Origin of the sequence: Erwinia sp. PsM31 (assembly GCF_030433775.1) — a bacterium.
GTDB lineage: Bacteria > Pseudomonadota > Gammaproteobacteria > Enterobacterales > Enterobacteriaceae > Erwinia > Erwinia aeris.
On record NZ_JARUWZ010000005.1, the window covers coordinates 57,672 to 173,014 of the forward strand.

101 protein-coding genes and 3 CRISPR repeat arrays (2 of these 104 cut by a window edge) are annotated in these 115,343 nt (G+C 56.4%); of the genes, 44 read left to right on the top strand and 57 right to left on the bottom strand.

What is annotated here, in order from left to right; all coding sequences use genetic code 11:
- From lpxB to rpsB, 14 genes are all read right to left on the bottom strand, one after another.
- Positions 1-621, bottom strand: the 5' portion of a protein-coding gene (gene lpxB / locus QCD69_RS05950; protein ID WP_253455183.1) for a lipid-A-disaccharide synthase. It extends 519 nt beyond the left edge of the window; 621 of the gene's 1,140 nt are visible here — the first part of the coding sequence; its start codon is at positions 619-621; its stop codon lies beyond the left edge, outside the window.
- 3 nt (positions 622-624) lie between these two features.
- Positions 625-1,413: an acyl-ACP--UDP-N-acetylglucosamine O-acyltransferase gene (gene lpxA / locus QCD69_RS05955; RefSeq protein WP_253455184.1), complete on the bottom strand. Its 789-nt coding sequence runs from the start codon at positions 1,411-1,413 to the stop codon at positions 625-627.
- A gap of 3 nt (positions 1,414-1,416) precedes the next feature.
- Positions 1,417-1,872, bottom strand: coding sequence for a 3-hydroxyacyl-ACP dehydratase FabZ (fabZ, locus tag QCD69_RS05960; protein ID WP_024965665.1), 456 nt, complete (start codon positions 1,870-1,872; stop codon positions 1,417-1,419).
- Positions 1,873-2,043: 171 nt separating this feature from the next.
- Positions 2,044-3,066, bottom strand: a complete 1,023-nt coding sequence (gene lpxD / locus QCD69_RS05965) for a UDP-3-O-(3-hydroxymyristoyl)glucosamine N-acyltransferase (protein WP_301251359.1) — start codon at positions 3,064-3,066, stop codon at positions 2,044-2,046.
- A 3-nt stretch (positions 3,067-3,069) separates the two neighbouring features.
- Positions 3,070-3,567 carry a molecular chaperone Skp gene (gene skp / locus QCD69_RS05970; RefSeq protein ID WP_125289099.1) on the bottom strand — a complete coding sequence of 166 codons (498 nt, stop codon included), beginning with the start codon at positions 3,565-3,567 and terminating at the stop codon, positions 3,070-3,072.
- Positions 3,568-3,727: 160 nt separating this feature from the next.
- Positions 3,728-6,130 carry an outer membrane protein assembly factor BamA gene (gene bamA, locus QCD69_RS05975; protein WP_253455186.1) on the bottom strand — a complete coding sequence of 801 codons (2,403 nt, stop codon included), beginning with the start codon at positions 6,128-6,130 and terminating at the stop codon, positions 3,728-3,730.
- A 53-nt stretch (positions 6,131-6,183) separates the two neighbouring features.
- On the bottom strand, positions 6,184-7,533 hold the full coding sequence (gene rseP, locus QCD69_RS05980; RefSeq protein ID WP_301251361.1) for a sigma E protease regulator RseP: 1,350 nt from the start codon (positions 7,531-7,533) through the stop codon (positions 6,184-6,186).
- Positions 7,534-7,541: 8 nt separating this feature from the next.
- Positions 7,542-8,396, bottom strand: a complete 855-nt coding sequence (gene cdsA / locus QCD69_RS05985) for a phosphatidate cytidylyltransferase (RefSeq protein ID WP_301251362.1) — start codon at positions 8,394-8,396, stop codon at positions 7,542-7,544.
- Positions 8,397-8,414: 18 nt separating this feature from the next.
- On the bottom strand, positions 8,415-9,167 hold the full coding sequence (ispU, locus tag QCD69_RS05990) for a (2E,6E)-farnesyl-diphosphate-specific ditrans,polycis-undecaprenyl-diphosphate synthase (RefSeq protein WP_253455189.1): 753 nt from the start codon (positions 9,165-9,167) through the stop codon (positions 8,415-8,417).
- A gap of 170 nt (positions 9,168-9,337) precedes the next feature.
- On the bottom strand, positions 9,338-10,540 hold the full coding sequence (ispC, locus tag QCD69_RS05995; RefSeq protein WP_253455190.1) for a 1-deoxy-D-xylulose-5-phosphate reductoisomerase: 1,203 nt from the start codon (positions 10,538-10,540) through the stop codon (positions 9,338-9,340).
- 124 nt (positions 10,541-10,664) lie between these two features.
- Positions 10,665-11,222, bottom strand: coding sequence for a ribosome recycling factor (gene frr / locus QCD69_RS06000; protein ID WP_125289093.1), 558 nt, complete (start codon positions 11,220-11,222; stop codon positions 10,665-10,667).
- 118 nt (positions 11,223-11,340) lie between these two features.
- On the bottom strand, positions 11,341-12,066 hold the full coding sequence (gene pyrH / locus QCD69_RS06005; RefSeq protein WP_253455191.1) for a UMP kinase: 726 nt from the start codon (positions 12,064-12,066) through the stop codon (positions 11,341-11,343).
- A gap of 145 nt (positions 12,067-12,211) precedes the next feature.
- Complete coding sequence (tsf, locus tag QCD69_RS06010) at positions 12,212-13,063, bottom strand: translation elongation factor Ts (RefSeq protein WP_253455192.1); 852 nt, start codon at positions 13,061-13,063, stop codon at positions 12,212-12,214.
- Between the two features lie 206 nt (positions 13,064-13,269).
- The gene (rpsB, locus tag QCD69_RS06015; RefSeq protein ID WP_301251365.1) at positions 13,270-13,995 is read right to left on the bottom strand and encodes a 30S ribosomal protein S2; all 726 of its coding nucleotides are present in this window, start codon (positions 13,993-13,995) and stop codon (positions 13,270-13,272) included.
- Positions 13,996-14,325: 330 nt separating this feature from the next.
- Here rpsB and map point away from each other — a divergent pair, with 330 nt between their 5' ends.
- The 5 genes from map to QCD69_RS06040 all read left to right on the top strand — a co-directional run bounded on the left by map (position 14,326) and on the right by QCD69_RS06040 (position 20,593).
- The gene (gene map, locus QCD69_RS06020) at positions 14,326-15,120 is read left to right on the top strand and encodes a type I methionyl aminopeptidase (protein ID WP_253455194.1); all 795 of its coding nucleotides are present in this window, start codon (positions 14,326-14,328) and stop codon (positions 15,118-15,120) included.
- A gap of 395 nt (positions 15,121-15,515) precedes the next feature.
- Positions 15,516-16,127, top strand: a complete 612-nt coding sequence (locus QCD69_RS06025; RefSeq protein ID WP_301251368.1) for a hypothetical protein — start codon at positions 15,516-15,518, stop codon at positions 16,125-16,127.
- 200 nt (positions 16,128-16,327) lie between these two features.
- Positions 16,328-18,973, top strand: coding sequence for a bifunctional uridylyltransferase/uridylyl-removing protein GlnD (gene glnD / locus QCD69_RS06030; protein WP_253455196.1), 2,646 nt, complete (start codon positions 16,328-16,330; stop codon positions 18,971-18,973).
- Positions 18,974-19,064: 91 nt separating this feature from the next.
- A complete protein-coding gene (dapD, locus tag QCD69_RS06035) occupies positions 19,065-19,889 on the top strand; it encodes a 2,3,4,5-tetrahydropyridine-2,6-dicarboxylate N-succinyltransferase (RefSeq protein WP_125289086.1) in 825 nt (274 codons plus the stop codon).
- A gap of 311 nt (positions 19,890-20,200) precedes the next feature.
- Positions 20,201-20,593, top strand: coding sequence for a DUF3461 family protein (locus QCD69_RS06040; protein ID WP_253455197.1), 393 nt, complete (start codon positions 20,201-20,203; stop codon positions 20,591-20,593).
- Between the two features lie 92 nt (positions 20,594-20,685).
- Here QCD69_RS06040 and QCD69_RS06045 read toward each other — a convergent pair whose 3' ends face one another.
- The 3 genes from QCD69_RS06045 to dgt all read right to left on the bottom strand — a co-directional run bounded on the left by QCD69_RS06045 (position 20,686) and on the right by dgt (position 25,094).
- Positions 20,686-21,843 (bottom strand): CdaR family transcriptional regulator, encoded by a 1,158-nt coding sequence (locus tag QCD69_RS06045; protein WP_125289084.1) that lies wholly within the window; start codon positions 21,841-21,843, stop codon positions 20,686-20,688.
- A 163-nt stretch (positions 21,844-22,006) separates the two neighbouring features.
- The gene (degP, locus tag QCD69_RS06050; RefSeq protein ID WP_253455198.1) at positions 22,007-23,434 is read right to left on the bottom strand and encodes a serine endoprotease DegP; all 1,428 of its coding nucleotides are present in this window, start codon (positions 23,432-23,434) and stop codon (positions 22,007-22,009) included.
- Positions 23,435-23,579: 145 nt separating this feature from the next.
- Complete coding sequence (dgt, locus tag QCD69_RS06055; protein ID WP_125289082.1) at positions 23,580-25,094, bottom strand: dGTPase; 1,515 nt, start codon at positions 25,092-25,094, stop codon at positions 23,580-23,582.
- Between the two features lie 88 nt (positions 25,095-25,182).
- On the opposite strand from dgt, the gene mtnN reads away from it, so the two are divergent.
- The 3 genes from mtnN to QCD69_RS06070 all read left to right on the top strand — a co-directional run bounded on the left by mtnN (position 25,183) and on the right by QCD69_RS06070 (position 27,036).
- Positions 25,183-25,878 (top strand): 5'-methylthioadenosine/S-adenosylhomocysteine nucleosidase, encoded by a 696-nt coding sequence (gene mtnN, locus QCD69_RS06060; protein ID WP_301251372.1) that lies wholly within the window; start codon positions 25,183-25,185, stop codon positions 25,876-25,878.
- Positions 25,871-26,644, top strand: coding sequence for a vitamin B12 ABC transporter substrate-binding protein BtuF (btuF, locus tag QCD69_RS06065; RefSeq protein WP_301251373.1), 774 nt, complete (start codon positions 25,871-25,873; stop codon positions 26,642-26,644). The genes mtnN and btuF overlap by 8 nt, the downstream gene beginning before the upstream one ends.
- A 137-nt stretch (positions 26,645-26,781) precedes the next feature.
- Positions 26,782-27,036: a hypothetical protein gene (locus QCD69_RS06070; protein WP_253455201.1), complete on the top strand. Its 255-nt coding sequence runs from the start codon at positions 26,782-26,784 to the stop codon at positions 27,034-27,036.
- 35 nt (positions 27,037-27,071) lie between these two features.
- Here the strand turns inward: QCD69_RS06070 and erpA are convergent, their stop codons facing one another.
- Positions 27,072-27,416 (bottom strand): iron-sulfur cluster insertion protein ErpA, encoded by a 345-nt coding sequence (gene erpA / locus QCD69_RS06075; RefSeq protein ID WP_125289078.1) that lies wholly within the window; start codon positions 27,414-27,416, stop codon positions 27,072-27,074.
- A 78-nt stretch (positions 27,417-27,494) separates the two neighbouring features.
- Positions 27,495-28,928 (bottom strand): H(+)/Cl(-) exchange transporter ClcA, encoded by a 1,434-nt coding sequence (gene clcA, locus QCD69_RS06080; RefSeq protein ID WP_301251374.1) that lies wholly within the window; start codon positions 28,926-28,928, stop codon positions 27,495-27,497.
- A 169-nt stretch (positions 28,929-29,097) separates the two neighbouring features.
- On the opposite strand from clcA, the gene hemL reads away from it, so the two are divergent.
- Positions 29,098-30,381, top strand: a complete 1,284-nt coding sequence (gene hemL / locus QCD69_RS06085; protein WP_253455203.1) for a glutamate-1-semialdehyde 2,1-aminomutase — start codon at positions 29,098-29,100, stop codon at positions 30,379-30,381.
- Between the two features lie 37 nt (positions 30,382-30,418).
- On the opposite strand, the gene fhuB is transcribed toward hemL, so the two are convergent.
- The 6 genes from fhuB to hrpB all read right to left on the bottom strand — a co-directional run bounded on the left by fhuB (position 30,419) and on the right by hrpB (position 41,620).
- Entirely contained in the window at positions 30,419-32,392 is a 1,974-nt protein-coding gene (gene fhuB / locus QCD69_RS06090) for a Fe(3+)-hydroxamate ABC transporter permease FhuB (RefSeq protein ID WP_301251376.1), read from the bottom strand.
- Positions 32,389-33,270: a Fe(3+)-hydroxamate ABC transporter substrate-binding protein FhuD gene (fhuD, locus tag QCD69_RS06095; RefSeq protein ID WP_301251377.1), complete on the bottom strand. Its 882-nt coding sequence runs from the start codon at positions 33,268-33,270 to the stop codon at positions 32,389-32,391. The genes fhuB and fhuD overlap by 4 nt, the downstream gene beginning before the upstream one ends.
- 10 nt (positions 33,271-33,280) lie before the next feature.
- Positions 33,281-34,075: a Fe3+-hydroxamate ABC transporter ATP-binding protein FhuC gene (gene fhuC, locus QCD69_RS06100; protein WP_301251378.1), complete on the bottom strand. Its 795-nt coding sequence runs from the start codon at positions 34,073-34,075 to the stop codon at positions 33,281-33,283.
- A gap of 45 nt (positions 34,076-34,120) precedes the next feature.
- Positions 34,121-36,304, bottom strand: a complete 2,184-nt coding sequence (gene fhuA / locus QCD69_RS06105) for a ferrichrome porin FhuA (RefSeq protein ID WP_301251379.1) — start codon at positions 36,302-36,304, stop codon at positions 34,121-34,123.
- A gap of 274 nt (positions 36,305-36,578) precedes the next feature.
- Complete coding sequence (gene mrcB / locus QCD69_RS06110; protein ID WP_301251380.1) at positions 36,579-39,098, bottom strand: bifunctional glycosyl transferase/transpeptidase; 2,520 nt, start codon at positions 39,096-39,098, stop codon at positions 36,579-36,581.
- A gap of 86 nt (positions 39,099-39,184) precedes the next feature.
- On the bottom strand, positions 39,185-41,620 hold the full coding sequence (gene hrpB / locus QCD69_RS06115) for an ATP-dependent helicase HrpB (protein WP_301251381.1): 2,436 nt from the start codon (positions 41,618-41,620) through the stop codon (positions 39,185-39,187).
- Positions 41,621-41,688: 68 nt separating this feature from the next.
- Between hrpB and thpR the strand changes: the two genes are divergently transcribed.
- From thpR to panD, 9 genes are all read left to right on the top strand, one after another.
- Complete coding sequence (thpR, locus tag QCD69_RS06120; protein ID WP_301251382.1) at positions 41,689-42,228, top strand: RNA 2',3'-cyclic phosphodiesterase; 540 nt, start codon at positions 41,689-41,691, stop codon at positions 42,226-42,228.
- Positions 42,225-42,929, top strand: coding sequence for a DNA/RNA nuclease SfsA (sfsA, locus tag QCD69_RS06125; RefSeq protein WP_253455211.1), 705 nt, complete (start codon positions 42,225-42,227; stop codon positions 42,927-42,929). Before thpR ends, sfsA begins: the two co-directional genes overlap by 4 nt.
- 179 nt (positions 42,930-43,108) lie before the next feature.
- Positions 43,109-43,564 (top strand): RNA polymerase-binding protein DksA, encoded by a 456-nt coding sequence (gene dksA / locus QCD69_RS06130; RefSeq protein ID WP_125289067.1) that lies wholly within the window; start codon positions 43,109-43,111, stop codon positions 43,562-43,564.
- 53 nt (positions 43,565-43,617) lie between these two features.
- On the top strand, positions 43,618-44,493 hold the full coding sequence (gene gluQRS / locus QCD69_RS06135; RefSeq protein ID WP_301251489.1) for a tRNA glutamyl-Q(34) synthetase GluQRS: 876 nt from the start codon (positions 43,618-43,620) through the stop codon (positions 44,491-44,493).
- A 138-nt stretch (positions 44,494-44,631) separates the two neighbouring features.
- On the top strand, positions 44,632-46,050 hold the full coding sequence (pcnB, locus tag QCD69_RS06140) for a polynucleotide adenylyltransferase PcnB (RefSeq protein ID WP_253461107.1): 1,419 nt from the start codon (positions 44,632-44,634) through the stop codon (positions 46,048-46,050).
- Positions 46,047-46,523, top strand: a complete 477-nt coding sequence (gene folK, locus QCD69_RS06145; protein WP_253455212.1) for a 2-amino-4-hydroxy-6-hydroxymethyldihydropteridine diphosphokinase — start codon at positions 46,047-46,049, stop codon at positions 46,521-46,523. The genes pcnB and folK overlap by 4 nt, the downstream gene beginning before the upstream one ends.
- Positions 46,524-46,581: 58 nt before the next feature.
- Positions 46,582-47,376 carry a 3-methyl-2-oxobutanoate hydroxymethyltransferase gene (gene panB, locus QCD69_RS06150; RefSeq protein ID WP_253455213.1) on the top strand — a complete coding sequence of 265 codons (795 nt, stop codon included), beginning with the start codon at positions 46,582-46,584 and terminating at the stop codon, positions 47,374-47,376.
- Between the two features lie 14 nt (positions 47,377-47,390).
- Entirely contained in the window at positions 47,391-48,245 is an 855-nt protein-coding gene (gene panC / locus QCD69_RS06155; RefSeq protein ID WP_301251383.1) for a pantoate--beta-alanine ligase, read from the top strand.
- Between the two features lie 35 nt (positions 48,246-48,280).
- The gene (panD, locus tag QCD69_RS06160) at positions 48,281-48,661 is read left to right on the top strand and encodes an aspartate 1-decarboxylase (protein ID WP_253461109.1); all 381 of its coding nucleotides are present in this window, start codon (positions 48,281-48,283) and stop codon (positions 48,659-48,661) included.
- Positions 48,662-48,880: 219 nt separating this feature from the next.
- Here the strand turns inward: panD and QCD69_RS06165 are convergent, their stop codons facing one another.
- The 3 genes from QCD69_RS06165 to QCD69_RS06175 all read right to left on the bottom strand — a co-directional run bounded on the left by QCD69_RS06165 (position 48,881) and on the right by QCD69_RS06175 (position 52,720).
- Positions 48,881-50,728, bottom strand: coding sequence for a hypothetical protein (locus tag QCD69_RS06165; protein ID WP_301251384.1), 1,848 nt, complete (start codon positions 50,726-50,728; stop codon positions 48,881-48,883).
- A gap of 298 nt (positions 50,729-51,026) precedes the next feature.
- Entirely contained in the window at positions 51,027-51,797 is a 771-nt protein-coding gene (locus QCD69_RS06170) for an ABC transporter permease (RefSeq protein WP_125289061.1), read from the bottom strand.
- On the bottom strand, positions 51,794-52,720 hold the full coding sequence (locus tag QCD69_RS06175; protein WP_253455216.1) for an ABC transporter ATP-binding protein: 927 nt from the start codon (positions 52,718-52,720) through the stop codon (positions 51,794-51,796). The genes QCD69_RS06170 and QCD69_RS06175 overlap by 4 nt, the downstream gene beginning before the upstream one ends.
- A gap of 106 nt (positions 52,721-52,826) precedes the next feature.
- On the opposite strand from QCD69_RS06175, the gene can reads away from it, so the two are divergent.
- Positions 52,827-53,492 carry a carbonate dehydratase gene (gene can / locus QCD69_RS06180; protein ID WP_253455217.1) on the top strand — a complete coding sequence of 222 codons (666 nt, stop codon included), beginning with the start codon at positions 52,827-52,829 and terminating at the stop codon, positions 53,490-53,492.
- Positions 53,493-53,553: 61 nt separating this feature from the next.
- On the opposite strand, the gene hpt is transcribed toward can, so the two are convergent.
- The 3 genes from hpt to QCD69_RS06195 all read right to left on the bottom strand — a co-directional run bounded on the left by hpt (position 53,554) and on the right by QCD69_RS06195 (position 55,797).
- Positions 53,554-54,090, bottom strand: a complete 537-nt coding sequence (gene hpt, locus QCD69_RS06185) for a hypoxanthine phosphoribosyltransferase (protein WP_301251385.1) — start codon at positions 54,088-54,090, stop codon at positions 53,554-53,556.
- Between the two features lie 410 nt (positions 54,091-54,500).
- Complete coding sequence (locus QCD69_RS06190) at positions 54,501-54,965, bottom strand: DUF943 family protein (protein ID WP_301251386.1); 465 nt, start codon at positions 54,963-54,965, stop codon at positions 54,501-54,503.
- Positions 54,955-55,797, bottom strand: a complete 843-nt coding sequence (locus tag QCD69_RS06195; protein ID WP_301251387.1) for a YPO3983 family protein — start codon at positions 55,795-55,797, stop codon at positions 54,955-54,957. The genes QCD69_RS06190 and QCD69_RS06195 overlap by 11 nt, the downstream gene beginning before the upstream one ends.
- Before the next feature lie 564 nt (positions 55,798-56,361).
- Here QCD69_RS06195 and QCD69_RS06200 point away from each other — a divergent pair.
- Positions 56,362-57,645, top strand: a complete 1,284-nt coding sequence (locus QCD69_RS06200; RefSeq protein ID WP_253455219.1) for a cystathionine gamma-synthase family protein — start codon at positions 56,362-56,364, stop codon at positions 57,643-57,645.
- A gap of 70 nt (positions 57,646-57,715) precedes the next feature.
- On the opposite strand, the gene QCD69_RS06205 is transcribed toward QCD69_RS06200, so the two are convergent.
- Positions 57,716-58,057, bottom strand: a complete 342-nt coding sequence (locus QCD69_RS06205; RefSeq protein WP_301251389.1) for a hypothetical protein — start codon at positions 58,055-58,057, stop codon at positions 57,716-57,718.
- Positions 58,058-58,280: 223 nt separating this feature from the next.
- Between QCD69_RS06205 and QCD69_RS06210 the strand changes: the two genes are divergently transcribed.
- Complete coding sequence (locus tag QCD69_RS06210; protein ID WP_301251390.1) at positions 58,281-59,129, top strand: MBL fold metallo-hydrolase; 849 nt, start codon at positions 58,281-58,283, stop codon at positions 59,127-59,129.
- A gap of 70 nt (positions 59,130-59,199) precedes the next feature.
- Here the strand turns inward: QCD69_RS06210 and flhA are convergent, their stop codons facing one another.
- The 6 genes from flhA to hypA form a co-directional block, all read right to left on the bottom strand.
- On the bottom strand, positions 59,200-61,290 hold the full coding sequence (flhA, locus tag QCD69_RS06215) for a formate hydrogenlyase transcriptional activator FlhA (RefSeq protein ID WP_301251391.1): 2,091 nt from the start codon (positions 61,288-61,290) through the stop codon (positions 59,200-59,202).
- A gap of 76 nt (positions 61,291-61,366) precedes the next feature.
- The gene (hypE, locus tag QCD69_RS06220) at positions 61,367-62,383 is read right to left on the bottom strand and encodes a hydrogenase expression/formation protein HypE (RefSeq protein ID WP_301251393.1); all 1,017 of its coding nucleotides are present in this window, start codon (positions 62,381-62,383) and stop codon (positions 61,367-61,369) included.
- A complete protein-coding gene (hypD, locus tag QCD69_RS06225; RefSeq protein ID WP_301251395.1) occupies positions 62,380-63,537 on the bottom strand; it encodes a hydrogenase formation protein HypD in 1,158 nt (385 codons plus the stop codon). Before hypD ends, hypE begins: the two co-directional genes overlap by 4 nt.
- A gap of 3 nt (positions 63,538-63,540) precedes the next feature.
- Complete coding sequence (gene hypC / locus QCD69_RS06230; RefSeq protein ID WP_253455225.1) at positions 63,541-63,813, bottom strand: HypC/HybG/HupF family hydrogenase formation chaperone; 273 nt, start codon at positions 63,811-63,813, stop codon at positions 63,541-63,543.
- Positions 63,804-64,610, bottom strand: a complete 807-nt coding sequence (gene hypB / locus QCD69_RS06235; protein WP_301251396.1) for a hydrogenase nickel incorporation protein HypB — start codon at positions 64,608-64,610, stop codon at positions 63,804-63,806. Before hypB ends, hypC begins: the two co-directional genes overlap by 10 nt.
- A 25-nt stretch (positions 64,611-64,635) precedes the next feature.
- Positions 64,636-64,980, bottom strand: coding sequence for a hydrogenase maturation nickel metallochaperone HypA (gene hypA, locus QCD69_RS06240; RefSeq protein ID WP_253455227.1), 345 nt, complete (start codon positions 64,978-64,980; stop codon positions 64,636-64,638).
- 341 nt (positions 64,981-65,321) lie between these two features.
- On the opposite strand from hypA, the gene QCD69_RS06245 reads away from it, so the two are divergent.
- The 13 genes from QCD69_RS06245 to QCD69_RS06305 all read left to right on the top strand — a co-directional run bounded on the left by QCD69_RS06245 (position 65,322) and on the right by QCD69_RS06305 (position 79,826).
- Complete coding sequence (locus tag QCD69_RS06245) at positions 65,322-65,789, top strand: formate hydrogenlyase regulator HycA (RefSeq protein ID WP_253455228.1); 468 nt, start codon at positions 65,322-65,324, stop codon at positions 65,787-65,789.
- 145 nt (positions 65,790-65,934) lie between these two features.
- Positions 65,935-66,537 carry a 4Fe-4S dicluster domain-containing protein gene (locus QCD69_RS06250; protein ID WP_253461111.1) on the top strand — a complete coding sequence of 201 codons (603 nt, stop codon included), beginning with the start codon at positions 65,935-65,937 and terminating at the stop codon, positions 66,535-66,537.
- Positions 66,534-68,426 (top strand): proton-conducting transporter transmembrane domain-containing protein, encoded by a 1,893-nt coding sequence (locus QCD69_RS06255; protein WP_301251397.1) that lies wholly within the window; start codon positions 66,534-66,536, stop codon positions 68,424-68,426. Before QCD69_RS06250 ends, QCD69_RS06255 begins: the two co-directional genes overlap by 4 nt.
- A gap of 10 nt (positions 68,427-68,436) precedes the next feature.
- Positions 68,437-69,390: a respiratory chain complex I subunit 1 family protein gene (locus QCD69_RS06260; RefSeq protein WP_301251398.1), complete on the top strand. Its 954-nt coding sequence runs from the start codon at positions 68,437-68,439 to the stop codon at positions 69,388-69,390.
- Positions 69,391-69,429: 39 nt separating this feature from the next.
- Positions 69,430-71,154, top strand: coding sequence for a hydrogenase large subunit (locus tag QCD69_RS06265; protein WP_301251399.1), 1,725 nt, complete (start codon positions 69,430-69,432; stop codon positions 71,152-71,154).
- Positions 71,155-71,165: 11 nt separating this feature from the next.
- Entirely contained in the window at positions 71,166-71,723 is a 558-nt protein-coding gene (locus tag QCD69_RS06270; protein WP_301251401.1) for a formate hydrogenlyase complex iron-sulfur subunit, read from the top strand.
- Complete coding sequence (locus QCD69_RS06275) at positions 71,720-72,514, top strand: NADH-quinone oxidoreductase subunit B family protein (RefSeq protein ID WP_301251402.1); 795 nt, start codon at positions 71,720-71,722, stop codon at positions 72,512-72,514. The genes QCD69_RS06270 and QCD69_RS06275 overlap by 4 nt, the downstream gene beginning before the upstream one ends.
- A 53-nt stretch (positions 72,515-72,567) precedes the next feature.
- Positions 72,568-72,987, top strand: coding sequence for a formate hydrogenlyase maturation HycH family protein (locus QCD69_RS06280; RefSeq protein WP_253461112.1), 420 nt, complete (start codon positions 72,568-72,570; stop codon positions 72,985-72,987).
- A complete protein-coding gene (hycI, locus tag QCD69_RS06285; protein WP_253455234.1) occupies positions 72,980-73,465 on the top strand; it encodes a hydrogenase maturation peptidase HycI in 486 nt (161 codons plus the stop codon). Before QCD69_RS06280 ends, hycI begins: the two co-directional genes overlap by 8 nt.
- 181 nt (positions 73,466-73,646) lie before the next feature.
- Positions 73,647-74,192, top strand: coding sequence for an electron transport protein HydN (gene hydN, locus QCD69_RS06290; RefSeq protein ID WP_253455235.1), 546 nt, complete (start codon positions 73,647-73,649; stop codon positions 74,190-74,192).
- A 22-nt stretch (positions 74,193-74,214) separates the two neighbouring features.
- Positions 74,215-76,389, top strand: coding sequence for a formate dehydrogenase subunit alpha (gene fdhF / locus QCD69_RS06295; protein ID WP_301251403.1), 2,175 nt, complete (start codon positions 74,215-74,217; stop codon positions 76,387-76,389).
- 115 nt (positions 76,390-76,504) lie between these two features.
- Positions 76,505-78,808 carry a carbamoyltransferase HypF gene (hypF, locus tag QCD69_RS06300; RefSeq protein WP_301251405.1) on the top strand — a complete coding sequence of 768 codons (2,304 nt, stop codon included), beginning with the start codon at positions 76,505-76,507 and terminating at the stop codon, positions 78,806-78,808.
- Positions 78,801-79,826, top strand: a complete 1,026-nt coding sequence (locus QCD69_RS06305; RefSeq protein ID WP_301251406.1) for a HoxN/HupN/NixA family nickel/cobalt transporter — start codon at positions 78,801-78,803, stop codon at positions 79,824-79,826. Before hypF ends, QCD69_RS06305 begins: the two co-directional genes overlap by 8 nt.
- 80 nt (positions 79,827-79,906) lie before the next feature.
- Here the strand turns inward: QCD69_RS06305 and QCD69_RS22960 are convergent, their stop codons facing one another.
- Both QCD69_RS22960 and cueO read right to left on the bottom strand, forming a co-directional pair.
- Positions 79,907-80,062 carry a multicopper oxidase domain-containing protein gene (locus QCD69_RS22960; protein WP_441004977.1) on the bottom strand — a complete coding sequence of 52 codons (156 nt, stop codon included), beginning with the start codon at positions 80,060-80,062 and terminating at the stop codon, positions 79,907-79,909.
- A 231-nt stretch (positions 80,063-80,293) separates the two neighbouring features.
- Positions 80,294-81,919: a multicopper oxidase CueO gene (gene cueO / locus QCD69_RS06310; protein WP_301251407.1), complete on the bottom strand. Its 1,626-nt coding sequence runs from the start codon at positions 81,917-81,919 to the stop codon at positions 80,294-80,296.
- Between the two features lie 183 nt (positions 81,920-82,102).
- Here cueO and QCD69_RS06315 point away from each other — a divergent pair, with 183 nt between their 5' ends.
- The 3 genes from QCD69_RS06315 (at position 82,103) to speD (ending at position 84,249) form a co-directional block, all read left to right on the top strand.
- A complete protein-coding gene (locus QCD69_RS06315) occupies positions 82,103-82,450 on the top strand; it encodes a YacC family pilotin-like protein (protein ID WP_125289041.1) in 348 nt (115 codons plus the stop codon).
- Between the two features lie 104 nt (positions 82,451-82,554).
- Positions 82,555-83,433, top strand: coding sequence for a polyamine aminopropyltransferase (gene speE / locus QCD69_RS06320; RefSeq protein WP_301251408.1), 879 nt, complete (start codon positions 82,555-82,557; stop codon positions 83,431-83,433).
- Between the two features lie 6 nt (positions 83,434-83,439).
- On the top strand, positions 83,440-84,249 hold the full coding sequence (gene speD / locus QCD69_RS06325) for an adenosylmethionine decarboxylase (protein WP_125289039.1): 810 nt from the start codon (positions 83,440-83,442) through the stop codon (positions 84,247-84,249).
- A gap of 45 nt (positions 84,250-84,294) precedes the next feature.
- Here speD and QCD69_RS06330 read toward each other — a convergent pair whose 3' ends face one another.
- From QCD69_RS06330 to dtnK, 3 genes are read right to left on the bottom strand one after another with little or no spacing between them, the layout of a single operon-like run.
- The gene (locus QCD69_RS06330; protein ID WP_301251410.1) at positions 84,295-85,059 is read right to left on the bottom strand and encodes a DeoR/GlpR family DNA-binding transcription regulator; all 765 of its coding nucleotides are present in this window, start codon (positions 85,057-85,059) and stop codon (positions 84,295-84,297) included.
- A gap of 6 nt (positions 85,060-85,065) precedes the next feature.
- Positions 85,066-86,046, bottom strand: a complete 981-nt coding sequence (locus QCD69_RS06335) for a D-threonate 4-phosphate dehydrogenase (protein WP_253455240.1) — start codon at positions 86,044-86,046, stop codon at positions 85,066-85,068.
- On the bottom strand, positions 86,039-87,343 hold the full coding sequence (gene dtnK, locus QCD69_RS06340; protein ID WP_301251412.1) for a D-threonate kinase: 1,305 nt from the start codon (positions 87,341-87,343) through the stop codon (positions 86,039-86,041). The genes QCD69_RS06335 and dtnK overlap by 8 nt, the downstream gene beginning before the upstream one ends.
- A 188-nt stretch (positions 87,344-87,531) precedes the next feature.
- Between dtnK and QCD69_RS06345 the strand changes: the two genes are divergently transcribed.
- The 7 genes from QCD69_RS06345 to QCD69_RS06375 all read left to right on the top strand — a co-directional run bounded on the left by QCD69_RS06345 (position 87,532) and on the right by QCD69_RS06375 (position 94,830).
- Positions 87,532-88,677 (top strand): iron-containing alcohol dehydrogenase, encoded by a 1,146-nt coding sequence (locus tag QCD69_RS06345; RefSeq protein WP_301251414.1) that lies wholly within the window; start codon positions 87,532-87,534, stop codon positions 88,675-88,677.
- A gap of 15 nt (positions 88,678-88,692) precedes the next feature.
- Positions 88,693-89,577 (top strand): dihydrodipicolinate synthase family protein, encoded by an 885-nt coding sequence (locus tag QCD69_RS06350; RefSeq protein WP_253455243.1) that lies wholly within the window; start codon positions 88,693-88,695, stop codon positions 89,575-89,577.
- Positions 89,578-89,675: 98 nt separating this feature from the next.
- Positions 89,676-91,091 carry a sodium:solute symporter family protein gene (locus tag QCD69_RS06355; RefSeq protein ID WP_253455246.1) on the top strand — a complete coding sequence of 472 codons (1,416 nt, stop codon included), beginning with the start codon at positions 89,676-89,678 and terminating at the stop codon, positions 91,089-91,091.
- 1 nt (position 91,092) lies between these two features.
- Complete coding sequence (locus QCD69_RS06360) at positions 91,093-92,271, top strand: sialidase family protein (protein ID WP_301251417.1); 1,179 nt, start codon at positions 91,093-91,095, stop codon at positions 92,269-92,271.
- Positions 92,268-92,744, top strand: a complete 477-nt coding sequence (locus tag QCD69_RS06365) for a YhcH/YjgK/YiaL family protein (RefSeq protein WP_301251419.1) — start codon at positions 92,268-92,270, stop codon at positions 92,742-92,744. Before QCD69_RS06360 ends, QCD69_RS06365 begins: the two co-directional genes overlap by 4 nt.
- Positions 92,741-93,418 (top strand): SDR family NAD(P)-dependent oxidoreductase, encoded by a 678-nt coding sequence (locus tag QCD69_RS06370; RefSeq protein WP_301251420.1) that lies wholly within the window; start codon positions 92,741-92,743, stop codon positions 93,416-93,418. Before QCD69_RS06365 ends, QCD69_RS06370 begins: the two co-directional genes overlap by 4 nt.
- Positions 93,419-93,540: 122 nt before the next feature.
- The gene (locus QCD69_RS06375) at positions 93,541-94,830 is read left to right on the top strand and encodes a glycoside hydrolase family 28 protein (RefSeq protein WP_301251421.1); all 1,290 of its coding nucleotides are present in this window, start codon (positions 93,541-93,543) and stop codon (positions 94,828-94,830) included.
- 133 nt (positions 94,831-94,963) lie between these two features.
- Here QCD69_RS06375 and QCD69_RS06380 read toward each other — a convergent pair whose 3' ends face one another.
- From QCD69_RS06380 to cas1f, 14 genes are all read right to left on the bottom strand, one after another.
- Positions 94,964-95,923 (bottom strand): 2-keto-3-deoxygluconate permease, encoded by a 960-nt coding sequence (locus QCD69_RS06380; protein WP_301251422.1) that lies wholly within the window; start codon positions 95,921-95,923, stop codon positions 94,964-94,966.
- Between the two features lie 124 nt (positions 95,924-96,047).
- Complete coding sequence (gene yacL / locus QCD69_RS06385; protein ID WP_301251423.1) at positions 96,048-96,410, bottom strand: protein YacL; 363 nt, start codon at positions 96,408-96,410, stop codon at positions 96,048-96,050.
- Positions 96,411-96,691: 281 nt separating this feature from the next.
- A complete protein-coding gene (locus tag QCD69_RS06390; RefSeq protein WP_253455253.1) occupies positions 96,692-97,252 on the bottom strand; it encodes a CpmK protein in 561 nt (186 codons plus the stop codon).
- Positions 97,249-97,788: a carbapenem self-resistance protein CarG family protein gene (locus QCD69_RS06395; protein WP_253455254.1), complete on the bottom strand. Its 540-nt coding sequence runs from the start codon at positions 97,786-97,788 to the stop codon at positions 97,249-97,251. Before QCD69_RS06395 ends, QCD69_RS06390 begins: the two co-directional genes overlap by 4 nt.
- Positions 97,778-98,635, bottom strand: coding sequence for an SUMF1/EgtB/PvdO family nonheme iron enzyme (locus QCD69_RS06400; RefSeq protein WP_301251425.1), 858 nt, complete (start codon positions 98,633-98,635; stop codon positions 97,778-97,780). The genes QCD69_RS06395 and QCD69_RS06400 overlap by 11 nt, the downstream gene beginning before the upstream one ends.
- Positions 98,636-99,075: 440 nt before the next feature.
- A CRISPR array of direct repeats spans positions 99,076-100,364; the repeat unit is 28 nt; unit sequence TTTCTAAGCTGCCTGTACGGCAGTGAAC.
- Positions 100,365-100,627: 263 nt separating this feature from the next.
- Positions 100,628-103,225, bottom strand: a complete 2,598-nt coding sequence (gene acnB, locus QCD69_RS06405) for a bifunctional aconitate hydratase 2/2-methylisocitrate dehydratase (protein ID WP_253455256.1) — start codon at positions 103,223-103,225, stop codon at positions 100,628-100,630.
- A gap of 569 nt (positions 103,226-103,794) precedes the next feature.
- Complete coding sequence (locus QCD69_RS06410; protein ID WP_301251426.1) at positions 103,795-104,160, bottom strand: HVO_A0114 family putative DNA-binding protein; 366 nt, start codon at positions 104,158-104,160, stop codon at positions 103,795-103,797.
- Positions 104,141-104,446: a toxin-antitoxin system TumE family protein gene (locus QCD69_RS06415; protein WP_301251428.1), complete on the bottom strand. Its 306-nt coding sequence runs from the start codon at positions 104,444-104,446 to the stop codon at positions 104,141-104,143. The genes QCD69_RS06410 and QCD69_RS06415 overlap by 20 nt, the downstream gene beginning before the upstream one ends.
- A gap of 425 nt (positions 104,447-104,871) precedes the next feature.
- Positions 104,872-105,977: direct repeats of the CRISPR family, unit length 28 nt; unit sequence TTTCTAAGCTGCCTGTGCGGCAGTGAAC.
- Positions 105,978-106,114: 137 nt separating this feature from the next.
- Entirely contained in the window at positions 106,115-106,669 is a 555-nt protein-coding gene (gene cas6f / locus QCD69_RS06420; protein ID WP_301251430.1) for a type I-F CRISPR-associated endoribonuclease Cas6/Csy4, read from the bottom strand.
- Between the two features lie 8 nt (positions 106,670-106,677).
- The gene (gene csy3 / locus QCD69_RS06425; protein WP_301251432.1) at positions 106,678-107,682 is read right to left on the bottom strand and encodes a type I-F CRISPR-associated protein Csy3; all 1,005 of its coding nucleotides are present in this window, start codon (positions 107,680-107,682) and stop codon (positions 106,678-106,680) included.
- 18 nt (positions 107,683-107,700) lie between these two features.
- The gene (csy2, locus tag QCD69_RS06430) at positions 107,701-108,657 is read right to left on the bottom strand and encodes a type I-F CRISPR-associated protein Csy2 (protein WP_301251433.1); all 957 of its coding nucleotides are present in this window, start codon (positions 108,655-108,657) and stop codon (positions 107,701-107,703) included.
- Positions 108,654-110,000 (bottom strand): type I-F CRISPR-associated protein Csy1, encoded by a 1,347-nt coding sequence (csy1, locus tag QCD69_RS06435; protein ID WP_301251434.1) that lies wholly within the window; start codon positions 109,998-110,000, stop codon positions 108,654-108,656. The genes csy2 and csy1 overlap by 4 nt, the downstream gene beginning before the upstream one ends.
- A 529-nt stretch (positions 110,001-110,529) precedes the next feature.
- A complete protein-coding gene (cas3f, locus tag QCD69_RS06440) occupies positions 110,530-113,787 on the bottom strand; it encodes a type I-F CRISPR-associated helicase Cas3f (RefSeq protein ID WP_301251435.1) in 3,258 nt (1,085 codons plus the stop codon).
- Positions 113,787-114,761, bottom strand: coding sequence for a type I-F CRISPR-associated endonuclease Cas1f (cas1f, locus tag QCD69_RS06445; protein ID WP_301251437.1), 975 nt, complete (start codon positions 114,759-114,761; stop codon positions 113,787-113,789). The genes cas3f and cas1f overlap by 1 nt, the downstream gene beginning before the upstream one ends.
- A 132-nt stretch (positions 114,762-114,893) precedes the next feature.
- Positions 114,894-115,343: direct repeats of the CRISPR family, unit length 28 nt; unit sequence TTTCTAAGCTGCCTGTACGGCAGTGAAC; it runs 718 nt beyond the window's last position.

Consider the following 115,343-nt stretch of genomic DNA (forward strand, 5'->3'; position numbering starts at 1 on the left):
GCTGAGCATTTCTACTTCCGCATTGCGGCTGCCCGGCAGCAGCGCCAGGCAGGGCACCCCTTCCGCAATACCCAGCTCCAGCCGCGCGGCGCGCTTGTCCGGCTCGATCGGCATCGCATCGGCCATTGTATGACCAATAAAGCGACAGGGAACGTTATAGCGATCGTAAAAGGCTTTTTCAAACGGTAAAAACGCCAGCACCAGATCGGTCGAGCGACCAATTTTGAAGACGCGCTTCTGTCGCCACGCCCATACGGACGGACTAACGTAGTGGATGGTGCGGATCCCGCGCTGCTTCAGGCGCCCTTCCAGCGTAATGTTAAAGTCCGGCGCATCGATGCCGACAAAGACATCCGGTTTAAGCTCGCTGAAGCGCTGCGTCAGATCGCGGCGGATCTTCAGCAGGCGCGGCAGGCGTTCCAGCACTTCCACGACGCCCATCACCGCCAGCTCTTCCATCTCGTACCAGGCTTCGCAGCCTTCAGCCTGCATCAGCGGCCCGGCTACGCCGACAAAGCGCGTATCCGGGTGCTTGCTCTTCAGGGCACGGATCAGACCGGCACCAAGAATATCGCCGGAGGTTTCTCCGGCGACGAGGGCTATCGTTAATGGCTGAGGCATGGCTTAACGGATCAAACCCCGGGTAGAACGGGCGAAGAAATCGAAGAACGGCTGCACTTCAGGATGCTCGCGAGCGATGTCGGCGATTTCCGGCTTCGCTTCGTCCAGCGTTTTACCGCTGCGGTAAAGTACCTTATAGGCGTTGCGGATCGCGTGCAGTGCTTCTTTACTGAAGCCGCGACGCTGCAGGCCTACCAGGTTGATGCCGAACGGCGTGGCGTGGTTGCCCTGCGCGATCACGAAAGGCGGAACGTCCTGGGCAACGCCGGAACAGCCGCCGACCATCACGTGCGCGCCGATGATGCAGAATTGATGAACGGCTGTCATCCCGCCAATAATGGCAAAGTCATCCACGGTGACGTGACCGCCAAGCGTAGCGTTATTGGCGAGAATGCAGCGATCGCCAATTACGCAGTCGTGCGCAACGTGCACGTTAACCATCAGCAGGTTATCGCTGCCGACTTTGGTCAGGCCGTCCGCCTGCGAGGTGCCGCGATGGATGGTGACGCTTTCGCGGATGCTGTTGCGATCGCCAACTTCCACGCGGGTCGGTTCGCCAGCATACTTCAGATCCTGGTTGACCTCGCCGATGGACGCAAACTGGTAAATCGTGTTGTCTTTACCAATCTTCGTATGCCCATTGACCACCACGTGCGATTTCAGCACGGTGCCTTCGCCAATCTCAACGTTAGCGCCGATAAAGCAAAACGGGCCAATATGCACGCGAGCGCCAATGACGGCGCCCTCTTCAATCACTGAACTGGGGTGGATAACAGCAGTTTCATCAATCACGAATTACGCCTCCCGGCTGCGCGCACACATCATGGTTGCTTCGCAGACAATTTTACCGTCAACGGTCGCCACGCCTTTAAAGCGGGTCAGACCACGGCGGGTTTTCTCGAAGGTGACTTCCATAATCATCTGATCGCCTGGTACGACCGGACGCTTGAAGCGAGCTTCATCGATGCCGGCAAAATAGTACAGCTCGCCCGGCTCAAGTTTGCCCACGCTTTTAAACGCCAGAATACCGGTCGCCTGCGCCATGGCTTCTAAAATCAGCACGCCTGGAAAAATCGGTTTACCAGGGAAATGGCCCTGGAAAAACGGTTCGTTGACCGATACGTTTTTTACCGCACGCAGAAACTTATGTTCCTCAAATTCCAATACGCGATCGACCAGCAGAAACGGATAGCGGTGCGGCAGCAGTTCAATAATCTCTTCAATTTTCAGAGTATGAGTTTCAGTAGTCAAAATACTCTTCCTGTCCTAAAAATTCTGATGGCATCAATAACACGGCCTGCAACGAGAGCATCGTCCGCAGGCCGCAAATCAGTTTCCGTGCACCAGCCTTCCATGCTTAGCATTCTTTTTATATTCCACAAGGTGCAGCGGAATAGTGAAGGCGGTTCAACAACCAGACGCTCATTCCGCGCTGACTTTACGCTCAACAGCTTTTAAGCGCTTGCTCATCTCATCGATGTTCATGACCAGCGCGGCGGTTTTACGCCAGTTTTTATTCGGTTGCAGCGGGATCCCGGACGAGTATACCCCAGGTTGGGTGATTGGTCGCATAACCATTCCCATCCCCGTGACCGTCACTTTGTCACAAATTTCCATGTGGCCGTTGATCACGCTGGCGCCGCCAATCATGCAGTAGCGGCCGATTTTCAGGCTGCCCGCCATGATTACGCCGCCTGCTACCGCGGTATTGTCGCCAATCACCACGTTGTGTGCAATCTGGCACTGGTTGTCAATGATAACACCATTCCCAATCTGAGTGTTATCCAACGCGCCGCGATCGATAGTGGTACAGGCGCCGATTTCAACGCGATCGCCAATAATGACCGTACCCAGCTGCGGGATTTTCACCCAGTTGCCGCGATCGTTCGCGTAACCAAAGCCGTCCGCGCCGATAACGGTGCCGGACTGGATCAGGCAATTTTCGCCGATCTGTACTTCGTGATAGACGGAAACGTTGGCCCACAGGCGCGTGCCCGCGCCAATACGGGTGTTTTTACCGATAAAGCAGCCGGCGCCAATCACCACGTTATCGCCCAGCTCTACGCCGGATTCGATAACGGCGTTCGCGCCGACGGAAACATTTTTACCCAGCTTCGCCGTAGCGTCGATAACTGCGCCTGGCGCAATATTCGTCGCTGGCTGCGGCGTGGTGTCCAGAATCTGCGCCATACGCGCATAGGTCAGGTAGGGGTCTTTCACCACCAGAGCGGCGCTCTGGCAAAATTCTACGTCCGCCGCCTGCAGCACCACGGCGGAAGCCTTACAGGCTGCCAGCTGTTCGCGATAGCGGCTGTTGGAAAGAAAGGTGATTTGACCGGATTGGGCGGATTGCATAGAAGCAATGCCGGAGATGACGATATCGCCATCTCCGTGCAAATCTGCATCCAACTGCTGGGCTAAATCAGCCAGTCGAATTGAAGACATTGATTATTTAACCTGTTTCAGAACATCAGCAGTGATGTCTTTGGATGAGCTGGCGTAAGCCACGGCGTTGGCATCGACCACGACGTCGTAACCTTCGTCAGCCGCGACTTTTTTCACTGCATCCTGAATACGGCTCAGGATTTTGTTACGCTCTTCTGCCTGACGGCGACGGTTATCCTGCTCGAAAGCCTGGGCTTTGCTGGAGAAGGTTTCACGCTGCGCCATCACGTCTTTTTCCAGACGGCTGCGCTCGCTTGCTTTCATGGTAGAACCGTCACGCTGCAGACGCTGCATTTTGGTTTGCAGATCGCGTTCCATTCCCTGCAGTTCAGTCGCACGGCCTTTAAACTCATTTTCAAGCTGTTTCGCAACTGTCGCACGCGCCGGTAACTGTTGGAAAATGCTGGAAACGTTTACCACTGCAATCTTGTCAGCGGCCTGAGCGCCGGCGGAAACCGCCAGAGCGAGAGAGAGGCCTGCGGCACACAACAACTTTTTCACTATAAACTCCTTACCATCAACGTTTGTGTCCAGGACACATGTGTTGCGCGTTAAGGCAGCGCGAGGCTGCCAGTGAACGGCGCGATACTCGCGGTATGACACCGCGAGCGTTGAGAAAAGTCAGACAGCGCTTTTCTCAAAGTTTGCAAAGCGTAGCAGCTTACCAGGTTTTACCGATATTAAACTGGAACTGTTCGGCTTTATCACCATCATATTTCTTGAACGGCTGAGCGTATGAGAACACCAGCGGCCCCAGTGGTGACATCCACTGCAGCGCCAGACCGGCCGACATACGAATATTGCTCGGCTCGCTGTAGTCCGGAATGCCTGCCGCGCGCGTTTCTGCGGTGTTTTCCCATGCGGTATCCCACACGGTACCGGCATCGACGAACAGCGAGGTACGCACGGAATTCGCATATTTCTCGCTAAGGAACGGCGTTGGCGTGATCAGCTCGGCGCTGGCTGTTGCCATCGCATTACCGCCGACCGCATCGTTGGAATCACACAGCGTTCCCGTTGAGCAGGTGCTGGAGTTGTTATTGTAGTAAGCCGCCTTCGGACCAATGGTGTTGGAGCGGAAACCACGTACGGTGCTTGAGCCACCCGCATAGAAGTTTTCGTAGAACGGCAGTTCTTTGCCGCTCAGTCCATCACCATAGCCTACACGACCACGACCCAACAGCACCCAGGTACGATCCTGATTCAGCGGCAGATACTGCTGCGTATCCAGCGTCGCTTTATAGAAGGCGTTGTCCGAGCCTGGAATAGTGATTTTACCATTCAGGTTGGTACGGTTACCCGAGGTTGGGAAGAAGCCGCGGTCCAGCGTGTTGTACGTCCAGCCGTAGTTGAACGTGAAGTCGTCTGCGGAATAGTCAGCGTCTTTGTTCAGATCCGGGTTCTGATCCACGGAGCGCAGATAACGGAACATGGCGATCTGCGGCTGCATGTTGGACAGGTCGTTATGGACATAGCCCAGACCCACGCGCAGCGTGTTGTTCTCGTTAACCGGGAAGCCCAGCGTACCGTCCAGACCATAGCTTCTGTTGGTATAGTCAGACAGATCCGCGTCATCCGCTTTAAAGTCGTTATAGAAGACACGACCGCCCAGGCTGACGCCATCAACCGTAAAGTACGGATCGGTCAGCGAGAATTCAGCATAGGTCTGATAATCGTTTTTGGTGCCGCTGATGCCGACGGTATTACCCGTGCCCAGCCAGTTTTCCTGCGTAACGCCGACCTGGAAGCTGACGCCGCTTTCCGTACCGTAACCCACGCCGAAGTTAAAGGTACCGGTGTTGCGCTCTTTGACCTTGTAGACCACGTCTACCTGATCGGGTGCGCCAGGCACGCGCTGCGTATCGGTTTCCACCGTTTCAAAGTAGCCGGTACGATTCAGACGCTCTTTGCCCTGCTCGACCAGATCGCTACCCAGCCACGCGCCTTCCATCTGACGCATTTCGCGACGCAGTACGGAATCTTTCGAGGTATCGTTGCCTTCAAAACGCACTTTACGCACGTAGTAACGGTTGCCCGCATCCACGTTAACGTGCAGCTTCACGGTTTTATCCGCGTCGTTGATTTCCGGCTGCGTCATCACGCGCGGATAGGCATAGCCGTAGCGACCGAACATCTTCTTGATGTCGTCTTCCATTTTGGTGACTTTGGCACCGTTATAGAGTTCGCCCGGCTGGATTTTGGACAGGGATTCAACTTCCGCCGAGTGTCCTGCCATGCTGCCGTTCACCACTACGCCGGAAAGCTTGTACTGATCGCCTTCGTTAATATTGATGGTGATATAAATGCCTTTTTTATCCGGCGTCAGGCTGACCTGGGTGGAGTCGATATTAAAGCGCGCATAGCCACGATCCAGATAGAAGCTGCGCAGGGTTTCCAGGTCGCCCGCCAGTTTCTGCTTCTGATATTTACGGTCGCCGACCAGGTTCCACCATGGCACTTCATCACGCAGCTGGAAGCGCGAGATCAGCTCGTCCGAGCTGAAGGCTTTATTGCCGACCACGTTGATCTGCTGAATTTTCGCAGACACGCCTTCGGTAAAGACCAGCTTCAGATCGACGCGGTTACGCGGCAGCGGCGTAACAACGGCCTTAACGCTGGCGCTGTATTTACCGACGCTGTAGTAGAAATCCTCCAGCCCTTTCTCGATAGTCGAGATAGTGGTGCGGTCCAGGGCTTCGCCCACCCGCACGCCGGACGCTTCCAGGTTCTGCTTGAGCATGTCATCCTTCACCGCTTTGTTACCGGAGAAGGTGATGCTGGCAATGGTCGGACGCTCTTTCACCTGAACGATCAGCGTATTGCCGTCGCGCAGAACCTGAACATCTTCGAAGTTCCCGGTCGCAAAAAGGGCGCGGATGGTATTACTGAGATCATCATCGGAGACGGTATCTCCTACGCGGACAGGCATACTGAGCAATGCCGCCCCGACGGCGACTCGCTGCAGGCCTTCGAAATGGATATCCTTCACCACGAAGCCGTCTGCCGCGTATACGGTGGCGCTGCTAAACAGCAGCGACGCTATGAGCAACTTTTTCATCGCCATCGTTGTTATGCATTCTTCCTAACTGGTTCTCGCATCAGGCAGGTTTGACCCTGTCAGAGACGCGAGAAATCATTGAATAGTGCAAGCCCCATTAACAGCACCAGCAAAACCGAGCCAATGCGATAACTGAAGTCCTGAACTCGCTCAGACACCGGCCCACCTTTGATCTTTTCGATCGCCAGAAACAGCAAATGTCCACCATCTAATACCGGCAAGGGGAACAGATTGATAATCCCGAGATTCACGCTGATTAGCGCAAGAAACATCAGGTAATAAATCAAGCCATATTCCGCCGACATCCCAGCACCCTGGGCGATAGAAATCGGCCCGCTGAGATTGTTCAACTTCACTTCGCCAACTATCAGCTTGCCCAGCATCGTCACCGTCAACTTCATCAGCTGCCAGGTTTTGACGCTGGCCTCGCCAACGGCCGCAAACGGCCCATACTGGCGAACCGTTTTGTATTCGTCCGGCAGCGGAACGATGCGTGGGATCACGCCCGCAAACCCTTCCGCTTTGTTGCCCGGCTTAACATCCGGCGTCAGCGTCAGGGCCACTGATGCACCCTGTCGCTCAACTTCAACCGCCAGCGGCCTGCCGGGATTATCGCGAACCTCGGCGACAAACTGCTGCCACTGCGCCAACGGCTGACCCCCGACTTTAACGATCCTGTCGCCTGCTTGCAAACCTGCTCTGGCCGCAGCGGAGCCGGACTGGATTTCTGCCAGCACGGTTTCAACCTGCGGACCGCGAGGATGAATGCCCAGCGACGCGACCGGATCCTCCCTGTCAGGCGCGAAATGCCAGTTACGCAAATCAAGCCGGACATCCTGAACCTGGCTGGTGCCGAAAGGCGCCACGCTGAGCGTAGTCTGCTGGTCGCCAATTTTCGCTACCAGCGCCATCCGCACAGCTTCCCAGTCAGGCGTTTCGATACCGTCAACGGCCTTAAGTTCCATTCCAGGCGCAATTTGCGCCTCGGCAGCCTGCGAACCGCTCACTATTTCACCAATCACAGGCCGTACGCCAGGCACGCCGATGATAAAAACCAGCCAGTAAGCAAAGATGGCAAACAGGAAATTAGCCAGCGGGCCGGCGCTGATAATAGCGGCGCGCTGCGCGACGGTTTTATTATTAAAGGAGAGATGGCGAAGCTCCGGCGGCACGCTTTCGACGCGTTCGTCGAGCATTTTAACATAGCCGCCCAGCGGGATCAGCGCGATAACATACTCGGTGCCCTGGCTGTCGCGACGTCGCCACAGCGCCTTGCCAAAGCCGACAGAAAAGCGTTCGACTTTGACACCGCAGCGGCGCGCCACCCAGAAATGGCCAAATTCATGCACGGTGATCAGAATGCCCAGCGCAACGATAAAGGCCCCAAGGCTCCAGAGTATACTCAACATAACGTCCCTTATAGCGTGCCGAAAGCCAGCAACAGCAGGCAGGCGAATACCGGCACCGCCGCCGTCAGGCTATCGATACGATCCAAAATACCACCATGACCTGGAATAAGCTGTCCGCTGTCTTTAATGCCCGCTTCGCGCTTGAACATGCTCTCGGTCAAATCGCCCAATACGGAAGCCAGCGTGGCGACAATGGAGCAGGTCAGCAGCGTCACAGGCGATACGCTCAGCGGCGCCCACAGCCCGAACAGCCAGGCGATAATGCCCGTAGTGACCAGGCCGCCAAAAAACCCTTCCCAGGTTTTCCCCGGCGAAACTCTTGGCGCCAGCTTGTGTTTGCCGAACAGACGACCAAACATGTAGGCCCCGGAATCCGCGCCCCATACCAGAAACAGCACGTAGAGCAGCCACCAGGCGCCGGCAAAATGGTCGCTGTCGTAATGGTACTGGCGCAGCGCCACCATGCCCCAGAAAAAGGGCACGATGGTAAGAATACCAAACAGCAGGCGTAAGACACGAGAAGCGCGCCACAGCGATGCCGATGCAGGATAGGTGAGCACCAGCACCAGCGCGACTATCCACCAGCCCAGCGCCGCCCAAAGCGAGCCCGCAATAAGGGGAAGATGCACAGGATGGTAAGCAGGCAGCGTAAACGTCATGAACGCCAGCAGCAGCCCGCACAGAACCGCGAGCCAGACGCGCTGGGAGCTGGAGGCCAGGCCAGCGAACTGACCCCACTCCCACGCCGCCAGCATACAGATAGCCAGCGTGACGATAGCAAAACCGGCAGGCGGCAGCAGAAACAGCGCCGCAATCACAATCGGGATAAGTATCAATGCGGTAATCAGGCGTGACTTCAGCAAGGATTACCCCCAGTGCGCTCAGGCGCCGCCGGGTGCTGCGCCGCCAAAGCGACGCTCTCGTTGTGCAAACGCATTCAGTGCACCTTCAAAAACTTGTTCATCAAAATCAGGCCAAAGAACATCGGTAAAAAAGAACTCCGCATAGGCAACCTGCCACAGCAAGAAATTACTGATTCGATGCTCTCCCCCTGTCCTTATTACCAGATCCACAGGTGCCAGATCGTTGAGACAAAGATGCTGTGCGAGGGTTTCTTCCTCGATCTGATCCGGACGAACCAGACCTTCCTGCACCTGTTCTGCAATTTTCCTGACGCTATGAATAATATCCCAACGTCCGCCATAATTCGCGGCAATGTTCAGGGTAAGTCCATTATTTTGCTGAGTCAGTTCCTCGGCGCGCCGGATACGCTCCTGCAAACGAGCGTTAAATCGGCCCGTATCGCCAATAATTCGCAGGCGTACGTTATGTTTATGGAGGCTTTTCACCTCGCTGTCCAGAGCCCAGACAAACAGCTCCATCAGCGCCATCACTTCCTGCGGAGGACGGTTCCAGTTTTCGCTGCTGAAGGCATACAGGGTCAGCGCATCCAGCTTATTGCTGACGGCAAAGCTTACCGCGCGGCGCACGGACTTTACGCCCGCCTTATGGCCGGTAATGCGCATTTTCCCCTGGTTTTTGGCCCAGCGGCCATTGCCATCCATAATGATGGCCACGTGGCGGGGATTTTCTCCCGACTGGTCATCGGTTTTTATTTGATTTTCGGACGACATAACGCGTAATTATTTCCTTTAATCAGAAATACGACGGTTTCTGAAATAGTTTGCCCGCTTGACGTAAAAAAGCCGTGTCGGCCACGGCAGCTGTCGCTGTATCGCTACGTCGCTTTAAGGACGGGCGCAGATTGTAACACCTCCACCCCTGCCCCACAAACGCACGCTGGTTAGCGTGCGGTTGGAAAACGCGACAAACAGGTTTTCGCCGTAGCGCGCGCGCGCCTGTCGATATCCAGTACCGCCTCCACGCTCTCCGGCTCGCGGCAGGAAAGCGTTTCCAGAACGCTCATATTCACTCGCGCAATATCGGTAAATCGGATTTGCGCATCCAGAAAAGCGGCAACGGCGATCTCATTAGCGGCGTTCAGCGCGGTAGTCGCGGCCTGCCCGGTTTTACAGGCGTCGATAGCCAGCTTAAGGCAGGGATAACGCGCGTAGTCCGGCTCGGCGAACGTCAGGGCGCTCATGCGGGCAAAATCCAACGGTTTTGCGCCGGACTGCACTCGCTGCGGCCAGGCCATTACGTGAGCGATAGGCGTACGCATATCCGGCGACCCCATTTGCGCCAGCACGCTGCCGTCACGGTAGCGCACCATGGAATGGATCACCGATTGCGGATGCAGCACCACTTCCATCTGCGCGTCGGTCGCGTTAAAAAGCCAGCGGGCTTCAATATATTCCAAACCTTTATTCATCATGGTGGCCGAATCAACGGAGATTTTTCGCCCCATCGTCCAGTTCGGATGTGCGCAGGCCTGATCCGGCGTCATCTGCGCCAGGTCCGCCAGCGGCGTTTCACGGAAAGGGCCACCCGACCCCGTAAGAATAATGCTGTCAATGCCATTATCTTGTAGAGAAGCGTATCCTAACTGGCGCTGGAGGGAAGCGGGCAAACTCTGAAAAATGGCATTATGCTCGCTATCGACCGGCAGCAGCTGCGCTTTAAATTCGCTTACCGCCTCCAGAAACAGCTGGCCGCAGGTGACCAGCGACTCTTTATTGGCCAACAGCACGGCCTTACCGGCGCGTATGGCCGCCAGCGTCGGCAGCAGGCCTGCCGCGCCAACGATCGCCGCCATAACCTGATCCACGTCGTCCAGCGCGGCCAGATCGCAGGCAGCCTGTTCGCCGCTCAGCACCTCGGTCGCCACGTTCAGCTCTTTCAACCGCAGCCGTAACGCGCTGGCGGACTTCTCGTCAGCCATGGCCGCATAAGCCGGCCGGAAAGCGAGACACTGTTCCGCCATCAGCCCGACGTTATGCCCGGCCACCAGCGCCTTAACGGCGAACAGATCGGGATTCGCTTTAATGACGGCCAGCGTGCTGGTACCGATTGAACCGGTGGAACCGAGAATGGTCAGTTGCTTCATGAAGGTGCTCTGTGTAGTGACCTGCGACGATAAGTCGCCAGCCAGGGGATTAAATGCAAAACGCCGTAAGACTACCCTCCGAAAAAGGCACCCTGTACGGCGTTAAGTCACGGCGCGGATCGACTCAGAAGTCCATCAGCTCCGCTTCTTTTTCTGCCAGCGCGGCATCGACTTTCTTGATGAACACGTCGGTCATTTTCTGGATATCATCCTGAGAACGACGCTCTTCATCTTCGCTGATTTCTTTATCTTTCAGCAGCGCTTTAACCTTATCGTTGGCATCGCGACGCACGTTACGTACGGAAACGCGACCCTGCTCGGCTTCGCCGCGCACGATTTTAATCAGGTCTTTACGACGCTCTTCCGTTAGCGCCGGAAGCGGCACGCGAATGTCGCTGCCCGCTGAGCTTGGGTTCAGGCCCAGGTCAGAAGCCATGATCGCTTTTTCAACGGCCGCGCTGATCGAGCGGTCAAATACGTTGATTTTCAGCGTACGGGAATCCTCCACGGTTACGCTGGCCAGCTGACGCAGCGGCGTGGCGGAGCCGTAATAATCGACCATGATGCCGTCAAGAATGCTTGGCGACGCGCGGCCGGTGCGGATTTTGCTGATGTGGTTTTTAAATGCTTCCAGGCACTTGTCCATGCGCGTTTCAGCATCTTTTCTGATTTCGTTAATCACGTTGTAACCCTTGAATTCTGGTTAACCTGACAGGCTCAGAAGAGCCTGTTAGCTATCTGTTAGCGTGCGTAACGCACTACAAAGGCAGAATATACCTTATTTTATGTGCTAACGGACATTATTGCGTAATCAGGGTGCCTTCTTTTTCACCCATCACTACGCGGCGCAGCGCGCCCGGCTTGTTCATATTGAAGACGCGGATCGGTAGTTTATGGTCACGGGCCAGCGTAAAGGCGGCCAGATCCATCACTTTCAATTCACGTTCCAACACTTCGGTGTAGCTCAGCTGATCGTACATCGTGGCGTCCGGATTTTTTACCGGGTCGTCAGAGTAAACGCCGTCAACCTTGGTCGCTTTCAGCACGACGTCCGCTTCGATTTCGATACCGCGCAGGCAGGCCGCCGAATCCGTAGTAAAGAACGGGTTGCCGGTGCCGGCGGAGAAGATCACCACGCGGTTGTTGCGCAGCAGGCTGATCGCTTCTGCCCAGCTGTAGTTGTCACATACGCCGTTCAGCGGAATAGCCGACATCAGACGAGCATTAACGTAGGCGCGGTGCAGCGCGTCACGCATCGCCAGACCGTTCATTACGGTTGCCAGCATACCCATGTGGTCGCCCACAACGCGATTCATGCCGGCCTGTGCCAGGCCCGCACCGCGGAACAGGTTGCCGCCACCGATAACCACACCTACCTGAATACCCAGCTCAACCAGTTCCTTCACTTCCTGAGCCATACGATCCAGCACGCTGGCGTCGATACCGAAGCCTTCCGCGCCTTGCAGAGCTTCGCCGCTCAGTTTCAGCAGGATACGTTGATAAACAGGTTTTGCATTGGTCGCCATGGTTTTTTTCCTGGAAGCAGTATTGAGGAGTTAAATCTGCGCTATCATCCCGCGAGTAGTGAGAAAATGCTATTGGGATGAGACTGAAAATTGCCGGATACGGCAGATAAAAAAGAACCGCCGGATGGCGGTTCTGGTCAAACGATTAAGACTGCTTGGACATTGCCGCAACTTCTGCTGCGAAATCGGTCTCGGCTTTCTCAATGCCTTCGCCCACTTCAAAGCGGATGAAGTTAACCACGTCAGCGTTCTGCTCTTTCAGCAGCTGGCCAACGGTTTTAGACGGGTCGATCACGAAAGGCTGACCGGTCAGAGAAACTTCGCCGGTGAATTTCTTCATGCGGCCTTCAACCATTTTCTCTGCGATTTCTTTCGGCTTACCGGACTGCATCGCGATATCCAGCTGAACCTGGTATTCTTTCTCTACCACGTCTGCAGACACGTCTTCTGGCTTAACGAATTCTGGCTTGCTTGCCGCAACGTGCATGGCCAGCTGCTTAACCAGCTCTTCGTCAGCGTTGGTTGCAGAGATCAGTACGCCGATACGTGCGCCGTGCAGGTAGCTGCCCAGCACGTCGCCTTCCAGGGTCGCGACGCGACGAATGTTGATGTTTTCGCCGATTTTAGCAACCAGCGCAACGCGCTCTTCTTCGAACTGCGCTTTCAGCACTTCAACATCGGTGATTTTGCCGGCAACAGCCGCATCCAGCACCTTGTCAGCGAACGCCTGGAAACCGCCGTCTTTAGCAACGAAGTCGGTCTGGCAGTTAACTTCCAGGATCACGCCGTAGTTGCCGTCGATTTTGGTTTTGATCACGCCGTCAGCAGCCACGTTGCCTGCTTTTTTCGCCGCTTTGATCGCGCCAGATTTACGCATGTTCTCGATCGCCAGCTCGATGTCGCCGCTAGCTTCGGTCAGCGCTTTTTTACAATCCATCATGCCAGCGCCAGTGCGCTCGCGCAGTTCTTTTACCAGAGCAGCAGTAATTTCAGCCATTCTCGAATCCTCGGTTAGCTCAGCACCTGCCCGGTTCGCCTGATGGCGCCACAACAGATGCCTGTTTCTCGGGAGAAATATTGCCCCGCCGATGGGTCACCAGCGGCAAAGCGAATTCAAAATAAAGGGGCCAATTAAGGCCCCTTACAGATTAACATCTGATTTTACCCTGACGGGTATAAGGGCTCTCTGTGGAGCAAACCTTATTACTCAGCTTCAGCGAAACTTTCTTCTGCCTGCTGAGCCAGGTCCTGAGAGCGACCTTCACGTACGGTGGTAGCCACAGCGGTCAGGTACAGGCTTACAGCACGGATTGCATCGTCGTTGCCTGGGATGATGTAGTCAACGCCGTCTGGATCAGAGTTGGTATCAACGATAGCGAAAACCGGGATGCCCAGGTTGTTTGCTTCTTTGATAGCGATGTGTTCGTGGTCAGCATCGACAACGAACAGCGCGTCTGGCAGGCCGCCCATGTCTTTGATCCCGCCCAGGCTGTTTTCCAGCTTGGCCAGTTCACGAGCACGCATCAGCGCTTCTTTTTTGGTCAGTTTGTCAAAGGTGCCATCCTGAGACTGAGTTTCCAGATCTTTCAGACGCTTGATGGACTGACGAACGGTTTTCCAGTTGGTCAGCATACCGCCTAACCAGCGATGGTTTACGAAGAACTGGTCGCAGCTCAGCGCAGACTCTTTTACCGCTTCGCTTGCAGCGCGCTTGGTACCAACCATCAGAATCTTGCCTTTACGGGCAGCGATCTTGTTCAGTTCAGCCAGCGCTTCGTTGAACATTGGTACAGTTTTTTCAAGGTTGATGATGTGAACTTTGTTACGAGCGCCGAAAATGAATGGCTTCATTTTTGGGTTCCAGTAACGGGTCTGGTGACCGAAGTGTACACCAGCCTTGAGCATGTCGCGCATGGAAACAGTTGCCATGATTACCTCTGTAAATTGATTGGGGTTAAGCCTCCATGTATCCCATACGACCGACCTCTCGGGCCGCTTGCGCAGCGCTTTAAGGCACCCCGGCGTACGTGTCGATACATGTGTGTTATTTACACATAGTGAGAGTTATGCGTTTCTCTGCAATCTTGCCCACAGAGAATCGTCGGCGCGCTTTATACCATAAAGACGCAGGTGAAGCCAATGATTGTTCGCTTTACCTGCCGCGCCGTAAACGGGAATTGGCAGCGGCCAGGTGGGCTGCTAACATTGCTGCACTTCCTTTATTATTGTCGAAAATAGCGACAGCTGCGGACTAAATTAATGGCAATTACAATCAAAACCCCTGAAGAAATCGCGAAAATGCGCGTAGCCGGTCGCCTGGCGGCAGAAGTGCTGGAAATGATCGAAGAGCACGTCAAGCCCGGCGTCAGCACCGGCGAACTCGATCGCCTGTGCCATGACTATATCGTTAACACCCAGCAAGCCGTTTCGGCCAGCCTGGGCTATCACGGCTTCCCTAAATCCGTTTGCATCTCGGTCAACGAAGTGGTGTGCCACGGTATTCCAAGCGATGATAAAATCCTGAAGGATGGCGATATCGTCAATATCGACGTAACCGTCATTAAAGACGAATATCACGGCGATACCTCTAAAATGTATATCGTCGGCAAACCGACTATCCAGGGCGAACGCCTTTGCCGCGTAACTCAGGAGAGCCTCTATCTGGCGCTGCGTATGGTGAAGCCAGGGATTCGCCTGCGCACTATCGGTCGCGAAATCCAGAAATTTGTTGAAGCACAGGATTTTTCCGTAGTACGCGAATATTGCGGTCACGGCATCGGCAAAGGCTTTCATGAAGAACCGCAGGTGCTGCACTATGACGCGGACGACGGCGGCGTGGTGCTGCAGGCCGGTATGGCCTTTACCATCGAGCCGATGGTTAACGCAGGCGATTATCGCATTCGCAGCATGAAAGACGGCTGGACGGTGAAAACCAAAGACCGCAGTCTTTCCGCCCAGTATGAACACACCATCGTGGTGACGGAAACAGGCTGCGAGATTATGACGCTGCGTAAAGACGATACCATCCCGGCAATCCTGACCGCCGACGCGTAATCTTTGTCAAATAACCCGGCAGGCAGCTTTGCTGCCGGGTCAAAAGCATTGCTCTCTCACCCCGGATCTTTCTTTACCGCTCTCGCTGCCTGCCTTCCATCCAGCCTGACGGGCTTTCTATTCAGCCCAGGGTTTACGAACACTTTTTTTCATTGGACCTGATTAACCTTGTGGTTGTAAATTGCTCAAGGCATGAAAAGTGTAGGGGCATTACCCCGTAGCCTTTCTGCAGGAAGCAGCTAATTTACACAGGGAGATCAAGCAAATGGAAAAGCCATTCCTTTTAGCGCAAACAATTAATAACGAGTTGGGACGCCGTGCCGATTGTGGAGGCCTGTGCCTCTGCTCTGTGGCCGCACGCTGGCCAGAGGAGGAAACGAATCAAGGAGGCAGCTATGGGTTACGCGCTCAGGGATGCACCTTTGAATGACGCCGATCATAAACCCGGACTGCCTGCGCTGCGCTCTTCAGGCGGCGATGGAGGAGGAGGCATGACAGAGAATATCGAACCGCGAGTAAGGAAGCTTGAAAACGATGTCGCCGTAATCAGCCACAATCTTGCTGTGCTTACCGTGCGCTCCGAGAGTTTCGCCACCCACGCCGATGTCGCGAATGTTCGCACTGAAATGGCGACAATGCGCGGCGAGCTTACAGAGCGAATGACATTTATGGGCGGCGAATTTAAAGGCGAATTCATTTCGTTACGAGGCGAGATGGCGCTTATGCGCGGCGAGCTCAAGGAGGAAATGGCCTCGTTAAGGGGCGAGCTGAAAGAGGATATGGCCTCGTTAAGAGGCGAGCTGAAAGATAATATGTCCTCATTAAGAGGCGAGCTGAAAGAAGAAATAGCCTCTTTAAGAGGCGAGCTGAAAGGCGACATCGTTTCGTTGCGGGGCGAAATTCATGAGACGTTACAGAAAGCTATCAACAAGCAAACCGTTCTGTTGCTGACAATTATTCCCGCCACGCTTGCCGCTATTGCCGCCGTCGCGGCCTGGTTTAAATAGCGCTCTGTTCGTTCTCTGACCGCCGACAGTGAGGCAGGCCACTCCCCCATTTAGCCCTCACTCTTTTTATTACCGCTCTGCCAGCCAGCACGGCGGTAAAAATCCCATCTGCTATCTGCCAGTTTCTTTTGATCTCTGGTGCCGGTAAACGCTATTGTCACTGCTTGTCTTTGTGCGGCAGAGAATGCGGGAGCGCTGGCGTGAACACGATAATTAGAGATTACGGGCAGGCATATTCTCCTGCTGAATGGACAGATGCGGAGCTGACGCGCGATACGCTGAAGCAGCACCTTGATGACTTCCAGCAGCGGCTGGGCCAGGCCTTTGACGCCGGAGAAGCCGTTGAGCAGCTTATCGCCGCCCGCACGCTGTTTATCGATCGCCTGCTGCGCCGCCTGTGGCGCTTTTACGGTTTCCCGGAGCAGGAGGATATTGCGCTGGTTGCCGTGGGCGGCTACGGGCGGGCCGAGCTGCATCCTCTATCCGATATTGATGTGTTGATTCTGAGCCGACGGCCGCTTTCCGAAGAGGATGCACAGCGTACCAGCGAGCTGCTGACGCTGATGTGGGATTTGAAGCTGGAAGTGGGCCACAGCGTGAGAACGCTGGAAGAGTGCCTGTTGGAAGGCCTGTCAGATCTTACCGTCGCGACCAACCTGATTGAATCACGCCTGCTGGTCGGCGACGTCGCGCTGTTTCTCGAACTGCAGAAAAACGTTTTCAGCGAAGGTTTCTGGCCTTCCGATCGCTTTTTCGCCGCCAAAATTGCCGAGCAGCAGGAGCGCCACCAGCGCTATCACGGTACCAGTTATAACCTGGAGCCGGATATCAAAAGCAGTCCCGGCGGCCTGCGCGATATCCATACGCTGCTGTGGGTGGCGCGCCGCCACTTTGGCGCCACGTCCCTGGATGAAATGGTCGGTTTTGGCTTTCTGACGCAGGCCGAGCGCAACGAGCTGAACGAGTGTCAGTCCCTGCTGTGGCGTATACGTTTCGCCCTGCATCTGACGCTCAGCCGCTACGATAACCGGCTGCTGTTCGATCGCCAGCTGAACGTGGCGCAGCGTCTGAACTATCAGGGCGAAGGCAACGAGCCGGTCGAGCGCATGATGAAAGATTTTTATCGCGTTACCGGCCGTATCGGCGAGCTGAACCAGATGCTGCTACAGCTGTTCGACGAGGCTATCCTGGCGCTGGGCGAGGATGAAAAACCGCGCGCCATTGACGATGAATTTCAGCTGCGCGGCACCTTAATCGATCTGATTGACGAAACACTGTTCGCTCGCGACCCGGTTGCTATCATGCGCATGTTTTACACGATGGTGCGCACGCCGAATATTACCGGCATCTATTCCACCACACTGCGCCAGCTGCGCTTTGCACGTCGCCAGCTTCAGCAGCCGCTGTGCACGCTTCCCAAAGCGCGGGAGCTGTTTCTGTCCATCCTGCGGCATCCGGGCGCGGTAAGCCGGGCGCTGGTACCTATGCATCGTCACAGCGTGCTGTGGGCCTATATGCCGCAGTGGGGCAATATTGTCGGCCAGATGCAGTTTGACCTGTTTCACGCCTATACCGTGGATGAGCATACTATTCGCGTCCTGCAAAAGCTGGAAAGCTTCGCCAATGAAGCGACTCGTCCACGCCATCCGCTCTGCGTAGAGATTTGGCCGCGTCTGCCGCAGCCGGAGCTGCTGCTGATGGCCGGACTGTTTCACGATATCGCCAAAGGCCGCGGCGGCGATCACTCCGTGCTGGGCGCGCAGGACGCGCTGGAGTTTGCCGAGCTGCATGGGCTGAACTCGCGGGAAACGCAGCTGGTCGCCTGGCTGGTACGTCACCATCTGCTGATGTCGGTGACGGCGCAGCGGCGCGATATTCAGGATCCCACCGAGATCCAGCATTTCGCGGAGGTGATGCAGAACGAAAACCGGCTGCGCTATCTGGTTTGTCTGACCGTAGCGGATATCTGCGCCACCAACGAAACGCTGTGGAACAGCTGGAAGCAGAGCCTGCTGCGCGAGCTGTTTTTCGCTACCGAGAAACAGCTGCGGCGCGGAATGGAACACAGCCCTGATCTGCGAGAACGCGTCCGCCATCACCGTTTGCAGGCGTTGGCGCTGCTGCGTATGGACAATCTGGATGAGCAGGCGCTGCGCGATATCTGGGCGCGTTGCAGAGCGGACTATTTCCTGCGCCACACGCCGAACCAGCTGGCCTGGCACGCTCGTCATTTGATGGAACACGATCTGTCGAAGCCGCTGGTGCTGCTCAGCCCTCAGGCGACACGCGGCGGCACGGAAATTTTTATCTGGAGCCCGGACCGTCCTTATCTGTTCGCCACCGTGGCGGGCGAGCTGGACAGACGCAACCTTAGCGTGCACGACGCGCAGATCTTTACCAGCCGCGACGGCATGGCGATGGATACCTTTATCGTGCTGGAGCCGGACGGCAGCCCGCTGGCACCGGATCGACACGAGGCCATCCGCCAGGCGCTGGATCAGGCTATCGGGCAAACCAGCTTCCAGCCAGCGAGAGTCCGCCGCCAGTCGGCCAGGCTAAAACATTTTAGCGTGGATACCGAAGTGAAATTCTTACCGAGCCATACCGACAGACGCACCTATATGGAACTGATCGCCCTGGATCAGCCAGGTCTGCTGGCACGCGTTGGAGAGATCTTCGCCGATCTGAACGTATCGCTGCACGGCGCGCGCATCAGCACCATCGGCGAGCGCGTCGAGGATCTGTTTATCCTGGCCAACAGCGATCGCCGCGCGCTCAGCCGCGAATTACGCCACGAGTTGCGACAACGGTTGACAGAGGCCCTTAATCCAAACGATAAAGTGTGACCAGGATTTACTTTTACCCCGCTTTCGGGCGCGCGGCCGATTAGCTGCAGGCGCGTCCCGAAACATGATTTGACACAGGAAAGCTTAATTAATGCAACAGTTACAGAGTGTTATTGAGAGCGCCTTTGAGCGCCGCGCCGAGATTACCCCAGCCAATGCCGATACCGTTACGCGAGAAGCGGTTAACCAGGTTATCGCGCTGCTGGACAGCGGCGCGCTGCGCGTGGCTGAGAAGATCGACGGCCAGTGGGTGACGCATCAGTGGCTGAAAAAGGCCGTGCTGCTCTCTTTCCGCATCAATGACAATCAGGTGATTGATGGCGCAGAAAGCCGTTATTACGACAAAGTTCCGATGAAATTTGCCGATTACGACGACGCTCGCTTTAAGAAAGAAGGTTTCCGCGTGGTGCCGCCGGCTGCCGTTCGTCAGGGCGCTTTTATCGCACGCAATACCGTGCTGATGCCTTCTTATGTCAATATTGGCGCTTATGTTGATGAAGGCTCAATGGTGGACACCTGGGCGACCGTTGGCTCCTGTGCGCAGATTGGGAAAAACGTGCACCTGTCCGGCGGCGTCGGTATCGGCGGCGTGCTGGAACCGCTGCAGGCTAACCCGACCATCATCGAAGACAATTGCTTTATCGGCGCGCGCTCTGAAATCGTGGAAGGCGTGATCGTTGAAGAAGGCGCGGTGATTTCTATGGGCGTCTACATTGGCCAGAGCACCAAAATCTACGACCGCGAAACCGGCGAAGTGCACTACGGCCGCGTGCCTGCCGGCTCCGTAGTGGTTTCCGGAAACCTGCCTTCCAAAGACGGCAGCTACAGCCTGTACTGCGCGGTTATCGTGAAAAAAGTAGATGCGAAAACCCGCGGCAAAGTCGGCATCAACGAACTGCTGCGTACCATCGACTAATTCTTCTTCGGGCCGCGCTTTGCGGCCCGTCAGTTTTTCTTTACACGCCCGCCTTAAAAAGATGTTTTCCATAAAAAAATAAGTAATGCTATTGCGCAATAACCAGGCGATAATCCGCGCCAACAAGCGTACAGGTTACCCGCCCCTTTTCAGATTTTCACATATACTCAGCTGAGCACGGGACGAGCAGGCCTGGCAAAAACAGGGAGCAACGTGCCGCCGCAGCGCGGCCGGTAAAAACCGCACCTTGCACCACAGAGTATTTGTAAAGCGCAGCCGAATGACTATTCTCCCGCACAGGAAAAAATCTTATGTATGACAATCTGAAAGGTTTAGGTATCGCCAATCCCGACGACATCGATCGCTACAGCCTGCGTCAGGAAGCCAGCAACGACATTCTGAAAATCTACTTTCGCAAAGACAAGGGTGAGTTTTTCGCTAAAAGCGTGAAGTTTAAATATCCGCGCCAGCGCAAAACCGTGGTGGCCGATAACGTCAGCCAGGGATTCAAAGAGATCCAGGAGATCAGCCCTAACCTGCGTTACGTGATTGACGAGCTGGATCAGATCTGCCAGCGCGATCAGGTGGAAGTCGATCTGAAACGCAAAATCCTGGACGATCTGCGTCATCTGGAAGGCGTGGTAACCAACAAGATCGCCGAAATTGAGGCCGATCTGGAAAAACTGACGCGCAATAGCCGCTAAGCACGCCGTTACTCCCTGCTCTGTTTCCGTTCTTCAATGCGTCAGGGCCTGGCGCATTGGTCACTCTTTTCTAAGCTTCTGCGGCCAACGCTTTAAGGCTCATCATCCAGCTGCAACGCTACGTAAAGCAGCAGCCTGTCGTCAAAACTACTCAGATTCAGCCCCGTCAGCTCGGAAATGCGATTAAGCCGGTATTCCAGCGTATTGCGATGAATATAAAGCGCTTTCGCGGTAGCTGAAGGCTGCACGTTGTGGCTGAACCAGGCGATTAGCGTTCTTCTCAGCAGGCCATTGTTGTCCATGGCCTTCAGCTTTGCCAGCGGTCGGGACAGCTCTCCGGCCTGCCAGCCGCCGCGCAGGCTGTCCAGCAGCACGGGCAACACCAGATCCTGATAGAAATAGCTGCGTTCTTCCGGCATACGCTGTTTGCCTACCAGCATGGTAGTGCGCGCGGTGCGATAAGAGCGGGCGATGCTGCCCGGCCCGGTAAAAAAGTTGCCCAAGGCAATACGCATTCGCAGATGGCCGTTTTCTTTCATTCTGGACTGCAAAAGCGCCACCCGTTTACGGTGGTCTTCCGCGTCAAAGCGACCATGTGAGTTAAAAGCAGGTTTCAACACCACCATCTCGGTCAGCGACACGATGGCGATTAAATTATCCCGCTCTGGCGTGGTAAGCAGCGTTTGCAGCTGCTGCAGTTCCGACATGGCGCTGTCCACGCCAAGCTGGCCGCTGTCGACCTCGACCACTGCCACCACGCGCGGCTGGTTAAGATCGATGCGTAACCGCTGCGCCCATTCGTTCAGCGCCGGAGAAAGCGTGTCGCTGCGAATAAGATTCAGCACCAGCTCTTCGCGCAGACGGCTGTCCTGCGCCAGCATATGTAGCAGTCGCGCCTGTTCCAGCATCATTTCTGCCGTCATGCAAACCAGCTCGCCATAGTGCCGCAGCGATTCCGGCTCGCCGGTCAGGCCGATAACGCCGACGATCTCGCCATCGATACGCATAGGCAGATTGATGCCGGGCCGCACGCCGTGCAGATGTCTTGCTACCGCTTCATCAATATCCACGATCCGTGCCTGAGACAGCGCCAACAGCGCGCCTTCGTGCATTTCTCCAATACGTTCCCGGTCGCCGCTGCCGATGATCCGGCCACGTGCGTCCATCACGTTGACATTGCTGTCAATTATTTTCATGGTGCGGGCAACGATTTCCTGCGCAAGGCGGGCATCAAGATGATAGGTGGCCATCCGTCACTCCTGAAATGTCTCGTCGGGCCAGCATACCTGCAGGCTGGCGTCGCGACATCATGCAAATGCACCAGGCGTGATCCAGAGTGTAAAAATAAGCGGAAAGATGAAAAGGCGTTGTTAAGGGGGATGCTGGCCTTATGGGCCAGCATCCGGCAGGAAGTTACTGCATTAACAAATAGATAGAGGCGTCGCCGCGCAGAATGTTCAGCGCCAGCACGGAAGGTTTGCCGTCGAGGATTTTGCGCAGCTCGCCCAGGTTAGCAACCGCCTGCTGGTTAACGCCCAAAATCACGTCGTCTTTCTTCAGGCCAATACGCGCCGCGGCGGAGCCCGCCTTAACGTCATCGACCTTCACGCCCTTCATGCCTTTTGCATCGTAGTTGCTGAGATCGGCGCCCTCAATACCGACATAGATATTGCCGGAATCGACTTTCGCCTGCGAGCTTTGCTGCAGCTCAACGTTGACCGTCATCGGTTTGCCGTCGCGGATCAGCCCCAACGCCATTTTAGTGCCGACCGGCAGCGATCCGACCTGCGCGCGCAGCGCTGCAAAGCTGGAAATCTGCTTGCCGTTGATGGAAATCACCACGTCGCCCGCTTTTACGCCCGCCTTCGCCGCCGAAGAATTCGGCAGTACCTGGCTGACAAAGGCGCCGCGCTGCGCGTCCACCTTCATTGCTTTCGCCAGCTCGGAGTTCAGCTCGGTGCCCATGATCCCCAACTCGCCGCGTTTCACCTGACCATATTCCACCATTTGCGCCGTCAGGTTTTTCACCATATCGCTTGGGATGGCGAAGCCGATGCCGATATTGCCGCCGTCCGGTGCCAGAATGGCGGTGTTAATGCCGATCAGCTCGCCGTTGAGGTTCACCAGCGCGCCGCCGGAGTTGCCCCGGTTGATAGCCGCATCCGTCTGAATAAAGTTTTCATAGTTTTCCACGTTCAGGCCGCTGCGGCCCAGCGCGGAAACGATGCCGGAGGTAACCGTTTCGCCCAGCCCATAGGGGTTGCCAATCGCCACGGTGTAGTCGCCGACGCGAAGGTTATCGGAATCCGCAATCTTAATCGCCGTAAGGTTCTTCGCATCTTTAAGCTGGATCAGCGCAATATCGGAGCGCGGATCTTTGCCGATCACCTTAGCTTCGTATTTGCGGCCATCGCTCAGCTGCACCTGAATTTTCGTCGCGTTATCGACTACGTGATTATTGGTAACGACATAGCCTTTCTCTGCGTTGATGACTACGCCTGAACCCAGCGCGCGGAATTTCTCCTGTTGGGTATCGGCTCCGCCCTGCGGCCCGCCGCCCTGACACATTGGCGAGCCCTGGAAAGGCGAACCATCCTGACAGAAAGGCGAGTTGCCGCCGAAGAACTGCTGGAACTGCTGAGGTAAACGCGGCGTGCGTACCGTTGTGCTTCCTTCAACGTTGATACTCACTACTGAAGGCATCACTTTTTCTAACATTGGCGCCAGGCTTGGCAGCTGCTGGCTGGAAGAGGAAGCCGTTTCTGCGGCCGTAGCGGTCAGCGGGCCCATGGCCATTCCCAGGCTCAGGGCCAGCGCGCTGGCTAAAAGTGTTTTTTTCATGCGTCTGATTCTCTTCTGTTCTGATAGGCGAAACGTGCAGCGGACGTGCTGGTAAGAGTCATTTTTTAACGCTAAGTTCATGTATAAGTTTCAGCGAAAAGTAAAAAAATATTCTCTGCCTTTACAAACCCGCCGGAAAAAACGCTTATTCCACTGCCATCAAACGACGATATTCGTCCCAGGCATAAAGATCGGTCATGCCGCTGACATAATCCTGCAGCAAACGCGCCCGATAATAACGCTCCCAGAGCAGACGTTCAAATCGCTGTTCGATCTTCAGGTTTTTCATATGCACCGAATAAGCCTTCCGGTGCTTGCCGGATAATTTATGAAACAGACGTGTTTCAATTGGGTAGTCCGGATGGAAATCCTCATTTATCAGCATGTTAAAATCCTGATAAGAAAGCTGTAATAATGGCTTATAAATATCCAGCAGGCCTTTTATAACCCGATAACCCTGCAGCTCCAGCTGTTCGACTTCCGGATGATTAAATACGTGCTTTCTGGCGACTTTTTTAAACAGATTCAGCAGCTGGTTTTCATCGCCGTCATCTTCAAGCAGCGAATGATTAAAACTTCCCTGCCAGATTGGCCCGATATTATCGACAAAGCGTTTAACGGCGTGCTCGACCAATGCGGACTGTACTTTAACGCGAAGCTTCATAAAAAAGGTATCGCTCCGGCTGCGATAACGCTCTTTACTTTGCGCCTCGGTGTAAGCAAAGCCGACAATCTTTACAAAGAGTTCGTCAGAGGTGACCTTTTTGTTTTTTCGCAGCAGCGTCCACTCATCTTCTAAAAACTGATAAAGCTGGTCGACGCTGAAAATCGCTTTTTCTACGGCGTCGTCCAGGTCGGCAATACAATAAGAGATATCGTCGGCGGCTTCCATAATATAGGTCAGCGGAAAACGATGATATTGCTGTGTGTTGGTTGCCCTGAGCAGATCGGCCACGTACTTCTCTTCGGAAAGATAATAGCCTGGCTTTTTCATCAGCGTACTAAACTGCGGCGGTTTTTCGCCCTGAAACCAGGCCGGCGCCGTGTATTTTAAAATGCAGGCAACCTGTACATAGGAAAGATTAAGCTGAAGCAGCGTATGCACCAGGCGAATAGCCTGCGCGTTGCCCTCAAAATGGCAAAGATCCTGACGAAGACGGGCATTCATGGCGAGAAATTTTTCATTCTGCTCGCTGTCATCAACCCCGGCCTCCTGCGGCTCGGTCAGCAGCCCGGGCAAATTCACGCGGAACCAGTCGTTGATCGCCGCCTCGCCAAAATGGCCGAACGGCGGATTACCGACGTCATGCAGCAGGCAGGCCATTTCCACCAGGCTTTCAAAGGCGCCGGTTAAATCGGCCAGGCCGTACTTTTCCAGCCCGCCAGGCTGCTTTCGCAATGCCTGAAGCACCTCTTTCACGATATAGCGGCCGGTCTGTTGCACCTCCAGCGAATGCGTCAGCCGCGAGCGCACGGCGGCGTTTCGCTCCAGAGGAAAGACCTGCGTTTTTTGCTGAAGTCGCCGAATAGCCGCCGAATTAATAATACGTCCGCGATCGCTTTCAAAATGGCGGGTAATATAATATTCGCCTTCGGGCTTTTCGCGGTTATTAAAGGGCCGCTCGAAACTGAATTTCGTCCTGAAATCTGTCGCTGTCATACTAGCCCGCCCTGATGAGTTAAACCTGCTAATCATGATAAACTATGCACTACATTGAACAACTTCCACAACAATAGCGAGCATTCCTATGAAAGCAGGCATTATTGGCGCGATGGAGCAGGAAGTAACCCTGCTGCGCGATAAAATTGAAAACCGTCAGACTATCGCGCTGGCCGGTTGCGAGATCTATACCGGCACGCTGAACGGCGTTGAGGTTGCCCTGCTGAAATCGGGTATCGGCAAAGTTTCTGCGGCGATGGGCACCACGCTGCTGCTGGAGCTGTGCAAACCGGATTTTGTGATCAATACCGGTTCCGCAGGCGGTTTGGCCTCCACGCTGAAGGTCGGCGATATCGTGGTATCCGACGAGGTGCGCTATCACGATGCCGACGTCACCGCTTTCGGCTACGAGCCAGGCCAGATGGCAGGCTGTCCGGCAGCCTTTACGGCCGATGATAAACTGATTGCCGCGGCGGAAAGCTGCATCGCTAAGCTTGGCCTGAACGCCGTACGCGGCCTGGTCGTGAGCGGCGATGCCTTTATTAACGGTGCTGAACCGCTGGCGCGCATTCGTACGACTTTCCCGCAGGCCGTAGGCGTAGAGATGGAGGCGACCGCTATCGCTCACGTTTGCCACCAGTTCGGCACGCCGTTCGTAGTGGTGCGGGCCATTTCCGACGTGGCCGACCAGGAGTCGCATCTGAGCTTTGACGAGTTCCTGAGCGTTGCCGCTAAGCAGTCCTCACTGCTGGTGGAAACGCTGCTGACCCACCTTCGTGGCTAAGCTTTTCGCCCTGTTGCTGCTGCTCTGTTACGGAGCGGCAGCCGCCACGCCCCGCGTTATCACCCTTGCGCCAAACCTGACCGAACTGGCTTTTGCCGCAGGCATCACGCCTGTCGCCGTCAGCGCTTATTCCGACTATCCCCCCGCTGCCGCCGCTATCGAACAGGTGGCGAACTGGCAGGGAATTAACGTTGAACGCATCATCAACCTGAAACCGGACGTGGTGCTTGCCTGGCGCGAGGGAAATCCGCAGCGACAGGTCGATCAGCTGGCAGCCTTCGACATTAAGGTGGTGTGGCTGGCACCAGTCACGATTGGCGAGATGATTGCCGCCGTGCGCGATCTTAAAGCCTTCAGTCCGCACCCGGAACAGGCTGACAGGCAGGCGACGGCGCTACAGCAGCAGTGGGATGATCTGCAGAGGCGCTATCAGCACGCACGCAAAGTGTCGGTGTTTTTACAGTTTGGTCAGCGGCCGCTTTTCACCGCCTCGGGTAATACGCTGCAAAACGAAATCGTACAGCTGTGCGGCGGCGAAAACATCTTTGCCGACAGCCGCGTCGCCTGGCCTCAGGTCAGCCGCGAGCAGGTTTTAATGCGGCATCCGCAGGCCATCGTGACGGGAGGTGACGCCGCCGCCGTCAGCGCCTTCTGGCGGCCACAGCTCAACGCGCAGGTAATTGTAATAAATGATGACTGGCTCAGCCGGCCCGGCCCGCGCATTCTTCAGGCAGCACGGGCATTGTGCAGTCAGTTGCAGCCCTGAGACTGCAGACCCTGTACTAAAGTCGGTTAAAGTTTCAACGAAGATGGTCGTTAACCTAATTACGAGGCGGCAAGGCTGTTATAAGCGCCGCCCGGCATTTCAGGGCTTTTGCCCTTTTACACCAGGAAACTACAGCAATGAAAGCCGTTTATATGGCCTTAGGCCTGATGATGGCAGGTCAGGCGGCTGCTGCTTCCATTACCGGCAGCATTGGCGTCAGGCTGACCATTTACTCCCAATGTCACATTGACGGGCAGAGTACTATCACAGCAAGAACACCTGCAGTGGACTGCGGCCAACAAAGAGCCGCACAGCCGAAAGTCACGCAGACGGCGATTTCGTCTAACCGCGAAACGCGCCAGACGTCGAAACTGGTCACTGTAGAATGGTAAGCGAAAACCCCGGCGGCAACGTCGGGGTTTTTTATTCAGATACTGAAAGAAGAACCGCAGCCGCAGGTGGTTTTGGCGTTCGGGTTAGTCACGATAAAACGCGAGCCTTCCAGCCCTTCGGTATAGTCCACCGAGCCGCCAACCAGATATTGCAGGCTCATAGGATCCACCACCAGCGCCACGCCCGATTTTTCAATCGTCATATCGCCATCGTTGACCTTATCGTCAAAGGTGAAGCCGTACTGGAAACCGCTGCAACCGCCGCCGGTAATATAGACACGCAGTTTCAGATCGGGATTCTCTTCATCTGAGATCAGGTTTTTAACTTTACTGGCCGCTGCTTCGGTAAACTGCAGGGGCAGAGCTACATCTTCACTCATTTCATACTCCATCAGGCACTCGGGCCGGTCAGAATTCGACCATTAATCGCACCATTATCTTACACACCAGTATAGCAATCAAGTATGCGCCTGTTTGTCGGTTGTGGTGTTAGCAGCCGCTGCTACCGCGTCATCGGCCTGCTGCTGTTTTTCCAGCGTGCGCGCCAGCAGCGAGGAGTAAAGCGGTTTGCCGCCGAGAAACTGCGCCAGTAAGGTTGCCCCAAGGCAGGTGATAATCATCGGCAGAATAAGCTGATAATTATCGGTCATTTCCAGTACCAGCACGATGCCGGTGAGCGGCGCCCTGACCGAAGCGGCGAACAGCGCGCCCATGCCCGCAATGGCAAAAGTACCGACTTCCAGCTGATAAGCAGGAAACAGCGAGGCGCTGGCCATGCCGAACGCGGTGCCCAGCAGCGTGCCCAGCGCCAGCATCGGCGCGAAAATACCGCCCGGCGCGCCGGAGCCAAAACAGAGCAGCGTTGTCGCCATGCGGGCGATAAAAATAAACAGCAGCGTGCCCACGGTATAATGACCGGCCGCCGCAATGGGGATCAGCTCAAAGCCGCCGCCTGCAGCCTCCGGCTCGATGACGCCCAGCACGCCGCAAACGCCCCCCAGCACGGCACCGATAATCAGAATTTTTTTCAGGTTGCCGCCGTGGAGGCGCTGAAACATATCCTGCGTTTTAAAAATCAGCGCGTTAAACGCCACGCCGACGATGCCGAAAATCATGCCCAGCAGCAGATAGAGCCAGAGCGTGTTGACCGGCGAGTTGGAAAGTTTACCGACGGCGATCACTGCGTGTTCGCCGTTGAAAATGCGGAACACGATGCTGGACATAATGACGCCGATAAACACGGCCTTGATAGAGATAACGCTGTAGCGAAACTGCAAACGCATCTCTTCGATGATAAACAGAATGCCCGCCAGCGGCGCGTTAAACGCGGCTGAAAGCCCGGCAGCCGCACCGGTAGCCAGCAAAGAGTGGCGGGCCTCGGCGCTTTTCAGGCGGAAAATATCCAGCACCATGCGGCCGATGTTGCCGCCCAGCTGCACCGTCGGCCCTTCGCGTCCCAGCACCATGCCCGCGCCCAGCGTTCCCATGCCGCCGATAAATTTAACGGGGATTACCCGCCACCAGCGCACCGGCCGCAGCTCTTCCAGCGCGCCTTCGATTTCCGGAATACCGGAGCCTGAGGCTTCCGGCGCAAAGCGGCGCACCAGATAGTACCCCACGACGGCCAGCAGTGCGGAAAGGATAAACGCCAGCGGAAACAGCAGGATCCAGTGTTGTTCAACGTCTGCCAGCATTGCCAACCGCCAGTGGCTGACGCTATGCACCGCTTTTTCGAAGGCGACGCCTACCAGTCCGGCCAGCAGGCCGACAATGCCTGCCATAATTAACACCACGACCGGCGTTTTATCGCGTCTTAATAGCAGGCGGAGAAAGTCGCCGCGTCGGGCTGGCACCACGTGTAACTGGTCGGACGAAGAGGTTGTCTGCTGCATAGTCCATTCGTATCAGTTCAGGCGAAGCTGATATTTTACTCATCCCGTCGCGGCTGTCGCCAGGAAAAGCTGATCCTTTCGTGTCAAAAGCGCCAGCGGCCTTTCAACCCGACCGTCTGTTCCCTTAGAATGGCGGGGTTTTTCTTAATGCATCCTCAGGAGCGGAACCATGAGTAAGTCTGAAAATCTGTATGCTCAGGCACAGCAAGTTATTCCCGGCGGCGTCAACTCGCCGGTACGCGCCTTCACCGGCGTTGGCGGCGTACCGCTCTTTATTGAACGCGCTAACGGCGCTTATCTTTACGACGCCGACGGCAAAGCCTATATCGATTACGTCGGCTCCTGGGGACCGATGGTGTTGGGCCATAACCATCCTGCCATCCGTAACGCGGTTATCGAAGCCGTAGAGCGCGGCCTGAGCTTTGGCGCGCCGACCGAGATGGAAGTCAAAATGGCCGAGCTGGTGACCGAACTGGTACCGACGATGGACATGGTGCGGATGGTGAACTCCGGCACCGAAGCAACAATGAGCGCCATTCGCCTGGCTCGCGGTTTTACCCATCGCGACAAAATTATCAAATTTGAAGGCTGCTACCATGGCCACGCCGATCACCTGCTGGTGAAAGCCGGTTCAGGCGCGCTGACCCTCGGCCAGCCGAATTCACCGGGCGTTCCGGCCGATTTCGCCAAGCACACGCTGACCTGCACCTACAACGATCTGGATTCCGTGCGCGCCGCTTTTGAGCAGTATCCGCATGAAATCGCGTGCATCATCGTCGAGCCGGTCGCGGGCAATATGAACTGCATCCCGCCGCTGCCGGAATTTTTGCCAGGCCTGCGCGCGCTCTGCGACGAATTTGGCGCGCTGCTGATTATCGACGAAGTGATGACTGGCTTCCGCGTGGCGCTGGCTGGCGCGCAGGCGCATTACGGCGTGGTGCCGGATTTAACCTGCCTGGGCAAAATCATCGGCGGCGGAATGCCGGTCGGCGCGTTTGGCGGCCGTCGCGAAGTAATGGAAGCGCTGGCGCCGACGGGGCCGGTTTATCAGGCGGGCACCCTTTCCGGCAACCCGATTGCGATGGCAGCCGGTTTTGCCTGCCTGAGCGAGATCGCGAAGCCCGGCACGCACGCCACGCTGACCGACCTCACCACCCGCCTGGCGGAAGGCCTGCTGCAGGCGGCAGAAGAAACCAACATTCCGCTGGTGGTTAACCACGTTGGCGGCATGTTCGGGCTGTTCTTTACCGCAGCCGACCAGGTCACCAGCTATCAGGACGTGACCCAGTGCGACGTGGAGCGCTTTAAGAAGTTCTTCCACCTGATGCTGGAAGAAGGCGTTTACCTCGCCCCTTCCGCTTTTGAAGCGGGCTTTATGTCGCTGGCGCACAGCCAGGAAGATATTCAGCGCACGGTGGACGCCGCACGCCGCAGCTTCGCTAAGCTGGCGTAACGGTAGTCGGGCAGCGCACCAGGCGCTGCCCTTTCCTTCACACCTTCCGCAGCAGATAAACGAAGTAAGGCGCGCCGATAAAGGTCGCCAGCAGTCCCGCCGGCACCTGCGCCGGAAAGGCCACCATCCGTCCGCACCAGTCCGCTATCATCATCAGACCGCCGCCAAGCAGACTGGCGATAAGCAGCTGCGGCAGCGCCCGCCGGAAACCCAGCATCCTTGCGATATGCGGCGCCATCAGCCCGACAAAGCTCAGCGGCCCGATGGTCAGCGTGGCCGCCGCCGTCAGCGCGGCCGCCAGCAGCAGCAGCGCCATCCGCGAGGTTTTCAGCGCCACGCCCAGCGAGCGGGCCGTTTCGCCGCCTAACGGCAACAGCGTCAGCCAGCGACGGCACAGCGGCGTCAGCGCCAGCAGCACGGCCGCCACGATTATCGTCCTGATCGCCTGCTCGCCGCTCACGCTATAGGTCGAGCCGGAGATCCACGTCATCAGCCCGGCCATACGCGGATCGCCGCTGGCCATCAGCAGCAGCAGCAGGGTGGCAAAGGCGGTACTCAGCGCCATGCCCGCCAGCAGCATACGTTCGGGCGAAAAGCCGCCGCGCCCGCCCACAAAGGTAATAATCAGCAGCGTGATTGCCGCGCCCAGGCTGCCCGCAGGCAGCAGCCAGCCGAAGGCGTCGCCGGGCACCAGAAACAACATAATCACCACGCCAAAGGCGGCGCCGGAGCTGATGCCCAGCACTTCCGGGCTGGCCATCGGATTGCCGGTCAGGCGCTGCACCAGGCAGCCAGCCGCGCCCAGCATCATGCCCGTCGCCAGCGCCGCCGCCAGTCTCGGCATTCGCCAGGGCAACAATTGCTGCCACAGTTCGCCGCTTGCCCACGTCCAGCCGTCAGCGCCGCGCCCGAAGCTGAGCGCCACGGCGCCCAGCGCCAACAGCAGCGCCACGCCGCCCAGACACCACAACAGCAGGCCGTGGCGCTCGACCGGCACGCGATCGCCCCGATCCAGCGCGGGCGGCGCGGAAGCGGTACGCAGGCGCGGCAGTAACCACAGCAGCAGCGGTGCGCCAATAATCGCGGTTGCCGTACCGGTCGAAATTTCCTGCCAGCGATCGGTCAGCCAGATCACGCTCTGATCGGCCAGCCACAGCAGCAACATGCCGATAAACGGCGCCAGCAGCATCCGGCTGAGCAGCCGTCTTGCACCCAGCATTTTTGCCAGCAGCGGCGCAAAAAGGCCGATAAAGCCGATCACGCCCGCCGCGTTTACCAGCTGCGCGCTGAGCACGATAGCCAGCGCCAGCACGCTTAAGCGGGCCAGCGACAGCCCCAGCCCCAGATTCTTCGCCACGCCGTCGTCCAGCCCCATCAGCGTCATCGGCCTGCGCAACAGCAGCGCCAGCACAAAGCCCGTCAGCAGCTTCGGCCACAGGAATTCGACGTTGCCCCAGTCCATCTGGTTCAGCGAGCCGGTTCCCCATAAAAAGATATTCTGCAGCCTGTCGTGATTAAACAGGCCGATAAGCTGATTGACCGCGCCACAATAGAGCGACATCACCAGGCCGGCCAGGATCAGCGTGACCGGAGAAAGCCGCTTCCCCCAGGCGATGCCAAACACAATCAGCCCGATGGCCAGCGCGCCGAGCATAGCGGCAAACTGCTGGCCAAATAGCGGCAGGCTCCAGAGCGCGGCAATGGTCAGGCCAAGCTGCGCGCCGGTGGCGACGCCAAGCGTAGTTGGCTCTGCTAATGGATTGCGCAGCACCTGCTGGAAGAGCAGGCCCACCAGCCCCAGCCCGGCGCCCACCAGCAGCGACAGCGCCAGCCTCGGCAGCAGGCTGTAGTGAAACACCATCTGGCTGACGCTTTCGGGACTGGCGGCTTTTATCGCGCTGAACCACAGCGACGGCGCAAGATGCTGGCTGAAGTTATAGCCGGTCAGGCCCAGCGCCAGCGCGAACAGCAGCGTTAATAAGAACACGGGAAAACGCGCGGAATTTTTCATAGCGGCTCCAGCGCCCGATCCAGCGACTGGCAAAAACGCATCGCAGAAAGCGTTGCGCCATAGAACCAGACCTGCGGCACGCGGCGAAAGCGCTGCTGCCGAACAAAATCCATCGCCTGCCAGAGCGGCGTCGCGCTGACCTGCTGCATTAAATTATCGTCTCCGTGCGCAAAACAGATCGCCTCGATGTTTTTTAGCGTCGCCAGCCTTTCCAGCCCGATCACCGCGCTTCCCCAGAAATTGGTTTCGCCCTGCCAGGCGTTTTCCAGCCCCAGCTCGTTCATCACTTCCAGAAACAGGCTGCCCTTGCCAAAAACCAGCGCATGACGCGCATCCAGCAGCGACATCAGCAGCACCGGACGCCGCTTTCGACCGGCAACGCGCTTTCTGGCGGCGGCGATAAAGGCGTCGAACTGTGCCAGATGGCGCTGCGCCTGCGGCACGCGATCGAGACGGTCGGCCAGCTGCATCAGCGACTGCCGCGCCACGGTCAGCGGTTTGCCGCTGGCGTCGTTGAAGGCGAAGCCCATCGCGGGCGCGATTTTCTCAAATTTGTCGTTGGATGGCCCATAGCCGGAAGAGTAAAGAATGAGCGAAGGCCGCATCTGCATCATCAGCTCAAGATTGGGTTCGGTGCGCAGGCCCAGATCCACCGTTGAGGCAGGCAGCTTTGGCTCGCCGACCCAAAGCTGGTAGTTATACATTTCGGCTACGCCCATCGGCGCGACGCCAAGCGCCAGCAGCAGTTCCGTCGGCAGCCACTCCAGCGACACAATGCGCGCTGCGTCAATGCCCGACGCGGCACGGCTGCCGAAGGCGGGCAGCAAAGGCGCAAGCGCCATCGCCATCAGCAGGCGGCGGCGATAAAAATCCGGCATGGAGATTCCTTTAGTAAACAAAACTTACCGGCGTGCCGCCGTCCGGGTGCGGCAGAATGCCCATTGGGATACCGTAAATGGCCTGGAGCACCTCCGGCTGCATAATCGCGTCGGCATCACCCTGCGCAATCATCCCGCCGTTGCGTAAGGCGACCAGGTGGTCACAGTAGCGGGCGGCCATATTGATATCGTGCAGCACGGCGATCACGGTCAGCCCCCGCTCATGGCTGAGCCGCTGGATAAGCGCCAGCACCTCGACCTGATGAGCGATATCCAGCGCGGAAGTCGGTTCATCCAGCAGCAGGCAGCGGCTGTTCTGCGCCACCAGCATCGCAATCCAGGCGCGCTGGCGCTCGCCGCCGGAGAGGCTGTCCACCAGACGCGAGGCGAAAGGTTTCAGGCCCACCAGCGCAATGGCTTCATCGACGCGATCGCGATCTTCGCTGCCGAAGCGGCCCAGCGCGCCGTGCCAGGGATAGCGCCCCATCGAGACCAGCTCCCGCACCGTCATGCCCTCGGCGGCGGGAAGCTGCTGCGGCAGATAGGCGACCTCACGGGCAAAGCGCTTAGCGGGCCACTGCGCCAGCGCTTTATCATTGAGCCGCACTTCGCCGCCGGTCGCGGCGTGATGGCGCCCCAACAGCTTTAACAGCGTGGATTTGCCGGAGCCATTATGCCCAATCAGCCCGCAGACTTTTCCGGCGGGAAAGGTCAGCGACAGCGGCTGGAGCAGGATGCGGCCCGGAACGGCAAATGAAGTTTGATGCAGCGAGAAGGTGCTGTCGGTCAGGTGCGGAGAATGCATAACAATTTTCTGCCTGACGGGCGCGGCGAACCGCGCCCGGTTTGGTTAGAAACGGAAAGTGGCGGTGCCGACGATCTGACGTTCGGCGCCCCAGTAGCAGGCGTAGTCGCGATAGCAGCTGGCGACATAATCCCGATCGAAGAGGTTGTTGACGTTGACGCCAATCGACGAGCCTGGCAGACCAAAACGCCCCAGATCGTACTTCACCACGGCATCGACGGTGGTGTACGCCGCCACGTTGAAGTTCTGATTAGTATCAGGGCCGGTGCTGTACAGGCCTTTGCTCTCGCCAACATAGCGTACGCCGCTTCCCACGGTCAGGCCGGAAAGCGCCGTTTCGTGGAAGGTATAATCGGCCCACAGCGACGCCATATGTTTCGGCACCTGCACCGGCGTTCTGCCTTTCAGCTGCGTATCGTGCGTATATTCCGCGTCGGTATAGGTGTAAGAGGCGATAACGTTAACGTTGGCATTGACCGCCGCCTTCGCTTCCAGCTCGACGCCGCGCGAGCGGATTTCGCCGCTTTGCACGCTGAAATTGGCGAACTCAGGATCGGGATTCGCCGTCAGATTTTTCGTTTTAGTCAGCTGATAGAGCGCGCCGGTGATCACAATCGGGCGGTCTTTCGGCACGTATTTTACGCCAGCCTCGTACTGCTTAGCGCGTGACGGATCGAACGGCTGCCCTTCAGCGGAGGTTCCGGCAGTCGGAATAAAGGATTCGCTGTAGCTGAAATAAGGCGCCACACCGTTATCAAACACGTAGTTCAGGCCGCCGCGCCAGGTGAAAGCCTGGTCGTGGTTTTTCGCCAGCGCGTTGGTATCACGGTTAAACGCCGAGGTCATCGCGTAATCGTAGCGCGCGCCCAGCGTCATGACCCAGCGGTCCCACTCCATCTGATCCTGCGCGTACAGGCCGGTCTGCTCCTGCTTGTTCAGATAGTGATACGGGAAGGTGATCGTGGTGCTGTCGTTGCCGTACTGCGGATCCAGCGCGCTCAGCGGGGAAGCGGTACCGAATCCGGCGTTGATATCGTTGCGGGTACGTTGATAGTCGACGCCCAGCAGCAGCGTATGATCCAGCGCGCCCGTAGCGAATTTCGCCTGCGCCTGGCTATCGACGGCAAACTGGTTCAGCTCTTCTTCAGAACCGGCGTAAGCGCGGGTAATGGCACTGCTGGCGCTGTCGAAACCGTTGCCGTAAATGCTGCGATAGTCGGTGCGCAGATCGGCGTAGCGCAGGTTTTGCCGCACGGTCCAGGTATCGTTAAAGCTGTGCGAGAAGTTATAGCCCACCATTTTGGTGTTGCGGGAGATCTTATTGCTCGCCTCGCCTTCGTCAAAATCGGTGCCCAACTTGTGCTGCCGGCCGTTGGCATCAACGATCGGCACCACGGTACCCTGACGCGGCAGCCAGCCGTAGTAGCCCGTTTCCGGCTCGTTCTGGAAATAGGTTAACAGCGTGAAGTTGGTGTTGGCGTCGGGCTGCCAGCTGAAAGACGGCGCCACGGTATAGCGCTTCTCTTTCTGCATATCCTGCTGCGCGTCCTGACTGCGCGCCAGGCCGGTCAGGCGCCAGGAGTAAACGCCGCCGTCATCCAGCGCGCCGCCGAAATCAAAGCCGGTGGAAAACAGGTTATCCGAGCCCATCTGGAACTGCACTTCGCGCAGCGTTTCCGTGGTCGGACGCTTGCTGACCAGCGCAACTACGCCGCCCGGGTTGCTCTTGCCGTAAAGCACGGATGCCGGCCCGCGCAGCAGCTCCGCGCGCTCCAGAAAATAAGGATCGATAGCGAATTCGGAGTAGTTATCGCCCTGGAGCTTCAGGCCGTCCAGATACTGATTGGTGTTGGTTTCGCTGAAGCCGCGGATGGACAGCGCGTCGATAACCTGCGAGCTGCCGCGGTTGCCGGTCATTACGCCGGGCGCATAGTTAAAGGCTTCCTTAACCGTGCTGACGTTGCGCATCTCGATTTCGTCGCTGGTCACCACCGAAACGGACTGCGGATTTTTTTCAATCGGCGTATCGGTTTTGGTACCGGTGGCGCTGCGTTTAGCGGCGATGGTCGGTGCCGGGCCCCAGGCGTTTTCGCTGGCGGCATCGGCGTTGGCGCTGACGGTAATAGTCTGTTCGCTGGCGGCGAAAGCAGAGGAGGAAAGCGCGACGGCAACAAGGCAGGCCAGTCGGCTTACCGGCAAAGCGGATGATTTCAAAGATGAAATAGCCATTTAGCGTTCTCTGATGAAAAGTAGAATGTAAACGAGAATTATTATTATAACGACAGGATAATAGGCGAATTACCGGCGCTTTCGCAAGAAAAAATCGGGCGCTTTTAGCGCGAATCCGGCGGAGTTCAGGCCAGCATAAAGCAGGGAAAATAAAGCCGTTGTCATGCCGTCGCGCTGAAAAGCCTCTTTTTGCCGGTTTAGTTTTTCTGCTGCCGCCGCCAAAAAGGCAAAAAAAAGCCGGCTCGTTAAGAACCGGCTTTACACCTGTTTTCAGTTATTTACCGAACATATCCTTGATCCAACCCGCCACGCCATCCGCATCCTTCTGCTCGTTTTGCGGCTGTTGAGCAGGCTGCTGCTCCTGCTGCATTTGCTGCTGTTGCATTTGCTGCTGCTGGATTTGCTGCTGCTGCTGCTGACAGAGTGCGTCGGCATCGGTGGTCCAGACCGGCAGCGTCCGCCAGCTGCTGCTGCCCGTGCCGCAGACAAAGTTACCGGCTGAATCCACGTTCATCGGCGCGATATCTTCCGGCGGCGTCGGCATCAGCGGCATCGGCGCCTGGTTGTCCAGATAGCGACGGTAGATCTGCATCGCGCCGCTGGCACCGTACAGTTTGGTACTCTGGTTATTGTCGCGGCCAATCCAGGTGATCGCCACTTCTTTGCCGTCCACGCCCGCGAACCAGCTGTCGATCAGGTTGTTGGTGGTGCCGGTTTTCGCCGCCAGGTGCGCCTTCGGATAGCGCGAACCTAACGCACGGGCCGTACCCTCTTGCGCGACCTGCTGCATCGCGTAAAGCGTCAGGTAGGCGGCCTGGGCCGGAATGGTGCGCTCCGCCTGCGGGAAGCTCTGATAAAGCACGGTGCCGTCTTCGGCAATGACCGAACGCAGCGCGGAAAGCTGCGCGCGATCGCCGCCGCTGGCGATAGTCTGGAACGCCTGCGCCACTTCGACCGGCGTCAGGTTCAGCGCGCCCAGCAGCATAGCCGGCACCGGCTGGAGTTCAGCCTTCGGCACGCCGAGTTTGCTCCAGGTATCCACCACCTGCGGCAGGCCCAGCGTCATGCCCAGGTTCACCGTTGGCACGTTCATGGAGTGCGCCAGCGCATCTACCAGCATCACCTGACCGCTGAAGCGGCGGTCATCATTCTGCGGCTTCCAGACCTGACCGTTTGGTTGCTTCAGCGCGATCGGATTATCGGCAATCCAGGTATTCAGGCGATAGCTATCCGGCTGGCTCAGCGCGGTCAGATAGGTGGCTGGCTTAGCCAGAGAACCAATCGACCGGCGCGCCTGTAGCGCACGGTTATAGCCCGCAAACTGCGGATCGGCACCGCCAACCATGGCGCGAACTTCGCCGCTGAAGCGATCGACGATCACCATCGCGGTTTCCAGATCCTTCAGGTTGCGCTGTTTACGCAGCGTCGGCATCCCTTCTTCCACAGCTTTTTCTGCCGCATCCTGCGAAACAGAATCCAGCGTAGTGAAAATTTTCACGCCGGAAAGATCTTTGATCTTATCGCCCAGCTTCGCCTGTAGCTCGTTGCGCACCATCTGCATAAACGCAGGCTGTGGCGTGATCACGCCGCCTTTCGGCTGTACGCCAAGCGGACGGGCGCTGAGCATGTCGTACAACTCCTGGTCGATCACTTTCTGCTGCTGCAGCAGACGCAGCACCAGGTTGCGGCGCTCCAGCGCCAGCTTCGGATTGCGCCACGGGTTATAGAGCGATGCGCCCTTCACCATGCCCACCAGCAGCGCCTGCTGATCCAGGCTCAGCTCGTCCACCGGACGGCCAAAGTAGTAGAGGCTCGCCAGCGGGAAGCCGCGGATCTGATCGTTGCCCGCCTGGCCCAGATAAACCTCATTCAGGTAAAGCTCCAGAATGCGATCTTTGCTGTAGCGCGCGTCCATAATCAGCGCCATATAGGCTTCGTTAGCCTTGCGCCACAGCGAACGTTTGTTGGTCAGGAAAAGGTTTTTCACCAGCTGCTGGGTCAGCGTACTGCCGCCCTGCACCGCTTTTCCTGCCGTGATATTCGCCAGGAAGGCGCGGCCGATAGAGTACAGGCTGATGCCGTCGTGCTCGTAGAAATGGCGGTCTTCGGTAGCCACCAGCGTATCGACCAGCAGATCCGGGAAGCCCGCACGCGGCACAAACAGGCGCTGCTCGCCGTTTGGTGATTGCAGCATAGTGATCAAACGAGGGTCGAGACGGAAGAAGCCGAAGTCGCGGCCGCTGTCGAGGTTTTTGATCTCGGTCAGCGAGTCGTTGTCAAAGCTCAGCCGCGCGCGGATTTGCCCTTCCTTGCTGTCCGGGAAGTCAAACGGGCGGCGAATCATCTCAATGCTGTTGCCCTGCACGGTAAACTCGCCAGGCCGCGTCATGCGCGTCACCTCGCGGTACTGCGTGCCTTCGAGCAGCGCGATCATCTCTTTTTTATTGTAGGCCATGCCCGGCTCAAGATTGACCATGCGGCCATACACCGTGGCGGGCAGCTGCCAGACTTTGCCGTCGATACGGCTGCGGATCTGCGAATCCAGGTACACCCCGTAGACCGCCATCAGTACAATAAATACCAGCAGCAGCTTAATCATTAAGCTCAGCCAGCCTCTTTTACGCGGCGGCCGTCCTTTTCCTTTACGTGGCACGGGTACTTTCTCCTCGTTATTATGGTCATCATCCTGAAAATCAATATTATCGACTTCCCTGCGGCGACCCCGGCCCGCCTTTTTGCGCGGGGGGTTGGGCTGTTTACCTTTACGCCCAATAGGTTCGCGATCGTCTGACATTCGTTTCTTTTCTCCAGAGCCGCCGTCGGCGGGCCGACTATGCACTGACATCAACTACGGTGGAACGGGAACCTTCTGAAACCCGATCAGGAAGGTGCGGAATACTTTTTGGTGCGCCGCGTCGGCAGCGCGCTGGCCGGATCGTCGGGCCAGAGATGTTTGGGATAGCGCCCTTTCATCTCTTTTTGCACCTCACGCCAGGCTCCCTGCCAGAAGCCCGCCAGATCGCGCGTGATCTGCAGCGGCCTTTGCGCAGGCGAGAGCAGCTCCAGCACCAGCGGAATGCGCCCTTCGGCCACGCTGGGATTTTGCGCTTCGCCGAACATCTCCTGTAGCCGCACGGCCAGCGCGGGCGGCTTCTCTTCATCGTAGCGGATCGGCAGCCGGCTTCCGGTGGGCACAGTGTAATGAGTTGGCAGCACAGTATCCAGCTGCTGGCGCTGTGACCATGTGAGCAATTGTAATAGCGCGTTGACGCAGTCGATCTGTTTTAACCCTTTTGCATCGCGCACGCCGCTCATCATCGGCAGCAGCCACTTTTCCAGCGTGGCGAGCAGATCGGCCTCGCTGGCGGCGGGCCATGCCTGTTCCGGCAGCCACTGCGCGGCGCAGACCAGCCGCACACGCAGCTGCTCGGCGGCGGGCGTCCAGTTCAGCACCGACAGCCCTTTGCTGCGGATCCAGCGCAGCATCGCCGGGTGCAGCACCGCTTCGTCAGGCTTGCTCAGCGGCTGGGATTTCAGCACCAGCTCGCCAATCTGTTCGCGACGCCAGGCGGAAAGCGTGCCGCGCTCGTCGTGCCATTCAACCTCTACCCGCTGCCCGACAAGCTGCGGCCGCTCGGCGATCAGCGTTTCTATCGTCAGCGGCAGCGCCTGGAGAATGCGCGCGTCCGGCTGCGCGCTGCCCTGTAATAGCGCGGGCGCAAGCAGCCATTCATAGCGGATTAACGCCTCTTCGCGATCGAGCATCGCGCCCATGCCGTTAGCCAGCTGATAGCGCCCTTCCATGCCGCGACGGCGAGCGATACGATCGGGAAAAGCGCTCGCCAGCAGCGGCGCGGCCAACGCCGCATCGATCGCGCCGCCGGTCAGGCGCAGCCGCTGCTGCAGCTGTTTCGCTCGTTTCTGCCAGTGGGGCTGGGGACGATGCAGCGCGTCCCGCAGATCGACGCTGCCGCGCGGCGGCTCCTCCAGGATCGCCGCCAGCATCGCCGCCGTGGCGGCGCTGTCCGCATCGTTGCCCGCCTCGACCAGCATCGCGGCCAGGCGCGGCTCGCTGCCGAAAGCGGCCATGCGTCGACCTTTGGCCGTCAGCTGTCCGGCATCGGTGGTGGCACCAAGCTGCGACAGCAGCCGCTGCGCCTGGGCCAGGCTGGCGGCGGGCGGTTTATCCAGCCAGGTGAGCTGCGCTGCGTCGTGGCAGCCCCACTGCAGCAGATCCAGCCACAGCGAGCTTAAATCGCTTTGCAGTATTTCCGCGTCGCTGTGGGCCGCCGCCCGTTCCGCCTGCTCTTTAGGGATCAGATGCAGGCAGATCCCCGGCGCCAGACGACCCGCGCGTCCGGCGCGCTGGATCATCGAAGCCTGGCTGACGCGCTGCGTTTGCAGGCGAGTCAGGCCGGTGCGCGTATCGAACAGCGCCGTCCGCTCCAGCGCGCTGTCCACCACCAGCCGAATGCCTTCGATAGTCAGGCTGGTTTCCGCGATATTGGTCGCCAGCACCACTTTTCGGCGGCCGACAGGCGCAGGAAGGATAGCTTTACGCTGCTCCGCCAGCGGCAGCGCGCCATATAAAGGACAAAGATCGACATCGCTGGCGACCAGTGGCGCCAGCTGCGTCTGCACCCGCTGGATTTCGCCCACGCCGGGCAGAAACAGCAGCAGCGAGCCAGGCTCGTCGCGCAGCAGCTCGCTGACCTGCCGCGCCACCGCCTCTTCAAACCGCTGGCTGGTGGACAGGGATGCGTAGCGCCGCTCAACGGGAAAAGAGCGGCCTTCGGAGCGGACAGATGGCGCATCCGGCAGCAGCGCCTGCAGGCGAGCGTTGTCCAGCGTGGCCGACATCAGCAGAATTTTCAGATCTTCACGCAGCCCCTGCTGCACGTCCAGCAGCAGCGCCAGCGCCAGATCGGCCTGCAGGCTGCGCTCGTGAAACTCATCCAGGATCACCAGCGAAACGCCTTCCAGCATCGGATCCTGCTGTAGCATCCGCGTCAGGATGCCTTCCGTAATCACCTCCAGCCGCGTGGACGGCCCGCTGCGGCTTTCCGCCCGCATCCGGTAGCCCACGGTCTGTCCTGGCGCTTCGCCAAGCTGCTCCGCCAGCCGCTGCGCCACGTTGCGCGCCGCCAGCCTGCGCGGCTCCAGCAGCAAAATACGCCCGCTGACCTGCTGCAAAAGCTGCAGCGGCAGCCATGTCGATTTTCCCGCGCCGGTCGGCGCCGCCAGCAGCACCTGCGGCGCATCCCGCAGGGCCGCCAACAGCTCGGGTAATACAGCGCTGACTGGTAATGAACTCACGTCTCTGCTCCTGGCCTTAAGTTGCCGGGCATTGTAGCATTCCTGCTTCTGGAATACCGGAGGGCACCATGAACGAGCAAAAAAGACTGTTTTTCGGTATCGCGCTACCGGCCAGCAGCAGTCAGGAGGTTATTGCGTGGCGCGCCGCCACCTTTGCCGAAGAGACCGGCCGTCCGATAGCGGCGGCTAACCTGCATCTTACGCTGGCCTTTTTGGGTGATGTCGGCGCGGAAAAGCAGCGTGCGCTCCAACAAATGGCCGGACGTATCAGGCAGTCGCCGTTTACCCTGACGCTGGACGACGCCGGTCACTGGCCGCGTTCCGGCGTGGTCTGGCTGGGGCCGAAGCAGGCGCCGCGCGGACTGCTGCAGCTGGCCGGACTGTTACGCTCGCAGGCCGCGCGCAGCGGCTGTTATCAAAGTCCTCTGCCCTTTCATCCGCATGTCACATTATTCCGCAATGCTCTCCAGCCGGTCGCGCTGCCGCCGCGTAATTTCAGCTGGCAGTTTCGCGTGGAGCGTTTTGCGCTCTTCGAGTCGCTGTTCAGCCAGGGCCGCACGCGCTATCGGGAGCTGGCAAGCTGGGAACTGCAACAGGAAAGTTTATGAATTTTACGCCGCCGCTGCGCCAGGCCACGCTGGTCAAACGTTATAAGCGCTTTCTGGCCGATGTCATCACGCCAGACGGCACCGAACTGACGCTGCATTGCGCCAATACCGGCGCGATGACCGGCTGTGCGACGCCAGGTGATACGGTGTGGTACTCCACGTCGGACAGCCTGACCAGAAAGTATCCGCACAGCTGGGAACTGACACAAACCCAGCAGGGACACTGGATCTGCGTAAATACGCTGCGCGCCAATATGCTGGTAAAAGAAGCGCTGCTGGCCGGGCAGATTCCGGAATTATCCGGTTATGCGGATTTACAAAGTGAAGTGAAATATGGCGCTGAAAAAAGCCGTATTGATTTCCTGTTAAAGGCAGAGGATCGCGTCAACTGCTATATTGAAGTCAAATCCGTGACGCTCTTACAACAGGGTAAGGGTTACTTTCCGGATGCGGTTACCGAGCGTGGCCAGAAGCATCTGCGCGAACTGGCGAAGATTGCGGAAAACGGCGAGCGCGCGGTGCTTTTATTTGCCGTTCTGCATTCGGGGATTGAGGACGTCACCCCGGCGCGTCACATTGATGCACGCTACGCAGAACTCATGGTTCAGGCGCGCGCAAGCGGGGTCGAGGTGCTTGCCTGTAAAGCGAGCCTCTCGCCTGAAGGTCTGGTCGTAGAGAGGAAACTGATTGTGAATGCGTAATTCAGACGCAATTAACTGTTATATGAAGGGTCTTATGTCGCGTCAGATACGCTTTTCCTCACAGCCTTGTCAAGGGATGTTCAGGAATAATTGCCAACCTTGATCGCTTCTGCTATTTATAGCGACCTGTTTTTATCCCCTCTGGGGATCGATAGTGCGTGTTATCCAGGAGAAACAACATGCAAGAAGGGCAAACCCGTAAAACCTCGTCCCTGAGTATTCTCGCCATCGCTGGTGTGGAACCCTATCAGGAGAAGCCGGGCGAAGAGTACATGAATGAAGCCCAGCTGGCGCATTTCAAGAAGATCCTTGAAGCCTGGCGTAACCAGCTTCGGGATGAAGTTGATCGCACCGTCACGCATATGCAAGATGAAGCCGCCAACTTCCCCGATCCGGTTGACCGGGCAGCACAGGAAGAAGAATTCAGTCTTGAACTGCGTAACCGTGACCGCGAGCGCAAACTGATCAAAAAGATCGAGAAGACGCTGAAGAAAGTAGAAGATGACGATTTCGGCTACTGCGATTCCTGCGGCGTTGAAATCGGTATCCGTCGCCTTGAAGCACGTCCTACCGCCGATCTTTGCATCGACTGTAAAACGCTGGCGGAAATCCGCGAAAAACAAATGGCCGGTTAATGGCTAATGGATTGTGCAGTGAGGCATCTGCTTCACTGCCTGTCTCTTCTCCGATGTCATCCTGTATCGGGCGCTTCGCCCCATCCCCTTCCGGTGAACTCCACTTCGGCTCGCTGATAGCCGCGCTTGGCAGCTATTTGCAGGCACGCGCGCAGCAGGGCAAATGGCTGGTGCGCATTGAGGATATCGATCCGCCTCGTGAAGTGCCCGGCGCGGCGCGGCGCATTCTTCAGCAGCTGGAGCAGTATGGCCTGCACTGGGATGGCGAGGTGCTCTGGCAGTCGCAGCGTCATGACGCCTATCGGGAAGCGCTGGCCTGGCTGAACCAGCAGGGCCACAGCTATTACTGTACCTGCACGCGCAGCCGCATTCGGCAAATCGGCGGCCTTTACGACGGCTACTGCCGCACGCGACAACGCGGCCCGGATAATGCGGCACTGCGTCTGCGCGTCGATCGCCCCGTAGCGCAGTTTACCGATACGCTGCGCGGCGAGGTGATGGCCGACGCCGCACTGGCGCAGGAAGATTTTATTATTCACCGCCGCGACGGGCTGTTTGCCTATAATCTTGCGGTAGTGGTGGACGATCATTTTCAGGGCGTGACGGAAGTGGTCAGAGGCGCCGACCTGATCGAGCCGACGGTACGGCAGATAACGCTGTACCAGCGCTTTGGCTGGCCGGTGCCGGGCTACCTGCATTTGCCGCTGGCGGTCAACGCCGATGGCAACAAGCTTTCCAAGCAGAATCATGCGCCGCCGCTGCCGGCAGGCGATCCGCGGCCCGTGCTGGTGCAGGCGCTGCGTTTTTTAGGCCAGCCGGTCAGCGAAGGATGGCGCGACGAAATGCCGTCTGTTTTACTGGAAAAAGCGGTCGCCGCATGGGATCTGACCCGCGTGCCGCGCCAGAATATACTGTTGCAGAATGGTTAGTAGAAAGTGAATACGCGCGCCCGCTCTGGCCTGAAAACGAGAGCGAAGCGAGATGAGCATTCTCAAACGCGCCACACTGAGCTATGATTAGCCGCTGTTTTTTATCGCCCAGCTTTAACGTCACTATCGAGGTGTCCCATTTTTACCCGAGTTGCTAATTTTTGCCGAAAAGTTTTGAACCGCGAAGGCGAGGCGCCAGCCGAGGTGCAGGTTGCGCCTAAGATAACCGTGATCCCGCGTGACGGGCACGCTATCTCGCGTAAAGACATCAGTGAAAATGCCCTCAAGGTATTGTACCGACTGAATAAAGCGGGCTATGAGGCTTACCTTGTCGGTGGCGGCGTCCGCGATTTACTGCTGGGCAAAAAACCGAAAGATTTCGACGTGACTACCAACGCCACGCCGGAGCAGATGCGTAAGCTGTTCCGCAACTGCCGTCTGGTCGGCCGCCGTTTTCGCCTCGCTCACGTCATGTTCGGGCCGGAAATCATTGAGGTCGCCACCTTCCGTGGCCATCACGAAGCGGAACAGCCGGAGTCCGATCGCAACAGCTCGCAGCGCGGCCAGAACGGTATGCTGCTGCGCGACAACATTTTCGGCACCATTGAAGATGACGCCCAGCGCCGCGATCTGACTATCAACAGCCTGTATTACAGCGTGGCCGACTTCAGCGTACGCGACTATGTCGGCGGCCTGAACGACCTGCATCAGGGCATTATCCGCCTGATTGGCGATCCGGAAACGCGCTACCGTGAAGATCCCGTGCGAATGCTGCGCGTAATCCGCTTCGCCGCCAAACTGGATATGAGCATCGCCGCCGAAACGGCAGAGCCGATCCCTCGACTGGCAACGCTGCTGCACGATATCCCGCCCGCGCGCCTGTTTGAAGAGACGCTGAAGCTGTTGCAGGCCGGTTATGGCTACACAACCTATTTGCAGCTGCGTGAATATCAGCTGTTCCAGCCGCTCTTCCCGCTGATCACCCGCTACTTTACGGATCAGGGCGACAGCAATATGGAACGCATGGTGGTGCAGGTGCTGAAAAACACCGATAACCGCATTCATAACGATATGCGCGTTAACCCGGCGTTCCTGTTCTCGGCGATGTTCTGGTATCCGCAGCTGGAAGCGGCGCAGAAAATCGCGCAGGAAAGCGGCCTGGCCTACTATGACGCTTTCGCGCTGGCGATGAACGACGTGCTGGATGAAGCGTGCCGCTCGCTGGCTATTCCGAAACGCATTACCACGCTGGTGCGCGATATCTGGCAGCTGCAGCTGCGCCTTTCCCGCCGCCACGGCAAGCGCGCCTGGAAGCTGATGGAGCATCCTAAGTTCCGCGCCGCTTACGACCTGCTGGCGCTGCGCGCCGAAGTAGAGAATAACCAGGAGCTGCTGCGCCTCTCCGCCTGGTGGGGCGAGTTCCAGGTTGCCGCGCCGCCGCAGCAGAAAACGATGCTGAATACGCTTGGCGACGATCCGGTGCCGCGTCGCCGCACCCGCCGTCCGCGCAAGCGCGTGCCTGGCCCTCGTCGCGACGGTAACAGCAGCAACGTATGAGGGCGTATCTCGCCTTAGGCAGCAATCTGGCCGATCCTTTGCATCAGGTGCAGTCCGCGCTTGATGCACTGGCCGGGCTGCCGCAAACCACCCTGCTGGCCACCTCCCCCTTCTACCGCACGCCGCCCTACGGCCCGCCGGATCAGCCCGACTATCTTAATGCCGCCGTGCTGCTGGAAACGGCGCTGCCGCCGGAAACGTTGCTTGATCATACCCAGCGTATTGAGCAGGAACAGGGACGCGTACGTAAGGATGAACGCTGGGGCCCGCGCACGCTGGATCTGGACATCATGCTGTTCGGCGATCTGACGATTAACACGCCGCGTCTGACCGTACCGCACTACGATATGCACAACCGCGCGTTTATGCTGGTGCCGCTGCTCGCCATCGCGCCGGAACTGATTTTGCCGGACGGCACGCCGCTTAAAAAGCTGGTCGCCACGCTGGACTGCCGGGCCATTAAGTCCTGGTAGCCAGGCTACCGCCCTTCCATTAAGATACGCCCACCAGAACACTTTCTCAGAGGTTGTGATGAAACCGACAACGGTCTCCACCCTTCGCCAATGGAAAAAAAGCGGCCGCAAATTCGCTTCTGTTACCGCTTATGACTACAGCTTCGCTCGCCTGTTTGCCGACGAAGGCATCCAGGTCATGCTGGTCGGCGATTCGCTTGGTATGGTCGTTCAGGGCCATGATTCCACGCTGCCCGTCACGCTGGCGGATATCGCCTATCATACCCGTGCGGTGCGCCGCGGCGCGCCTGCCGCGCTGCTGATGGCCGATCTGCCTTTTATGACCTTCGCCACGCCGGAACAGGCTTTTGCCAGCTCGGCGGAGCTGATGCGCGCGGGCGCGAACATGGTGAAAATCGAAGGCGGCGCCTGGCTGAGCGACACCGTGCGCCAGCTGGCCGAACGCGCCGTGCCGGTCTGTGGGCATCTGGGCTTAACGCCGCAGTCGGTCAATATTTTCGGCGGCTATAAAGTGCAGGGTCGCGATAGCGAGGCGGCGGAGACGCTGCTGGCCGACGCGCTGGCGCTGGAAGCGGCCGGCGCGCAAATGCTGGTGCTGGAGTGCGTGCCCGTCGCGCTGGCGCAGCGCGTGACCGAGGCGCTGGCTATTCCGGTGATCGGCATCGGCGCGGGCAACGTGACCGACGGTCAGATCCTGGTGATGCACGACGCCTTCGGCATCACCGGCGGGCATATTCCTAAATTCGTCAAAAATTTCCTGTTGGAAACAGGCGAGATGCGCGCTGCCGTCAGGCAGTATGTAGCGGAAGTCGAAGCGGGAACGTATCCTGCTGAAGAACACAGTTTTTACTGAGACGGGAGCGGCAAGTGCTGATTATTGAAACCTTACCCATGCTGCGGCGTGAGATCCGCCGCTGGCGGCAAGAAGGCAAGCGTATCGCGCTGGTGCCCACGATGGGCAATCTGCACGACGGCCATATGACGCTGGTCGACGAAGCCCGCGCGCGCGCCGATATTGTGGTTACCACTATTTTCGTTAACCCGATGCAGTTTGAGCGCGCTGACGACCTGGCGCGCTATCCGCGCACACTCCAGGAAGACTGTGAGAAGCTGAACCGCCGCAAGGTGGATCTGGTTTTTGCGCCCGCGCCCGATGATATCTATCCAAAAGGGCTTGGCGAGCAGACGTTTGTCGAGGTGCCGGGCCTCTCTTCGCTGCTGGAAGGCGCCAGCCGTCCGGGCCACTTTCGCGGCGTATCGACCATCGTCAGCAAACTGTTTAACCTCGTGCAGCCCGATTTGGCCTGCTTTGGCGAGAAGGATTTCCAGCAGCTGGCGCTGATCCGCAAGATGGTCGCGGACATGGGCTACGATATCGAGATTGTCGGCGTGCCGACGGTGCGCGCGAAAGACGGCCTGGCGCTCAGCTCGCGTAACGGTTATCTGACGCCCGACGAGCGAAAAATCGCGCCCGCGCTGAGCCGCGTCATGAACAGCATGGCGGAAAGGTTGTCCAATGGAGAGCGTCATGTCGATGTGATTATTGCCGATGCGGAAGCCGCGCTGGCCATCCACGGCCTGCGCGCCGACGGACTGGCGATAGTCGATGCTGAAACGCTGCTGCCGCTGACGGTAGAAAGCAAAAGTGCGGTCATCTTGATGGCGGCCTGGCTGGGCAAGGCGCGTCTGATTGATAATCAGCAGGTCGATTTAACGGCATAGCGTGCCGATTATTGCTTATTCACCAGAGGTAAATGATGAACCGTACCATGCTGCAGGGCAAACTCCACCGCGTCAAAGTCACGCAGGCAGATCTGAACTATGAAGGCTCCTGCGCCATTGACCAGGACTTTCTGGATGCTTCCGGCATCCTGCAATATGAAGCGATCGATATCTATAACGTGACTAACGGTCAGCGCTTCTCTACCTATGCTATCGCGGCCGAACGCGGCTCGAAAATTATCTCCGTCAACGGCGCGGCCGCCCGCTGTGCTTGCGAAGGCGATATTCTGATTATTTGCTCTTACGTGACGATGTCGGATGCCGAAGCCCGCGAATGGCAGCCGAAAGTCGCCTACTTTGAAGGCGATAATGTGATGAAGCGTTTGGCGAAAGCGGTGCCGGTGCAGGTCGCTTAATCTACTGGCGGGGGATGACTCCCCCGCTCTTCTTACCGCCATCGTTCAGACCCCGCCCTTTCCTTTTACTCCCGTTTTCCGGCCCGGCTCTGCTTACTGTTACCCGGCGGCGGCATCTCTGTCTCCCCGGCTGCGGGGCTAGAGGAGGCTGGCGCAGCTGGAGACACCGCCGTTTACCTGGCAGGGTTTGACTCTTCCAGCCCCAGGCCCCCCCTCAGGCTACGCCTGCTTACTTTTGCCCAACGGCTGCATCTCAATTTCTTCGCTCGCTGGCTGCGCGGCGGGCCCGGATCCGCCAGGCGCGGCTGAAGGCGGCGCCGTCTGAGCGGCAGGCTTTGAGGTCGAAGCCTGTGGCGCCGTTTGCGCGGCAGGTCGGGTCGGTGCCGTAGTTTGTGACGTCGAGGCCTGGGGTGCCGTCGGAGCGACAGGTCGTGCCGGTGGCGGCGCAGTTTGTGGCGCGGTGGTCTGTCCTGACGTCTGCGCGGCAGGCCGTGACGACGAAGCCTGAGGGGCTGACGACGGCATCGCCTGCGCGGCTGGCTGTGGCGGAGAAGCAAACTGCTTTTTGATTTGTTCGCCCGCCCACTGATGGGCATTGCTCATGGCGTCAGAAACGTTATTTTTCGCCGTTTTCAGACCGCTGCCAACCGCGTTGCCCGTTTTGACCGCTCCATCGGCTAATGAGATGGCGCCTTCCTTGACCGAGTTTTTGGTTTTCACCGCGGCATCGACGGTCATCTGTCCCACATCTCTTGCCCCTTGCTGTACCACCTCAATAGCCTTATCCCGCACTTCACCGGTTTTCTCCCCAATTACGCTGTTCACGACTTTATCCGCCAAAAAATCTACGGCTTCGTCATTGCGGGTTGGCGCCGGCCCGGCTAACGCGCCTGCGACGCCCTGAAAAGCATAGGCCAGCGCGGCGCCGACAAGGTTAATCGCCTGATCTTTAGCAATCTCTGATGGCGAGGTCAGCTGGCCTGCGCCGAGGCGTCCAAGCGCGTCATCAATCGCGGCGGAGGGGGCAGAACTCACGGCTTCGCTCACGCCTTTATTACGCACAACATTGCGTAAGGCATTGTTTCCGGCCAGCGCCACGGCTAAGGCGCCAATTTCCGACACCATATTTCCTGAAGTAATATTCAGCGTTCCCTTAGCATAATTACGGGGCGTTAGTAAGCTAAGCAGCAGCGTTTTCAGCCTTTCCGCGCCTCCGGACGCCATCTGCTGCTTGACGCTGGTAGACTTCAACGCGGTGTATTGCGCTTTCCAGTCGGTGCGTCCCAGCAGGAATTCAGGGCCGTGGGAAGCGCTGAACTTGTTGGTGAGGACGCCGCCCGCCGCGCCTGCTGCCAGACTCAGCACATTGCTGGTATGCGACACCGCCTGAGGATTATTATGCGTCGCCGCGGCTACAGCGCCGACCACGGCATTACGGCCATTGAATCCCTGGCCGCCCAGCGGAGCCAGCTTCAGGCTTTCTCCCAGGCCCTGGCGCTTTTTCAGCACCTCCTGCATTTCCGGCTCCAGCTTTGCGGAATCGGCTGCCAGCCACAGCGTATCCTTTACCGTATCAGCAAATACCTTATCGCCTACGGATTTCATCACCATCGCCGTGGCCCCATCAATCGCCCCCGCCAGCGCTTCCGAACCCGGCGTGGAACCGGCCACGCCTGCGCCTAATTTGAGGGCGCCTGAGGCGTAGCCCGAGATGGCAAAAGGAAACGCTTTTACCGCGTTGCCTGCGGCCTCGCTGATGTAATCCATTTTCTGCGCTTTGGCCATATTTTCGGCAACGCTTTGAGGCGTCTCCCCCATATCATGAAGCTCAGCGGCACGATCCTGTACCAGCGTGTGCAATGCGGTACTGCCGGGAAAATAGTGATTGAGCTGGGTAACTATGTTGTTAATGGCCCGATCGCGCGCAGCGTCTGCCGGTGTGGTAACCGCCGTAGAAGGGCCTGCTCCCCCGGTGCCCCGGGCGCGAGCCTCCTGACTGGAGGTTGCCTGGCCTGAAGAGTGAGTGGCGGTAGTTAAGGTAGAAGGTAATGCATTTACGCCTGCCATAAGTTTGATCCAGAGTTGAGTCAAAGATAACAGGCTTGTGGCCTGCTGATTTATCGTGACAACACCGGCCATACTCACTACCAGTACAACGTGCTCGCGATAGGACTGAGTGGCAACAGGGAGGAAAAAGTTTGCAGCTAAATAAGGTTTTCTTATATTCAGTGATGGACGTCAAATAATGCGGGGATAGAGATCGTGCTATTTGCGGTTACGCTTTCTTCGTTCAGCAACCTTCTCCATGCAGAGAGAAGGCGGTTCAGCCTCCCTTCCCCTTGCGGGAAGAGAGGCTTTTAAGCGTTTAGGTACGCAGCCCTCTTCCGCGCTGGATCAGCCACCAGACCAGAATGTAAAACACCGCGATAAAGCCTACCAGCACCGCCAGCGTAAACACCAGCGGCACGTCGGAGATGCCCAAAAAGCCGAAGCGGAAACCGCTGATCATATAGACGATCGGGTTCAGCTTCGACACCATCTGCCAGAACGGCGGCAGCAGCGTCAGCGAATAGAACACGCCGCCCAGGTAGGTTAACGGCGTCAGCACAAAGGTCGGGATCAGGCTGATGTCATCAAAGGTTTTAGCGAAGACCGCGTTCAGCAGGCCCGCCAGCGAAAACAGGATCGCCGTCAGCAGCAGCGTTACCGCCACCATCAGCCAGGAGTGCACGTGAAACGGCACAAAGAACAGCGACACCGCGGTCACCAGGATCCCGACGCAGACGCCGCGCGCCACGCCGCCGCCGACATAGCCAGCGATAATGACGTGCGTCGGCACCGGCGCCACCAGCAGCTCTTCAATGTTGCGCTGGAATTTAGAGCTGAAAAAAGAGGACGCTACGTTGGCATAGGCATTGGTGATCACCGCCATCATAATCAGCCCCGGCACGATAAACTGCATATAGCTGAAGCCATGCATATCGCCAATGCGGGAGCCAATCAGGTTGCCGAAGATAATAAAATAGAGCGTCATGGTGATAACCGGCGGCACCAGCGTCTGGATCCAGATGCGGGCAAAACGGTTAATCTCTTTTCCCCAGAGACTTTTCAGGGCAACCCAGTACAGATGTGTCATGCTTTCTCTCCTTTGCGACCGTTTACCAGGTCTACAAACAGCTCCTCAAGGCGGTTAGCCTTGTTGCGCATACTCAATACCTTGACGCCCTGCTGGCTGAGCTGGCTGAAGACGCTGTTCAGCCCCTGCTCGCGCATGACTTCTACCTCCAGCGTTGAGGTATCCACCAGCCGGTACTGGAAGCCTTCCAGCGCCGGCAGCGGGCTTTTTGCCGCCAGATCGAAGATAAAGGTTTCCGATTTCAGCTTCGCCAGCAGCCCTTTCATGGTGGTGTTTTCCACCAGTCGGCCGTGCTGAATAATGCCGATATTGCGGCAAAGCATCTCGGCTTCTTCCAGATAGTGGGTGGTCAGGATGATGGTGGTGCCTTTGGCGTTCAGATCCTGCAAAAAGCTCCACATCGAGCGGCGCAGCTCAATATCCACGCCTGCGGTCGGCTCATCCAGGATCAGCAGCTTTGGCTCGTGCATCAGCGCGCGGGCGATCATCAAGCGGCGTTTCATGCCGCCGGAAAGCATCCGCGCCCGCTCGTTGCGCTTGTCCCACAGATCGAGCTGCTTTAAATATTTTTCCGCCCTTTGCAGCGCTTCTTTTTTCTCTACGCCGTAAAGGCCCGCCTGGCTGACCACGATTTGCAGCACGGTTTCAAACTGGTTGAAGTTAAACTCCTGCGGCACCAGGCCCAGCTGGCGCTTGGCGTTGACCACATCCTGCTGCAGGTCATAGCCAAACACCCGCACCTTGCCGGCAGTTTTATTCACCAGCGAGCTGATAATACCGATAGTGGTGGATTTGCCCGCGCCGTTGGGGCCAAGCAGCGCATAAAAGTCGCCCGCTTCCACGTTAAGATCGATTCCTTTCAAGGCCTGAACGCCACCCGCATAGGTTTTGGTCAGCTTTTCGAGTTCCAGTGCATAAGTCATAGGTAAAGGATTGCCCTGTTTTGTATGGTTTTCTTGTTTAGCGTTTTCAATCACAGTTTGATGGCCTATATTACTGCCACGCATATCAAGTTATGGCGCTATAAAAATGAAAGATATTGATACTCTCATTAGTAACAACCGCGAGTGGTCTCGCCTGCTGAAAGAAGAGAACCCGGCTTTTTTTGAACGCCTGTCGCTGGCGCAGAAGCCTCGTTTTCTCTGGATTGGCTGTTCCGACAGCCGTGTACCAGCCGAACGTCTGACCGGCCTGGAGCCGGGCGAACTGTTCGTTCATCGCAACGTAGCTAACCTGGTTATTCACACCGATCTGAACTGCCTTTCCGTTGTGCAGTACGCGGTGGAGGTTCTGCAGGTGGAGCACATCATTATCTGCGGCCACTACGGCTGCGGCGGCGTGCAGGCGGCGGTCGAGAACCCGGAACTGGGTCTGATCAACAACTGGCTGCTGCACATCCGCGATCTGTGGTACAAGCATAGTTCGTCATTGAAACAGCTGCCGACGCCGGAGCAGCGTTTTAACAAACTTTGTGAAATCAACGTGATCGAGCAGGTTTATAACCTGGGCCACTCCACCATCATGCAGTCGGCATGGAAACGCGGTCAGAATGTCAAAATTCACGGCTGGGTTTACGGTATTCAGGATGGCCACCTGCACGACCTGGAAGTCGGCGCTTCCAGCATGGACGTGCTTGAAGAGCGTCACCATAAAGGTATCGCTAACGCGCTGAAAGGCTTGCAAAACCCGAGCTGATCTCCGGCCGGATCATATATCAGGCCGGGAAATCCGGCCTTAGTCGATCGTGCGGTGAGCGTTACTCTTCCAGCATCACCACGTGGCCTACGTAAGGCAGATGGCGATAGCGCTGGGCGTAGTCGATGCCGTAGCCCACCACGAATTTATCAGGAATAGTGAAGCCCACGTATTCCACCGGCACTTCCACTTCCCGCCGTTCAGGCTTATCCAGCAGCGTACAGATTGCCAGCGACTTTGGCTCGCGCAGGCGCAGGATTTCCCGCACTTTGCTCAGCGTATTGCCGGAGTCGATAATGTCTTCCACGATCAGCACATCCTTGCCACGGATATCTTCATCCAGATCCTTAAGGATTTTCACATCGCGCGTGGTGGACGTACCGCTGCCGTAGCTGGAAGCCGTCATAAAATCGACCTCGTGCGATACCTCAATCCTGCGGCAGAGATCCGCCATAAACATAAAGGAACCGCGCAGCAGGCCGACCAGCACCATTTCGCTACCGCTGTCGCGGTAGTTTTCGGTGATCTGCTGGCCCAGTTCAGCGATGCGTTTGGCGATCTCTTGCTCGGAGATCATGACTTCTACAGTGTGTTTCATAAATTAGCTTATCTCACTGATTTTATTCAGTTAAACATCATGTAAAGCGTGTATGAAAAGTCGATATTGACACACCGATTGCTGTACGGAGTACCACACAATCCAATACAACGGCGATAGCATGAGAACCTCTTAAGGAGGGGGATTATATCAGGGATGATTGCCGGATGAACTGAAAGCATGCGAACAAATCGCCACTTTTGGCCGACGGGAAAAACTCAGGGGTTAGATTACCCCTTGTCTTGCATTGCCGATCTCCGAAAAAGGGGGCAATAACTTCCCTGAAGGCCGGTGATGAATGTTTTTAGCTGTGTCCGTTATCAGCGTATCTCAGTACCCGGCTGAAACATGATAAGAAATCAGCAGGGGAAGGAAGATTTTCCCCTGGGCACTACGCAATAAATAAAGCTTTAATTATGGTCAATTTTTATTACTTCCCCATTTTCTTCCAGTCGGTAATCATCGCCATCATACACAACGAAAATAGTCCCCTTATTCTTGCTCTTATCTATTGAAAACACTCTGTTTTTATCAATGCAGTTCTTATCAGTTTGCATATCCTTAAAACATAACCTGTCATACTTGCTCTCTTCTTTATAGTCATCACCAAATAACCAAAAGCTAATGGTGTAATTTCCATATAATGCTGGTTTAGGGATGCCGTAACGGTTTTTTAGCTTATCTTTATTTTTAAGCCACCAGGCTATTTTACCCCGATCGGTAAACGGAACATTTTTTACTATGACATCACTGAAGTTCCCGTCCTCGTGAACGGCAACTATTACTACAGGGCGAAAAAACAACCAAAAAACATAGACCAGTGACACGCTACCAACCAGTAACAACGTACTCAATAATTTTTTATTAGTTTTCATCACGTCTCCCGGTAATTTCCACAGTGGTTTCCATATTGGTCATAAAGGGTTTAAAGCCAAACAGGTTGTATCGTTGAAGCAAAAACCAGATGCGAAAAAAACGGAACTGATTAAATTTTAGCGCTGAAATATCTTCACTATCCAGGCCAAAATGATCCTGTATTTTGTAATTCACAAGCGCGCGGTACCGCTCATTTTCAATATGCAGTGATTTTATAGCGATATGTGTAGCCCATACATCATGTACTGTAATCCCCATTCCGTTAAAACTATCCTGCAACCGATCAAACTTAGGTAACTTCCCTCTAAGGATCGCTTTTGTTAACTCTTTTTTTTGCGCTAAAGGAAAGTAACCCTTTCCCCAGTCTATGTTTTTACCAACGACTTTAGTTAACAAAAGACGCGTATTGTTTTTAGAATTATCATTTAGAATATGCTTTTTTAACGCACTATCCAAAGACGTATCCTGAAAAGGCATGCCGTTGCCTTTCTGCATATGGGTTATCATTTTTTCAATCAGATGGCTGTAAGGTCCGTAAATGGAAAATGTCCGCGAAAGGTGTCGGAATTCATCAAAGAGGATTTTGGCACATTCTTGCCGGGAAATTTTCTCACCTTCGCTACGGGAGCCATAGAATCTCGATTGAGGTTGATTAAATGGGGTGATTTTGGTCAATGTGTAAGGATTGACTCTGGTGGATACATCGACCAGATGAAACGCTCTTTTCAGCTGAAATTCTGATAAATCGCCACAATGCATATCACTGGCGCTGTAATCTTCCATCTTTTTTTGTGTTTTGAAAATTGTACAGGGGAATTGTAATGCAGACATGGTATCGCTTCCTTGTGGGTTACTCCTGAAAATTTTCAGCTAGATGTAAATCTAGCGCCGCTCAAATCGCCTGTAAACGCCCGACATTTAAATGAAAAAAAATTAAGAATTTTGCCCGCTTGAGCGGAGTGTATCCGTTTCATACCTTTCCAGCCCGCAAAATCGGAAAAGCAAGATAGCCAAAGATCTGGGGAATATAGCGCTAATGGAAAGGTCAGCGGCATAGCCAACAGCGTTCCGTTAATTAAAACCAATGAATAGCTTTTCCATTGCTTAATGGACGCTGTCAAAAAATTTTTTTTTGTAAAACCTTTTGCTGGAAAAAATCCTGTCGTCGTTATATTTCATCCCGATCAATCCGTTCATCACGCCGCTTTTTTTGCTGCTTTTCCTTCAGCGAAGAATAACAGCAACTGAATTTCATGCTAACAGACATATAGCCTTCCGGAAGGCCTGAATATTTTCAGTAAAAGCTTAACGATAGTCCAATAAATTATTTAATAACGTTAAGGCGGTAAGGCTAAGATGCGATCGCTTATTTACCCTCGCTGGTCAGGAGAACCCATGGCGACGCAACACGCAAAAAAAACGCATCTCGGCAATCGTGAACTACAGCCTGAAACGCAAATGCTTAACTACGGTTACGATCCTGCGCTGTCCGAAGGCGCAGTGAAACCGCCCGTGTTCCTGACTTCGACCTTTATTTTTACCAGCGCCGAAGAAGGCCGTGACTTTTTCGATTACGTTTCCGGTCGTCGCGAGCCGCCGGAAGGCGAAGGCAACGGCCTGGTTTACTCACGCTTTAATCATCCCAACAGCGAAATCGTCGAGGATCGGCTGGCGATTTATGAGCGCACCGAAAGCGCGGCGCTGTTCTCTTCGGGCATGTCGGCTATTTCTACCGCCCTGCTGGCCTTTGTCGAGCCAGGCGACGCCATTCTGCATTCGCAGCCTTTATATGGCGGCACCGAAACGCTGCTGACCAAAACTTTTCGTCGGCTGGGCGTGGCGTCGGTCGGGTTTGCCGACGGCGTGGATGAGGCCTCCGTACGGGCAGCGGCAAAAGAGGCAATGAAACAGGGACGCGTATCAATGATCCTCATTGAATCGCCCGCTAACCCTACCAACAGCCTGGTGGATATCGCGCTGATTAAACGCGTGGCTGATGAAATAGCACAGCAGCAGCAGCATCGTCCGATTATTGCCTGTGATAACACGCTGCTCGGGCCGGTCTTTCAGCGTCCAACCGAACACGGCGCGGATCTGTCGCTGTATTCGCTGACTAAATATGTCGGCGGCCATTCCGATTTGATTGCCGGTGCGGTGATGGGCAGCAAGGCGCTGATTAAACAGATTAAAGCGCTGCGCAGCGCGATTGGTACCCAGCTCGATCCGCACTCCTGCTGGATGATCGGCCGCTCGCTGGAAACGCTGTCGCTGCGTATGGAGCGCGCCAATGACAATGCCGCCGCCGTCGCCGCGTTTCTGCAATCGCATCAAAAAATTGAAAAACTGCACTATCTGCCATTTCTGGAAGCCGGTTCGCCAGCCGCAGAGGTTTATCAACAACAGTGTAGCGGCGCGGGATCGACGTTCTCGTTCGACGTGGTCGGCGGCCAGGCGGCTGCCTTTAAGCTGCTGAATGCGCTCCAGCTGTTTAAGCTGGCGGTAAGTCTTGGCGGCACCGAATCACTCGCCAGCCATCCTGCCAGCACCACGCATTCCGGCGTCCCGGCGGAGGTGCGCACGCGTATCGGCATCAATGAGGCTACCGTTCGCGTCTCTATCGGCATCGAAAACAAAGACGATCTGATTGAGGATCTACGCCTGGCGCTGGAAAAGGTGTGACCGTTTTCTTGTAGCAGGTTGTACGCGGCCCCGGCAAAACCGTCAGCCGGGGCCATATATCAGACTGGACTCAGCACTTATGTGCGGCTTTCAGCAATGCGTTGCACGAGGCAGAACCCGCTGCCGTTGGCAGAGAAGAGCCATCCGTCGGAGAGCAAACAGCATCGCTGCTGATGCCAGCCGTAGAGTAATAGCACTGGAAGACTTTGCCCTGGGTAGAGGCATGGAATCTGACCGAGTCGATATCGCTGGTACGTTGCGTGATGATGACTTTATCCGCCGTAGTGCCCAGCGCGAAAGCTGCTTTTTCTTTAATGCTTTCGTCGGTGCGTACCGCATTATCAACCATGCCACAGCCGCTGAGCAGCAGGCTTCCCGCCAATACCGCGCCTAATAATGCTTTCATTTTCATCTTTTTATCCTGGCTTTTTTTAAGAGCGGGGATTGTAACAGGAAATGTTTTTACGTCCAGACCGGGCACCACGCCGTCCGCTCCAATAAAATTTTCTGAAGGAATAACGGACAAATCGCGAAGCAACGACATCTTCCGGCTGGTTTTACCTGCGGTCAGGAGTCCAGGAAAACGCCTACACTTATTGATTCCGCTATGAACCGATCCTGCTGGAGGAGAATCCGTGAAGGTTATTCATCTTAACTGTGGCTGTATGTGTCCCGTTGGCGGCGCGCTTTATGACGGTTTCAGCAAAGGCATCCGGGCGCATCTTGCCTGCCATTGCCTGCTTATCGAAACGGAAAACAGCGGGCTGGTGCTGGTTGATACCGGATTCGGTACGGAAGATATGCGCGCGCCTGGCAGCCGCTTAGCCACTTTTTTCCGCGTGATGAACAATATTCAGCGCAAACCCTCTCTGACAGCGCTGTCGCAAATCCTGGCGCTGGGCTACCAGGCCTCGGACGTTCGCCATATCGTGCTGACCCATCTGGACTTTGACCATGCCGGTGGGCTGACCGATTTTCCGCAGGCGCAAATCCATCTGATGCAGCGGGAAATCGATACTTCCCGGCAGCGCGACAGCTGGCTGGCCCGTTCCCGTTATCGGCCTGGCCAGTGGAGCGGCGTTTCAGGCTGGACGGGTTATCACGCATCCGGTGAAAAGTGGTTTGGCTTTGATGCCGTCACCGGTTTAAAAGGCCTGCCGCCGGAAATATTGCTGATCCCTTTGCCTGGTCATACGCAAGGCCATGCGGGAATAGCGGTGCAGACCGATACCGGCTGGCTGCTGCACGGCGGCGATGCGTGGTTTTATCAGCGCGAGCTTGAGCATCCGCGCCACTGTACGCCGGGGTTGCGGTTTTATCAGTGGTTTATGGCCGCCGATAACGACGTCAGACGCGTTAATCAGCAGCGCCTGCGCGAGCTGGCCCGCCATCACTCTGCGGAAATCAGTTTGTTTTGCAGCCATGATTTCCGCGAGCTGGAGCGGATGATCGCCGGAGGCTCGCCGCCTGACCAAAACCGATAAGCTTTCCGGGCTTTCCCCTGCAAGGGGCTACCTTATGCACTTTTCACCAGGCCAGCGCTGATGAAAGCCGTTATTTTCCTGTAATCCCCATTTTTTTCATTCTGGAAAGCAAGGTAGTCCGTTTCAGCCCCAGACGAACCGCCGCACCGCGCGGCCCGGCGACGACGCCGTTGGTTTCTTTTAATACCTGAATAATGCGCTCGCGTTCATCTTCCCCGCTTAGCGGTGGGGCCGAGGCTTCCGCCGCCAGGCTGGGCACATCGGCGATCGGCAGCGGATAATTCAGCTCAGGAAGCTGTAAATCCAGCACGCTGCCGCGCGTCAGCAGCACCGCACGCTCAATCACGTTTTCCAGCTCACGCACGTTGCCCGGCCACGGCATACGGCTGAGCAACCTCAACGTTTCTGCCGGAATGCTGTCGATAGTCCGCTTCATACGGCGGGAAATTTTATAGGTCAGGAACTTCACCAGCTGCGGAATATCCTCCGGACGTTCGCGCAGCGGCGGGATCACAATGGGGAAGACGTTTAACCGATAATAGAGATCGCTACGGAAAGCCCTGTCGGCCACCATCTGGCTCAGATCGCGGTTAGTCGCCGCGATTATCCGCACGTTTACGGAAATTTGCTTGCTTCCGCCGACCCGTTCAAATTCCTGCTCCTGGAGGATCCGCAACAGCTTGGGCTGCAGTTCTAAAGGGATTTCACCCACCTCGTCCAGAAACAGCGTCCCCTGGTCGGCCAGCTCAAAACGGCCCATACGCTGAGCCGTCGCGCCGGTGAACGCGCCTTTCTCATGGCCAAACAGCTCGCTTTCCATCAGGCCGGCGGGCATTGCCGCACAGTTCATCTTTACCATGCGTTTATCACGCCGATCGCCCAGGTTATGTATCGCCCTGGCAATCAGCTCTTTGCCCGTGCCGGTTTCACCAAGGATCAATACCGAACAGTCACTTTTCGCCACAATTTCGACCTGTTTCAGCACTTTTGACATACTGGCGCTTCGCCCAACGATATCGCTGAAATCGGGATTGTGGCTGTTGATCTGCTCGGTCAGATAAAGATTTTCATGCTGTAGCTTCTCCTTCAGGCTCTTGATCTCCTGATAGGCCAGCGCGTTATCTACCGCGATGCCGATGCGCTCGGCAATCTGCTGCAACACCCTCAGGTTGGCGGGCGTAAAGTTGTCGGGCTGCGTCTTGGCCAGTTTCAGCACGCCCAGCGTTTTGTCTTTAAAACGCAGCGGCAGAATACATAACGTTTTGACCTGATTAGGCCACAGCTGCTGAAACAGGGCGTTTTGCACCTTCTCCTGCCCTTTTGCGGGCGGCACGTTGACGAGCAGGCTTTCACCGCTTTTCATCACCTGCTCTTCCAGCGTGCCGACCAGCGTGATGCGGGACTGTTCACGCTCCGCGACGTGCGCCTCTATATAGTGAGTGGTGTAAACATTTGCCTGCTCGCTCGTTTTATCCACGTCGCACAGTACGATGCTGATGGCGTTGATATGAAAAAAGTGGTGGATCGTTTTGGCAATTTCACCGGTCAGTTCATCCAGATCCAGGCGGGAAATGACGGCGTTAGTAATATCGACCAAAAGACGAAAATCATCCCGTTCATGACGCAACAGCGACTGCTGTAGCTGGGCATTCTCATGCAGCTGGATCTGTTCAACCGCCACGGCAGCCAGCAGGCACAGCTCATTCAGCGCCTTTTTATCTTCAACAGTAAACGCCTGGCCGTTCTGACGCATAAATTCGCAGCCGCCCAGCACGCCGGACGGCCCTGTTAGCGGCACCAGGCAGTAGTCGGTAAACGGCGGATAAAGATCCAGCGCGGCCAGCTGCGGATAATGCCGATGCAGCGCTTCACCACGCCAGCCCTGCGTGCTTGCCGTTTTACGCAGTGAATGCACCGGGCCGCTTGCCAGCAGCGTCTCATCCTCATACACAATCGGCTGATGCATCGCATCGGTGCCGTAAAAATGGACGCGGGCATTGTTGCCGAACAGCAGCAGCGTGACGGCTTCTGCCATATTCACGCGCTGTACCACCTGCGTCAGGGCTTGCAACAGCGAGCTCATGGTTTGCTGCCGCAGCAGGGTTCGCGTCAGCGTCAACAATCCTTCTTGTTTGGTGTTGCTTAGAGTGGCAGTTTGCATAGCTTTACCCTGGATAACCTCTGATAAGAAAGAGAATTGCGCAAAGAAAGTCAGATCCGATACGCTTTTATTAAGGTCAACAAATGCGCGGCAAAGGCTCTGCATGGGGTAACATCAGCTGGCGCGAAACCCCCAGCGCGCCGCGTAAGCAGACCTGCGGATTTGCCGTCATCTCGCCGATAGTGACCGCATCCGCGCCCAGCGGATGATTGCGCAACACGCTTAACACCTGCTGCTCTGCCCGGGCGGAAACCGCCAGCACCAGCTTGCCTTCGTTAGCGAAATTCAGCGCCTCCAGCCCCAGCAGTTCACAAATCCCTCTTACCGCAGGCTTTACCGGCAGGGCATTTTCCTCTATTGAGATACCCAACCCGCTGGCCCCGGCGAACTCGTGCAGGACAGCATTGACGCCGCCGCGCGTGGCGTCGCGCAGCGCGTGCACGCCGGGCAGCAAACGCAGCGGCGCAATCAGGGGAGCTAACACCGCACAGTCGCTCTGCACGTCCAAATCCATTCCCAACTGCTCGCGCAGATTCAGAATAGTGGCGCCATGGTCGCCAAGCGTACCGCTCACCAGGATCTTGTCTCCTGGCTGAACGGTGCTGGCCGCCCATTTCACCGCCGTTGGGATCGCACCGATCCCTGCCGTGTTAATAAAGATCTTATCGGCTGCGCCACGCTGAACTACCTTGGTATCACCGGTAACGATAGCGATGCCAGCCTGCTGCGCGGTCTGCGCCATGGCACTGACGATGCTCTGCAAATCGTCAAGCGGCAGGCCCTCTTCCAGGATAAAACCACAGGAGAGGTAAGTGGGTATGGCGCCGCAGACCGCCAGATCGTTCGCTGTACCGCAGACCGCCAGCTTGCCGATATTGCCGCCAGGAAAGAAAATGGGATCGATAACATAGCTGTCGGTGGAAAAAGCCAGCCGGTCGCCCTGACGGGTAAAATCGGCCAGCGACAGCCGGGCGCCGTCTTCCCGCTCGTTAAGCCAGGGATTATCAAACGCCTGCAGAAACATCCGTTCAATCATCTGCTGCATGGCGCGGCCGCCGCTGCCGTGCGCCATCGTTACGGTTTGTGCCGTCATTCGGTTACCCTCGTAGCTGCCCCTGGCGGAACTTCCGCCGGGGTTTCCTGGTGCCGATACTGGTACCAGGCGGCGCAGGCGCCTTCGGAAGAAACCATCAGCGCACCAAAGGCGTTATGCGGCGTGCAGGCGGTACCGAACAGCGGGCACTGGTGCGGTTTACAACGTCCTGTGAGCACATCGCCACAGCGCGCCTGGGGATGATCGGCGACGGCGTATGTGCCCGGTGTAAAGCGCCGTTCGGCGTCAAAACCGGCATAGGCTTCGGTCAGCGAAATAGCGGATGCCTCAATCAGCCCCAGTCCACGCCACTCGCTGCTGCCGGCAAGCTGAAAGACTTCCCGTATCGCCCGCTGCGCCAGCAGGTTCCCCTCTTCCGGCACCACGCGTCGATATTGGTTTTCTGTTTTACAGCCTGACTCGCACACCTGCTCCACCAGCATCAGGACGCTTTGCAGTATATCCAGCGGCTCAAACCCACTGACCACCAGCGGCTTGCCAAATTGCTGATGGATAAACCGGTATGGTGCGGTTCCGGTGATCATGGTGACGTGGCCGGGCGCCAGAAACGCGTCAATTCGAACATCGTCCTGCTGCAGCAGGCTGCGTAAGGTGGGCATCAGGCTGATATGCTGACAAAACACGCTGAAATTGCCGAGCCGCTGCCGCTTTGCCTGTTGCAGCGTAACGGCAGTAACCGGCATGGTGGTTTCAAAGCCCAGCGCAAAAAAGACCACCTGCCGCCGGGGATTTTCCCGCGCCAGCTTAAGCGCATCGAGCGGCGAGTAAACCACGCGGACGTCCGCGCCGCGCTCGCGGGCCTGTAACAGCGAGCCTTGCTTGCCCGGCACGCGCAGCGCATCGCCAAAGGTACAAAAAATGACGTCTGGTCGGGCGGCAATCTCACAGCAGGCATCGATTCTGCCCATAGGCAGCACGCAGACCGGACAGCCCGGCCCGTGGATAAACTCCAGCGGTGGCGGCAGCAGCTTATCCAGGCCGAATTTAAAAATGGCATGGGTATGCCCGCCGCACACCTCCATTATCCGCATCGGTTTTTCTGCGGTAAAAGGCAGCCGCGTCGCCTGCTGGTTAAGCCGTTCAAGCAGCTTCTTCGCCAGCGCCGGATCGCGAAACTCATCAACAAAACGCATATTTTACCTCTCACCCGCCAGGAACAGCGCCACGTCGGCTTCCAGCTCTTCCATGGCATGAAGGGCGGCCAGCGTCTCCTGCGCTTCCTGCTCGTTCAGCCGGGCCAGCGCAAAACCCACGTGGATCAGCACCCAGCTTCCGAGCAAGGCCTCGCGGTTATCGCCACAGACCAGGGCGATATTGACTTCGCGACGCAGGCCGCAGACCTCAGCCCAGGCATGATCGCTGTGCTGTTCATGCAGCGCGACAATCTGCCCCGGAATGCCTATGCACATTGCTGTTGCTCCAGCCATGCCAGCCAGCGCGCCATGCCTTCTCCGGTGGTGGCCGACAGCTGAATGACGTCAATCTGTGGATTGACCAGCCGCGCGTTAGCGATACAGGCTTCGACGTCAAAATTCAGGTAAGGCAGCAGGTCGATTTTATTCAGGATCATCAGGCGCGACGCCGCGAACATATGGGGATATTTCAGCGGCTTGTCTTCCCCTTCCGTGACCGACAGTACCGCCACTTTGCAATGCTCCCCAAGATCAAAACTGGCCGGGCACACCAGATTGCCGACGTTTTCGATAAACAGCAGGCTGTGGTTTTCAGGAGCCAGCTGATGTACCGCCTGATGCACCATTTGCGCATCCAGGTGACAGCCTTTGCCGGTGTTGACCTGAATCGCCGGGACGCCGGTCGCGCGGATGCGCTCGGCATCGTTAGCGGTTTGCTGATCGCCCTCGATAACGGCGCACGCTTGCCGCGGCGCAAGGCGCAGCAGAGTGTTCGTCAGCAGGGTTGTTTTACCCGAACCGGGGCTGGAAACCAGATTCAGCGCCAGAATGGACGCGGCGGCAAAATGCTCGCGATTATGCGCGGCGATGTGGTTATTTTTTGCCAGGACTTCGGTTTCTATATCGACCAGACGGCGCGGCACATAAGGCAGCCCATGGGCGCGCTCCTGATGGCTGTGAGCATGGCCGCCGTGGTGATGGCAATGGCCGCCGCCATCGTGAGAATGCAAGGCGTCGCCGCTCACGCCTTCAATACGAAGCTCGCCGCTGGCACAGCCGCAGGTACTGCACATAATTTTCTCCCCGGGCGCTGGCCCGCTATTCAATTTCGATACGTTTAATTTTCATGCCGTCATCCGCAATCACCCGCAGACGACGTCCGCCACAGTCCGGGCAGAGCAGCACGCCCGCCATCAATAAGGTGATATCGCGCTGGCAGTCGTGACACCAGCTGACCGCCGCTGGCGTATCAAGATGCAGATCGCAGCCTTCCGCCAGCGTTTGCCGACAGGCCAGGTCGAAACAGAAGCGCAGCGCTTCGGGCTCGACACAGGAAAACGCGCCGACTTCCAACCATACGGAGGTAATACGTCGGGCATGATGACGCAGGGCAAACTGCTGCATTATTTCTACGGCGTTTTGACACAAAGTAATTTCGTGCATTGCCTTTCTCCTCGGATGCTGAGGAGTAATTTGCAATATCAATGCCAGCTTTTTTCGACACGGCGTTTATGCCTTATCGATATGGCCAGAGCCGGAAAGAAACGCGTATTTAACTGACCGTCAGATATGACGAAATGACATGTCTTTGACATCGACAGCGCTAAATAATCGGGCAAAGAGATTACCGCCAATCGCCTTTAAATTGATGAACTACAAAGTGTTTTAGAATATTTTCATGACCTGGCACACTTTATGCCATTAGGTTCTCAGCAATCCTGTTTCGTTGGCGTAATAGCAATGTCGAAACGGTATCCTGTTCACCTTAACCCGTGGTAATGCTTATGAGCTCCCTTAGCGAACTGGCCGACCAGGCTGAGTATATCGCCAGTAAAAACAACCAGTTGAAAGCGCACTGGCGTACCTATCAGAACGCGCTGACGCAGGCCGTAGCCCTTTCCAGTCACAACATTAATCATGAATTCACCTGCAGCAACGAGCGCGGCATCCATTTTGTCTTATTTAACCATTTTATTATCAGCATCCATTTGCAGGCTGACTTTTACAGTCAGCAAATCGTCTACAGCCTTAATATGGCGCAGCCAGGTGAGCCGGAAGATTTTCAGGCCTTTTCCCGGGCGACATTAACCGAAGACGGCCGTATTGATAACGCTGTTGATATTCACGACAGGCAGGCCGTGCTTGATCACTACCTGAATAAAATAGCCGCTATTTATCAGTGTATTTATGACGCTATTCATAGCAGCACCCCAATCCATCCGCAGTTGGAAAAGTTAATTAAAGCCTTTTAACAGGCCAGCCATTATCCCCTGGAATAGATCTGATGGCCTGCACAGGGGCAGTAATGACGACATAAATGACGAAACTCTGTTTTCAACGTCAATTTCGTCACTTTTGACGAAATCCCAAGGAGATTTCATGAGCCGCCCGACCGCCATGAATCATTATGTGATAGCCGATGCCAGACGCTGTATCGGTTGTAATACCTGTGTAGCCAGCTGCTCACAGGAACATCAGCGTTATGGTCTGCAGTCCGCGCCGCGCCTGGAGGTAATGCGCAACCTTCAGGATTCCGCGCCGGTCATGTGTCGCCAGTGCGAGGATGCGCCCTGCGCCAAAGTTTGTCCGGTTAATGCTATTACCTTGCGGGATCGCGCTGTTCAGCTGAATGAGAATCTGTGCGTCAGCTGCAAGCTATGCGGCATCGCCTGCCCGTTTGGCGCCATCACTTTTTCCGGCAGCACGCCGGTAGCAACACCCCGTGACTGCAATACGCCGAAAGCCTTGCCCGCCCCGCTGCCGCCGCGTCCACTCAGCCCTTTCCTTGATTGCGTGCCGGGCGTGCGGGCGGTGGCCGTGAAATGTGATTTGTGCAGTTTCAGCGAGGATGGCCCCGCCTGCATCAGAACCTGTCCGACCCAGGCCATCAAGCTGGTTACCGTCGATTTGTCCCTGCACGCCAGTCAACGGAAGCGCCTGAATGCGGCCAGCTCGCTCCCTGTCGATCTGTTTATCTCTGGCAAGGAGAACCCATCATGACCTCCCTTTTTTCGCCCGCGCCGCTGTTGACGTTTGCGCTGCTGCTCCTGCTGCTGAGCGGCGGCATCGGCTGGCTGCTCGCCGGGGCTGCCCGTGTCAGCGCGGCTGTTTTTAGCAGCGGCGGCCTGGTGGCTTCTCTGGCGACGATAGCGGCAGCGATGCAAATCCTGCCCGGTGACGTGCTGACCGTCGCCCTGCCGCCGTTCTCTTTTCAGGCAGGCTTCAGCCCGCTGAACGCGCTGCTGCTGCTGGCTATTTGGCTACCCGCGCTATTTTGCAACCTGTACGCCTGGGTCTGGCTGCGCAGCGTCGGTGGGCCTGTTCGCGCGCGGGCTGGCCTGCTGTGCCATTTGCTGATGGCGACGCTGACGACAGCCGTGCTGGCCGTCAACGCGGTGCAACTGATCCTGTCGATGGAGCTGGCCGCGCTCTGCGCCGGACTGCTGATTGTGCAGAATGACGACGTGAAAAGCCGTCGCGCCGGCTTAAATCAGTTTTTGTCCGCGCGGCTTGGCACGCTCTGCCTGGCGCTGGCTTTTGGCCTGCTTTATCACACCAGCGGCAGCCTGAACTTTGACGTGCTGCGGCACAGCGAGCTTTCTGCGGGCGTCAGGTCGACGGCCTTTCTGCTGTCGCTGACCGGCTTCGGGCTTTACGCCGGGATTATTCCTCTGCATGGCTGGGTGCCGCAGTCGCACACCAGCGCCCCCGCTCATGCCGCCGCGCTGTTCTCTTCGGCGTTAATGAAAGTCGGCATTTTAGGGGTAATCAAAGTCGGGCTGGATCTACTGGGCGCACCGCCGCTGTGGTGGGGCGTGCTGGTCATCCTGCTGGCGATGCTAACCGCCTTTATCGGTGGGCTTTACGCGCTAATGGAACATGATATCCGCCGCCTGCTGGCTTACCACACGCTGGAAAATGTCGGGATCGTTCTGCTGGGCGTGGGCGGCGCGATGATTGGCGTCACGCTGCGTTTGCCGCTGCTGGCAGCGCTGGCGCTGCTGGCCGGTCTGTTCCATCTCTTTAACCACGGCCTGTTTAAAACCACGCTGTTTTTAGGCGCGGGCGAAATAGAGAGGCAGACCGGAACGAAAGATATTGAGCGGCTCGGCGGGCTGGCGCGTCTGATGCCGTGGACGGCGGGCGCAATGCTGATTGCGCTGATGGCGATGGCCGCTCTGCCGCCGCTAAACGGCTTTGCCAGCGAATGGCTGCTTTACCAGTCTTTTTTCCAGCTTGGCAGCAGCCCGTTCTGGCTGACTCGCCTGCTCGGCCCGCTGCTTGCCGTCGGGCTGGCGCTGACTGGCGCGCTGGCGCTGATGTGTATCGCCAAAGTTTTTGGCGTTGCCTTTCTGGGCAGCCCACGCGGCGGCACCGCCGGGGCCAGCCCTGCTCCTCTGGCGGTCACGCTCAGCGTGGTTATCCCGGCGCTGCTGTGCGTGGTGTCTGGCGTCGCGTCTCCCTGGATCGTTCCCCTGTTTTCCCTCGTTGCCGCCGACGTGCTGCATATGACCGCGCCTGTCGTTACGCAGCATGGCGCCGTCTTCTCGGCTACGTCGGCGGTTTCCGCTCCGATGGTGGCGATTTTACTGCTGGCGATGCCGCTGCTGCCCTGGCTTATTGCCGTTGCGCTGCGCGGCAGCCGCCTGCCGAACCGGCGACGCGGCGACGCCTGGGCCTGTGGCTACGCTCATTCCGCCGGGATGGTGGTAACCGCCACCGGTTTCGCTCAGCCGCTGCGCGTGATGTTTGCGCCGCTGTATCGTCTGCGCCAGCGTCTGCTGCCTGCCGCCCTGACGACGGCCCTGCATCAGGGCGGGCTGGCTGCGCTGTGCCGCCGTCTGGCATTTATTGAACTGGCCGTGCTGCTGGTCGCGGCGCTGGCCTGAGGAACTGACGATGACTTTTCCCTTTGTTCTTACCGGTTCGCTGTGGCCGCTGGCGCTTATCCAGGCGGCAGGGCTGCTGGCCATCGCGCCGCTGTTTACCGGCATCAGCCGCGTGCTGCGCGCCCGTATGCATAATCGCCAGGGGCCTGGCGTACTCCAGGAGTATCGCGATATCGCCAAACTGTTACAGCGGCAGAGCGTGGCGCCGGCGGCTTCTGGCCCGGCTTTTCGCACTATGCCCTGGCTCCTCACCGGCATCATGCTGGTCATTGCCAGCGCGCTGCCCGTGGTAACGCTTGCTTCGCCAGCGGCTGGCGCAGGCGATCTCATCACCCTTATTTATCTGTTCGCCCTGGCGCGCTTTGTCTTTGTTATCGCCGGGTTGGATACCGGCAGCCCTTTTACCGGCATCGGAGCCAGCCGGGAAGCCGTGCTGGGCGTGTTGGTCGAACCCATCCTGCTGCTGGGCCTGTGGATAGCTGCGCTGGTTGCCGGTTCGACCGCGCTTAGCGCCATTAGCGCGCAGGTGCTGCACTGGCCGCTTTCGTCCTCGCTGACCCTGCTGCTGGCCGGGCTGGCCTGCGCCTTCGCCACCTATATCGAAATGGGCAAGCTGCCGTTCGATATGGCCGAAGCCGAGCAGGAGCTGCAGGAAGGCCCGTTGACCGAATATTCCGGCGCGACGCTGGGCGTGCTGAAACTCGGCCTCAGCCTGAAGCAGCTGGTGGTGCTTCAGCTGTTTCTCGGCCTGTTTCTCCCCTTTGGCCTGGCGGCGGAGCCAACGCCGTTCGGCCTGCTGATCGCCACCGCGCTCTGTCTGGCAAAACTGCTGGTTGCCGTGCTGCTGGTGGCGCTCATTGAAAACAGCGTGGCGCGTTTGCGCTTTTTAAACACTTCCCGCACCACCTGGGCGGGATTCGGCCTGGCGTTTCTGGCGCTGGTTTCCTGGCTGATAGCGGGCTGACATTTTTCTTGTCCCGCCACGGCGGGAAGAGGTTTGATAATGAGTGAAGTCACAACGGCATTAAATCAACATCCGGTCGGCCTGCACTATCTGGCGGCGCTGGAAAAACAGTTTCCTGCGGCGCTGCTCTACAGCGAATGGCAGACCGATACGCAGGCCACCGTCACCGTCAGGCTGAACGCGCTGCCGGAGGTCGTGGAGTGGCTCTACTATCAGCAGGGCGGCTGGCTTTCCGTGCTGTTTGGCAATGATGAGCGCACGCTGTGCGGCAACTACGCGCTGTATTATGTGCTGTCAATGGAGCAAGGCGTAAAGTGCTGGATCACCGTGCGCACCGAAGTGGATCCCGTCTCGCTGGAGTTCCCGTCGGTCACGCCGCGCGTCCCGGCGGCCGTCTGGGGCGAGCGCGAAGTGCGGGATATGTATGGCCTGCGCCCGGTCGGCCTGCCGGATGAACGCCGCCTGGTGCTGCCGGATGACTGGCCAGACGATTTGTATCCGCTACGTAAAGACGCGATGGATTACCGCCAACGCCCGGCCCCAACGACCGATAACGAAACCTATCCCTTTATCTCTGAAACAAAGGAAGCGAGCACGATTGTGCCAATCGGCCCGCTTCACGTCACTTCTGACGAACCCGGACACTTTCGCCTTTTCGTCGACGGCGAAGACATTATTGACGCCGACTACCGGCTGTTTTACGTGCATCGCGGCATGGAAAAACTGGCCGAAACCCGCATGGGCTACAACGAAGTCACCTTTCTTTCCGATCGCGTCTGCGGCATCTGTGGCTTTACCCACAGCGTGGCGTATACCACCTCGGTTGAAAACGCGATGGGCATTGTGGTGCCGGCGCGCGCCCAGACTATCCGTTCCATTTTGCTGGAGGTTGAACGTCTGCACAGCCATCTGCTGAATCTGGGCCTGGCCTGCCACTTCGTCGGCTTCGATTCCGGCTTTATGCAGTTTTTCCGCGTGCGCGAGCAGTCGATGAAAATGGCGGAAATCCTGACCGGCGCCCGTAAAACCTACGGGATGAATCTGATTGGCGGCCTGCGTCGCGACATTCTGAAAGAGGACATGATCCAGACTATCGCGCTGGCAGCCGGGATGCGCGGCGAGCTGAACGACCTGGTGGATATTCTGCTCAGTACGCCGAATACCGAACAGCGCAGCGTCGGCGTCGGCCTGTTAGACCCGCAGATAGCGCGCGATTTCAGTAACGTCGGCCCGATGATACGCGGCAGCGGCCACCGCCGCGATATGCGGGCGGATCATCCCTATGCCGGCTATGCCAGCCTGCCGTTTACGCTTCACAGCGAAACCGGCAACGACGTCTATTCCCGCCTGAAGGTGCGCATCCACGAAGTGTTTAACTCGCTGAATATGATCGAGTTCGGCCTGCAAAATCTGCCGCAGGGGCCGCTGATGAGCGAAGGCTTTACCTATATTCCCCACCGTTTCGCGCTGGGCTTTGCCGAAGCGCCGCGCGGCGATGACGTGCACTGGAGCATGACCGGCGACAACCAGAAGCTGTTTCGCTGGCGCTGCCGCGCGGCGACCTACGCCAACTGGCCAACGCTGCGCTACATGCTGCGGGGCAATACCGTTTCGGACGCGCCGCTGATTATCGGCAGCCTTGACCCCTGCTATTCCTGCACCGACAGGATGACGGTGGTCGACGTACGTAAGAAAACCACCGTCGTCGTGCCTTACAAAGAGATCGAACGTTACGGCATTGAACGCAAAAACTCGCCGCTTTAGGGAGGGACAACATGTTAAAGCTGATTAAAAAAGTGCTGAAAACCGGTACCGCAACGGTGGCCTATCCGGCAAAACCGCTGGAGATGGCGGCCAACTTTCGCGGCAAACCTCAGTACAACGCGCAGCAGTGTATCGGCTGCGGTGCCTGCGCCAATGCCTGTCCGTCCAACGCGCTGACCATGACGCCGCCAGAAGAAGGCGAGGCGATCCGCTGGTCGCTGTTTTTGGGCCGCTGTATTTTCTGCGCGCGCTGCGAGGAAGTCTGCCCGACGGCCGCCATCAAGCTGTCGCAAGAATTTGAACTGGCGGTATGGCGTAAAGAGGATCTGTTTGAAACCGCTGATTTCCCGGTTTGCCGCTGCCGGGAATGCGGCCATCCCTATGCCGTGCAGAAAGAGATCGACTTCGCGCTTTCTCTGTTACAGGAAAGCGCAGCGCTGAGTGAACGGCAGATTGCTGAACGTCGCGAGCAGTATGAAACCTGTCCGTCCTGCAAGAAAAAGCATCAGCTGCCCGCATCCAGCCGGATAGATATTGGCCGCCATCTGACCCCCGAGGCACAGCTATGAGCCAGATCCTGCACGGGCCACGCGACGAAAACGGGTTGCCGGTGCCCGTTACGCTCGACGAGAGCATCGCCAGCCTGAAAAGCACGCTGTTGAACAACATTCGCCGTTCCGCCTACGTTTATCGGGTTGACTGCGGCGGCTGCAACGGCTGCGAAATAGAGATTTTTGCCGCCATTTCACCGCTGTTCGACGCCGAACGCTTTGGCATCAAGGTAGTTCCTTCCCCGCGTCATGCCGATATTCTGCTGTTTACCGGTGCCGTCACCCGCGCCATGCGCGTGCCTGCGCTGCGGGCCTGGGACGCGGCGCCAGACCCGAAAATCTGTATCTCTTATGGCGCCTGCGGCAACAGCGGCGGCATTTTTCACGACCTTTATTGCGTCTGGGGCGGCACGGACAAGATTGTGCCGGTGGATGTTTATATTCCCGGCTGCCCGCCCACGCCCGCCGCCACTATTTATGGTTTTGCCATGGCGCTTGGCCTGCTCGATCAAAAAATTAAAGGTCAGCAGCACCCTGAGGCGGCTGAACCGGCGGCGTTGCTGCACCCTGCGCTGCCGCAGCCGCTGCGGGTATTGCTGGATCGCGAAGCGCGACGCATGGCCGGCTATCGCTATGGTCGCCAGATTGCCGATCGCTTTATGCAGGCGCTGGCCGCGCCCGGCGTGCAGTCCGTGGAACAGCGCGTGGCGGACTGGCTGGTTGAGCAGGACGATCGCCGTCTTGCGGAGATAGTGGGGCATTTACAGCAGATTTATCAGCAGGTTCTGCGCGGGGAGGTTCGCCTGTGAGCACCGAGGTTAACCAACAGCGTTACGCCCGGCATCAGCCGTCGGCCCGCGTCCTGCACGACAAAGTGGTGTTTTACGCTTTGGGCAGCAAATTCGTCGATGAAAAATGCGCGCAGCAGCGTAGCTCGAAGAAAGCCCAGGAGGTGGTTTACTACAGCCTGGCGATTGGTCACCACGTTGGCGTTATCGACTGTCTGCAACCGCAGCTCACCTGCCCGCTTCAAGGCTATCTGCAATGGATTGCCTGCCTGGCGGAAAACAGCGAAGCCCAGCGGAAAATGGCAGGCGTGCGCCGCTTTGGCGAAATCACTATCGACAGCAGTCACACCCATCTGCTGGCCCTGGCGCTGCGCGACGCCCGTGAGCGGATGAGTGCAGAGCAGCAAGCGTGGAGCGATCGCCTGATCGCCCTGCTCCAGCAAATTGAAAACGACCCCGCCATGTACCTGATGGTCAGGAGATACGATGCTTAATTCCTCTTCCCGCTACGCGCTGTTATGCGTGGGCAACAGCATGATGGGCGACGACGGCGCCGGGCCACGCCTGGCCGAACTTTGCGCCGCCGCCCCTTTGCCCGGCTGGACGGTGGTGGATGGCGGAGCCGCGCCGGAAAACGATATTGGCTACCTGCGCGAGCAGCGGCCCGATCGCCTGGTGATTGTGGACGCCACCGACATGGGGCTGGCTCCCGGCGAAATGCGCCTTATCGACGAAAGCGATATCGCCGAAATGTTCGTGATGACCACCCACACGCTGCCGCTCAGCTTTTTAATTCAGCAGCTACGGGAAGCTATTCCGCAGATTACCTTTGTCGGCATCCAGCCCGATGTGGTGGCTTTTTACTATCCCCTTAGCCCAGCGGTCGAGCGGGCGGTTGGCGAGCTTTATCAGCGGCTTCCTCTGCTGGAGACGGGCCTGGGCATCGCGCCTTTTCGCCCGAGGCCAACATGACATAAGTGTCGGGAAAATGACGATACGGCCGACAGACCACAGTCACTCCCCACGAACCCTTATTAACCCATTGAAAATAAATAAGAAAAAATAAACCCTCTGGCTGGAACGCTTTATGCATTACCTCCGCCATAAGGCCGGGATCCGTCGGCCGCTTATTTAATGGAATCAGGAGATTCAGATGAACCGGTTCATCATTGCCGATCCCCAAAAATGTATCGGCTGCCGTACCTGTGAAATCGCCTGCGTGATGGCTCACAGCTTGTCGCAGGATATCTCGCAGCTCAATACCACCACCTTCACGCCGCGTTTGCATGTGATCAAAAGCGTCAACCTCAGTACGCCGGTGCTGTGCCGCCAGTGTGAAGATGCCCCCTGCGCCAACGTCTGTCCGAACGGCGCAATCGTGCGCAGCGGCGACGCAATCCAGGTTATGCAGGAGCACTGCATTGGCTGCAAAACCTGCGTCGTCGCCTGCCCTTATGGCGCGATGGAGGTCGTGGTCAAACCCCTTTTTCGTCAGAACGCGGCGGCGATGACCGCCGTCGCAGATAAAGCCGAAGCGCATAAATGCGATCTGTGTCAGGGCCGTGCAGAAGGCCCAGCCTGTCAGGAAGTCTGTCCGACCAAGGCCTTGCTGACCGTTGACCGCGATCGGCTCAAGGAAATGAACGTAGAAAAACGCCGCCGTGCGGCGCTTGCCAGCACTTCCGGCCTGCTGTTTTAACCCCGGAAAGAGGAAAAATAAGATGAAAAAAGTCACCACCGTCTGTCCTTACTGTGGGGCCGGATGCAAGCTGAACCTGGTCGTGGAAAACAATAAAATTCTCCGTGCCGAAGCCGCCGATGGCGTAACCAATCAGGGCGAGCTGTGCCTGAAAGGCTACTATGGCTGGGATTTTCTCAACGACACTAAACTGCTGACGCCGCGCCTGACGCAGCCGATGATCCGCCGCCAGAAGGGCGGAAAATTCGAAGTAGTCAGCTGGGATGAAGCTATCCGCTATACCGCTAAGCGCCTGAAAGAAATCAAAGAGAAGCACGGCCCGCGCGCGATTATGCATACCGGCTCTTCTCGCGGTACCGGCAACGAAACCAACTATGTCATGCAGAAGTTTGCCCGCGCGGTGATCGGCACCAATAATGTCGACTGCTGCGCCCGCGTTTGTCATGGCCCGTCGGTGGCCGGTTTACAGGCCACGCTCGGCAACGGCGCCATGAGCAATTCCATCAACGATATTGAAAATTCCAAATGCCTGTTGGTGATCGGCTATAACTGTGCGGATTCCCACCCTATCGTGGCCCGCCGCGTAATAAAAGCCAAAGAAAAAGGCGCGCAGATCATTGTCTGCGATCCCCGCCGCATCGAAACCGCCCGTATCGCCGATCAGCATCTGCAAATCAAAAACGGCTGCAATATGGCGCTGGTTAACGCCTTTGCCTACGTGCTGATCGAAGAAGATCTCTACGATCGTGACTACGTGGCGAAATATACGGAAGGATTTGACGAGTACCGTCGCCAGCTGGCCGACTATTCGCCGGAGGCGGTTGCCGAACAGACCGGCGTGTCCGCTCAGCAAATCCGTCAGGCTATGCGTACCTTTGCTGCTGCGCCCTCCGCGACCATTATGTGGGGGATGGGCGTGACGCAGTTTGGTCAGGCTGTCGACGTGGTGAAAGGCCTCGCTGGCCTGGCGCTGCTGACCGGCAATCTGGGCCGGCCTGGCGTCGGCGTCGGCCCGGTACGCGGGCAAAACAACGTGCAGGGCGCCTGCGATATGGGCGTGCTGCCGAATGAGTTCCCTGGCTATCAGTCGGTGACCGATCCGCAGGTCCGGGCAAAATTTGCCGCTGCCTGGGGTATTGACGCCGAGCGGATGGACGCGGAAATCGGCCATCGCATTACCGAGATCCCGCATCTGGCGCTGGAAGGACACGTCAAAGCCTACTACATCATGGGTGAAGATCCGCTGCAGACCGAAGCCGATTTAAGCCTGGTGCGCAAGGGGTTTGAGGCGCTGGATTTTGTGGTGGTGCAGGATATCTTTATGACCAAAACCGCCGAGCAGGCTGACGTCATTTTACCCGCCACCTCCTGGGGCGAACACGGCGGCGTATTCTCCTGTGCCGATCGCGGCTTTCAGCGCTTTGAAAAAGCTATCGAACCCAAAGATAATGTTAAGCGTGACTGGGAAATTATCAGCCTGCTGGCAACGGAACTCGGCTATCCGATGCATTACAACGATAATCAAGAAATCTGGGATGAAATGCGCGAACTCTGTCCGCTGTTCTACGGCGCTACCTATGAAAAAATGGGCACGCTGGGACACGTGCAGTGGCCCTGCACCACGCTGGACAGCCCTGGTACGCCTTATCTCTATCAGGACAATCGTTTCACCACGCCAACCGGCAAAGGCCAGCTTTTTGCCGCGCCATGGCGCGCGCCGGCCGAGGTGCCGGACGCAGATTATCCGCTGGTGCTCTGTACTGTGCGCGAGGTCGGCCACTACTCCTGCCGCTCAATGACCGGCAACTGTTCCGCGCTGCAAACGCTGGCGGATGAGCCGGGTTTTGTGCAGATCAATCCGCAGGATGCGCAGGCGCTGGGCATACGCGATGGGCAACTGGTTTGGGTCGCCTCGCGCCGCGGTAAAGTGATTTCACGCGCTAATCACAACGAGCGTATTAACGTTGGCGCAGTCTATATGACCTATCAATGGTGGATTGGCGCCTGCAACGAACTGACTCAGGAGAACCTTGACCCCATTTCTAAAACGCCGGAAACCAAATACTGTGCGGTGAAGGTGGAGCGGATTGCCGATCAGTCGTGGGCGGAGAACTATGCGCGTCAAACCTACAGCGAGATGAAAGCGCGCCTGCGCAGCGCCGTGGACGATGCGAGCCCGATTGCCGTAACCGCTTAAGTTCTGCGCCAACGCGGAACGGGAGCCAGGTGGATATGACATCCCGCATTCCTTCCTCAAGGGTTCAGGCTAATCCGATCCAGGACCGGGCAGCCCGGTCCTTCAGGAGCTGACTATGTCCGATTCAGGAGTGTCCGTGCGCGTCAGCGGCAAAGTGCAGGGCGTCGGCTTTCGGCCTTTTGTCTGGCAGTTAGCCAGGCGGCTACGGCTACGCGGCGAAGTCTGCAACGACAGCGCGGGCGTGGAAATACGCCTGCTTCAGTCTGCCGCCATTCCGCTCTTTATCGAACGGCTACGGCACGAGCCGCCGCCGCTGGCGCGTATCGACAGCCTCAGCGTCCAGCCTTATGCCTGGCCGTCTCCGCCGCAGGATTTTACCATTGCGGAAACCCGTCAGGGCCGGATGATGACCCAGGTTGCCCCCGATGCGGCAACCTGCCCCGATTGTCTGGAGGAGGTGCTGCACGCGGGCAACCGTCGTTCAGGCTATGCCTTTACTAACTGTACCCACTGCGGCCCGCGCTTTACGCTCATCCGCACCATGCCCTATGACCGGTCAGGCACCAGCATGGCGGCATTTCGCCTTTGTCCCGCCTGTCGCCGGGAGTATCAGGATCCGGCCGACCGCCGCTTTCATGCCCAGCCAGTCGCCTGCCCGCACTGTGGGCCGCAGCTCTTTGCCACCGGGCAGGATGGCACCACGCTGGCACGTGAAAGCGCCGCGATTGACTATGCCACAGCAGCGCTACTTGCGGGCAAAATTGTGGCGATCAAAGGGCTGGGCGGCTTTCATCTTGCCTGCGATGCTACCCAGCAGCAGGCCGTTATGCGTCTGCGCCAGCGCAAACGGCGACCGGCCAAACCGCTGGCGGTGATGCTGCCGGACATCAGCTGGCTGGCCCGCTGCGGCAAGAGCGATCGGGCGCGACAGGCGCTGATGCTGTCTGCCGCCGCGCCCATTGTGCTCACGGAAAAAAACGCGACGTCGCCGCTGTGCGCAGCCGTTGCGCCGGGGCTGGATGAAACGGGGTTGATGCTGCCGTTTACGCCGCTGCACCATCTGCTGATGCAGGCCTGCCGGGTGCCGCTGGTGATGACTTCCGGCAACGGCGCCGACCGCGCGCCGGCGCTGACCAACGAAGAGGCGCTGAGCCAGCTTGCTGGCATTGCCGATATCTGGCTGCTGCACGACCGCGATATCATCCAGCGCGCCGATGACTCTCTGGTTCGTCTGGGGCCGCAGGGATTGGAAATACTGCGCCGCGCCCGAGGCTATGTGCCGGATGCCGTCACGCTTCCTCCCGGCCTGACGGCCCGCTCGCCGCTGCTGGCGATGGGCGGCGACCTGAAAAACACCTTCTGCCTGGTACAGGGCGATCGGGCTATGCTCAGCACGCATTTCGGATCGCTGGCAAACAGCGATATTGCGTGCCAGCGGCAGCAGGCCGTTACCCATTTTCAGCAGCTGTATAACTGCACGCCTACAACGATCGTGCAGGATGCGCATCCTGCTTACGTCGGCAGCCAGCAGAGCGAACGGCCGGTGCTGGAGGTGCTTCATCATCATGCGCATATCGCCGCCTGCCTGGCGGAACATCGCTGGCCGCTGGCGCACGGCCCGGTCATCGGCCTGGCGCTGGACGGGCTGGGCTACGGCGAAAACGGCGCGCTCTGGGGCGGTGAATGCCTGCTGGCAGACTATCACCGCTGTCAGCATCTGGGAGGGTTGCCCGCCGTCGCGCTGCCGGGCGGCGACCGTGCCGCGCGGGAACCCTGGCGCAACCTGTTGGCGCACTGGCTGGCCTTTGTCCCGGACTGGCAGCAGCGGCCAGAGTCTAAGGCGCTGCTGGGCAAGCCCTGGCAGCCGCTTGCGCGCGCAGTGGCCGCTGGCGTTAACTCCCCTTTGGCTTCTTCCTGCGGCCGGTTGTTTGACGCGATAGCCGCCGTGCTCGGCTGCGCGCCTGCCGTACTTAGTTGGGAAGGAGAAGCCGCCTGCCGCCTGGAGGTTCTGGCCAGGCAGGCAGCAGACATAGCGCATCCCGTTACGCTGCCGCTGCGCCATACGGCAACGGGCACGCGGCTGGACCTGGCGGTGTTCTGGCAGCAATGGCTGGACTGGCAGGCAGCCCCTGCGGCGCGCGCGTTTGCCTTCCATGACGCGCTGGCGCGGGGATTTGCCGCCCTCGCCCATTATCATGCCGGACAAACGGGTCTGGATACCGTCGCGGCTGGCGGCGGCGTCCTGCAATCGCGCCTGCTGCGCCAGCTTTTACAACGCTATTTATCGCCTCTTCATGTGCTGATGCCGCAGCATATTCCCGCTGGCGACGGCGGGCTGGCGCTGGGCCAGGCCGTTATTGCCTGCGCCCGCTTGCACAACGCGGCTCCTCATACTGTTACCAGGGATTGTTATGACTAACTCTGCTTTTTTTCGTACTCATCGCCGGGCTTTCTGGCTGTTAAGCGCCCTGCTGATGGCCAATCTGCTGGCCTGGGGCTGGGCGCTGGTGCTTTTCCGCCACCATGCCACGCTGATTGCGGCGGCCGTGCTTGCCTATGGTTACGGCCTGCGCCATGCGGTAGACGCTGACCACATCGCCGCCATTGATAACGTCACCCGTAAACTGATGCAGCAAAATCAGCGGCCTGTGGCGGTCGGCGCGTTTTTCTCTCTCGGCCATTCCAGCATCGTGGTGTTGGCGTGCGTGGCGATTGCCGCCGCCGCTCTGCTCTCCGGCAGCGAAATCAGCTGGCTGCATCACTATGGCAGCGTTATCGGCACGCTGGTTTCCGCGCTGTTTTTGTTGCTGATGGCGCTGCTGAATACGCTGATCCTGCGTGATGTTTATCACCGTTTTCAGCAGGCGAAACAGAGAAAAACCTTCAGCGATCGGCCTCCCCTGCCGGGCGCTGTAATGAGCAGGCTGTTTGGCCGCGCCTTTACCCTGGTTAATAAAAGCTGGCAGATGTATCTGGTGGGTTTTTTGTTCGGTCTGGGCTTTGATACGGCTACGGAGATCGGCCTGCTGGGCCTCTCTGCGGCAGGCGCTTCCAGCGGGATGTCGGTCTGGAGCATTCTGGTGTTCCCGGCGCTGTTCGCCAGCGGCATGGCGCTGGTGGATTCCCTGGACAATTTTATGATGGTGGGCGCCTATGGCTGGGCGTTTAAGCAGCCGGTACGCAAGCTCTACTACAACATGATGATTACGGCGACCAGCGTGCTGATCGCCTTGCTGATCGGCGGACTGGAAGCGCTGGGATTACTGGCGGATAAGCTCGATTTACACGGCGGGATATGGACGATCGTCAACAATCTGAACGGCAATATGGGCAGCGTTGGCTACCTCTGCGTGGCAATTTTCGTCGCTGCCTGGGGCTTCTCGGTGCTGAACTATCGCCGTAAAAATTATGATGCGCTAAATATTACCCAGCCGTAACCGGGAGCGGCATTGCCGACAGCGGTCGAAAGGCTCGCGCTGTCGGCAATGCTGTGAAAACAGCGGCCTCCGCCTCGCCGCTACGCGCTGACCGTAAAGCCAGGCATCATACCGGTATCTTCATGCTCCAGCAGATGACAGTGCGCCATACAGGCCCGGTCCCTGTCCGCAAGATTTTCTAAGCTGCCTGTACGGCAGTGAACCCTGTGTTGAAGCTGACAGCCTGAAGTAGTCATTTCTAAGCTGCCTGTACGGCAGTGAACTTTTCGTCGGCCATCATCTGCCTCGCTGTATTTTTCTAAGCTGCCTGTACGGCAGTGAACAGTTGCCTCTTTAGCTTAACCCAATATTTTTTCAGCGAAATTGACCTTAGCCCTGTAAAAACCCTTTTTCAGCCACGTGATTCAATGCATTTGCAATCAATCACTTAAGCAAGCCACCAAAAAAAGGGTGCCGTCCGTCAGCCGCTACGCGCTGACCGTAAAGCCAAGCATCATGCCGGTATCTTCATGCTCCAGCAGATGACAGTGCGCCATATAGGCCCGCTCTTTGTCCGCCAGATGGTCAAAGCGCACCAGCACTTCGCTGCGCCAGCCTTCCACCCGAACCGTGTCTTTCCAGCCGCTGCGGTGCGGCGCGGGCGGCTTGCCGTTTTCAGAGATAATACGAAACTGCGTGCCGTGAATATGGAATGGATGCAGCATCTCGTCGCCCTCGCCGGAAATCGTCCACTTTTCCGTCACGCCCTGCTTTACATCGAAAGCGGGTTTGGTCATATCGAAAGCGACCCCGTTGATCTTATTGCCGTTATGAAAATCGTACTGCTCAGGCTGCTGATGCGCCATCGAGTGGTCTGCGCCGCCGTCCATAGCGTAGCCCTGCATTCCCGGCATTGCCGCGTGGTCTCCGCCCATGTCCTGCATTGATTCGCCGTCGTGCGCATCGCCGCTCATACCGGCCATCGCCGCGTGGCCGTATCTTTGCATCAATGCCACCATGCCGCGACGATCCAGCTCGGGATCCATCGACAGCTGTAGCCAGCGAGTTTTCAGGTCGGCCTGGGCGGGCAGCGGCGGCACGTCCACCAGCTTATCCGGCAGCGACCCGCTGGCCATCACCCGGAGTGGCTGAATGCTCAGCAGCGGCAGCGGCTGGTTGAACGGCGCCAGCGACATGCCCATCTGCCGCACCGGCAGCGTCTGCAAATCAAACGGCTTGCCGTCCAGCGTGTCGACCAGCACCTCAAAGCGCTCGCCCGGCATCATCGACAGCTCGGTCACTTTTACCGGCTCGCTCAGCAGGCCGCCGTCGCCGCCAATCACATAAAGCGGGCGCCGATCGCTGGCGGCAATATTCAGCGAGCGGGCGTTACAGCCGTTGAGCAGCCGCAGCCGCAGCCAGCCGCGCGGCACGGCGTGTTGCGGATAAATCGCGCCGTTGGTCAGCATCGTATTGCCAAACCAGCCTACGGCAGCGCTCATCACGTCCAGCTCGTAGTCAATTTTGCTGCCGTCCGCCGACAGTTTTTTATCCTGGAGGATCACCGGAATATCGTCGATGCCCCAGATTTTCGGCAACAGCAGTTTCTCTGTTGCGTCGTCTTTCAGGATAACCAGACCGGCCAGGCCCTGGGCGACCTGATAGCCGGAGCGGCCATGCTGATGAGGATGGAACCAGCAGGTCGCGCCGGGCTGATCGGGGGTAAAGCTGACGGTGCGCGTGGCGCCGGGGGCAATCTGCGCCTGCGGGCCGCCGTCTACGCCGCCAGGCAGCTCCAGCCCGTGCCAGTGAACCGTGGTGGCTTCCGGCAGCTGATTGCGCAGGTTGATGGTGACCGGCTTGCCGCGCTCCAGCTGGATCGCCGGGCCGAGCAGGCTGCCGTTATAGCCCCAGGTCGGCACCGCTTTATCCAGCCAGCGGGTGCTGCCCTGCTGCGCCGTTACGGTCATCTCGCCACGCGCATCCGGCGTTAATAAGGCCGGAATGGGCAGCGCGGGACGTGGCTGCGCGGCCATCAGCGATCGGCTCCACAGGGGTAGTGCGCTGGCCGCGCCCAGCGCGGTGCTCAGCTTTATAAAATCACGACGTTGCATCAGTCTTCCTCGACCCGGCTCTTATTTATTGCCTGCAGCATAAACCCTTCCCCCAAGGGAAGGTCAAGTTTCACCGCGCCCTGCTGGAAAATTGCGTTTTACGGACATTTCTCTGCTGAAATTGACTGTCGGCCGACGGTAACTGTGCTAACGTCAGAGTATTGACACCCTTTGAGTACAGTTATGAAGAAAAGCATCAAGGCTCTGTTGTTACTGGGCCTGTTTGGCTTCTCATCGACAAGTTTTGCGCTGAGCGAGTCGGAAGCGGAAGATCTGGCGGATCTGACCGCTGTTTTTGTTTACCTGAAAAATGACTGCGGCTATCAGGATCTTCCGGACGGACAGATCCGTCGCGCGCTGGTCTTTTTCGCCCGGCAGAACCGCTGGGATCTGAGCAACTACAGCAGCTTTAATATGAAATCGCTGGGCGCGGACAGCTATCGCGATTTAAGCGGCATCGCCGTGCCCAACGACACCAAATGCAAATCACTGGCCCGCGATTCGCTCAGCCTGCTTGCCTACGTGAAGTAACCCCCGCCGTTTTCCGCCGCCAGTTTGACCGTGCAAGCACGGTCAGAGTTGGCTATCATATCGCGCCCATTTTTCGTGGCTGCTACAACCAGGAGAGCCGTACCATGGCCGAAAAAGAGATGTGGTATGAAACGCTTCATACCGGTTTTGGGCAGTATTTTGCTGTCGATAAAATTTTATACCGCGAACAAACCGGACATCAGGATCTGGTTATCTTTGAAAACGCCGAGCTGGGTCGGGTGATGGCGCTGGACGGCGTGGTGCAAACCACCGAGCGCGATGAATTTATCTATCACGAGATGATGACCCACGTGCCGCTGCTGGCGCACGGCGCGGCGAAGCGCGTGCTGATTATCGGCGGCGGCGACGGCGCAATGCTGCGTGAAGTCAGCCGTCATCAAAACATTGAACAGATTACGATGGTAGAAATCGACGCGGGCGTGGTGACGTTCTGCAAAGAGTATCTGCCGAATCATAATGCGGGGGCTTATGAAGATCCGCGCTTCAGGCTGGTAATCGATGACGGCGTCAATTTCGTGCGCCAGTGCAATGAAAAATTCGACGTCATTATTTCTGACTGCACCGATCCGATTGGACCGGGCGAAAGTCTGTTTACCTCGGAATTTTATGAAGGATGCCGGCGCTGCCTCAATGAAAACGGCATTTTTGTGGCGCAGAATGGCGTCTGCTTCCTGCAGCAGGACGAAGCGGTCAACAGCCATCGCAAGCTGAGCCACTATTTCCGCGACGTCAGCTTTTACCAGGCGGCCGTACCGACCTATTACGGCGGCATCATGACCTTTGCCTGGGCAAGCGACAACCCGGCGCTGCGCCAGCTGGATACGGCCACGCTTGCGGCGCGTTATCAGCAGGCCGGCCTGACCTGTCGCTATTACAATCCGGCGATCCACACCGGCAGCTTTGCCCTGCCGCAATATCTGTTGAATGCGCTGGCTGACCAGCCGGGCATTTTAAGGGGGTGAACGAAATTGCAAAAGCTTAAACTACATGGCTTCAACAACCTGACGAAAAGCCTGAGTTTTTGTATCTACGATATCTGTTACGCGAATACCGATGCGGAGCGTGACGGCTACATTGCGTACATTGATGAGCAGTACAATGCCAACCGTCTGACGGAGATCCTTAGCGAAACCTGCTCGATTATCGGCGCTAACGTGCTGAATATTGCGCGCCAGGACTATGAGCCACAGGGCGCCAGCGTCACCATTCTGGTGAGCGAAGAGCCGATCGATCCGAAAGATATCGATAAGTCGGAGCATCCTGGCCCGCTGCCGGGTTCGGTGGTCGCGCATCTGGATAAAAGCCATATCTGCGTGCATACCTACCCGGAAAGCCACCCGGAAGGCGGACTCTGCACCTTCCGCGCGGATATTGAGGTGTCGACCTGCGGCGTGATTTCGCCACTGAAAGCGCTGAACTATCTGATCCACCAGCTGGAATCGGATATCGTCACCATCGACTATCGCGTGCGCGGCTTTACCCGCGACGTGAACGGCGTGAAGCACTTTATCGATCACGAGATCAACTCGATTCAGAATTTTATGTCGGAAGATATGAAGTCGATGTACGACATGATGGACGTCAACGTCTATCAGGAGAACATCTTCCATACCAAGATGCTGCTGAAAGAGTTTGATTTAAAGCATTATCTTTTCAATACCCGCCCGGAAGATCTGACACCGCAGGAGCACAAGCGCATTACCGACCTGCTGTGGAAAGAGATGCGGGAAATTTACTACGGCCGCAATATTCCTTCTGTAGGCTTTAAAACGCTGTAAGAAGCTGGTCTCTACCACGGGCGGCCTGCGGGCGGCCCGTTTTGCTCAGGGTTTCGCCAGCGTCAGCGTAAACGGCTGCCCGCTCAGCGTCTTCACTTCCTGCTCGCCCAGCAGCTCGTCGGTAATGATATCGGTCAGGCTTTGCAGCGGCGTGGCGCAGAACAGCGACCAGGAACCATATTTGCTGCTGTCCGCTAACAGCACCCTGCGTCGCGCGTTGATCAGCAAATCCTCTTTCAGCCCCGCTTTTTCTTCGGTCGGCGTGGTAATGCCCTTCTCCAGGCTCCACGAGTTACAGCTGACAAACGCGACGTCCGGGTAGATATTCCGCAGCAGCCTGCGCCCGTGCTCGCCAATGCAGGACTGGCTGGAGTCGTCGATGCGCCCGCCGATAATCGTCACCTCAATCTGCCTGAACTCCGACAGAAACAGCGCGATATGCAGGTCGGCGGTGATCACCCGCAGCGGCAAATGCGTCAGCTGACGCGCCAGTTCCAGCATGGTGGTGCCGGCATCCAGCACCACCGCGTCGTTGGCTTTCACCAGGCTGGCCGCCGCCAGGGCGATAGCCTGTTTTTCCGTGAGATGACGCTGCATCTTTTCCAGCGTGGTGGGCTGAGCGGGAATAAAGCGGTTAAGGGTAACGCCGCCGTGCGTCCGGCTGATTACCCCTTCCCGATCCAGTTTGATCAGATCCCGTCGGATCGTAGCCGGCGACGCGGAAATCGCCGCCACCAGCTGATCGACAGTCACCAGATTATGGCTTTTCAGATAGTCCATGATCTGGTCCAGGCGACTTTGTCCCTTCATAGGTCATTATGCAAGCTGCATCGCTAGCTGAATGGAAATCGCCATGCTCTCAGACTTCGCTTTACCTGTCCAGGCAATATCAAACGCCGTGCCGTGGTCGGCCGAGGTGCGGATAAACGGCAGGCCAGCGGTAATATTCACGCCGTCGTAAAAGCCCAGCAGCTTAAGCGGAATATGCCCCTGGTCGTGGTACATCGCCACCACGATGTCGTACTGGCCTTCATAACACTGCAAAAACACCGTATCCGGCGGGCACGGGCCGAAGGCGTTGACGCCCTGCGCTTTCATGGCTTCTATGGCCGGGCCGACGATGGCGATCTCTTCGTCGCCGAACAGCCCGTTTTCGCCCGCGTGCGGATTAACGCCCGCCACCGCGATGCGCGGCTTATCATAGCCGACGCGCCTGAGGAAGGTTTCCGCCATGCCGATTACCGTCTCCACCCGCTCGCGGTTGAGCGTATCCAGGAACTTACGCAGCGCGATATGCGTGGTGACGTGGATCACCTTCAGGCGATCGGTATAAAGCACCATCGCGTAGTTTTTGCTGTCGGTCAGCTTCGCCAGCAGCTCGGTATGGCCGGGATAGAGATGGCCCGCCGAATGCAGCGCCTCTTTGTTCAGCGGCGCGGTGGCGATAGCCTGCACTTCGCCCGCCAGCGCCAGTTCGGTTGCGCGTTTCACACAGCGGTAGGCCAAATCGCCTGCGGCTACCTGCACCACGCCGGGCTTTAACGCATCAGGATCGGCCAGCGGCTCGTCGATAACGTTAATAATGCCCGGCGCAAAGCGCGCTTCGGCCACGCTGTTAACTATCCGCAGCTCCGCCTGCGGCGTAATGCCCATCGTCATAATCCGCCGCAGCGTGCTGGCGCAGCCCACTACCACCGCAGGCGCGCCGGAAAGCTCGCCCTCCGCCAGGGATTTGATGATTATTTCCGGGCCAATACCCGCCGGATCGCCCATGGTAACCGCAATAATTTTACTCACTCGCCTTCTCCTCAATAAAACGAAAAACTTCTACCAGGGTGTTTTCATCACCAAAACCGCCAGCCTTGGTAAGCACCAGCAGGTTGTCGTTACCTTGCAGCAGATGGCCGTAAGGCACGCAGCCCGCCACCTGCCCTGAAATCTGAAAGCCCTGCGCGCCCAGCCCGCGCGCCACCGCTATCGCCACGTCGCCGCCGGAGAGATAAAGCGCTGAAGGCGTAACGTCGCGCAGCACGTCGGCGGTCAGTTCCGCCAGATAAGCGCAAATCTGTTCGCCAAGCTGCTGGCGGCTGAGATCGAGCCGTTCGCACAGCGAGGCGATAGCCTGACGCTGCTCCGCCTGCTGGCAGGTGCGGATCACGCAGTGTCGGCCCTGCTGTAGCGCCTCCGTCACCGCCTGTCGCCAGCGCTGTCCCGGCGCGCCGCCGCTAAAAAGCTGACTGATATCCACATCGATCAGCCGGATTGCCTTTTGCTGCATCAGCTGCGTTATCTGCCGCTGCGCGACTTCACTCATCGAGCCTATAACCGCCAGCCCGGCGTTTACCGGAGCGGGCGAGCCTGCCGTCCCGCCCGGCGCCTGCTGTGCCAGCCTCGTCAGCCGCCTGCCCAGCGCGTCGCTCAGCCCGGCGGCACCCACCAGCAAAGGGCGCTCGTCCAGCTCGTCCGCCGCCTGCATGATGCGTTGCAGATCGGCGTCCGTTTGCGCATCCAGCACGATCAGCCGCTTGCCGTCAGCAATAGCCGCTTCGATCCGCTCTCGCAGATCCGCCTGCGCCGACAGCGGGATCAGGCCAACCGGCAGCGTGGTTTGCTCGCCAAGGCGCGCCGCTATGCTGGCACTGCTTACCGGCGTTTTAGGATCGCTGGCATATTCCGTTTCCGTCAGCAGGCGGCCATCGATATAGCAGCAGCCTTCTACGGTGGTACGGCCCAGCGCGGGCACCGCTGGCGCTATCAGCGCCACGCGTTTATCGCCTGCCAGCAAAGCCGCTTCGATTTCCGCGCCGGGATTGCCGCGCAGCGTCGAGTCGATTTTTTTAAACAGCCAGCCGTCGCGGGCCACATCTCTTCTGCCCGCTATTGCCGCAGCGGTACGCCGGGCGGCCTGTTCCGCGCTGGTCGCCCGGCTGTCGGTATTGACGACCCAGGCATCGGCCTGTTCCACGGTGGGCGTGGCCGCATCAAACAGCACATGAACCCGCGCGCCGACGTTGGCAAGCCCGACCCCGGCATCGTTCGCGCCGGTAAAGTCATCCGCAATCACCAGCACAGGCATCTTCCATTTTGTGCGCATCTTCATCACTCCCTAAGTTCGACAAGCCGGTTTTCATTGGGAGTGATTATATTCAATCACAATTGATTATATGTGAGCACGGTCAAATTAATCAAAATCAATTTGCCCTATAAATTCCTCCTGCCTGCCGCGAATGAGCAGGTTAATGACCAAATGTAATCAATTCACCCTCAGCCAGGACAGGACTTATGACCATTAACAGCACCGTGATTGCTGGTTACCAGGCGCTTAGCGACATCGGCTATCTGTTGCAAAACCATCGGCACGTGCTGCTGGTGACGGATAAAAACATTGTCGGCATTCCGGCGGTGCAAACGCTGATCCAACAGATTGGCAGCAGAGCGACGCTGAGCATTGTGGACAGCGTGCCGCCGGAGCCGAGCCAGCATGACGTGGCGGCTATAGTGGCGTCGCTGCCGGGGAAAAAGGTGGATATGGTGGCTGGCGTCGGCGGCGGCAGCGTGCTGGACGTCGCCAAACTGCTTTCCGTGCTCTGCGTTGAGGACGCGCCTTCGCTGGAAGCGCTGCTGGCCGGTGAAAAACCGCTGCGCCGCACGGCCTCGCTGTTGATCCCAACGACCGCAGGCACGGGTTCCGAAGCCACGCCAAACGCGATCCTCGCTATCCCGGAGAAAGAAACCAAGGTCGGCATTATCTCGCCGGTGATGCTGCCGGATTACGTGGTGCTGGCGCCCGAGCTGACCACCAGTATGCCCGCGCATATCGCCTCTTCCACCGGCATCGATGCGCTTTGCCATCTGATTGAGTGCTTCACCGCCACCGTCGCCAATCCGGTCAGCGACAACTACGCGCTGATCGGCATGAAAAAGCTGTTCGCCAGCCTGGAAAAGACGATTGCGGAGCCGGATAACCTGGCGGCGCGTCTGGATATGCTCTGGGCATCGTATTACGGCGGCGCGGCCATCGCCCATGCCGGTACGCACCTGGTGCACGCCATGTCCTATCCGCTGGGAGGCAAATATCACCTGCCGCACGGCGTGGCGAACGCCATTTTGCTGGCACCGTGTATGCGTTTTGTCCGTCCTGCGGCGGTCAGCAAGTTCGCCCAGGCTTACGACCTGCTGCCTGACGCCGACGCCTCGCTGAGCGAAGAAGCGAAGTCCGTGGCGCTGGTTGACTATTTCGCCGCGCTGGTGAAGCGCCTGAAGCTGCCTGCCAGCCTGGACGAGCTGGGCATCAACGCTGAGCATCTGCCTTATCTGGTCGAGGCCGCGCTGGACGTGCAGCGCCTGATGAAAAACGTGCCGTGTGCGGTCAGCGCCGACGACGTCCGCGAGGTCTATCTGACCCTGTTTCCGACCCTGAATCACTAAACGAATAATGAGGCCATGATGAACACAATCACCGGCGTACTGACCGCCATCGTCACCCCTTTTACCGCTGACGGCGACTACTGCGAGCAGGCGATGCGCCAGCAGATCCAGCGCCAGCTTGCCGCTGGCAACGGTATTTTTTGCGGCGGCACCAACGGCGAGTTTTTTGTGCTTAACGAGCAGGAAAAGCTGGCGGTCACCGCCACCTGCGTGGAGGAAGTCGCGGGCAAAGCGCCGCTGGTGGCGCACGTGGGCGAAATCTCCACCCGCGAAACTATTCGCCTGGGTAAGCAGGTCGCCAGACTGGGCGTGGATGCCGTTTCGGTTATTACGCCTTACTTCGTGCCGCTAAAACAGGAGGAGCTGATCGCCCATTACGAGGCGGTCGCCGACGCGCTGGAGGTGCCGGTCTTTCTGTATAACATTCCGGCCCGCACCGGCAACACGCTCCAGCCGCAGACGGTGCGCAAACTGGCCGCGCATCCCAATATCGTTGGCATCAAAGACAGCGCGGGCAGTTATGAGAGCCTGAGCGGCTTTTTGCAGGCGGCGCAGGGCACGGAAAATTTCAGCGTGCTGAACGGCCCGGACTCGCTGATCCATCAGGGCTTTGTTGACGGCTGCGCCGCCTGCATCTCCGGGCTGGCCAACGTCGCGCCGAAAGAGATCAACGCCATCTGGGCGCGTTTTAACGACGGCGATATCGAGGGGTCGCGCCGCGCGCAGGAAAACGTGACCGGTCTGCGCACCGACCTTTACAGCGTCGCCTTCTCGCCAGCGGCGGTGAAAAAAGCCGTGGCGCTGATGGGCTATGACGTAGGCGAAAGCCGCTATGCCGTGCGCTTCAGCGCCGAAGAAGAGCAGCGCATTCGCCAGATCGTTAATCAGTACACCCGGTAAACCGACCATTACCGCAGGCGTCGCGTCAGGCGCTTAACCCTACAAAGGCGTGAAAAGAGCCGCAAGGCCGCCGCGTCTGCTCATAGTGAGGCATCACAATGAAAGCGTTTTCTACTGAAGGCACGTTGATTATTATCTGTATGGTGGTCGCCTATATTTTATTTACCACCTGGCTGACTTACCGCTTAAGAAGTAAAAGCTCCGGCGACTTTATGGAAGGGTCGCGCGCCATGCCCGCTTTTATCGTGGGTATTATGCTGATGTCGGAATATATCGGCGCCAAATCCACCATCGGCACGGCGCAGGCCGCCTTTGAGGATGGTTTTGCCGCTTCCTGGTCGGTCATCGGCGCGGCAATTGGCTTTCCTATTTTCGGGCTGCTGCTGGTCAAGCGTATCTATAATACCGGCAAGATTACTATTTCCGGCGCGATAGCGGAAAAGTACGGCAGCACCACCAAGAATATTATCTCTATTATTATGATTTATGCGCTGCTGCTGGTGAACGTAGGGAATTACGTCAGCGGCGCGGCGGCTATTTCCACCGTATTAAAAGTTAATCTGCCCGTTGCGGCCTTTATTACCGCTATCGTCAGCACCTTCTATTTCGCCTTTGGCGGCATGAAAGGTATGGCGTGGGTCACCATGCTGCACAGCGCGCTGAAATATGTCGGCATCCTGATTATTCTTGGCGTGGCGCTGAAAATGACCGGCGGCATCACGCCGATGGTCGAGAAAATGCCGTCCTTTTACTGGACGTGGGACGGCCATGTCGGCGCCAGCACCATCGTCGCCTGGCTGATTGGCACCATTGGCTCCATCTTCTGCACCCAGTTTGTGATTCAGGCGATCTCTTCCACTAAAAGCCCGGCGGCGGCCAGACGCGCCACCTGGGTCGCCTTTTTCTTCTGCCTGCCTATCGGTATCGCTATCGCCATGATCGGCGTGGCGGCGAAATATCTGCACCCCGAGATCAACAGCCTCTATGCGCTGCCGGTGTTTTTGCAGGATATGAGCCCGTGGCTGGCCGGCATCGTCACCACCTCGCTGGTCGCGTCGATTTTCGTCAGCGTCGGCACCGTGGCGCTGGCTATCGCGTCGCTGATTGTAAAAGATTTCTATGTGCCGTACCGCAACCCCACGCCGGAGCGCGAATTCAAAATGACGCGCTGGCTGTCGCTGGCAATCGGCTTTGCGCCGCTGGTCTTTGTGCTGTTCGTGCCGGAAGTGCTTAAGCTTTCGTTCTTTACCCGCGCCATTCGCCTGTCGATTTCCGTGGTGGCGATCATCGCCTTCTATCTGCCGATGTTTAAAAGCGCGCGCGGCGCAAACTGGGGGCTGATTGGCGCCTGCGTAATGACCTCCGTCTGGTTTGTGCTGGGCGATCCTTTCGGCATCAACAACATGTATATCGCGCTGATTACGCCAGCGGTGATTATGGCTATCGACTATATGATCCCAAGCCGTCAGAGCGTGAAGAAAACCGACAACCGTATGCAAAAAAGTGGAGCCTGAGATGAGTGAAACCCTGACCGTAGAACGCAGCGGCCTTGTGCAGCCCGCGGATAACGCCTCGCGACTGCGCAGCGCCATGCTGCCCTCGCCCTGCCCGCAAAATCACGCGGCTAATCTGCTGCCTTTGCCGGATGGCGATCTGCTTTGCGTTTGGTTTGGCGGCACTCAAGAAGGCATTGCCGATATCTCCATCTGGTGCTCGCGGCTGGCGAAAAACAGCGAGCGCTGGAGCGAACCACAAAAACTTTCCGACGACAGCAGCCGTTCCGAGCAAAATCCGGTGCTGTTTTTAGCGCCCGACAACGTGCTGTGGCTGCTGTGGACGGCGCAGAAATCCGGCAATCAGGACACCGCCATCGTGCGTTTTCGTCAGTCGCAGGATTTCGGCAAAAGCTGGGGGCCGATCGCCACGCTGCTGGACAAGCCCGGCACCTTTATTCGTCAGCCGATTGTGGTGTTAGCCAACGGCAACTGGCTGCTGCCGGTGTTCTACTGCACCACGCGGTCCGGCGAAAAATGGGTCGGCAACGAGGATACCAGCGCGGTGAAAATCTCCGCTGACCACGGTAAAACCTGGCGCGACGTGGCGGTGCCGGAAAGCACCGGCTGCGTGCATATGAATATTACCCTGCTGAAAGATGGCTCGCTGCTGGCACTGTTTCGCAGCCGCTGGGCGGATAATATTTACGCCAGCCGTTCCGTTGATAACGGCGAAAGCTGGTCGGCGCCGCAACCGACGGAACTGCCGAATAATAACTCGTCAATCCAGGTCACGACGCTGACCAACGGCGATCTGGCGCTGGTATTTAACGCCATGAGCGCCGAGGGCGCCAGCGAGCGGCGTCTTTCCCTCTACGATGAAATTGAGGATGAGGAAGGCGATACTGCCGTTACGCCCGCGACGCACGCCGGAAAAACGGCGTTCTGGGGGGCGCCGCGCGCGCCGATGACGCTGGCGATTTCAGCCGACGGCGGCCGCAGCTGGCCGTGGCAACGCAACCTGGATGAAGGCGACGGTTACTGCATGACCAATAACTCGCGGCAGAAGCTGAACCGCGAGTTCTCCTATCCCAGCATCAAACAGGGGCTGAATGGCGAACTGCATATTGCCTACACTTATTTCCGCCAGGCGATTAAATACGTCTGCGTGGACGAGGCCTGGGCTAAGGAGGCGCCATGATTACCGGTAATCTGTCGACGCTGAAAATGGCAACGCTGCCGCCCGTGCTTGCCGCGCTGCTTGCCAGGCCGGAACATCATCTGGCGGCGCTGAGCGCGCATGATGACGGCCGCATCCAGCCGGAAGGGGAAAGCTGGTTCTGCACGCTGAGCCCGGCGCGCACCGCACCGGCGGCAACGCGGCATACCGAATTTCACCGACAGTATCTGGATATTCAGATCCTGCTGGCGGGTGAAGAGATCGTCCACTTTTCCTGTGCCGATGCCCGTAACCAGCAGGCGGAAGAGCGCAAGCCGGATCTGTTTATCGTTGAGCGCCCCTGGCTGCCGCATTCGGTGCGTTTGCAGCCCGGCGATTTCGTGATTTTCTATCCTGGCGAAGCGCATCAGGCGCTTTGCGCGGTCGGCGAAGCGGCAGCGGTACGCAAGGCGGTATTTAAGATCCCGCTGGCGATGCTGGAGGCGCGCGCATGAGCCGTCACGCGTTGATCACGGGCGTCAGCTCCGGCATTGGCGCCGCCATCGCCGATAAGCTGTTGGAAGAAGGCTGGCGCGTAACCGGGCTAAGCCGCACGTTGGTAAAGCGCGACAGCGACGCTTTCGTCTCGCTTTCGGTGGATCTGTTTGACACCGCCGCGCTGAAGCGGGCGCTGGTTAGCTTGCCGCCGGTCGATGCGGTTATTCACGCCGCTGGCATGATGAAGGCCGCGCCGCTGGGCGATCTGGATGAGGAGACAAGCGAAAAGCTCTGGCAACTGCATATTCGGGTAGCAGAGGTGCTGGCGAATCAGCTGGCGCCGCAGCTACCCACGGGCGGGCGCATTGTACTGATCGGCAGCCGCACTTCAACCGGCGCGGCGGGACGTAGCCAGTATGTCAGTACCAAATCGGCGATGAAAGGCATGGTAAGAAGCTGGGCGGCGGAGCTGGCGCCGCGCGGCATTACCGCCAATATTGTCGCGCCGGGCGCAACGGCGACGCCGATGTTAAGCCAGCCCGGACGGGAAAGTTCGCCGCCGAAAATGCCGCCGATCGGGCGTTATATCCAGCCGGAAGAGGTCGCCGCGCTGGTCGGCTATCTGCTCTCCCCCGCCGCCGATGCTATCACCGGCCAGGAGCTGGTGATCTGCGGCGGCGGATCGCTGTAGCCGAGGTTTTAAGGGCAAGCAGCTGCCACCAACGGCAGCTCCTTTGATCTCAGGAAATATGGCAACGGTCAGAAATGCTATAGTGCCTGCCTGTTTTTTATTCAGCATGGAAAGGGAAAAACATGGCGATCCTGAATATTCTGGATTTCGGTGCGGTACCTGATGGAACAACCTTATCAACCGGCGCGATACAAAGCGCCATCAACCAGGCGGCGGCGGGCGACCGCGTCCTTATCCCTGCCGGACGCTATCTTACCGGCTCGCTGTTTTTAAAAAGCGAGATGACGCTGGAACTGGCTGAAGGCACGGTTTTGCTCGGCAGCCAGCGCCTGGAGGATTACCCTAAAATCGCCACCCGCGTTGCCGGTATTGATATGCTCTGGCCGGCGGGGATCGTTAATATCAACCGGTGTCAGGCGGTGAAAATCACGGGCGCGGGCACGATTGACGGCCAGGGCGCGGTCTGGTGGCATAAATTCTGGGGCGAGGATGAAAACGGCGGCATGCTGGCGGAATACAGTCGGCAGGGCTTGCGCTGGGTAGTGGATTACGAATGCGAGCGCCCGCGCAACGTGGTGGTTTACCAGAGCGAAGCGGTAGAGCTGAACGGTTTTCATTCACGCGAATCCGGCTTCTGGAATATTCATCTTTGCTATTCGCATCGGGTCTTTTTACAGGATCTGCGGGTGAGTAACGCGACCGGTCCCAGTACCGACGGCATTGATATCGATTCGTGCGAGCATGTTCGCGTGGAACGATGCGTGGTTTCCTGCAATGACGATAATATCTGCGTCAAATCGGGACGCGGCGCGGAAGCGCAGCGACTGGCAAAAACGGCGAGCGATATTGTTATTCGCGACTGTGAGCTGCATAAAGGCTCCGGCATTACGCTGGGCAGCGAAACATCGGGCGGGATCGAAAATGTGCTGATTGAACATAACCGCTTTTTTGGCACTGGCGTCGGTTTTCGCATCAAATCTGCGCGTAATCGCGGCGGCTGGATCAGGAATATTACCGTGCGCCATCTGCTGCTGGAAGACGTCAGCTATCCCTTTATGATGCAGCTTAACTGGTTTCCGCAGTACAGCTACGGCCAACAGGTGGGTGAGGATAGCCCCCTGCACTGGCGCAAACTCAGCGAAGGCGTGGAAGGGACAGACGGCCTGACGCGGGTTGAAAATATCACTATTTCTCACGTTACCGGCCGCTTAACCGCGCCGCACCATTTCTCTCGCGCATTTTTTATCGAAGGCGCAGAGGAACGTCCGATCGAACGGCTGCACTTCAGCCATATTACCTTGCAGGCGCAGGAGTTCGGCAAAATCGCTGGCGTGAATAAGCTGAGCTTTGAACAGGTTAGCGTGGATGCCCCCGCCGTCACGCTGGAAAAAAACGACGCTTACGAACGGTAAACCTGATGGGGATGCACATCATCCCCGCATCTTATCCGGCCTGCTGCAATAATCCTCGGGCGCACCGGATTTGCGTTGCGGCCGCAAAAACTTAACGGCAAAACGTGCGCCTGCCCTGCATCCCTCAGCCTGTCTATTGCTCGACCTTTTGGGCGGCAACGCTTTGCCGGACGTTGCGCCTGGCTATCCATGAGGTAAATAACGGGGTAAGGATGGCCGTGGTGATCACAGAAGCGGCAATCAGCGGCGTAGCGGCGGAAGCCACGTGCAGAAGAGAAGGATCGGCTTGCGCAATCGCCAGCGGGGTGGCAACCGCGTTCCCCGCCGTACTGGAGGCCGCGGCGCCTGCTATTCCCGTTCCGCCAACGAGGCGATCGATACGAACGTTAAAAAAGCCGCCGAAAAAGGTGGTCAGCAGGCCCAGCGCGACCCCAGCCAGGCCGCCTTCAATCAGAATCGCCAGATCGATCCCCGTGCCCAGCGCAAAAGCGAAGAAGGGGATCAGCAGCGGCCCGCCAGCGGTAAGAAACTGCCGCATATCGGCATCAAGATTCCCCAGCATCATGCCGACCAGTAGCGGCACGATCACGGCAACCAGCGCCATCAGCGGGACGGAAGCCATACCGGCCGCGCCCAACGCAATCAGCGTGAAAAAGGGACCATCGCTCAACGTCATCAGCGGGATCGCGCCGATATCGCTTTCGCTGCCAAACTCCCCGACCAGCGCCGCATAGAGGCCGCCGTTGGCATTGCTCATCGCGGCAATAATCGCTACGCTGCTCAGCCCCCAAACGCCTTCCGCCCCCATGAACTTATCGACAGCAAACCCAAGCGCCACCGCGACGAGCAGCTTAACTAACGTAATGCTGCCGCCCTGAAGAATGGCGCGAGGCGCCGCGCCAAAACCGATGCCGGCTCCCATGCAGATTAAGAAAGCGCCAATAAGCGGTGCGGCGCCCTGTTTAAACAGGGCCGTGGTGAAGCCGCCGATTTCCAGCAGCTGTGGCGCGAAGGTATTGATGGTGGTTCCGGCAACCAGCGGCACAACCATCATGCCGCCGGGAATTTTCTCAATCATCCTTTTCAGTTTCATTAGCATCCTGCCTCGTTTTAAGGTTATCCCCCCGTTTGATTCTAATGAATCAAAAGTGAATAAAAACGATCACGATCGCAGATAAAAGCATCCAGATTGATTAAAAAATGTCAAAGAAGACGGTTCAACGCCCCTGAAGAAAACCGCGATAGGCGACAATCACCGCCAGAAAATCCTCGACGCCGCAGAAGCACAGGCTCTCTTCATCGTAGTAGCTCATGCCCTCTTCCATCTCGTCGCCTTCAATACTGAGCAGATTGGCGCGCACGATCACCTCTTCTTCATCCAGCCAGATCGTATATTCGCGGCCCACGCGCTGCCACTGGCGCTCGCTGCCTTTCACTTCGGCGACGGCGGCCTCTACCTCATCCAGCAGCGCTAAATTGTCCGCTGCCTCTTCATTAAACCAGTGGCCGATAGCTTCATGCCCCATCGACATGCGTACTTTTACCGTGCCGGTAACGTCGCGTAAAAATTCATATTCCATACTGCTTTCCTCTGACCTTACCGGGCTGCGGCCTCAATCTGCCGCCTGCGCCGGCCCGCTCCTGTGAACGGGTTAACCTTTCTATTATCGCAGCATAAGGGCCAAAGAAAAGGAAAGAGAGAAGAAATGAAACAACGATCTCGCAAAAACGGCAGACGTATGATCAACCGCTCGGGCGGCTCTGTCCGGGAACGTAAGATAAACTCGCTATAATGCATATACACTAAACTTCGGGCCGTTCGGCATACAGAAAAGGGCTAAAAACATTGGATTAATTAGCTTCAGTAAAGTAGATCGAGCTGCGAAGGTGGAGAAAGCACCACCAGCTTGCCTGAATTTTCTTTTCGGAAAACGATTTCATATCTGGCATGGCCTATTCCCATAACGTCATTATCCAGATCGGTATAGGCCACTCTGACGGCTTTGTTTTTAGCCCATGCGGGTAAAGCGGTTATCTGGTAGGTAAAATCAACGGTCACCGTGCCATCGTTATGATGATTGAGATCGGTTATCTTACTAACCTTAAAATTACCGTAGCAAAAGTCACCGGACTGGTTGAAAGCTTTTTGGCCGTATGTGGTCAGCCGCCAGTCTATTTTTCCGCCTGTAGTTTTTTTAGTAATCAGACCGGCCTCTTTTAACGCCTCCATTTTTGCATTTATCCAGCTATAGCCCTGCGTATTTGTAACGGCTGGCCAGGTTTTCTCGCCAAGACAAAGTGGCGGCTGGTTATCTAATGCCTGCTGTATCGCCGCTTTATAGTTATTATCATTCACGCCAGCGTTACTGGCATGACAAGATACAGTAAATAACGCTGCCGCCAGCATGATAATTGCTTTCATTTAAACTCATCCATATTAATATTTTTAAGCGCTTCGTCCACGTCGTTGAATTTTTCTTTGGTGATGTAGCTTCCCGCCAGGCTCCATTGAAACGCAGGGACGCCCGGATCGTTTTCCCCTTCCGTTATAACATAGCGATTTATCCTGACCAGGCCTGAGTTCAATACGTCGCTGCCATCATTATCAGTAGCGAATTTTTCAGCGCTAACTACAGAATATCCGTTGTGGTAAACGAGCAATCTGTAATCATATATTTTAACGCCAGAGGCGGAAAGCCTGATATCGGCCCATGTAAAACCGCTGGCCTGCGGGCAGGGAACGCTGTTGTAACCACCCTGCTTATTTTTTATAAAAACATTCATCGTCTGGCTGGGATGAGACGTGTTATTGTCATAATCCGCGATAAACAAAATATCTTTCAGACCATCGGCATTGATATCAATAACGTTCTGCCCGCTGTGTAAAGAAACGTATTCAGCCTGAGCGCTGGCGAATCCTGAAAAAAGCAGACCCATCAGTAAAAATTTATTTTTCACTGACGGCATTCCTGACCAGGCGAAAACCGATATCAGACATGACGAATTTTGCACTATGCGAGTCACAGCTTGCCAGGGAAGCAGAATGGGCAATATAGCTTCCTCCGCAAAAATAGTGCATGGCAACGCCTGCCGTCTCACTTTTGTCGTTTATCCATTCATAGACGTTACCGCTCATATCATAAATATCCGCATCATTTGGTTTTAACGAACTTACTTTGGCCGTGCCAAATTGCTGACTGTTAAACGGTGGATACCAGGCAACGCTGTCGGCTCTGTCACTGCCAGAAAAACGATTGCCATAGCGACCTTTGGCTACTGCTTTTTCTCCGCCTCGCGCGGCTACCTGCCATTCATTAATATCAGGTAAGCGATAACCGTCTGCGTGGCTGTCCTCATGCAGGTTGTCAGTCTCTTCAACATTATAGACAATAGCTCCTTTGTTCGTCAGATAGACGGGCTGCAAATGCTGTAACACGCTTAACGCATTGGCAAAGACAACGGCATCGCCCCATTCGATATTAGTTACCGGATGCTTTCCCTGTTCGTAATCAGGCTCGCGACAATCTTCATAAATAGCGCCATTGCAGCCGGGGTTAAACAAATAGTTATTATTCTGCCCCCACGCATAGATCTGTTGATAAAGCGCGTAGCTAACCTCGGTTTGCATGATGTAAAAGCTTTTTATTTTTGCATTGGCATGCTGTGCATAGTCGTGTTTGCCAAAAACGTCGCCTACGTAATAATCACCGCCCTTTATTAAAACTTCAGAGATATCGGGTTGAGCAAAAACCTTATAAGAAAAGAAGCATAGAAAGATGATGAGATTTCTTGCCAGGATGTTCATTGAGCCTCGACATATCAGAAGATAGTTACAGGATGTTTTTAAAATCAGTATAGGGACATTCCCACAATAACCGAACTGGTCTTTAAAAGGAAGGTTATGCGCTTACCTGCCCTTCCTGAAAAATAATGAGACGCTGTATCATTTTTTTTGCGTAGTGATTTATCATGCGCTAATTTATAAACAGGCAATGCGTGGTTTGTCGGCATAAGTCAGCTTTAGTTTTCAGCCCACATCTATATTATCTTTTCTTGTTGGACTGCGCTTTTATCCGACGTTATTTTTCCTGAGCGTTTGCCGCTACACTATTTTCCTTTTTAAATGGACGGCAAGGTAGCGGCTTATCTGAAGGGGCACAGAAATGTCTCCTGGCGTTCACTTTTGCCATAGGAGGGTAAGAGTGGTGCTTAGGGATAAAAATGGCGGATGCGTATCATTCCCTGATTTTAAACTGCCTGTACGGCAGTGAACTTTTCTGATTCAGTGGCCAAGCCGCACTCGATTTTCTAAGCTGCCTGTGCGGCAGTGAACCAAGACGGTTATAGGCATGACCTATTTCACCATTTCTAAGCTGCCTGTGCGGCAGTGAACCCCCAGCTCCATCAGTACCGCAATAACCTGGCTTTCTAAGCTGCCTGTACGGCAGTGAACCTCCAGACCATCAAGGGCGCGCAGCTGCTCCATTTCTAAGCTGCCTGTACGGCAGTGAACTTCACGTTTACCCAGGCGCGCATATCATTACATTTCTAAGCTGCCTGTACGGCAGTGAACGATGGTTATTGCTGAAGTTGGTCTGGCATCATTTTCTAAGCTGCCTGTACGGCAGTGAACGACATGCTGATCCGTGGGGTCGTAGTTCTGCATTTCTAAGCTGCCTGTACGGCAGTGAACTATTCGATCACCCAGTACGAGTTAACGATGAATTTCTAAGCTGCCTGTACGGCAGTGAACAGCTCGTTAGCGATTCGGGTATATCCTTCATCTTTCTAAGCTGCCTGTACGGCAGTGAACCGCAAATGTAACTCAGGCATCCCTTGCTGAGCTTTCTAAGCTGCCTGTACGGCAGTGAACAGGCAGGTGGCGGCGGGGCCGCGCCTAAGAGTTTTCTAAGCTGCCTGTACGGCAGTGAACTTGCCGAAGTCCTCGTCGTAGTTGCCCTGGTATTTCTAAGCTGCCTGTACGGCAGTGAACTGTATGCTCTGCTGTGTATTTGTCGCGATAGTTTTCTAAGCTGCCTGTACGGCAGTGAACGCTTTCGAATGGCTTATGTAGAGTCGGGTAAATTTCTAAGCTGCCTGTACGGTAGTGAACGGTTATACCTGATAGCGTCCGTCAGATAGTCTTTTCTAAGCTGCCTGTACGGCAGTGAACGGGCCAGGCGGCAACGTTTCGCTATCCTGTAATTTCTAAGCTGCCTGTACGGCAGTGAACTGATCATCTCGAATTTCTGTTGCACGTGCACTTTTCTAAGCTGCCTGTACGGCAGTGAACGCAGTTTCCTTACTTTTTCAGTAGATATCACTTTTCTAAGCTGCCTGTACGGCAGTGAACCTGGTGCTGGCAAAGCGACCATTACCGTTTCATTTCTAAGCTGCCTGTACGGCAGTGAACGCCATCAGCGTGGCGAATTCTTCCTGCGTGGTGTTTCTAAGCTGCCTGTACGGCAGTGAACAAAATCAGTGTGGGACAGATTTGGGACATTCTTTTCTAAGCTGCCTGTACGGCAGTGAACAGTAGCGTGAATAGTTTAACATCATGTATTGCAGGGAAAATTGACGCATCTCGGGTAAAAACCCTTTTTTTTAGCTCTTTGATAAAAACATTTAAAATCAGACATTTAAAAATAAGCCAAAAAAAAGGGTTTCAAAGAACCTGCCTGATTCCTTCATACGATCCTCTGATTTGCGCCCATAAAAAATCCGGGACTGAAAACAGCCCCGGACTTTTATTTACCGCGAAAGCGCTATTCGGCTCTGAATAACGCTTATTGAGGATTTAAACCGCAGTCTGGAAAATCACGCCGTCGGCTTTCTCCGTATACTGGCTCAGCTGATCGAAGTTCAGATAGCGATAGGTATCCACCGCCGTCTTATCAACCTGCGCCATAAACTGCTGATATTCGTCCGGCGTTGGCAGTTTGCCCAACAGCGAAGCGACCGCAGCCAGCTCTGCTGAAGCCAGATAAACGTTCGCGCCGGTGCCCAGGCGGTTCGGGAAGTTACGGGTTGAGGTGGAAACCACCGTCGCACCGTCCGCCACGCGTGCCTGGTTACCCATGCACAGTGAACAGCCAGGGATTTCGATACGCGCGCCGCTCTTGCCAAAGACGCTGTAGTAACCCTCTTCCGTCAGCTGTGCCGCATCCATCTTGGTTGGCGGAGCCACCCACAGGCGCGTCGGCAGCTGGCCTTTATGACTGTCCAGCAGCTTACCGGCGGCACGGAAGTGACCGATGTTGGTCATACAGGAACCGATAAAGACCTCGTCAATCTTCTCGCCCTGCACGTCCGACAGCAGGCGAGCATCATCCGGATCGTTTGGCGCGCACAGGATTGGCTCTTTGATTTCAGCCAGATCGATTTCGATAACCGCCGCGTATTCCGCATCCGCATCGCCTTCCAGCAGCTGCGGATCCGCCAGCCATTTTTCCATTCCCTGAATACGACGTTCCAGCGTGCGGCGATCGCCGTAGCCTTCCGCAATCATCCACTTCAGCAGCACGATATTGGAGTTGAGGTATTCAATAATAGGATCTTTGCCCAGCTTGATCGTACAGCCAGCCGCAGAACGCTCGGCGGACGCATCGGACAGCTCAAACGCCTGTTCGACTTTCAGATCCGGCAGGCCTTCGATTTCCAGGATGCGGCCGGAGAAGATGTTTTTCTTGCCCTTCTTCTCAACGGTCAGCAGGCCCTGCTTGATGGCATACAGCGGAATGGCGTGAACCAAATCGCGCAGCGTAATGCCCGGCTCCATTTTGCCCTTGAAGCGCACCAGCACGGACTCTGGCATATCCAGAGGCATCACGCCGGTTGCCGCCGCAAACGCCACCAGCCCGGAACCGGCCGGGAAAGAGATGCCGATTGGGAAACGGGTGTGCGAATCGCCGCCTGTTCCTACGGTATCCGGCAGCAGCATACGGTTCAGCCAGCTGTGGATAATGCCGTCGCCCGGACGCAGCGATACGCCGCCACGGTTCATAATAAAGTCCGGCAGCGTGTGGTGCGTAGAGACGTCAACCGGCTTAGGATAGGCTGCCGTGTGGCAGAAAGACTGCATCACCAGATCGGCAGAGAAGCCCAGGCAGGCCAGGTCTTTCAGCTCGTCACGGGTCATTGGGCCGGTGGTGTCCTGCGAACCCACGGAAGTCATTTTTGGCTCGCAGTATGCGCCCGGACGCACACCTTCCGTACCACAGGCGCGGCCAACCATTTTCTGCGCCAGCGAGTAGCCGCGCGTGCTTGCCGCCACGTCTTTCGCCTGACGGAACACGTCGCTTTGCGGCAGGCCCAGCGCTTCACGAGCTTTAGTCGTCAGACCGCGACCGATGATCAGCGGGATACGACCACCCGCACGAACTTCATCGAGCAGAACGTCAGTTTTCAGCGCAAAGTTAGCTAACACTTCGCCCGTCTCGTGGTTACGGACTTCGCCTTTATAAGGATAGATGTCGATAACATCGCCCATATGCAGGTTTTGCACATCCACTTCAATTGGCAGCGCGCCAGCATCTTCCATCGTGTTGAAGAAGATTGGCGCAATGTTGTTACCCAGCACCACGCCGCCGCCTTTTTTGTTCGGCACGTAAGGGATGTCGTCGCCCATAAACCACAGCACCGAGTTGGTGGCGGATTTACGGGAAGAACCGGTGCCGACTACGTCGCCGACATAAGCCAGCGGGAAGCCTTTGGCCTGAAGCGCCTCGATCTGTTTGATCGGGCCAACGGCACCAGGCTGATCCGGCTCGATGCCTTCGCGGGCATTCTTCAACATCGCCAGCGCGTGCAGAGGGATATCCGGGCGTGACCAGGCATCAGGTGCAGGAGAAAGATCGTCGGTATTGGTTTCGCCGGTGACCTTGAACACGGTGACGGTGATTTTTTCCGCCAGCTCCGGACGGGAAAGATACCATTCGGCATCCGCCCATGATTGCAGGATCTGTTTTGCGTGTGGGTTGCCGGCTTTGGCTTTCTCTTCTACATCGTAGAAGCTGTCGAACATCAGCAGCGTGTGGGACAAGGCTTTAGCGGCAATCGGCGCCAGCTTTTCGTCATCCAGCGCGTCAATCAGCGGATGGATGTTGTAGCCGCCCTGCATGGTGCCCAGCAGTTCAATCGCTTTTTCAGGAGTAACCAGAGGAGAGGTCGCTTCGCCTTTGGCGACAGCAGCCAGGAATCCGGCTTTTACATAGGCCGCTTCGTCAACGCCCGGCGGAACTCGATTAATCAACAGATCGGACAGGAATTCTTCTTCACCCGCTGGCGGGTTTTTCAGCAGTTCAACCAGCGCGGCCATTTGGGAAGCATCTAATGGTTTAGGAACGATCCCTTCGGCAGCACGCTCGGCAACGTGCTTACGGTATTCTTCTAGCACGACGTTCTCCTCGCTCACAGTGTAATGACCGGGCGCCTTCAGGCTTATCGCAAATGCTTTGCGCTCTTTTCTGTAGGGTAAGGTGCCCGGTTTCGCGAGGGCCAGCATAGCAGGATTTTGATGCGGTGTTAATCTGTTTACAAAAAAGCAACATCATTAACAGAGTGGATCAGGCACGGATTACGCGATTGAAAAGGCTTTTTAAAGGACTTTTGAAGTCGGTAATTATGCCGGGATACCGCTTTACTCGCACCTTTTGTATTACCCGCGGAACGGTGGATTAACTAATCGTTATGAGTGTTTAGTAAGCGCCAGGGACCAGAGCACGATGTTACTTGGGATGCTGAGCTGCCTGTGCGGCAGTGAACATTGAATGCCCGCTGGGTCATGTTCATCCAGTTTTCTAAGCTACCTGTGCGGCAGTGAACTAACATTTAGAACCATAAAGCAACTATTAACTTTCTAAGCTGCCTGTGCGGCAGTGAACATTTTGATTGCCTGTAATCACCTGAACAAATGCTGTATTGCAGCGCCGAACATGATGAACTTATCTGTTAAAACAGCATGAGTCAGGCAGCTCTGTGTTCGATCATAAAATCGAATTTGACAGCGTCAAAAGGAAAAATAATTTTACCCTCTTCAAGACAGATGATTTCTGCTGTCAGTAAATCCTGTACGTCACGATAAACTGCTTTAAAATCTCGTTTTAACCGGCGCGCCAGCTCCCGAATAGACATTGCCTGCGCACCAGCCATAGTGTGAAGAATGGCAAGCCTGTTGGGCGCCAGCATGACTTTTGCCAGTTGCTCAATCGAACCAAAGCTATGAACAAAAGGTTCGTCAGCTAACCCACCGGACATTGCTGATATAAAATTATTTTTCATCATGCTTCGTGCTTCCGACTCACTGTTTACTCTAACAATCAGTGTTCTCATTCTGCCTCCTAATCATCTGAACATCAGCATCAAACTGCGCAATTAAATCTTCTACATCAGAAAATTGCAGAGGGATTTCCTGACCATTAATGTGCTTGTGATCTCCTTTTCCTGCCTCATTGTCATAGCGTAATACACAGGTTTTCCCAACAACATAAGCACAGCTGTATTTGTATTCGTGAAGGCTTCCCTTAACATTTGGCTTAACCTTCCAGACTTTTATCCTGATAAATGCTTCCTCATCCGGGTAGTCAAACCTGAAAAAACTCACCAGTTCCGATGGCATAGATAAACTCTCCATGTTGGTTACTTATTCAACGCCAATGCACTTTTGATGTCAATCAAGACATCAATAAAATCGACGTATAAAGAATGACCGTCAGTAGATAAGAAAAAGCTGCACCAAATAACCCATTGATTTTAAATCATTTATTTGGAGATAATCGGCAAGGCCATTAGTGATCTGCATACCTGGCTCTGAATATCCACGCGACCAAATTCTATAAAACAACTTTTAACGGACTTTATTTTTCTTTTTAAACTATTGGTGCGAAAGAGAACAAAAAACAAGCAATCTTGTGAGGAGGTTAGCATTTTTAATGCGCTTAAGCGGCAGCAAAAATGTGGCAGTGTTGTACCGGTGCCCGACGACTTTTCTGGTGTCTGTGCGGCAGTGAACCTCGTTCTCAGCGAATGTCAGCCCCCACCGTCTTTCTACGTTGCCTGTATGGCAGTGAACTCAGCTGACTGTGGCAGGTAGTGGTTACGCACTTTCTAAGCTGCCAGTGCGGCAGTGAACGTAAATGGCGCGGCAATCGTCAGGGACGTGTCTTTCTAAGCTGCCTGTGCGGCAGTGAACAGTTAGTAAAAATTAAGTCGCGTTTCGCCAAATTTCTAAGCTGCCTGTGCGGCAGTGAACTACTGGGACCAGACGGCCATGTCCCTGAGTCTTTTCTAAGCTGCCTGTGCGGCAGTGAACAAGAGCCTGAGAACGTTTCAGCTCGACATTGATTTCTAAGCTGCCTGTGCGGCAGTGAACATCCCCCCCAATCTGAACCCTACGCACATCCGTTTCTAAGCTGCCTGTGCGGCAGTGAACAAAAGTAGCCTTGTTTTCTGTACAGACGACGATTTCTAAGCTGCCTGTGCGGCAGTGAACACGATGTTTATGCTATAGCTTATCGGGCAGTGTTTTCTAAGCTGCCTGTGCGGCAGTGAACGTTACGTGTCGGCACCGTGGGGTGCCACATTTTTTCTAAGCTGCCTGTGCGGCAGTGAACTTGATATACAAGATAAAAAAAAGCCGCTCGTTTTCTAAGCTGCCTGTGCGGCAGTGAACGCTGGTTGGGTTGACGCGCAGCACGCCGTTACTTTCTAAGCTGCCTGTGCGGCAGTGAACTTTCTGTCATAGCGCATAGTTTGTTCGATATTTTTCTAAGCTGCCTGTGCGGCAGTGAACCCTTTGAGCTGGTGGCAAGTCGCGGAGCCACTTTTCTAAGCTGCCTGTGCGGCAGTGAACGCGGTATTGGGCCAGCGGTCAAAGCCCTGGGTTTTCTAAGCTGCCTGTGCGGCAGTGAACGGGTATTTAACCTGCCTGCTGGGTATACAATTTTTCTAAGCTGCCTGTGCGGCAGTGAACGGTCATCATCACCTCGCCCTTACGCACCGGTTTCTAAGCTGCCTGTGCGGCAGTGAACGATATTGGCCCCCAGTAACGGTAAATCAGATATTTCTAAGCTGCCTGTGCGGCAGTGAACGCGCCACTGCCGTCTGTAACAGCATAGCGACTTTTCTAAGCTGCCTGTGCGGCAGTGAACAGTTGCCTTTGACCACTTAACTGTTGAAAATAAAATAAATCATCCACTTTTTTCAAAAATACCCTTTTTTCAGCCTGATGAAATAACCATTTAATTTCAATGGGTTATAAACACCATCAAAAAAAGGGTATCAACAGTTAAAACCAGGGGACGGTTGCTACAGCACTCAGGCCATAGCTGCTAAAAGTCCCTTCTGTCGGTTTTTCTCTTAGCGGCCCGTGCTCAAAAAAGAGCAACCATGAATGCCCGTTCGAGCGGCTTTTCATTGATAAAAATGGCAGCCTGCCTCTTTTTTCACTCAGCACGCTAATCTGCTGTTGCGCCTGTTCCTGGGTAAGCCAGCCCTTTTTCACTGAACGCCGCCGTAGTCTTTCCGCGTTACTTTTATACTGTACCCGACGTACGGTACGGTATCGGCAACCTTCGGGTACAGGACGCACCGATTTGCAAAAAATGTACTCCTTGAGGTTGTCATACCAGTCGGTTGCAGCAAGCTTTGTCAGATCGTCTTGCGAGCCATGTAGTCGTAACCGGTTTCCCGGTGTCAGGCCTACCGCTGGGAAACTGATCCCGATACGGCCTTCGCCAACATGGAACAATTTAAGATGCAGCTGAGCAAAAAGCGCCGCCATCAGCACCTGATCCGCTATCTCCGGATCGGGCAGAATAAGGATATCCTGATAATAATTCATACCTCCCCCTACTCGCTTTTCGCACCAAAGACGCCGCCGCGGATCAAGGTGGCAATAACATAGTGCTGCTGCTCTACCGCAGGCGCCTCGCCTTTGGTTACCCAGTTATCAAGCAGCGTATAAAAGTCCATCTTCTGTTTAGGCTGGCGATAAGCCAGGCCTCGACTGGTCACGGATCCATAGGGTTCTACCGCGATCGGCCCCATGTCTGGATCTTCCGCGTGTGGGTACCAGGTATCAATCGTACGTAATGCGTTGCCAATTTTTTGAGAATGCATAGCTGCCGTGCCATCAACCTGGTACAGCAGCTTGCTTTTCTTACTGTTGCTGTCCAGCACCAGTTCCTGAGAAGGATAAACTTCCTGACCGTTGCCTAAGCGGACAAAAGCCTCCACGTTTAACAAAACAAATGACTTTCCGGCCAGACCTTCACTGATAGCATCTGCCAGCTCCGCCAGATCGCCATTCGACTGAGTAAAGCTTCGTATGTTGTAACTATGAGCATTAAATACCCAGTTTTTTTCGCCCTTTTTTACGTGAACCTCTATCGACTCTGCACCGATTCGGTTACGCCACAGAAAACGACCGTTGGCGATATTTTCAGCATAGCGTGCGGCCAGCTCGTTAAAGCCATGCTGCTCTACGTAACCATTGATGACTTTAGTCAGTTCAGCCTGATAAGGCTGATCGTTACAAACCGAAGGCGTAGCCAGATCGCCCAGAATACGCAGCGTAAAAACGACTTTTAGCGTGTCGGTATCCGCTGGCAGTGCAGCAACATCCACACGTTGAAGGTTGGCCTTTTGAATTTCTGCATCCAGCTTTAGCGGATCGCTGACCAGCGCATTTTTCAGGCGGTTGGAAATAGTGCCACGTACCGCTTTTTCCTTGATGACTACAGGCTGCCACGGTTCTTTTTGCTGCCATTTTCCGGCAAACATCATGCCATCAGAGTTCGCTAATTTTTTTTCAAATGCTAATACAGAGGCGGTTTTCAAAGTTGCTTTAGCCATTTTCAATTTCCTTATCAGTTATTCGTCGTTAAATTCATCTTCAACATCGTCGTAAATCGTCTGGCTTACAGCCTGACTGCTGCGGCACAGGTAATACCCGTTTTCATATGCGTGCCGCCATATCAGCTCATCAAGCCGGGCAACGCGATGCAGGCTGCGCCACTCTCCCACGCCGTATACGGATTCGGCGAAGCAGAAAGGCGTGTCGTTATCACGTGAATTGGCGACCTGACCAGGTGCCAATACGGGCGAAATAGCGCGATAGCCTGTCATTAACGGCACCAAAAAACCGCCAGCCGGTTTGGGTTGATATTCCCAGCGAGCTTTGTCTCCTGGCTGCGGATCTTCGGTTTCCGCTACGGCGCGCATCTTCAGGCTGGCAAAGTCAAGCCAGGCATCCAGCATGTCCGCCGTCGGGTTGCTCTGCTGAAGCTGAGAAAAATGCTCCGCCAGTAACGACGAGCGATCCAACAGCGCAAAACCAGGCAATAAACGACGCAGAATTTTACGCGTTGCCTGTTCTTCTTCCGGCCAGCCAATAACGTTAACCCGTTCAAGCTGTACAACATTGCCACCAGCCAGCCTCTGTACCTGACAGAGCTGTTCAAGGTGCCGCGCCAACTCGGCCGCGCCATGTTCACCGCCCGCAATACTGCCTTCGCACTGCAACAACAGCGAGACGGTCAGATGCATACGGCCTTCTTCGTTAAAAGAAGCTGTTTTCGCCTCTTTGGTTAACGGATTGCGCGTCAGAGCAAATACGTGGTCGTAACCGGAAGAGTGCGCATGAACTTGCTGCTGATGGCAAATGACGCCGCAGCCGCTCAGGCTTATCCCATGGCTTTTCTCCAGTTTGCGCGACAAAGCGTGAGTAAATCCCAGGAAATGAGTTATGGCGGGAAAACCCCAGGTGAATCCGGCAATGGCATTGGCATTTTCCACACGCAAACGGCGCAAAATAATCAGATGGCTCATAGCAGCTCCTCTTTTAAATCCTGTTCCATTTCACGCAGGCGCTTTTTAAATAGTGCTGCCGTTGAAAAATAGCGCCGTTCCACTTCGCCCATATTCAGAGGATTAACGCTAAGCTGACGGCTCAGCCAGTAGCCGAAATCTCGCGCGACCTCTTTTTGCCAGTCGCCCGCTTCCCGCTCAAAACGAAAATGTTCGTCAGCTTTACTGCGCAAAGGATCAAGCCATAGCTGCTGCGATCGTTTTAGCTCACAGTTTGTATCTTTACTCCAGTTGGCGAATTCAGGCTGCTGAATACCGGTTACGTAGTTAAATAAAATATCGATAATTTCATCGACATAGCTCAGGCGCTGCTGGCGAATTTCCTCATTATTTTGTTTCGTATAGCCGCTTAATAGATGGCGCTTAAGGCCAGCCACGCTTGCACGTGCTAACCAGGCAAACTCACTGCGAAAATGGAAAATGGTTTTATGTTGCAGAGGTGGTTTATTAATGGATTGCCAGACTGGCGCGGCGCTGGATAAGAGCCGGACTCTGCCACCGCGAGCACTGTTAAGGTAAGAGATATTCTGCGGCTTGGTACCGCCAAACTTTTGCAAGGCAGTTTGAAGATAAGTGGTCCTGGGCTGGCTATGCCAGGTTCCGGCTTTAACTGCGGCATTGATCTCTTTGGCCTCTTCGCTAAAACGCGATGTAGTAAGGCGTTCATGTAACGCATGGGCTAATGAGGTAGCAAACAGCGGACTGATAAGGTGGTAGTGGCCGTCGCCGATTGGGAAGTAGATTTGCTTTGCCAGCTTGTGCGAGGCGGGATTAGCGCTGGTTAGTACCTGCTTAAAGCCAGAAATCCACTCTGCCAGCTGCTGCTCATTTTCGGCCAGCTTAGCCAGGGCTGACGTATCATTACGGATCAGGCTGGCAATCAGCGAATCGCCCTGATATTCAGTTTGCAGCAGTTTGGCAATGTCAAGGGAGGCTGCGTTCCCGACAGCATCGAGTAATGGATTTTTTAATGAGCCTGAAGAGAGATAATCGGGGCTTTTATCGCCAGAGGTTTGATAAATACTGCTGCCTTTAGCGTCACTATGGGTGAATTTTAGTGCATGAGTTATCAGGCTAATCTGGCTCGCTCGCCTTGCCGCATCGCTTAGCCAATTGCGTACTTCATACTTTTCATCCAGCTCCGCGTACTGGCGCGCATAATCGTTTTTGATAGCCGCCTGCTTCGCTGGCGAACCTGCGCCAGCCAACGCTTTTACCTCTTCCTTTTCCAGCGCTTCGCGCTTTGGCTGTTTGCGCTCGGCTATATATTGAATAATAAATGATGTAAGTCCTTTTTCTGGCATCCTTTGCCTCCTGTGGGAAAATTACCTGTCAACAAAAACAGAAAAAATGAGAAGTAAATTGATTTATCTGAGCCCTGACCATCAAATACATTTAAAATTCCAATGCGAGATTTTGATGAGACTATGCAAGCCGCGCTTAAAGAAAAGATGCTTAGTGCCATTAACAAAATCACTAATAAAAGACATTTTCTTCTTTGAAACCCCGCAGCATCATTGAGTCGGTAAAACCTCATGGCTACCACCTAAGTATCTTTATACAAATCTTCTTAATTTTTATAAAAAACATTATTACTATCATCAATCGAGCAGTAAAGAATTTATAAAAACTTTAAGACTGAAACGTTTCTTCTTGTTTAAATCTGGCGCCACCAACTGAATATCAAAGCAATAAGTTACCTGAAAATTAAATATATTTGTATAGTGAACTTAAGGCGCTATTATTATCAGCCTGCCGTGCAGGCAGCTTAGAAATAAGTTTCTTTCTCTTAAAGTAATACCCTTCTTTCCTGCCGTACAGGCAGCGGCGCACTCAGTCGAGTGCGCCAAACACGCCCAATAACGGGTGAAAATGCCACGCCTCTTCTTTTTTATCTAACCGTATCTCGCCAAACCTTTCGCTCACCTCCACCAGCTCCATACCCAACTCGTCGGCCAGTCTCGTATAAATCTGCTGATAGTCCGGCGCTATCCATATCGCCACGCCCTCTGCCAGTTCCGGTATTGCCACATATTCCATCGCGCTGGCTTTCCGCCCGACGATGCCGTCATCCGGCTGCCAGAAACGGCCTGCATCGTCATCTTCTTCAAGCAGCAGATAGTGCATTTCATCCGGTGATGATTGCCGGAAAGGGCATCGCTTCTGCATCTCTCCACACCAGCTGACGGGCTTACGCCACCACAGCGCCGCGCAATATTTATCCGGCTCGCGTTTTCTTCCCAACAGTTCTGTACGCAGCCTGGCATGCTCCAAATCAACAAAATGCGTAAAAGGCCCGTACGTTTGCATATTGTCAGGCTCCTGCACGCGTGGTCTGGCATCAATCACAAAATTTTCTTTCTCGTGTAATAAATCGTGCAGATCGTGACTGGCATACTGAAACTCGCCATCTTCAAATCCGGGACGGTTATAGGCGGCTTTATCCGGGAAGCGCAAGGCCCGATAATTTTTACGCAGTAAACAGATATTAGGTTCTGCAGGCACCCACTGCCGATGGCGCTGTACGCGGCCCGCCAGCTGGATAAGCGCACGCATTGAACTGGGTTCCGCAATGGCATAATCAAAATCAAAATCTCTTCCGACTTCAATGACGGGGCTGGCCAGCACCACAAACAGATGATCCCGCGCTGCGCTGTTTTCCAGCGCCTGCTTAATTTCTGCAACCTGCCACAGCGCCTGCTCATCGTGACGCGTCAATGCCACTTCCAGTCGGCTTTCTATATAAGATCGCATCGCTAAGGGATGCCTGCTGTGATAGATGCAGTAGTGGATTTGCGTATTTTCCGGTGCAGGCATAGTCAGCAAACGCTGCGCCACCGCTACCAACGGATCGATATTCGCCATGCGAATAACACCCAGCGAAACGCGCTTTCCACCGGGTTTATGCTGCTGATGATGTACAGAATGTAGCTGCTGCATGGCGTTATAAAACGTTGTTGCCAGCGCCGCCAGCACGTCGCTTTCTTTAAGGCTTACAGGGGTAATATCCAGCAGCGCGCCTTTCCTCAGCACCTCGGCATGTTGTAACTTAATAACCCGCTTCGCTACAAAAGCATCATGCTGCTGCCGGAAGTCCCTTCCTGAATCAATGTCCTGATGCAAAGCTTCATATTCATCGAACCACGCACAGCAAACCGCTGGCGCGACCTCGGTGCGTCCGGCATTTTTATGCCATTCGGCGCGACCACAGCGGTAGGCGTTAAACAGCGCCAGCACCAGCGCGGGCGGCAACGTGGCGGAAGAGAGCAGCACGCGTGAGCCAAGCATTCCGGCCCAGTTCACCAGTCGGCAGAGCGCCGACAGATCGTTGATATCAAAATCGTCCGGCTCGTCCAGCACTAAATCAGCCGTAAGCAGCCTTAACATCGGCGCAATCTGCCTGCCGCCCCGCAACCCTTCCGTTGCGGGAATTAGATAATCAATCGTACTAACCAGCACCGGCGCGCTTACTAGCTTGTGCAGTTTACCCTTATTTTGCAGCCAGCGGCTGAGCCGCCCATCATCCAGACTGCCGTCATAACGAACATATTGATGCTCATGAAAAAACGCCCCGGCAGACTGGCTTCCGGCATCCGCTTCTTCTTCATCGCTGGCGCTGTAAAGCTGATGCAAATCTTTTACTGCCTGCGAGCCAACCATCACCGCCAGATCGTCCTCGGCAAGCCGCAGCCTTTCACGCAACGCGTCGCCTGTTTGCAGCGTCAGCGTACGTAACCCTAATGCGACAGAGAAACGACATCCCAACTTTTCGTCGCTTAATGCATACATTATTCGGGCGTTGGCGAATGTCTTTCCGCAACCGGTAGAAGCCATATTCACGCCGAAAAATCCCTGGCTTTCGGTTTGTTCACGCAGCGAAGCAGCCAGATCAAACACGCGATCCTGCCATCTGAACCTTGTGCTTGTCGCCCGCTCGCGAAAAGCCTTATGCCGGGTTATTGCCGGAAGGGTTTTACGTAGATAAGGCAGACTGGTTCCCAGCAATAATGCATTATGTGCAACGGCAAGATTGTGTTCATCCAGCTTTTGTCTGCCTACGCGCGGGTTCCCGGTATTGGCAAACAGCGAATAGTCGGCATCCTGCCAACCAGACGTGGCGGGCAAAGCAGAGTAATGATGATCGGCAAGCATCAACACCAACCGTGCCATATGACAGGTAAAGGCCTGATCCAGCCGGGCAAAACGCAGCAGCGAAGGTTGGGTAAGCGCACGACGACCCATTTTTTGCGCTTTAGCGCGCCAGGTATGGCTTTGGATTGGCGTTCCCTGCGAAAAAAGCCACTGCGCCTTTAACTCTTTGTCCTGCCACTCATGTTTCAAATGATTCAGCGCGTTCCAAATCGGTTCCAGCTGATGCGTCAACCAGCCATCCGCTTCCGCTAGCTGCGGTGGATTACTGCGTCCTGAAGGATAAGTCGGTAACCGGTGATGCGACAGGATAAGCCAGGCTACCGTTGCGGCGACGGGTGGCAGCGTCGCAAAGGGATTAAGGGAGGCCGGATCCTGTATCACTCTGGCCAGCATTTCCGCTTCGTCATTAGCGTCGACAGCGGCTAACGCCTGTAGCCACTGCGAGTCATTACGTTCCCCTACCCAGGCACAAAAAAGCCGTAACGATATCCATTCATGACGATAAGGCTGGAAGTTTTTCCCCTCGCCAAACAGGTTTTGCTGAAAAAGCCGGTTTGCTTTGCCAAAATCATGAAACAGCCCGGCGATAGCAGCTATCAGCCCAATAGCCTGAGCGCTTTGCCATTGATTTTCATCCTGACTTTTCAGCACGTCGCGCTCTGTCGAATGCGTTGGTGCACTACCATCGCGATTGAAGCGTCGCAGGTTGCCGATAATCCATAGCAGCTCGGTCTGGCCAGAAGTTTTAATCCAGTGACAGGCAATAGCACTGTTTCGCCTGGCGGTTTTACGCAGCAGCTTCCGTAGCGTATTAAGCCCTTCCAGCGTGATGGCCGTCTGCCAGGTTCTTTCTCCTTTACGCTCGGCAAATTGATCGATGATGCGTCTGGTTTCTACTAAAGCGCGCTTGCTGCACTGAGAGATAAGTAAGATATTCATCAGACCGCCCGGCCAAAGTATTCAGCAGTTGATTGCAAAGTTTCGATCATCACATCCAGCGCATCGGCTTTTTGCAAACCGCTAATACAGCGCTGGCGAAACTCCTGCTCGTCTTCTCCGGCCATTGCGGAAATAAATGCCTGCGGCAAAATCAGCGCGTCTTTAATCATATCGGCCACATCAAAAACAAGACCGCCGCGTCGTGTTTTGCCATGCATAATCGCCAAGCCATGCGGCAGCCCCGTTACCCAACAGGCCGTGGCGGCAAGTCCGTAGGCCAGATAGTTGCCGTGATCCAGAAAACGATTAGCGATATCAGCGCCGCCGCCGCGTTTTGCACGAGTAAACTCGCCGTATTTCGTCGCCTCGGCGGCCAGCTTATAAAGCGCCTTTGTCAGTACCGCTTCCTGCGCCAGCAAATATTGCACGCTGGTACAGGTAATCAGGCTTTTTTCATAACGTTCCAATAAGGTTTGAAGAACGGGCTGCTGAATAACAAATTTTTCCTGTCTGCTCAGTCGCTCGCTAAGCCAGTGTTTTTGGATTTGTTTAATACGCTCTCGCTGAAAAGCTATTGCCGCCGCTAACCTTTTCTCGTCATCAAACCAGAAGTTCACCCAATGTTGCAGATATTTCGTAGGTCGATATTCACTTTGCGATGTCAGCCAGGAAACGGCGGCCTCAGCTTCATTAGCGGCGTAAAGCGGCGTGCCGTTGCCGCCACAAAAACCAACCAGTACGCCCGCTCTGGCGAATTCACGCATGGCGGCCTGAGTAACAGAAGTGCCGGTGCCAAGCATAATTACCGTGGTATTTGCGATGGGGATATTCCAGTAAAGCGAACGCTTGCCTTCATCTGTCACATATTCCACGCGTCCGCCGTTGACCAACACGCGGCAATATTGCAGGTAATAGATGTTGCTGCGTTTTGAATGAAGAATAGTTTTTAAATCGGAGGGTTTTAAGTGTTCCATACGCATTCCTTGCGTCAGCCTGGCCGTTGATTTCTATCAGGCAAGCAGTGTATTAAATCATCAGAAAAGGTAATGAGAGGTCAGTAGGGTTTTAGCGACAAGTTTAAGGGCGGGAATAGCAGTATGGGGAGGTTTCCAGGCTGCCTGTACGGCAGTGAACTTTTACTGGCGGTGCAAACACCATAGAAAGCATTTCTAAGCTGCCTGTATGGCAGTGAACCCGTGGGTGTGGGTCGTTGAGTTTAAACGCCATTTCTAAGCTGCCTGTACGGCAGTGAACGGCCTGCTTGCCCTTACCACTCTTGACCAGCTTTTTAAGCTGCCTGTACGGCAGTGAACTGGCTTCACCGCTGCGGCAGACGACCCGGTCTTTTCTAAGCTGCCTGTACGGCAGTGAACTCGTGCGGCATTCTTCCCACAGATCCCAGTTATTTCTAAGCTGCCTGTACGGCAGTGAACTTTAGAAACGTATTTAGCGATATAGCTCGTAGTTTCTAAGCTGCCTGTACGGCAGTGAACCGGGCTGCACACCGCAATGTGAAAGTTGCCGTTTTCTAAGCTGCCTGTACGGCAGTGAACGAA

Coding starts and splice junctions, on each gene's coding strand:
- lpxD (WP_301251359.1), bottom strand. CDS start 3,066: ATGTCTTCAATTCGACTGGCTGATTTAGCCCAGCAGTTGGATGCAGAT.
- bamA (WP_253455186.1), bottom strand. CDS start 6,130: ATGGCGATGAAAAAGTTGCTCATAGCGTCGCTGCTGTTTAGCAGCGCC.
- rseP (WP_301251361.1), bottom strand. CDS start 7,533: ATGTTGAGTATACTCTGGAGCCTTGGGGCCTTTATCGTTGCGCTGGGC.
- ispU (WP_253455189.1), bottom strand. CDS start 9,167: ATGTCGTCCGAAAATCAAATAAAAACCGATGACCAGTCGGGAGAAAAT.
- ispC (WP_253455190.1), bottom strand. CDS start 10,540: ATGAAGCAACTGACCATTCTCGGTTCCACCGGTTCAATCGGTACCAGC.
- pyrH (WP_253455191.1), bottom strand. CDS start 12,066: ATGGCGACCAATGCAAAACCTGTTTATCAACGTATCCTGCTGAAACTG.
- tsf (WP_253455192.1), bottom strand. CDS start 13,063: ATGGCTGAAATTACTGCTGCTCTGGTAAAAGAACTGCGCGAGCGCACT.
- rpsB (WP_301251365.1), bottom strand. CDS start 13,995: ATGGCAACTGTTTCCATGCGCGACATGCTCAAGGCTGGTGTACACTTC.
- map (WP_253455194.1), top strand. CDS start 14,326: ATGGCAATTACAATCAAAACCCCTGAAGAAATCGCGAAAATGCGCGTA.
- QCD69_RS06025 (WP_301251368.1), top strand. CDS start 15,516: ATGGGTTACGCGCTCAGGGATGCACCTTTGAATGACGCCGATCATAAA.
- dapD (WP_125289086.1), top strand. CDS start 19,065: ATGCAACAGTTACAGAGTGTTATTGAGAGCGCCTTTGAGCGCCGCGCC.
- QCD69_RS06040 (WP_253455197.1), top strand. CDS start 20,201: ATGTATGACAATCTGAAAGGTTTAGGTATCGCCAATCCCGACGACATC.
- QCD69_RS06045 (WP_125289084.1), bottom strand. CDS start 21,843: ATGGCCACCTATCATCTTGATGCCCGCCTTGCGCAGGAAATCGTTGCC.
- degP (WP_253455198.1), bottom strand. CDS start 23,434: ATGAAAAAAACACTTTTAGCCAGCGCGCTGGCCCTGAGCCTGGGAATG.
- dgt (WP_125289082.1), bottom strand. CDS start 25,094: ATGACAGCGACAGATTTCAGGACGAAATTCAGTTTCGAGCGGCCCTTT.
- mtnN (WP_301251372.1), top strand. CDS start 25,183: ATGAAAGCAGGCATTATTGGCGCGATGGAGCAGGAAGTAACCCTGCTG.
- QCD69_RS06070 (WP_253455201.1), top strand. CDS start 26,782: ATGAAAGCCGTTTATATGGCCTTAGGCCTGATGATGGCAGGTCAGGCG.
- erpA (WP_125289078.1), bottom strand. CDS start 27,416: ATGAGTGAAGATGTAGCTCTGCCCCTGCAGTTTACCGAAGCAGCGGCC.
- clcA (WP_301251374.1), bottom strand. CDS start 28,928: ATGCAGCAGACAACCTCTTCGTCCGACCAGTTACACGTGGTGCCAGCC.
- hemL (WP_253455203.1), top strand. CDS start 29,098: ATGAGTAAGTCTGAAAATCTGTATGCTCAGGCACAGCAAGTTATTCCC.
- fhuB (WP_301251376.1), bottom strand. CDS start 32,392: ATGAAAAATTCCGCGCGTTTTCCCGTGTTCTTATTAACGCTGCTGTTC.
- fhuD (WP_301251377.1), bottom strand. CDS start 33,270: ATGCCGGATTTTTATCGCCGCCGCCTGCTGATGGCGATGGCGCTTGCG.
- fhuC (WP_301251378.1), bottom strand. CDS start 34,075: ATGCATTCTCCGCACCTGACCGACAGCACCTTCTCGCTGCATCAAACT.
- fhuA (WP_301251379.1), bottom strand. CDS start 36,304: ATGGCTATTTCATCTTTGAAATCATCCGCTTTGCCGGTAAGCCGACTG.
- mrcB (WP_301251380.1), bottom strand. CDS start 39,098: ATGTCAGACGATCGCGAACCTATTGGGCGTAAAGGTAAACAGCCCAAC.
- thpR (WP_301251382.1), top strand. CDS start 41,689: ATGAACGAGCAAAAAAGACTGTTTTTCGGTATCGCGCTACCGGCCAGC.
- sfsA (WP_253455211.1), top strand. CDS start 42,225: ATGAATTTTACGCCGCCGCTGCGCCAGGCCACGCTGGTCAAACGTTAT.
- dksA (WP_125289067.1), top strand. CDS start 43,109: ATGCAAGAAGGGCAAACCCGTAAAACCTCGTCCCTGAGTATTCTCGCC.
- gluQRS (WP_301251489.1), top strand. CDS start 43,618: ATGTCATCCTGTATCGGGCGCTTCGCCCCATCCCCTTCCGGTGAACTC.
- folK (WP_253455212.1), top strand. CDS start 46,047: ATGAGGGCGTATCTCGCCTTAGGCAGCAATCTGGCCGATCCTTTGCAT.
- panB (WP_253455213.1), top strand. CDS start 46,582: ATGAAACCGACAACGGTCTCCACCCTTCGCCAATGGAAAAAAAGCGGC.
- panD (WP_253461109.1), top strand. CDS start 48,281: ATGAACCGTACCATGCTGCAGGGCAAACTCCACCGCGTCAAAGTCACG.
- QCD69_RS06165 (WP_301251384.1), bottom strand. CDS start 50,728: ATGGCAGGCGTAAATGCATTACCTTCTACCTTAACTACCGCCACTCAC.
- QCD69_RS06170 (WP_125289061.1), bottom strand. CDS start 51,797: ATGACACATCTGTACTGGGTTGCCCTGAAAAGTCTCTGGGGAAAAGAG.
- QCD69_RS06175 (WP_253455216.1), bottom strand. CDS start 52,720: ATGACTTATGCACTGGAACTCGAAAAGCTGACCAAAACCTATGCGGGT.
- can (WP_253455217.1), top strand. CDS start 52,827: ATGAAAGATATTGATACTCTCATTAGTAACAACCGCGAGTGGTCTCGC.
- hpt (WP_301251385.1), bottom strand. CDS start 54,090: ATGAAACACACTGTAGAAGTCATGATCTCCGAGCAAGAGATCGCCAAA.
- QCD69_RS06190 (WP_301251386.1), bottom strand. CDS start 54,965: ATGAAAACTAATAAAAAATTATTGAGTACGTTGTTACTGGTTGGTAGC.
- QCD69_RS06195 (WP_301251387.1), bottom strand. CDS start 55,797: ATGTCTGCATTACAATTCCCCTGTACAATTTTCAAAACACAAAAAAAG.
- QCD69_RS06200 (WP_253455219.1), top strand. CDS start 56,362: ATGGCGACGCAACACGCAAAAAAAACGCATCTCGGCAATCGTGAACTA.
- QCD69_RS06205 (WP_301251389.1), bottom strand. CDS start 58,057: ATGAAAATGAAAGCATTATTAGGCGCGGTATTGGCGGGAAGCCTGCTG.
- flhA (WP_301251391.1), bottom strand. CDS start 61,290: ATGCAAACTGCCACTCTAAGCAACACCAAACAAGAAGGATTGTTGACG.
- hypE (WP_301251393.1), bottom strand. CDS start 62,383: ATGACGGCACAAACCGTAACGATGGCGCACGGCAGCGGCGGCCGCGCC.
- hypD (WP_301251395.1), bottom strand. CDS start 63,537: ATGCGTTTTGTTGATGAGTTTCGCGATCCGGCGCTGGCGAAGAAGCTG.
- hypC (WP_253455225.1), bottom strand. CDS start 63,813: ATGTGCATAGGCATTCCGGGGCAGATTGTCGCGCTGCATGAACAGCAC.
- hypB (WP_301251396.1), bottom strand. CDS start 64,610: ATGTGCAGTACCTGCGGCTGTGCCAGCGGCGAGCTTCGTATTGAAGGC.
- hypA (WP_253455227.1), bottom strand. CDS start 64,980: ATGCACGAAATTACTTTGTGTCAAAACGCCGTAGAAATAATGCAGCAG.
- QCD69_RS06245 (WP_253455228.1), top strand. CDS start 65,322: ATGAGCTCCCTTAGCGAACTGGCCGACCAGGCTGAGTATATCGCCAGT.
- QCD69_RS06250 (WP_253461111.1), top strand. CDS start 65,935: ATGAATCATTATGTGATAGCCGATGCCAGACGCTGTATCGGTTGTAAT.
- QCD69_RS06255 (WP_301251397.1), top strand. CDS start 66,534: ATGACCTCCCTTTTTTCGCCCGCGCCGCTGTTGACGTTTGCGCTGCTG.
- QCD69_RS06260 (WP_301251398.1), top strand. CDS start 68,437: ATGACTTTTCCCTTTGTTCTTACCGGTTCGCTGTGGCCGCTGGCGCTT.
- QCD69_RS06265 (WP_301251399.1), top strand. CDS start 69,430: ATGAGTGAAGTCACAACGGCATTAAATCAACATCCGGTCGGCCTGCAC.
- QCD69_RS06270 (WP_301251401.1), top strand. CDS start 71,166: ATGTTAAAGCTGATTAAAAAAGTGCTGAAAACCGGTACCGCAACGGTG.
- QCD69_RS06275 (WP_301251402.1), top strand. CDS start 71,720: ATGAGCCAGATCCTGCACGGGCCACGCGACGAAAACGGGTTGCCGGTG.
- hycI (WP_253455234.1), top strand. CDS start 72,980: ATGCTTAATTCCTCTTCCCGCTACGCGCTGTTATGCGTGGGCAACAGC.
- hydN (WP_253455235.1), top strand. CDS start 73,647: ATGAACCGGTTCATCATTGCCGATCCCCAAAAATGTATCGGCTGCCGT.
- fdhF (WP_301251403.1), top strand. CDS start 74,215: ATGAAAAAAGTCACCACCGTCTGTCCTTACTGTGGGGCCGGATGCAAG.
- hypF (WP_301251405.1), top strand. CDS start 76,505: ATGTCCGATTCAGGAGTGTCCGTGCGCGTCAGCGGCAAAGTGCAGGGC.
- QCD69_RS06305 (WP_301251406.1), top strand. CDS start 78,801: ATGACTAACTCTGCTTTTTTTCGTACTCATCGCCGGGCTTTCTGGCTG.
- QCD69_RS22960 (WP_441004977.1), bottom strand. CDS start 80,062: ATGACTACTTCAGGCTGTCAGCTTCAACACAGGGTTCACTGCCGTACA.
- cueO (WP_301251407.1), bottom strand. CDS start 81,919: ATGCAACGTCGTGATTTTATAAAGCTGAGCACCGCGCTGGGCGCGGCC.
- QCD69_RS06315 (WP_125289041.1), top strand. CDS start 82,103: ATGAAGAAAAGCATCAAGGCTCTGTTGTTACTGGGCCTGTTTGGCTTC.
- speE (WP_301251408.1), top strand. CDS start 82,555: ATGGCCGAAAAAGAGATGTGGTATGAAACGCTTCATACCGGTTTTGGG.
- QCD69_RS06330 (WP_301251410.1), bottom strand. CDS start 85,059: ATGAAGGGACAAAGTCGCCTGGACCAGATCATGGACTATCTGAAAAGC.
- dtnK (WP_301251412.1), bottom strand. CDS start 87,343: ATGCGCACAAAATGGAAGATGCCTGTGCTGGTGATTGCGGATGACTTT.
- QCD69_RS06345 (WP_301251414.1), top strand. CDS start 87,532: ATGACCATTAACAGCACCGTGATTGCTGGTTACCAGGCGCTTAGCGAC.
- QCD69_RS06350 (WP_253455243.1), top strand. CDS start 88,693: ATGATGAACACAATCACCGGCGTACTGACCGCCATCGTCACCCCTTTT.
- QCD69_RS06355 (WP_253455246.1), top strand. CDS start 89,676: ATGAAAGCGTTTTCTACTGAAGGCACGTTGATTATTATCTGTATGGTG.
- QCD69_RS06360 (WP_301251417.1), top strand. CDS start 91,093: ATGAGTGAAACCCTGACCGTAGAACGCAGCGGCCTTGTGCAGCCCGCG.
- QCD69_RS06365 (WP_301251419.1), top strand. CDS start 92,268: ATGATTACCGGTAATCTGTCGACGCTGAAAATGGCAACGCTGCCGCCC.
- QCD69_RS06370 (WP_301251420.1), top strand. CDS start 92,741: ATGAGCCGTCACGCGTTGATCACGGGCGTCAGCTCCGGCATTGGCGCC.
- QCD69_RS06375 (WP_301251421.1), top strand. CDS start 93,541: ATGGCGATCCTGAATATTCTGGATTTCGGTGCGGTACCTGATGGAACA.
- QCD69_RS06380 (WP_301251422.1), bottom strand. CDS start 95,923: ATGAAACTGAAAAGGATGATTGAGAAAATTCCCGGCGGCATGATGGTT.
- yacL (WP_301251423.1), bottom strand. CDS start 96,410: ATGGAATATGAATTTTTACGCGACGTTACCGGCACGGTAAAAGTACGC.
- QCD69_RS06390 (WP_253455253.1), bottom strand. CDS start 97,252: ATGAAAGCAATTATCATGCTGGCGGCAGCGTTATTTACTGTATCTTGT.
- QCD69_RS06400 (WP_301251425.1), bottom strand. CDS start 98,635: ATGAACATCCTGGCAAGAAATCTCATCATCTTTCTATGCTTCTTTTCT.
- QCD69_RS06410 (WP_301251426.1), bottom strand. CDS start 104,160: ATGAGAACACTGATTGTTAGAGTAAACAGTGAGTCGGAAGCACGAAGC.
- QCD69_RS06415 (WP_301251428.1), bottom strand. CDS start 104,446: ATGCCATCGGAACTGGTGAGTTTTTTCAGGTTTGACTACCCGGATGAG.
- cas6f (WP_301251430.1), bottom strand. CDS start 106,669: ATGAATTATTATCAGGATATCCTTATTCTGCCCGATCCGGAGATAGCG.
- csy3 (WP_301251432.1), bottom strand. CDS start 107,682: ATGGCTAAAGCAACTTTGAAAACCGCCTCTGTATTAGCATTTGAAAAA.
- csy2 (WP_301251433.1), bottom strand. CDS start 108,657: ATGAGCCATCTGATTATTTTGCGCCGTTTGCGTGTGGAAAATGCCAAT.
- csy1 (WP_301251434.1), bottom strand. CDS start 110,000: ATGCCAGAAAAAGGACTTACATCATTTATTATTCAATATATAGCCGAG.
- cas3f (WP_301251435.1), bottom strand. CDS start 113,787: ATGAATATCTTACTTATCTCTCAGTGCAGCAAGCGCGCTTTAGTAGAA.
- cas1f (WP_301251437.1), bottom strand. CDS start 114,761: ATGGAACACTTAAAACCCTCCGATTTAAAAACTATTCTTCATTCAAAA.